The organism is Paraburkholderia fungorum, from assembly GCF_003610895.1.
GTDB lineage: Bacteria > Pseudomonadota > Gammaproteobacteria > Burkholderiales > Burkholderiaceae > Paraburkholderia > Paraburkholderia fungorum_B.
The window spans coordinates 1-95,255 of sequence record NZ_MCAS01000028.1; the positions used below are offsets into that span (position 1 = coordinate 1).

The 95,255-nt window shown below is 62.8% G+C and carries 82 protein-coding genes and 1 tRNA gene; 46 read left to right on the forward strand and 37 right to left on the reverse strand.

Features of this window, described 5'->3' with window-relative positions; genetic code table 11:
• Window positions 1-39: 39 nt before the first annotated feature.
• Window positions 40-1,290: an IS256 family transposase gene (locus BCY88_RS24265; protein WP_120342987.1), complete on the reverse strand. Its 1,251-nt coding sequence runs from the start codon at window positions 1,288-1,290 to the stop codon at window positions 40-42.
• A gap of 489 nt (window positions 1,291-1,779) precedes the next feature.
• On the opposite strand from BCY88_RS24265, the gene bioA reads away from it, so the two are divergent.
• From bioA to bioB, 4 genes are read left to right on the forward strand one after another with little or no spacing between them, the layout of a single operon-like run.
• The gene (gene bioA, locus BCY88_RS24270; RefSeq protein ID WP_120346712.1) at window positions 1,780-3,162 is read left to right on the forward strand and encodes an adenosylmethionine--8-amino-7-oxononanoate transaminase; all 1,383 of its coding nucleotides are present in this window, start codon (window positions 1,780-1,782) and stop codon (window positions 3,160-3,162) included.
• Entirely contained in the window at window positions 3,162-4,346 is a 1,185-nt protein-coding gene (gene bioF, locus BCY88_RS24275) for an 8-amino-7-oxononanoate synthase (RefSeq protein WP_120346713.1), read from the forward strand. The genes bioA and bioF overlap by 1 nt, the downstream gene beginning before the upstream one ends.
• Window positions 4,343-5,074 (forward strand): dethiobiotin synthase, encoded by a 732-nt coding sequence (bioD, locus tag BCY88_RS24280; protein WP_120346714.1) that lies wholly within the window; start codon window positions 4,343-4,345, stop codon window positions 5,072-5,074. Before bioF ends, bioD begins: the two co-directional genes overlap by 4 nt.
• Before the next feature lie 34 nt (window positions 5,075-5,108).
• The gene (gene bioB, locus BCY88_RS24285) at window positions 5,109-6,209 is read left to right on the forward strand and encodes a biotin synthase BioB (protein ID WP_120346715.1); all 1,101 of its coding nucleotides are present in this window, start codon (window positions 5,109-5,111) and stop codon (window positions 6,207-6,209) included.
• Window positions 6,210-6,316: 107 nt separating this feature from the next.
• On the opposite strand, the gene BCY88_RS24290 is transcribed toward bioB, so the two are convergent.
• Entirely contained in the window at window positions 6,317-7,342 is a 1,026-nt protein-coding gene (locus BCY88_RS24290) for a sulfate ABC transporter substrate-binding protein (RefSeq protein ID WP_120346716.1), read from the reverse strand.
• A 133-nt stretch (window positions 7,343-7,475) separates the two neighbouring features.
• Window positions 7,476-8,078 carry an RBBP9/YdeN family alpha/beta hydrolase gene (locus BCY88_RS24295; protein WP_120346717.1) on the reverse strand — a complete coding sequence of 201 codons (603 nt, stop codon included), beginning with the start codon at window positions 8,076-8,078 and terminating at the stop codon, window positions 7,476-7,478.
• A 282-nt stretch (window positions 8,079-8,360) separates the two neighbouring features.
• On the opposite strand from BCY88_RS24295, the gene BCY88_RS24300 reads away from it, so the two are divergent.
• From BCY88_RS24300 to BCY88_RS24325, 6 genes are all read left to right on the forward strand, one after another.
• Window positions 8,361-9,302 carry a 2-hydroxyacid dehydrogenase gene (locus BCY88_RS24300; protein WP_120346718.1) on the forward strand — a complete coding sequence of 314 codons (942 nt, stop codon included), beginning with the start codon at window positions 8,361-8,363 and terminating at the stop codon, window positions 9,300-9,302.
• Between the two features lie 84 nt (window positions 9,303-9,386).
• On the forward strand, window positions 9,387-10,313 hold the full coding sequence (locus BCY88_RS24305) for a hydroxymethylglutaryl-CoA lyase (RefSeq protein WP_120346719.1): 927 nt from the start codon (window positions 9,387-9,389) through the stop codon (window positions 10,311-10,313).
• Window positions 10,314-10,352: 39 nt separating this feature from the next.
• Window positions 10,353-10,874 carry a YbaK/EbsC family protein gene (locus tag BCY88_RS24310; RefSeq protein WP_120346720.1) on the forward strand — a complete coding sequence of 174 codons (522 nt, stop codon included), beginning with the start codon at window positions 10,353-10,355 and terminating at the stop codon, window positions 10,872-10,874.
• Between the two features lie 4 nt (window positions 10,875-10,878).
• On the forward strand, window positions 10,879-11,106 hold the full coding sequence (locus BCY88_RS24315; protein WP_120346721.1) for a DUF1289 domain-containing protein: 228 nt from the start codon (window positions 10,879-10,881) through the stop codon (window positions 11,104-11,106).
• Window positions 11,103-11,600, forward strand: a complete 498-nt coding sequence (locus BCY88_RS24320) for a MaoC family dehydratase (protein ID WP_120346722.1) — start codon at window positions 11,103-11,105, stop codon at window positions 11,598-11,600. The genes BCY88_RS24315 and BCY88_RS24320 overlap by 4 nt, the downstream gene beginning before the upstream one ends.
• Complete coding sequence (locus tag BCY88_RS24325) at window positions 11,597-12,517, forward strand: MBL fold metallo-hydrolase (RefSeq protein WP_120346723.1); 921 nt, start codon at window positions 11,597-11,599, stop codon at window positions 12,515-12,517. Before BCY88_RS24320 ends, BCY88_RS24325 begins: the two co-directional genes overlap by 4 nt.
• Before the next feature lie 376 nt (window positions 12,518-12,893).
• Here the strand turns inward: BCY88_RS24325 and BCY88_RS24330 are convergent, their stop codons facing one another.
• Entirely contained in the window at window positions 12,894-13,793 is a 900-nt protein-coding gene (locus BCY88_RS24330; protein WP_120346724.1) for a DMT family transporter, read from the reverse strand.
• Between the two features lie 114 nt (window positions 13,794-13,907).
• Here BCY88_RS24330 and BCY88_RS24335 point away from each other — a divergent pair, with 114 nt between their 5' ends.
• Window positions 13,908-14,378, forward strand: a complete 471-nt coding sequence (locus BCY88_RS24335) for an Lrp/AsnC family transcriptional regulator (protein ID WP_120346725.1) — start codon at window positions 13,908-13,910, stop codon at window positions 14,376-14,378.
• Between the two features lie 121 nt (window positions 14,379-14,499).
• On the opposite strand, the gene BCY88_RS24340 is transcribed toward BCY88_RS24335, so the two are convergent.
• Entirely contained in the window at window positions 14,500-15,390 is an 891-nt protein-coding gene (locus BCY88_RS24340; protein ID WP_120346726.1) for an alpha/beta fold hydrolase, read from the reverse strand.
• Window positions 15,391-15,733: 343 nt separating this feature from the next.
• Between BCY88_RS24340 and BCY88_RS24345 the strand changes: the two genes are divergently transcribed.
• Window positions 15,734-16,693, forward strand: a complete 960-nt coding sequence (locus BCY88_RS24345) for an NAD(P)H-dependent flavin oxidoreductase (protein ID WP_120346727.1) — start codon at window positions 15,734-15,736, stop codon at window positions 16,691-16,693.
• Between the two features lie 110 nt (window positions 16,694-16,803).
• Here BCY88_RS24345 and BCY88_RS24350 read toward each other — a convergent pair whose 3' ends face one another.
• The 3 genes from BCY88_RS24350 to BCY88_RS24360 form a co-directional block, all read right to left on the reverse strand.
• Window positions 16,804-17,742: a LysR family transcriptional regulator gene (locus BCY88_RS24350; protein ID WP_120346728.1), complete on the reverse strand. Its 939-nt coding sequence runs from the start codon at window positions 17,740-17,742 to the stop codon at window positions 16,804-16,806.
• A 221-nt stretch (window positions 17,743-17,963) separates the two neighbouring features.
• Entirely contained in the window at window positions 17,964-19,052 is a 1,089-nt protein-coding gene (locus tag BCY88_RS24355) for a porin (protein WP_120346729.1), read from the reverse strand.
• Between the two features lie 572 nt (window positions 19,053-19,624).
• Window positions 19,625-20,140 (reverse strand): hypothetical protein, encoded by a 516-nt coding sequence (locus BCY88_RS24360; RefSeq protein ID WP_120346786.1) that lies wholly within the window; start codon window positions 20,138-20,140, stop codon window positions 19,625-19,627.
• A gap of 558 nt (window positions 20,141-20,698) precedes the next feature.
• On the opposite strand from BCY88_RS24360, the gene BCY88_RS24365 reads away from it, so the two are divergent.
• From BCY88_RS24365 to BCY88_RS24400, 8 genes are all read left to right on the forward strand, one after another.
• On the forward strand, window positions 20,699-21,727 hold the full coding sequence (locus BCY88_RS24365; protein WP_120346730.1) for a bile acid:sodium symporter family protein: 1,029 nt from the start codon (window positions 20,699-20,701) through the stop codon (window positions 21,725-21,727).
• A 287-nt stretch (window positions 21,728-22,014) separates the two neighbouring features.
• Complete coding sequence (locus BCY88_RS24370) at window positions 22,015-23,868, forward strand: EAL domain-containing protein (protein ID WP_120346731.1); 1,854 nt, start codon at window positions 22,015-22,017, stop codon at window positions 23,866-23,868.
• 208 nt (window positions 23,869-24,076) lie between these two features.
• Window positions 24,077-25,063 carry a LacI family DNA-binding transcriptional regulator gene (locus BCY88_RS24375; RefSeq protein ID WP_120346732.1) on the forward strand — a complete coding sequence of 329 codons (987 nt, stop codon included), beginning with the start codon at window positions 24,077-24,079 and terminating at the stop codon, window positions 25,061-25,063.
• Window positions 25,060-26,334, forward strand: a complete 1,275-nt coding sequence (locus BCY88_RS24380; protein WP_120346733.1) for an AGE family epimerase/isomerase — start codon at window positions 25,060-25,062, stop codon at window positions 26,332-26,334. Before BCY88_RS24375 ends, BCY88_RS24380 begins: the two co-directional genes overlap by 4 nt.
• A 5-nt stretch (window positions 26,335-26,339) precedes the next feature.
• Window positions 26,340-27,257 carry a carbohydrate kinase family protein gene (locus BCY88_RS24385; protein WP_120346734.1) on the forward strand — a complete coding sequence of 306 codons (918 nt, stop codon included), beginning with the start codon at window positions 26,340-26,342 and terminating at the stop codon, window positions 27,255-27,257.
• 145 nt (window positions 27,258-27,402) lie between these two features.
• A complete protein-coding gene (locus BCY88_RS24390; protein WP_120346735.1) occupies window positions 27,403-27,633 on the forward strand; it encodes a hypothetical protein in 231 nt (76 codons plus the stop codon).
• Between the two features lie 61 nt (window positions 27,634-27,694).
• The gene (locus BCY88_RS24395; RefSeq protein WP_120346736.1) at window positions 27,695-27,940 is read left to right on the forward strand and encodes a hypothetical protein; all 246 of its coding nucleotides are present in this window, start codon (window positions 27,695-27,697) and stop codon (window positions 27,938-27,940) included.
• A gap of 249 nt (window positions 27,941-28,189) precedes the next feature.
• Window positions 28,190-29,161 carry an ion channel gene (locus BCY88_RS24400; protein ID WP_120346737.1) on the forward strand — a complete coding sequence of 324 codons (972 nt, stop codon included), beginning with the start codon at window positions 28,190-28,192 and terminating at the stop codon, window positions 29,159-29,161.
• A gap of 54 nt (window positions 29,162-29,215) precedes the next feature.
• Here BCY88_RS24400 and BCY88_RS24405 read toward each other — a convergent pair whose 3' ends face one another.
• Window positions 29,216-30,331, reverse strand: a complete 1,116-nt coding sequence (locus BCY88_RS24405; protein WP_120346738.1) for a porin — start codon at window positions 30,329-30,331, stop codon at window positions 29,216-29,218.
• A 400-nt stretch (window positions 30,332-30,731) separates the two neighbouring features.
• On the opposite strand from BCY88_RS24405, the gene BCY88_RS24410 reads away from it, so the two are divergent.
• From BCY88_RS24410 to BCY88_RS24425, 4 genes are all read left to right on the forward strand, one after another.
• On the forward strand, window positions 30,732-31,628 hold the full coding sequence (locus BCY88_RS24410; RefSeq protein ID WP_120346739.1) for an N-formylglutamate amidohydrolase: 897 nt from the start codon (window positions 30,732-30,734) through the stop codon (window positions 31,626-31,628).
• 22 nt (window positions 31,629-31,650) lie between these two features.
• Window positions 31,651-32,421, forward strand: coding sequence for an IclR family transcriptional regulator (locus tag BCY88_RS24415; RefSeq protein WP_120346740.1), 771 nt, complete (start codon window positions 31,651-31,653; stop codon window positions 32,419-32,421).
• Between the two features lie 13 nt (window positions 32,422-32,434).
• Entirely contained in the window at window positions 32,435-33,925 is a 1,491-nt protein-coding gene (locus BCY88_RS24420; protein ID WP_120346741.1) for a YfcC family protein, read from the forward strand.
• Between the two features lie 372 nt (window positions 33,926-34,297).
• Entirely contained in the window at window positions 34,298-37,885 is a 3,588-nt protein-coding gene (locus tag BCY88_RS24425) for an indolepyruvate ferredoxin oxidoreductase family protein (RefSeq protein WP_120346742.1), read from the forward strand.
• 183 nt (window positions 37,886-38,068) lie between these two features.
• Here the strand turns inward: BCY88_RS24425 and BCY88_RS24430 are convergent, their stop codons facing one another.
• The gene (locus BCY88_RS24430) at window positions 38,069-38,770 is read right to left on the reverse strand and encodes a copper homeostasis protein CutC (RefSeq protein ID WP_120346743.1); all 702 of its coding nucleotides are present in this window, start codon (window positions 38,768-38,770) and stop codon (window positions 38,069-38,071) included.
• Window positions 38,771-38,891: 121 nt separating this feature from the next.
• Complete coding sequence (locus BCY88_RS24435; protein ID WP_120346744.1) at window positions 38,892-40,160, reverse strand: sensor domain-containing phosphodiesterase; 1,269 nt, start codon at window positions 40,158-40,160, stop codon at window positions 38,892-38,894.
• A 394-nt stretch (window positions 40,161-40,554) separates the two neighbouring features.
• On the opposite strand from BCY88_RS24435, the gene BCY88_RS24440 reads away from it, so the two are divergent.
• Window positions 40,555-42,183, forward strand: coding sequence for a Na+/H+ antiporter (locus BCY88_RS24440; protein WP_120346745.1), 1,629 nt, complete (start codon window positions 40,555-40,557; stop codon window positions 42,181-42,183).
• A gap of 711 nt (window positions 42,184-42,894) precedes the next feature.
• On the opposite strand, the gene BCY88_RS24445 is transcribed toward BCY88_RS24440, so the two are convergent.
• The 7 genes from BCY88_RS24445 to BCY88_RS24475 form a co-directional block, all read right to left on the reverse strand.
• On the reverse strand, window positions 42,895-44,202 hold the full coding sequence (locus BCY88_RS24445) for a solute carrier family 23 protein (protein ID WP_120346746.1): 1,308 nt from the start codon (window positions 44,200-44,202) through the stop codon (window positions 42,895-42,897).
• Between the two features lie 232 nt (window positions 44,203-44,434).
• Window positions 44,435-46,000 carry a methyl-accepting chemotaxis protein gene (locus BCY88_RS24450; RefSeq protein WP_120346747.1) on the reverse strand — a complete coding sequence of 522 codons (1,566 nt, stop codon included), beginning with the start codon at window positions 45,998-46,000 and terminating at the stop codon, window positions 44,435-44,437.
• Window positions 46,001-46,450: 450 nt separating this feature from the next.
• On the reverse strand, window positions 46,451-47,065 hold the full coding sequence (locus BCY88_RS24455; RefSeq protein ID WP_120346748.1) for a DUF2239 family protein: 615 nt from the start codon (window positions 47,063-47,065) through the stop codon (window positions 46,451-46,453).
• 177 nt (window positions 47,066-47,242) lie between these two features.
• Complete coding sequence (locus tag BCY88_RS24460; protein ID WP_120346749.1) at window positions 47,243-48,754, reverse strand: sensor domain-containing diguanylate cyclase; 1,512 nt, start codon at window positions 48,752-48,754, stop codon at window positions 47,243-47,245.
• Window positions 48,755-49,083: 329 nt separating this feature from the next.
• Complete coding sequence (locus BCY88_RS24465) at window positions 49,084-49,758, reverse strand: NAD(P)H-binding protein (RefSeq protein ID WP_120346787.1); 675 nt, start codon at window positions 49,756-49,758, stop codon at window positions 49,084-49,086.
• Window positions 49,759-49,937: 179 nt separating this feature from the next.
• On the reverse strand, window positions 49,938-50,813 hold the full coding sequence (locus BCY88_RS24470) for an SDR family NAD(P)-dependent oxidoreductase (RefSeq protein ID WP_120346750.1): 876 nt from the start codon (window positions 50,811-50,813) through the stop codon (window positions 49,938-49,940).
• A gap of 67 nt (window positions 50,814-50,880) precedes the next feature.
• A complete protein-coding gene (locus BCY88_RS24475) occupies window positions 50,881-51,453 on the reverse strand; it encodes a TetR/AcrR family transcriptional regulator (protein ID WP_120346751.1) in 573 nt (190 codons plus the stop codon).
• Between the two features lie 513 nt (window positions 51,454-51,966).
• On the opposite strand from BCY88_RS24475, the gene BCY88_RS24480 reads away from it, so the two are divergent.
• Window positions 51,967-53,637 carry a methyl-accepting chemotaxis protein gene (locus tag BCY88_RS24480; protein WP_404935734.1) on the forward strand — a complete coding sequence of 557 codons (1,671 nt, stop codon included), beginning with the start codon at window positions 51,967-51,969 and terminating at the stop codon, window positions 53,635-53,637.
• Window positions 53,638-53,737: 100 nt separating this feature from the next.
• Here BCY88_RS24480 and BCY88_RS24485 read toward each other — a convergent pair whose 3' ends face one another.
• Together BCY88_RS24485 and BCY88_RS24490 are read right to left on the reverse strand one after the other, a co-directional pair.
• Window positions 53,738-55,948, reverse strand: a complete 2,211-nt coding sequence (locus tag BCY88_RS24485; RefSeq protein WP_120346753.1) for a xanthine dehydrogenase family protein molybdopterin-binding subunit — start codon at window positions 55,946-55,948, stop codon at window positions 53,738-53,740.
• Window positions 55,949-55,950: 2 nt separating this feature from the next.
• The gene (locus BCY88_RS24490) at window positions 55,951-56,412 is read right to left on the reverse strand and encodes a (2Fe-2S)-binding protein (RefSeq protein WP_120346754.1); all 462 of its coding nucleotides are present in this window, start codon (window positions 56,410-56,412) and stop codon (window positions 55,951-55,953) included.
• Between the two features lie 185 nt (window positions 56,413-56,597).
• Here BCY88_RS24490 and BCY88_RS24495 point away from each other — a divergent pair, with 185 nt between their 5' ends.
• Window positions 56,598-57,542: an AraC family transcriptional regulator gene (locus BCY88_RS24495; RefSeq protein WP_120346788.1), complete on the forward strand. Its 945-nt coding sequence runs from the start codon at window positions 56,598-56,600 to the stop codon at window positions 57,540-57,542.
• A gap of 111 nt (window positions 57,543-57,653) precedes the next feature.
• Here the strand turns inward: BCY88_RS24495 and BCY88_RS24500 are convergent.
• The 5 genes from BCY88_RS24500 to BCY88_RS24520 all read right to left on the reverse strand — a co-directional run bounded on the left by BCY88_RS24500 (window position 57,654) and on the right by BCY88_RS24520 (window position 60,135).
• Window positions 57,654-57,729: transfer RNA gene (locus BCY88_RS24500), tRNA-Ala, on the reverse strand.
• A gap of 76 nt (window positions 57,730-57,805) precedes the next feature.
• Window positions 57,806-58,135: a c-type cytochrome gene (locus tag BCY88_RS24505; protein ID WP_404935735.1), complete on the reverse strand. Its 330-nt coding sequence runs from the start codon at window positions 58,133-58,135 to the stop codon at window positions 57,806-57,808.
• A gap of 17 nt (window positions 58,136-58,152) precedes the next feature.
• Window positions 58,153-58,944, reverse strand: a complete 792-nt coding sequence (locus tag BCY88_RS24510; RefSeq protein ID WP_120346756.1) for a BON domain-containing protein — start codon at window positions 58,942-58,944, stop codon at window positions 58,153-58,155.
• Between the two features lie 26 nt (window positions 58,945-58,970).
• On the reverse strand, window positions 58,971-59,558 hold the full coding sequence (locus tag BCY88_RS24515; RefSeq protein WP_120346757.1) for a phosphoheptose isomerase: 588 nt from the start codon (window positions 59,556-59,558) through the stop codon (window positions 58,971-58,973).
• 133 nt (window positions 59,559-59,691) lie between these two features.
• Window positions 59,692-60,135: a YraN family protein gene (locus BCY88_RS24520; RefSeq protein WP_120346758.1), complete on the reverse strand. Its 444-nt coding sequence runs from the start codon at window positions 60,133-60,135 to the stop codon at window positions 59,692-59,694.
• Between BCY88_RS24520 and rsmI the strand changes: the two genes are divergently transcribed.
• The gene (rsmI, locus tag BCY88_RS24525) at window positions 60,134-61,012 is read left to right on the forward strand and encodes a 16S rRNA (cytidine(1402)-2'-O)-methyltransferase (protein ID WP_120346759.1); all 879 of its coding nucleotides are present in this window, start codon (window positions 60,134-60,136) and stop codon (window positions 61,010-61,012) included. The genes BCY88_RS24520 and rsmI overlap by 2 nt on opposite strands.
• A gap of 275 nt (window positions 61,013-61,287) precedes the next feature.
• Here rsmI and BCY88_RS24530 read toward each other — a convergent pair whose 3' ends face one another.
• Entirely contained in the window at window positions 61,288-61,890 is a 603-nt protein-coding gene (locus BCY88_RS24530) for a septal ring lytic transglycosylase RlpA family protein (protein ID WP_404935733.1), read from the reverse strand.
• A 641-nt stretch (window positions 61,891-62,531) separates the two neighbouring features.
• Here BCY88_RS24530 and BCY88_RS24540 point away from each other — a divergent pair.
• The 3 genes from BCY88_RS24540 to BCY88_RS24550 all read left to right on the forward strand — a co-directional run bounded on the left by BCY88_RS24540 (window position 62,532) and on the right by BCY88_RS24550 (window position 64,351).
• Window positions 62,532-63,176: an MBL fold metallo-hydrolase gene (locus tag BCY88_RS24540; RefSeq protein WP_120346790.1), complete on the forward strand. Its 645-nt coding sequence runs from the start codon at window positions 62,532-62,534 to the stop codon at window positions 63,174-63,176.
• A complete protein-coding gene (locus BCY88_RS24545; protein WP_120346761.1) occupies window positions 63,173-63,802 on the forward strand; it encodes a 3'-5' exonuclease family protein in 630 nt (209 codons plus the stop codon). Before BCY88_RS24540 ends, BCY88_RS24545 begins: the two co-directional genes overlap by 4 nt.
• Window positions 63,803-63,892: 90 nt before the next feature.
• Window positions 63,893-64,351: an Lrp/AsnC family transcriptional regulator gene (locus tag BCY88_RS24550; RefSeq protein WP_012431468.1), complete on the forward strand. Its 459-nt coding sequence runs from the start codon at window positions 63,893-63,895 to the stop codon at window positions 64,349-64,351.
• A 45-nt stretch (window positions 64,352-64,396) separates the two neighbouring features.
• Here the strand turns inward: BCY88_RS24550 and BCY88_RS24555 are convergent, their stop codons facing one another.
• From BCY88_RS24555 to BCY88_RS24565, 3 genes are all read right to left on the reverse strand, one after another.
• A complete protein-coding gene (locus BCY88_RS24555) occupies window positions 64,397-65,641 on the reverse strand; it encodes a cation diffusion facilitator family transporter (RefSeq protein WP_120346762.1) in 1,245 nt (414 codons plus the stop codon).
• A gap of 255 nt (window positions 65,642-65,896) precedes the next feature.
• On the reverse strand, window positions 65,897-66,199 hold the full coding sequence (locus BCY88_RS24560; protein ID WP_028197784.1) for an H-NS histone family protein: 303 nt from the start codon (window positions 66,197-66,199) through the stop codon (window positions 65,897-65,899).
• Between the two features lie 396 nt (window positions 66,200-66,595).
• Window positions 66,596-67,258, reverse strand: coding sequence for a HugZ family pyridoxamine 5'-phosphate oxidase (locus BCY88_RS24565; protein ID WP_120346763.1), 663 nt, complete (start codon window positions 67,256-67,258; stop codon window positions 66,596-66,598).
• A 121-nt stretch (window positions 67,259-67,379) separates the two neighbouring features.
• On the opposite strand from BCY88_RS24565, the gene BCY88_RS24570 reads away from it, so the two are divergent.
• Together BCY88_RS24570 and BCY88_RS24575 are read left to right on the forward strand one after the other, a co-directional pair.
• Entirely contained in the window at window positions 67,380-68,591 is a 1,212-nt protein-coding gene (locus BCY88_RS24570) for an MFS transporter (RefSeq protein WP_120346764.1), read from the forward strand.
• A 350-nt stretch (window positions 68,592-68,941) separates the two neighbouring features.
• Window positions 68,942-70,501 (forward strand): collagen-like triple helix repeat-containing protein, encoded by a 1,560-nt coding sequence (locus BCY88_RS24575; protein ID WP_473087149.1) that lies wholly within the window; start codon window positions 68,942-68,944, stop codon window positions 70,499-70,501.
• Window positions 70,502-70,586: 85 nt separating this feature from the next.
• Here BCY88_RS24575 and BCY88_RS24580 read toward each other — a convergent pair whose 3' ends face one another.
• The 3 genes from BCY88_RS24580 to BCY88_RS24590 form a co-directional block, all read right to left on the reverse strand.
• Window positions 70,587-71,603, reverse strand: coding sequence for a cupin-like domain-containing protein (locus BCY88_RS24580; RefSeq protein WP_120346766.1), 1,017 nt, complete (start codon window positions 71,601-71,603; stop codon window positions 70,587-70,589).
• 141 nt (window positions 71,604-71,744) lie between these two features.
• Window positions 71,745-72,890: a branched-chain amino acid ABC transporter substrate-binding protein gene (locus BCY88_RS24585; protein ID WP_120346767.1), complete on the reverse strand. Its 1,146-nt coding sequence runs from the start codon at window positions 72,888-72,890 to the stop codon at window positions 71,745-71,747.
• Window positions 72,891-73,323: 433 nt separating this feature from the next.
• Complete coding sequence (locus tag BCY88_RS24590) at window positions 73,324-74,427, reverse strand: NAD(P)H-dependent flavin oxidoreductase (RefSeq protein ID WP_120346768.1); 1,104 nt, start codon at window positions 74,425-74,427, stop codon at window positions 73,324-73,326.
• A gap of 267 nt (window positions 74,428-74,694) precedes the next feature.
• Between BCY88_RS24590 and BCY88_RS24595 the strand changes: the two genes are divergently transcribed.
• Together BCY88_RS24595 and BCY88_RS24600 are read left to right on the forward strand one after the other, a co-directional pair.
• On the forward strand, window positions 74,695-75,393 hold the full coding sequence (locus tag BCY88_RS24595) for a dienelactone hydrolase family protein (RefSeq protein ID WP_120346769.1): 699 nt from the start codon (window positions 74,695-74,697) through the stop codon (window positions 75,391-75,393).
• Between the two features lie 108 nt (window positions 75,394-75,501).
• A complete protein-coding gene (locus BCY88_RS24600) occupies window positions 75,502-77,022 on the forward strand; it encodes an amidase (protein WP_120346770.1) in 1,521 nt (506 codons plus the stop codon).
• Window positions 77,023-77,230: 208 nt separating this feature from the next.
• Here the strand turns inward: BCY88_RS24600 and BCY88_RS24605 are convergent, their stop codons facing one another.
• From BCY88_RS24605 to BCY88_RS24615, 3 genes are all read right to left on the reverse strand, one after another.
• Window positions 77,231-77,542: a high-potential iron-sulfur protein gene (locus BCY88_RS24605; RefSeq protein ID WP_120346771.1), complete on the reverse strand. Its 312-nt coding sequence runs from the start codon at window positions 77,540-77,542 to the stop codon at window positions 77,231-77,233.
• Window positions 77,543-77,743: 201 nt separating this feature from the next.
• Window positions 77,744-78,850, reverse strand: coding sequence for an NAD(P)/FAD-dependent oxidoreductase (locus BCY88_RS24610; RefSeq protein WP_120346772.1), 1,107 nt, complete (start codon window positions 78,848-78,850; stop codon window positions 77,744-77,746).
• A 458-nt stretch (window positions 78,851-79,308) separates the two neighbouring features.
• Complete coding sequence (locus BCY88_RS24615) at window positions 79,309-80,286, reverse strand: AAA family ATPase (RefSeq protein WP_120346773.1); 978 nt, start codon at window positions 80,284-80,286, stop codon at window positions 79,309-79,311.
• Between the two features lie 267 nt (window positions 80,287-80,553).
• Here BCY88_RS24615 and BCY88_RS24620 point away from each other — a divergent pair, with 267 nt between their 5' ends.
• Together BCY88_RS24620 and BCY88_RS24625 are read left to right on the forward strand one after the other, a co-directional pair.
• Complete coding sequence (locus tag BCY88_RS24620) at window positions 80,554-81,057, forward strand: hypothetical protein (RefSeq protein WP_120346774.1); 504 nt, start codon at window positions 80,554-80,556, stop codon at window positions 81,055-81,057.
• Between the two features lie 94 nt (window positions 81,058-81,151).
• A complete protein-coding gene (locus tag BCY88_RS24625; RefSeq protein ID WP_120346775.1) occupies window positions 81,152-81,949 on the forward strand; it encodes an endonuclease/exonuclease/phosphatase family protein in 798 nt (265 codons plus the stop codon).
• Window positions 81,950-81,963: 14 nt separating this feature from the next.
• Here the strand turns inward: BCY88_RS24625 and BCY88_RS24630 are convergent, their stop codons facing one another.
• A complete protein-coding gene (locus tag BCY88_RS24630) occupies window positions 81,964-82,953 on the reverse strand; it encodes an aldose 1-epimerase (protein WP_120346776.1) in 990 nt (329 codons plus the stop codon).
• A gap of 339 nt (window positions 82,954-83,292) precedes the next feature.
• On the opposite strand from BCY88_RS24630, the gene BCY88_RS24635 reads away from it, so the two are divergent.
• The 9 genes from BCY88_RS24635 (at window position 83,293) to BCY88_RS24680 (ending at window position 94,226) form a co-directional block, all read left to right on the forward strand.
• Window positions 83,293-84,345 (forward strand): LacI family DNA-binding transcriptional regulator, encoded by a 1,053-nt coding sequence (locus BCY88_RS24635; RefSeq protein WP_120346777.1) that lies wholly within the window; start codon window positions 83,293-83,295, stop codon window positions 84,343-84,345.
• A gap of 112 nt (window positions 84,346-84,457) precedes the next feature.
• Window positions 84,458-85,477: an ABC transporter substrate-binding protein gene (locus tag BCY88_RS24640; protein ID WP_120346778.1), complete on the forward strand. Its 1,020-nt coding sequence runs from the start codon at window positions 84,458-84,460 to the stop codon at window positions 85,475-85,477.
• Between the two features lie 462 nt (window positions 85,478-85,939).
• A complete protein-coding gene (locus tag BCY88_RS24645) occupies window positions 85,940-87,505 on the forward strand; it encodes a sugar ABC transporter ATP-binding protein (RefSeq protein ID WP_259461501.1) in 1,566 nt (521 codons plus the stop codon).
• A 49-nt stretch (window positions 87,506-87,554) separates the two neighbouring features.
• Window positions 87,555-88,532, forward strand: coding sequence for an ABC transporter permease (locus BCY88_RS24650; protein ID WP_120346780.1), 978 nt, complete (start codon window positions 87,555-87,557; stop codon window positions 88,530-88,532).
• Window positions 88,533-88,561: 29 nt separating this feature from the next.
• Entirely contained in the window at window positions 88,562-89,521 is a 960-nt protein-coding gene (locus BCY88_RS24655) for an ABC transporter permease (protein ID WP_120346781.1), read from the forward strand.
• A 424-nt stretch (window positions 89,522-89,945) separates the two neighbouring features.
• A complete protein-coding gene (locus BCY88_RS24665; protein ID WP_074285705.1) occupies window positions 89,946-90,716 on the forward strand; it encodes a ferredoxin--NADP reductase in 771 nt (256 codons plus the stop codon).
• A gap of 429 nt (window positions 90,717-91,145) precedes the next feature.
• A complete protein-coding gene (locus tag BCY88_RS24670; RefSeq protein WP_120346782.1) occupies window positions 91,146-91,982 on the forward strand; it encodes a sensor histidine kinase in 837 nt (278 codons plus the stop codon).
• Between the two features lie 10 nt (window positions 91,983-91,992).
• Window positions 91,993-92,649 carry a response regulator transcription factor RqpR gene (gene rqpR, locus BCY88_RS24675; protein WP_120346783.1) on the forward strand — a complete coding sequence of 219 codons (657 nt, stop codon included), beginning with the start codon at window positions 91,993-91,995 and terminating at the stop codon, window positions 92,647-92,649.
• A 185-nt stretch (window positions 92,650-92,834) separates the two neighbouring features.
• Complete coding sequence (locus tag BCY88_RS24680) at window positions 92,835-94,226, forward strand: branched-chain amino acid transporter BcaP (protein ID WP_120346784.1); 1,392 nt, start codon at window positions 92,835-92,837, stop codon at window positions 94,224-94,226.
• A 261-nt stretch (window positions 94,227-94,487) separates the two neighbouring features.
• On the opposite strand, the gene BCY88_RS24685 is transcribed toward BCY88_RS24680, so the two are convergent.
• Window positions 94,488-95,255, reverse strand: a 768-nt coding sequence (locus tag BCY88_RS24685) for an integrase core domain-containing protein (RefSeq protein ID WP_147408554.1), incomplete at its 5' end; no start/stop codon positions are given.

Below are 95,255 nucleotides of genomic sequence, written 5' to 3' on the forward strand. Positions count from 1 at the left end.
GGGGGTGTCAGAATTTCCGTGTTCAAGGCGGGTTGAGAATTACACGGATGGTCGAACGAATCGGTCCTCATAAAGTATGGCGAACTGGTTCATGGCGGCCTTCCAGTCATGAGCCGCACGCCCCCAATCGGCAGTGATGTTACGCAATGCAAGCCAGATGAGCTTCGTCGCAGCCTCGTCGGTCGGGAAGTGGCCCCGCGTTTTGATGATCTTGCGCAACTGCGAGTTGATGTTCTCAATGGCGTTCGTCGTGTATATCACCTTGCGAACCGACGGTGGAAACGCAAAGAACGGAATTACGCGATCCCAGGCGTTGCGCCACGCCGCGCTGACCGGCGGGAATTTCTGCCCCCATGGCCCATCAGCAAATGCATCGAGTTCCGCCTGCGCCGCTTCCGCGCTGGGCGCGGTGTAGATCGGGCGGATCGCTGCGGCCAGGCCCCTGCGGTCCTTCCAGCTCGCGTAATCGAGGCTGTTGCGGATCAGGTGAACAATGCAGGTCTGCAGCGTGGTGGCCGGAAACACTGCCGCCAGCGCCTCGGGCATACCCTTCAGACCATCGGTGACGGCGATCAGGATGTCGTTGACGCCGCGCGTCCTGAGGTCGTTGAACACCTTCATCCAGAACTTGGCGCCCTCGGTGTTCTCGATCCACAGGCCGAGGATATCGCGTGTGCCGTCGGGAAGAATGCCCAGCGCAAGGTAGATCGCCTTGTTGCGCACCACGGCGTCTTCGCGGATCTTGACCCGCAATGCGTCGAAGAACACCACCGGATACATCGGCTCAAGCGGGCGGCCCTGCCAGGCCGTCACTTCGGCCATGACCTCGTCGGTAACCGAGCTGATGAAATCAGGCGAGACGTCGGTGCCATACTGTTCGAGCAGAAAGCCTTGTATCTCACGCACGGTCATACCCCGGGCATACATGGCGACGATCTTGTCATCGAAACCCGTGAAGCGCCGTTCGTGCTTGGGAATCAGCAGCGGTTCGAAACTACCGTCGCGATCGCGTGGGATCTCGATACGGATCGGACCGTCCTCGGTCAGGACTGTCTTGGCGCCCGTGCCATTGCGCTGATTGGTGACGGCCGCGGGCTTTGCAGCACCGGACGTGTAGCCGAGATGATGGCTCATCTCGCCACCCAGCGCCCGCTCGATCAGCGCCTTCTTCAAGGACAACGTCGCGGCGTTGATCGCTTCGGCCGTCATCGGCCCGTTGCCGAACTTCTCAAGCAGCTCAGCGGGGATCACCGGCAGTTCTGCCGGCGTAGCTTTCGGTTTGCGAGGCATAGGTTCTCCTGGGGAGAATGATATGCCTTGAACACGAAATTAATGACAGGCCCGCAAAGAAAGTAAGTGCCGCCCCGCACAGGGGCAACACTAATAAACCAATAACACAACAAGGAAAGGCCAACACCGTAGGTATACGGCCAAGCGCCGCGCAGGCAAACAAATCACCCAAACACCCCCCCCAACAAAACACAGACCCAAAAAAGCACCGCGAAGGCAAAAACCCAAACCACACCCCCAATTTCCGCCCACAACCCCCAACTACTTTGCCGTCGTTAACTCCGTCGATTATCGACCTTCAGACCGAAACAGAAACGACCTGCACCGAACAGCCGCGAACCCCAGCGCCGCAGGCAAAAAACTACTCCCCGCCCCTAGTGCACGGCACGAAATAAACCGCTAATCTCGACCCCGCAAGCCACCCCAAGGCCGCGCGCAGCGCAAGGCAAAACCCGCAGCGCGAATGAAAAGGCCCTAAAAAAGCCCGCCATGCAACGGCAAAAAAGCACCTCGGAGTACCCTTTGGAAAAGTCACCCTCTCCTGAAGACTGGATCACCCGCAGCCTGCGTGCCGTCTGGCACCCCTGCACCCAGATGAAGCACCACGAGCGCCTGCCGCTCATCCCGGTGGCAAGAGGCCAGGGCGCGTGGCTCTACGACCGCGCGAACAACCGCTATCTGGACGCGATCAGCTCCTGGTGGGTCAACCTGTTCGGTCACGCCAATCCGCGTATCAACGCAGCGCTGAAAGATCAGCTCGACACGCTCGAACACGCCATGCTCGCCGGCTGCACGCACGAGCCCGCCATCGAACTCGCGGAACGCCTCGGCACACTCACCGGCAATACCCTCGGTCACGCATTCTTCGCATCCGATGGCGCATCGGCCGTTGAAATCGCGCTGAAGATGAGCTTCCATTCCTGGCGCAATCGCGGCTTCGCCGACAAGCAGGAATTCGTCTGCGTTGCCAACAGCTATCACGGCGAGACCGTCGGCGCGCTCGGCGTCACCGACGTCGCGCTCTTCAAGGACGCCTACGATCCGCTGATCCGCAACGCGCACGTCGTTGCATCACCCGACGCGCGTCTCGCGCAATCAGGTGAAAGCGCAGCCGACGTCGCGCGCCGCGCACTCGATCACGTTCGCTCGCTGTTCGAAGCGCGCGCCACGAAAATCGCCGCGCTGATCGTCGAGCCGCTGGTGCAATGCGCAGCCGGTATGGCCATGCACGACCCGTCGTATATCGCCGGCTTGCGCGCGCTGTGCGATCAGTACGGCGTGCATCTGATCGCCGATGAAATCGCAGTCGGCTGTGGGCGCACGGGCACCTTCTTCGCGTGCGAACAGGCCGGCGTCTGGCCGGACTTCCTGTGTCTGTCGAAAGGCATCAGCGGTGGCTATCTGCCGCTCTCGATCGTGCTGTCGCGCGATGAAATTTTCGAGGCCTTTTATCACGACGATACCGCGCGCGGGTTCCTGCACTCGCACTCGTACACCGGCAATCCGCTCGCGTGCCGCGCGGCGCTCGCCACGCTCGACCTCTTCGCAAGCGACAACGTACTGGCCGTCAATGTACAGAAATCCGCACAGCTGAAGGCCGCGCTCGCACCGCTCGCCGAACACCCGCACGTGCGCAATCTGCGTCAGTGCGGCACGATCTTCGCGTTCGACGCCGCGATCGACGATGCTCAGCAAGCCAAAACATTCTCGCGCCGTTTCTTCGAAAACGCCTTGCAGCGTGAACTGCTGCTGCGCCCAATTTCGACGACGGTGTACCTGATGCCACCCTACATTCTGGACGACGAAGAAATCGCGCTGCTCGCTTCGCGCACGCGCGAAACCTTCGAAGCCACGCTCGCGGAGACCCGCTAATGCATCTGCTCGACACATTGACCGAAGGCCTGAAAGACATCGACGCGCGCGGGCTGCGCCGTCGTCGCCGCACGGCCGATACGCCGTGCGCCGCGCACATGACGGTCGACGGCCGCGCAATCATCGGCTTTGCCAGCAACGACTATCTCGGCCTCGCCGCGCATCCTCAACTGATCGCAGCGATCGCCGAAGGTGCGCAACGCTACGGCGCGGGCAGCGGCGGTTCGCATCTGCTCGGCGGCCATTCGCGCGCGCATGCGCAACTGGAAGACGATCTGGCCGAATTCGCCGGCGGCTTCGTCGACAATGCGCGCGCGCTCTACTTCAGCACCGGCTACATGGCGAACCTCGCGACGCTCACCGCGCTCGCGGGCCGCGGCACGACGCTCTTCTCCGATGCGTTGAATCACGCGTCGCTGATCGACGGCGCGCGCCTCTCACGCGCCGACGTACAGATCTATCCGCATTGCGACACGGATGCCCTGAGCGCGATGCTCGATGCCTCGGACGCGGAGGTCAAAGTCATCGTCTCCGATACCGTGTTCAGCATGGATGGTGATATTGCCCCTCTCGCGCGTTTGCTTGAACTCGCGGAACAACACGGTGCATGGCTGATCGTCGACGATGCGCATGGTTTCGGTGTGCTCGGTCCGCAAGGCCGCGGCGCAATCGCAGAGGCCGCGTTGCGCTCGCCGAATCTGATTTCGATCGGCACGCTCGGCAAGGCAGCAGGTGTGTCGGGCGCATTCGTCGTCGCGCATGAGACCGTGATCGAATGGCTCGTGCAGCGCGCACGCCCGTACATCTTCACGACCGCCTCGGTGCCCGCTGCAGCGCATGCGGTATCGGCAAGTCTGCGGATCATCGGCGGCGAAGAAGGGGACGCGCGGCGCGCCCATCTCCAGCAGCTGATCGAACGCACGCGCGCGATGCTCAAGGCTACGCCGTGGCTGCCGGTCGATTCGCACACCGCCGTGCAACCGCTGATCATCGGCGCGAACGACGCGACGCTCGATATCGCTGCCACGCTTGATCGCGCGGGTCTGTGGGTGCCGGCAATCCGTCCGCCGACCGTGCCCGTGGGTACCTCGCGACTGCGCATTTCGCTTTCGGCGGCGCATTCGCAAGCGGATCTGGACCGGCTCGAAGCGGGCTTGCAACAACTCGAGGCAAAGGCGGCATGAGTAGCGCAAGTCAAAGCGCGCTGTCGCTATTCGTCACCGGTACCGATACGGAAATCGGCAAGACCTTCGTGTCTGCAGCACTCCTGCGCGGTTTCGTTCGCGCAGGCCTGCAGGCCGCCGCGATGAAACCGATCGCAGCGGGCGCGTTCGAACTGAACGGCGTGCTGCATAACGAAGACGCGGATCAACTCGACGCCGCGTCGAGCGTCCTGCTGCCGCCGGCGATTCGCACGCCGTATCTGTTGAAGGAACCGGCCGCGCCGCACATCGCCGCCGCGCTGGAAAACGTCACGCTCGATCTCGACCACATCGTCGCTTGCCATGCGCAGGCTGTGCGGCAAGCGGAGATCGTCGTGGTCGAAGGGGTCGGCGGTTTTCGCGTGCCGCTGACTGCCACGCAAGACACCGCCGATCTCGCTGTCGCGCTCAAGCTGCCGGTCGTGCTGGTGGTCGGCATGCGCCTCGGCTGCATCAGCCATGCGTTGCTCACCGCTGAAGCAATCGCCGCGCGTGGCTTGACGCTGGCCGGCTGGGTGGCCAATCGTATCGATCCGGCCATGACGTTTCCCGACGAAAACATCGCCTCGATTCGCACGCAGCTTGCGCGCGAACACGACGCGCCTCTGCTCGGCATCGTGCCGCATTTGAGCCCGGCTTCGCCCGAGCTCGCGGCGGATCAGCTCGACATCAACCGACTCCTGCAGACGCTGCGCCACGCGCAGCGCTGAAAACCCATCACATCCATCCATGAGGATTGACGACATGACGCAACTGAACATCGCTCCGGCGCCTGCCGACACGGCCACCGCCAACCAGAACGCCAACCACGCCGCAACAGGCGCCAAGGCGGTCGCCAAATGGCGCGTCGCCGACATCGTCGCGTTGTACGAACTGCCGTTCAACGACCTGATGTTCCGTGCACAGCAAACTCACCGCGAACACTTCGACGCGAACACGGTGCAACTGTCGACGCTGCTGTCGATCAAGACCGGCGGCTGCGAAGAAGATTGCGCGTACTGTCCGCAGTCGGTGCATCACGACACGGGCCTGCAGGCCGACAAGCTGATGCCGGTCGACGAAGTATTGGCCGCCGCCAAGGTCGCCAAGGAAAATGGCGCCACGCGCTTCTGCATGGGCGCGGCATGGCGTAATCCGAAGGACCGCCACCTCGAGCCGATCAAGGACATGATCCGCGGCGTGAAGGCAATGGGTCTCGAAACCTGCGTGACGCTCGGCATGCTGGAGACGCATCAGGCGCAAGGTCTGCGCGAAGCGGGCCTCGATTACTACAACCACAATCTCGATACGTCGCCGGAGTTCTACGGCCAGATCATTTCGACGCGCACCTATCAGGACCGTCTCGACACGCTGGAGCGCGTACGCGATGCGGGCATCAACGTATGCTGCGGCGGGATTGTCGGTTTGGGCGAATCGCGCCGTGAGCGAGCCGGCCTGATCGCGCAACTGGCGAACATGGAGCCGTATCCGGAATCGGTACCGATCAACAACCTGGTGCAAGTGGAAGGCACGCCGCTGACGGGCACCGAAGCCATCGATCCGTTCGAATTCGTCCGCACGATCGCGATTGCACGCATCACGATGCCGCGCGCGATGGTGCGTCTGTCGGCAGGCCGCGAGCAGATGGACGAAGCGTTGCAGGCGCTATGTTTCCTGGCCGGTGCGAACTCGATTTTCTACGGCGACCAGTTGCTGACCACCAGCAACCCGCAAGCCGAAGCGGACCGCAAGCTGCTCGAACGCCTCGGCATTCGCGCGGAAGCGGCGCAGCAGATGCCGCTGGATCAGAGCGGCTGCGAGCACGGCTGTGCCCATGATCACGACACGCACGCAGCGCCGAACTAAGAACCAGGCTGTGTACGAAACGCGTGCAATAAACGTGTGCAATAAGCACGTGCAATAAAAAAGGCCACCTCGCTTTTGAGGTGGCCTTGCTACTTCCGGACCAGAATTTACTTCTTGTCGACGATGATCTGATCGAAGGTTCCGCCGTCGGAGAAATGCGTTTGCTGCGCTTTCTGCCAGCTGCCGAACATCTCCTCCACCGTAAAGGTCTTGATCGGTTTGAACTCGGCAGCGTGCTTCGCGAGCACGTTCTTGTCACGCGGACGCAGATGGTGTTCCGCAATGATTTCCTGCGCGGCCGGCGACCACAGATAATCGAGGTACGCCTGCGCTTCCTTGCGCGTGCCGCGCTTGTCGACCACCTTGTCGACAATCGACACCGGCGGCGCGGCGAGCAGACTCACCGACGGATACACCGCTTCGAAATTACCCGCGCCCACGCCCGTGTCGATCAGCGACACTTCGTTTTCGAACGTCACCAGCACGTCGCCGATGCCGCGTTGCGTGAAGGTCGTCGTCGCGCCGCGGCCACCCGTGTCGAGCACCGGCACGTTCTTGAAGATCGCCTTTTCGAAGTCGAGCGCCTGCGCGTCGGTGCCGCCGTGCTGCTTGCGATAACCCCATGCAGCCAGATACGCGTAGCGGCCGTTACCCGAAGTCTTCGGATTGGCGATCACGACTTGCACGCCGGGTTTGGCGAGGTCGTCCCAGTCCTTGATGTGCTTCGGATTGCCCTTGCGCACGAGGAACACCATTGTCGTGGTGTACGGAGCGCTGTCGTCCGGCAGGCGCGCACGCCAGTTGGCGGGCACCAGTTGGCCCTTTTCCGCGAGCAGATCGATGTCGTTAGGCTGGTTCATCGTCACCACGTCAGCCTGCAGTCCTTGCAGCACCGACAGCGCCTGCGCGCTCGACGCGCCATGCGACTGGCGAACCGACACGGTCTCACCGCTCTTCTGCTTATATGCCGCGATGAAGCCGGCGTTGATGTCCTTGTACAACTCGCGCGTCACGTCGTACGACACGTTCAGCAGCGACGTGTCAGCGTGCGCCGTCGATACGCCGCCGAGCGCGAGCGTGATTGCCGTCATGCCGGCTGCCAGCCAGCGCGATGTCCCCGTGTTGCCTGCCATCTTTCTTGTCCCCGCCTATCGATGATGAAAACTGCGGCCACACAAACGTGCAGCGTGAAGCGGGATTCTAACGGATTGCTTACGTATTCACTTGCGCTCGTTTGGGCATTCAAACGGGCATTCAAACGGGCATTCAAACGAACGCATGCTGCGCGACTTCGAGCGTCTGCTCGCGAAAGCGCAGCGGCGCCGCGCAATGCACCAGGGTGTCGACGAAATACTTGGCGCGCGGCCACGGGCCGAATCCCGCCGCGGTGTTGATGTGACCCGCGTCGCCCAGATTGACGAACGCGCTGCCGAACCGCTGCGCGAGATCGCGCGAACCGGCGAGCGTCATCCACGGGTCGGTTTCACTGCCGATCAGAATCGACGGCACGCCCAGACGCCTTGCGTCGAACGGCCCGGCGAAAGCGAATTTCTCGGGACTCGCGGGGGCGACGAACAGCACACCGACTACATCGTTCGCATACGACGCCTGCTGCAGCGCATGCGCGGTCGCGAGGCAACCGAAGCTGTGGGCGGCGAGCACGAACGGGCCGCGTTCGCGCGCGAGCAGATCGCGCAGCGACCTCGCCCAGACGGCGACGTCCGGCGCCTCCCAATCGGCCTGCTCGACGCGCAGCGAGCGCGCGAATTGCCGTTCGAGCCATGTTTGCCAGTGCGCGCCCTCGCTGCCGTGCAGGCCGGGAACGGTGACGAGCCGCGGCGGCCATGTCGATTTGGTGCATGAAAGCATGTGAGTCCCTCGCTGCCGGAATCCGGAGAATGATTGTCCCGCCGGGCGGCGCAAGGGCGAACCAAGTTTTTGTGCTTTGTTTATGGGGCGAATACAGGGGCAGAAAACGCACGCCCGTGCGCAAACGCGCGCGATTCGCGTCGAAACCGTAGAATGAAGCCTATCCATAAAAGGAGGAGGCCCCATGCCGCAAGCGTCGTTTGAAGCGCCGCGGGCGTTGCAGCCGTCGCACCGGGCCTTTCCCGCCATCTGACTCGAACAGGCACGCGCACTCCGGATCGTATGAAAATCCTCTTCTACATGCAGCATGCCAACGCCGCCGCGTGGCTTCACGACTTCGCCCGCGCCCTGCCGGAAGCCGAACTGCGCGAATGGCTGCCGGGCGACACCGAACCCGCGGACTTCGCGGTCGTATGGCGGCCGCCGCGCGAGATGCTGGCCGGCCGCGACGATCTGCGCGCAATCTTCAATCTCGGCGCGGGCGTCGATGCGATCCTCGCGCTCGAGCACGAACACCCCGGCACGCTGCCGCGCAATGCCCGGCTGATCCGGCTCGAAGACAGCGGCATGGCCCTGCAGATGGCCGAATATGTGACGCACGCCGTGCTGCGCTACCTGCGCCGTTTCGACGAATATCAGACGCTGCAAGGCGAACGCCGCTGGGAGGTGCTCGATCCGCACCCACGCGAGACCTTCACCGTTGGCGTGCTCGGCCTCGGTGTGCTCGGTGCACATGTCGCGCAAGCGGTCGCGGCGTTCGGCATGCCGGTGCGCGGATATAGCCGCAGTGCACGGCAAATCGACGGCATCACGACCTTTGCCGGCGAGGCGCAGTTCGACGCGTTTCTCGACGGCGTGAAGGTGCTGGTGAATCTGCTGCCGCATACGCCGGATACGGGTGACGTGTTGAACCGCCGCACGTTCTCGAAGCTCGCGCAAGGTGCGTATCTGATCAACGTCGCGCGCGGCGGGCATCTGGTCGAGCAGGATCTGCTCGAAGCGCTCGCCAGCGGCCAGCTCGCCGCCGCGACGCTGGACGTGTTCCGCGAAGAACCGTTGCCGCCCGATCATCTGTTCTGGCGTGAGCCGCGCATTACGATTACGCCGCACGTGTCCGCGCTCACCTTGCGCGAAGAGAGCGTCGCGCAGGTCGCACAAAAAATGGTGGCGCTGATGCATGGCGAAACGGTGAGCGGCGTAGTCGATATCGAACGTGGATACTGAGCATGGTGGATACGAAGCGCGGATACTGAACGCAGGCATCGAGCGCGGGTTTGAGCACCATCACCGAAACATAGGAGACACATCATGGCCTTGCCCCAGCACGTCAAAATCGTCGAAGTCGGTCCGCGTGACGGACTGCAGAACGAGAAAGAATTCGTCCCCACCGCGATCAAGATCGAGTTGATCAACCGCTTGTCGGCGGCGGGCTTTCGCAACGTCGAAGCCGCTTCGTTCGTCTCGCCGAAATGGGTGCCGCAGATGGCCGACGGCGCCGACGTGATGGCCGGCATCGAGCGCCGGGCAGGCACGATCTACTCGGTGTTGACGCCGAACCTGCGCGGCTTCGAAGGCGCGCTCGCCGCGCGCGCCGACGAGATCGTGATCTTCGGTGCGGCCAGCGAAGCGTTCTCGCAGAAGAACATCAATTGCAGCATCGCGGAAAGTATCGATCGATTCGCGCCGGTCGCACAGGCCGCGAAGGAACACGGTCTGCGAATTCGCGGCAGCGTGTCGTGCGCGCTCGGCTGTCCGTATCAAGGCGAAGTGCCGATCGCGTCGGTGGTCGATGTGGTCGAGCGTTTCGCGGCGCTCGGCTGCGACGAGATCGACATCGCGGATACGATCGGCGTCGGCACGCCGAAGCGCACACGCGAAGTGTTCGAGGCGCTCACCACGGTGTTCCCGCGTGAACGTTTGTCGGGGCACTTCCACGACACCTACGGTCAGGCGCTCGCGAACATCTACGCCGCGTTGCAGGAAGGTATCGAGATCTATCACGCGTCGGTGGCTGGGCTCGGCGGCTGTCCGTATGCAAAGGGCGCAACCGGCAACGTCGCGACCGAAGACGTGCTGTACCTGATGAACGGTCTCGGCATCGAGACCGGCATCGATCTCGCGCAAGTGGTCGCGATCGGCGATTTCATTTCGACGTCGATTGGCCGGCCGAACGTATCGCGCGCCGGCAAGGCGTTGCTTGCCAAAGCGCGCAGCGAACAGGCCAACTGCGTTTGACGCCTGCAATCGACCGCCATCCATTCAGGACATAGAACAATGACGGACCACGCTTCTCTCGAATCCGACGATCTCGCTGCCTTGCCCGATTCCGCGCGCCGCGTCGCGCAGTTGTTGCGCGAGCGCGGCCACGCAGGCCGGATCGTGATGCTGCCGGAAACCGGCAAGACTTCCGCCGAAGCCGCCGCCGGCCTCGGCTGCTCGGTTGCGCAGATCGCCAAGTCGATTCTGTTTCGCCGCCGCGAAGATGACGCGCCGGTCCTGGTCGTCGCGAGCGGCGCGAATCGCGTCGACGAAAAGAAAGTCGCGGCGCAAGTCGGCGAAATCGGCCGCGCGGACGCGAAGTTCGTGCGCGAGAAAACCGGCTACGCAATCGGCGGCGTGTGCCCGATCGGTCACGCGACGGAACCCGTCACGCTGATCGATGCCGATCTGCTGGCGCTCGACAGTCTGTGGGCGGCCGCAGGTCATCCGCATGCCGTGTTCAACCTGACGGCGCAGGAACTGATTACGTTGACAGGTGCACCCGTGATCGACGTGGCGCTGCGCGAGACGGCGTGACGCGATGACAGCAGGCATCGATAGCGAAGACGACGAGGCCGCCGTGCCGTCACCCTGCATCAGCGTGTGCAGGATGGACGCCTCGACCGGCTGGTGCGAAGGCTGCTTGCGCACCATCGACGAAATCGCCGGCTGGTCGCTGTTCGACGACGACGCGAAGCGCGCGGTCTGGAACGCGATCGAGGAACGCCACGTGGAGTTCATGGCGCGGCAGGCAAAGGTCCAACGATGAAGCCCACGCCTCGCGTCGTGACGATCGGCGAGACGTTCAGCTCGACGCTCGAACTCTCGGCGGAATCGGTGAAATCGTTCGCCACGCTCGTCAACGACCTCAATCCGTTGCATCACGACGACGCGTATGCCGCGCAAAGCCGCTTCGGCGGGTTGATCGCGTCGGGCACGCAGCCCACCGCGCATTTCATGGCGCTGCTGGCCACGCATTTCTCGACCTACGCGCAGCCGCTCGGACTCGAATTCGATATCAAGCTGAAAAAAGCGGTGCACGCAAGCGATACGCTGACGATCACCTGGCGCGTGCGCGACGCTTACTGGAAACCGAGTCTGAACGGCGATCTGACGCATCTCGAAGGAAGCGTGGTGAATCAGCGTGGCGAGACGATGCTGACCGGCACGTCGACCATTCTCGTAATGGCGAAACCCGAAGCGTCGGCGAATTCAGGCGTGGATGCAGACACAAACACAAGCGCGAACACAGGCGCCGCATGATCACGCTACCGGAATCGATCCGAGTCTTCGAACGCGGCTGGCTTTCGTCGAACAACGTGCTGCTGGTTGACGACACCTGTGCCGCGCTCGTCGATACCGGTTACGCGACGCACGCACCGCAAACTGTCGCGCTGGTGAAGCAAACGCTCGGCGCGCGGCCACTCGATCTGATCGTCAACACGCATCTGCATTCGGATCACTGCGGCGGCAACGCGCTCTTGCAGTCGACATGGCCGTGCCGTACCGCGATTCCCGCATCGGAAGCCGACGCGGTGCGCAACTGGGACGAAACCCGTCTGACGTTTCGCGCCACCGGCCAGCACTGCGAGCGCTTCACTTTCACTGAGACGATCGCGCCCGGGGCGCAACTGCGGCTCGGCGCGCTCGACTGGCAAGTGCTCGGTGCGCCGGGCCACGATCCGCATTCGTTGATGCTGTATTGCGCGGACGAGCGCATCCTGATCAGCGCGGACGCGCTGTGGGAAAACGGCTTTGGCGTGATTTTTCCGGAACTGGAAGGTGAAAGCGGTTTCGCCGAAGAACAGGCGGTTCTCGAAGCCATCGCGAAGCTCGACGTGCGGCTCGTGATTCCCGGCCATGGTTCGCCCTTCACGAGCGTCGAGCAGGCGCTTGAACGGGCGTTTTCACGCGTCGCGTGGCTACGGGCCGATCCGGCGCGTAATGCAAAGAATGCGTTGAAGGTGCTGATCGTGTTCAAGCTGCTCGAGGTTCGATCGATGAGCTTCGTCACCCTGTTGCGAATGCTCGACGATGCCGCCGTGATGCACGCCGCCGCATCGATGCTCAAGCCGCGCGGTGAATGGTCCACGTTGGTGCATACGATCGTTGAGGAGTTAGCGGCTAAAAACGGGCCACTGGAAATCGACGGCGAGCGCATCGTCGCGCGCCCGGGTTGACGTGTCAGCGACACGCGCGGAGCAGCCATCAGAGCTGGCAGAAGACAGTCGGCAGGCCACGCACGGTACGTAAACCGCCAAAATCGTCGCCACAAAAAGAAAGCCGCTCGACCATCATGAATGGCGAGCGGCGGAAATTCTGTCGGACGTGATCAGCGTCGGTACGAATGATACGCGTGCGGGTTTTTTGACCGCATCGGTGATTTCCCTACAGAAGCTTGACGCCGCCTTTTAAACCCGCATACAGACCTCGCTACGAAACACCGTAGTCGCGCGAGCCGCATGTCATTGATCCGTCGATACGAACAATGCAGCGCGCTTTTGCTCCGGAATCCGTACGATTGTCTGTGGATGCTTCGGTACCGCGGTCATGACATCAGGTCGAGGACAGGCGTTTCTGCGGCACGATCCGCCAGCCGAGATTCACGCCGGCTGCCGCGAGCAGGATCAGCACCGCGCCGAGCACCTGAATCCAGGCGAGCGTCTGTCCGAACGCAACCCGGTCGACGATGATCGCCACCACGGGATAGATGAACGACAACGCACCCGTCATCGAGGTCGGCAGCTTCTGGATCGCGCCGTAGAGCAGCACATACATGAGCCCGGTATTGACGACGCCGAGCACGATCAATTCAAGCCATTGCACGCCGCTAGCCGGCAGCGCATCGAAGCGCACGAACGGCGCGAGCATCACGACGCCGAGCGACACCTGGATCAACGCGATCAGATGTGGCGGCGTGCCCTTCAGGCGCTTCGTGATGATCGACGACACCGCGTACATTGCCGCCGCACCCACCGCATAGGCGACCCCGACCAGATAATGACCCGGCACCGCCAACACGGCCGGCTCGACCTTCACCACGAATACGAGGCCGACAAACGCGATCGCGAGCCAGGCCACGGTCGACGCGCTGATCCGCTCGCGAAACACCAGTGCGCCGAGCGCGACCAGCATGAACGGCTGCGTGTTGTAGACGGCGGTTGCCATCGAGATCGAAGCGCGTGAATAGGCCGCGAACAGCAACACCCAGTTGATGACGATCGCCGCGCCGCCAAGCAGCGCGAGGCCGAGCATCTTCCACGAAAAGAGCTTGCGCCTGAACAGGCCGAGCACGGCGCACACGAGCGCGAGCGTCGCGCCGCCGAAGATGCAGCGAAAGAACACCACATTGAACGGGCTCTGCTGCGACGACACCACCAGCCAGCCGATGGTGCCGGACATCAGCATGGCCATGGTCATTTCCGCCGCGCCGCGGCGAATCTCATTTGACGCCATGATTTGATCCTCGAATGGATTTCTGCATGAGAAGCAGTGTAATTAATCCGACCACCCGAATACATGGCTAAACTTAAGTGCTACCGCGAAGGAACCTAATAATCGAAGGCCATCATGACCAAACGCCTTGCTCCCGCCATGCCCGCGACACTCGATGAAACCGACCGCGCGCTGCTCGCCGCGCTGGCGGCGGACGCCCGCCAGCCGGTTAGCGACCTGGCGCGTCTGGTCGGCCTTTCCGCACCGAGTACGGCCGAACGCATCCGACGGCTCGAAGCGCAAGGCGTGATTGAGCGCTTCACCGTGCAGATCGATCCGCGCGCGCTCGGCTTCACGTTGCAGGCCATTGTGCGCGTGAAGCCCCTGCCCGGACAATTGCATCTGGTGGAAGACGTGATCCGGCGGATTCCGGAGTTTGTCGAATGCGACAAGGTGACGGGCGACGATTGCTTCGTCTGCCGCCTCTATCTGCATTCGATCGAGCAGCTCGATGAAATTCTCTCGAAGGTCACCGAGCGCGCGGAGACGAGCACCGCGATCATCAAGTCGACGCCGGTCGCGCGCCGCTTGCCGCCGCTAGGCTGAGCCGGACGCGCGGCGGCACGAACACGCTGCCGCGCCGTCGCCGGCACTGCCGCCTCACTCACGCGCGATTGAAATGCCATCGCCTTGCGTCAGAAACGCTGCGCTTCACCGGCTTACTGACTTACTGTTCGACCGCTTCGAAGAACGACAGCATCTCAGTCACCAGCTCGTCCGGCGCCTCTTCAGGAATGTAGTGCCCACACGGTATTGAACGGCCGCTCACGTCGCGCGCGACGTGCCGCCATTCCGCCAGCGCGTCGAAGCATTTTTCGATCACACCCTTGTCGCCCCACAGCACGCGCAGCGGACAACCGATCTTGTGGCCGCGCTCAATATCGGCTCGATCGTGTTCGAGATCGATGCTCGCGGAGGCCCGGTAATCCTCGCACATCGCATGCACGGCGCCGGGTTGCGCCAGCGCGCGGCGATACGCGTCGAGCGCTTCGGGCGCGAACGTCGCCAGGCCCGCGTGACGGCTACCCATCACCGCATCGACATAAGCGGCCGGGTTAGCGCCGATCAGCGTTTCCGGCAACGGCTCGGGCTGGATCAGGAAGAACCAGTGGAAGTAATGCGTCGCGAAGGCGCGGTCGGTGGCCTCGTACATCGCGAGCGTCGGCGCAATGTCGAGCAGCATCAAACGCTCGACAGCGTCGGCATGATCGAGCGCCATGCGGTGCGCCACCCGGGCGCCGCGATCGTGAGCGCACACCAGGAAACGTTCGAAGCCGAAGTGGCGCATCACGGCAACCTGATCGGCCGCCATCGCGCGTTTCGAATAGGGTGTGTGGTGGGCGTCGCTGGGCGGTTTGCCCGAAGCGCCGTAGCCGCGCAAGTCGGTGGCGATGACGGTGAAGTGCTGCGCCAGTTGCGCGGCGCACCGTTGCCAGATCAGATGCGACTCAGGATGACCGTGCAACAACAGAAGGGGCGGCCCCGCTCCGCCCTTCACTCCGAAAATATCGACGTCGCCCACGGCGACGCGAAAGGGCGCGAAATCCTCGAAGGCCATAGCAGGTCTCTTGTCGTTTGGGAGTCAAAGCATTGTAGGAGCGCAATGTGTCCGTGCGCAGTGTGATAGCCCACGCAAGCATAGAACCTGAACACTCCTTCCAACTGTTCAAAACTGCAGGGCGCGGCGGCTTCGCCTATAATCGAACGATCGTTCTTAAATTTTTGAGCGAGTGTGGCAACCGCGCGGCACACGCGTGGCAAACACCTGGCAAACGCGTAGCGAGATCGTGGTGGCTGCACGACGCTGGTCAGTCTCGACGCACCCCAGGCCATGTGCCGCTAAACTCATTATCGCCGGGCGCTCTACGCCGCACCGGTCCGCTTATCTGGAGACTCGCACCATGGCATTGCCCGCCGTCCTGCAAAAACTCGCGCTGCCTGTCGTCGCTTCGCCGATGTTCATCGTCAGCTATCCCGAACTCGTGTTGGCTCAATGTAAGGCCGGCATTGTCGGCTCGTTCCCCGCGTTGAATGCCCGCCCGGCCGAACTGCTCGACGAATGGCTCACGCAGATTCAGGCACAGCTTGCCGAGCACAAGGCGGCTCATCCCGACGCGATCATCGGACCGATCGCCGTCAACCAGATCGTTCATCAGTCGAATACGCGGCTCGAGCACGACGTGCGTGTGTGCGTCGAGCACAAGGTACCGATCTTCATCACCAGCCTGCGCGCGCCGGCACGTGAAATCGTCGACGCGGTGCACAGCTACGGCGGCATCGTGCTGCACGACGTGATCAATCTTCGGCATGCGCAGAAGGCGTTGGAAGCGGGCGTCGACGGGCTGATCCTGGTGGCGTCGGGTGCCGGCGGCCATGCGGGCACGACCTCGCCGTTCGCGCTGGTCGGCGAAGTGCGGCGCATGTTCGACGGCCCGATCGTGCTGTCCGGCTCCATCGCCAACGGCGGCTCGATTCTCGCCGCGCAGGCCATGGGCGCGGACCTCGCCTACATGGGCACGCGTTTCATCGCGACCCGGGAAGCGCACGCGGTCGACAGCTACAAGCAGGCGATCGTCAATTCCACGGCGTCGGACATCATCTACACGAACCTGTTCACCGGCGTGCACGGCAACTACATCCGCGAAAGTATCGTGAACGCGGGGCTGGACCCGGACGCGCTGCCCGAATCGGACAAGACCGCCATGAACTTCGGCAGCGACAAGGCGAAGGCGTGGAAGGACATCTGGGGCGCAGGCCAGGGCGTCGGCCTGATGGACGACGTGCCGAGTGTCGACGAACTGGTTCAGCGTTTGACGAAGGAATATAACGACGCGAAAGCGCGGCTCGGTATCGGGCGATAAGGCGCGATAAGGCGCGGTAAGGTGCGATAAGGCGCGATACGGCACGGTAACGGGCATGGCGGCCGTAACGAACTGCAGGACGCGCCGCCCGGCATAGCCGGGCAACGCGCCTATCGCACCGCCAGCGCCTTGATCTGCTCAAGCGAAGGCCAAAGCGATTCGTTCGCGAACCGGTCGGCGAGGAAGTCGACAAATGAGCGCACCTTCGCCGACAGATGCCGGCGGCTTGCGTAGACCACATGGATCGGCAACTCGCGCGGCGGCACGTCGTCCACCAGCAGCGGCACGAGGCGCCCCGCCGCCAGATCGTCGCCGATCACTTCGGTGCCGAGCATCGCGATCCCCGCCCCTTGCAGCACGATCACGCGCTGCGCCTCCAGGTGGTTGACGATCAGATTGCCGGACAATCGCACGCGCGACGAGGCATCGCCGGTCGCGGGCATGATTTCGAGCGCGGACACGCCGGCATACTGCAGATAGTTGTGACGCGCCAGATCGGCGACGCTCTTCGGCATGCCGTGCCGGCGCAGATAGTCTGGCGACGCGCACAGCACCAGATGAGCGGTCGCAATCTGCCGCGCGATAAGCGATGACGATTTCAGCCCGCTGGGCGAAGCGCGGATCGCGACATCGAAGCCTTCGTCGATCAGTTCGACTACGCGGTCAGACAAAGTCATGTCGACGGTGACCTGCGGATACTGCGCGGCATAGTCGGCCACTGCGGCCATCACGTGGCTCAAGCCGAACGCCGACAACGACGACACCCGCAAACGCCCCTGCGGCACAACGCTCGCCGCGCCGACCACCTGCTCGGCCTCCTCGAGTTCGGTGAGCACCTGGCTCAGGCGTTCGTAGTATTCGCGACCGGCCTCGGTCGGTGCGACGCGGCGTGTGGTGCGGTTCAGCAAACGCGCGCCGAGTTGCTGTTCGAGATGCATGACGTGCTTGCTCGCCATCGCCGCCGACATCTCCATGCGTTCGGCCGCGCCGACAAAGCTGCCGACTTCGACCACGTGGCGGAACACTTTCATGCTGACGAGGGTATCCATCTCAATCGCTCGCTTCAGGAATCAATCGACGCCATTCTGCCGGGTTTATCAAAGACTGGGCGGCAAATCGAGCCAATGCGGCGACAGAGAATGGACACCAGAAACGACAAAGCCCACCTTCCGGGGAAGGCGGGCTTTGCCCATGTTGCGTGTGCCTGCCTGTTTCGGCAAGGCTGGCGTTGCGCGGCACCTGCTCACAGGCGCCGCTTCGATCCAGACGCTTAGAACTTGGCGCGCAGACCGACGCCGTACGTGTTGCCGCTCGACTGGCTGGTGATCTTGTCGTACATATAAGCCGCGTAGATATCCGTGCGCTTGGACAGCGGATAGTCGTAGCCGATCGCAGCCGTCTGACGGGTCTGGTTGAGGCCGCCACCGTCGCGCGAATAGGCGTACGACGCCATCACCGAGCCCGGGCCGGCCGGAACCGTCACGCCGCCTTGACCCGTGTTCACGTGCCAGCTCGAAATGGTCTGCTGGTTATACGTGTACATGTACTGGCCATAGAACTTCACGAACTTCAGGTCGTAGGTCGCGCCGAGTTGAGCCACGCTCTGGCTCTTCAGCCCCGGAACGCCCGACGTGCTGAAGCTGCCGAGGTCGCCCGGCACGTTGTTGAAGTTGACGTACTGGTACACCGCGGTCGCCGCGAACGGGCCGTGGAAGTACAGCACCTGGCCGCTCCACTTCTTCGAGCCGTTCTCACCCGCCGTATTGCCGAGCGCGTACATCGCGGTCGCGGACAAGCCGTTGAAGTTCGGCGATGCGTACGACACCGCGTTGCTCCAGCCCGAGTCGCCGGTCACGCCCTGATCGGTCGTGTAGGTCGGGAACGTGCCGAGGCCGAGGTACACGTGGGCCACCATCGGCGAGAACACGTACGAATCGATGAACGGGTTAAACAGAATCGTCGAGACGAACAGCGGCGTGGTCAAACGGCCTGCCGTCACCGTGCCGTACGGCGATTCGATACCGACGTACGCGTTACGCGAGAACATCGTGTCGCCCGTGAAGCGGCCGTACTGACCGTTCTGCGCGAGGAAGAAGCCCTCCAGCGCAAAGATCGCCTTGTAGCCGTTGCCCAGATCCTCAGCCCCCTTCATGCCCCAGTACGACGTCGACATGCCCCCGCCGGACACCTGCACGGACGTCTTGCCGCCCGGGAATTTCTGCGCGCCGACCCATTCGTCGACCTGACCGTAGAGTTGCACGCTCGATTGCGCAAAAGCAGACGATGCACTGGCCAGCAGAGCGGCACACGCGGTTGCCTTGAGGGTGGTCTTCAGCGCACTGCTGATGCTTGTTTTCATGGGTTCTCCTGTCTTTGTCAAAAAGGGTGCGGCTGTGCGAAAGGGGGAGCTCGCGCGAATGATTGTTGTTGTCCGTTCGATCATCGAGCCAATCTGGGCGGGACCATCTTTGCGGACCATTTTTATGGACAAAAATATCGTGGGTTATTGCGGGTATAGCGATCTGATTAGTTTTGTCATTTATCGGCCTGATAAACCGGTAAACACGTGCGCGATCACCGCATCGCCGCGGACCTCGCGGTTCGGCGCAAAGCGTTACTGAGATTGCGCCTGACCGGGTGATAACGGTTCAGATGACAGGCGGATGACGCGCCGCGCCAAAAACGATCGAATTTGACAACGGGAGGTGGGTAGCCGCCGGATGTTTTCAAAAAAGTGTGGCGTCGAAACGTCACATTGACAGGAGAGTTTTGAATACCCGTGGCGCGCAATCCCGCAACAAACCGGTTTGAGAACCGGCGACGCGGATCTGGCGAAGGGAGCGCGGGAAATGTGGTGAGACGTGGTGAGACGAAAAGCGGTGTGTGGGAGCGCATCCAGCGCAGGCGGCGAACCTGATGCCAACGCCGCCGTTAGTTACGGTACGGACCTTCCGGCTGACGCGGGTCGTCGCCCTGGCGCTGCATGGCACGCGAGGCGCCGCGCTCTTCGTTGTAGCGGGCGACATCGGCACGAATCGAGCCGGTGCGAATCGGCGCGTTAGGCGGTGGCCGCGGCACCCCGCGCGATTCCGCGCTGATCGGCGTCACGTCGGCGTACTGCATCCCGCCACGGCCGTCAGGATATCCAGCCGGTCCGGCAACACGATGTACGCCCGGGTTGTAAGCGCCAAAACCGTTCGCGAAATTCATCCCGCCGCGCGGCAGGCGCGCGTTGTTGTCAGCGACATTGTTGCGAGGCTGCCTGACATTGGCGACGCCACGGTAGTTACCGCCGCCGCGCGCATCGCCTCGCATTGTGTGGCCGAACGCCGCGTGCGAGCCACCGCCACCGTGCGGTACGCCCGGTACTTTTGCGTAGGCAAACGAGCACAGCGCGGCAATAACCGCGCCCAACGCCCAGTGCTTCGTTCTCGACAACCCGTCCACCACATGACTCACATGCCCGAAGACTTGCCTGAAGCCCACCGTTCGAGCTGCGATGGACTTGTTCTGGGACCGGCGCGAGCGCTGCGGATCTACCGCGGCACGGGGCATCCCGATGGCCTTTGATCAGTAATTTATGGTTGTCGGCTAAGGGTGTCGAGCCAAAAAGTGTTAGGCCCCGACGGCTGTTGTAACACCTTGTTACTGCGATGTTTTTCCGCGACAGAGCCCTTGCGCGAAAGCCTTGAAGCAGCTTGCCTGACGGGCCGAATCGCGATCCGCGGAGCGCGCTCGTGTATGACGAATTGCCGGCGGATTTTTTGCTGGATTGTCAAAACGGCAGTGGACCAATCAGAGGTGCTCGCCAATACTTGAACAGGCAGCGAGCATCAGCTGAAGCGCGCCAACGAAACACGGCTAATGCACAACACTCATTAATCGATTCGGCAAATGAATTTGCATATTCAATCGATTTTCAACAACAATAGGCGCTTTTCATAGCTTGAGTCGGGTGCATTCATGCGCGCCCCGCTTTCCGCATCACCGAATCGAGATTCCGCCATGGCTCGCCCGAAACTGCTTCCCGACAACTTCACCTTGTGCCTCGTGGGCACCGTGATTCTTGCCAGCTTCCTGCCGGTTCACGGGCAGGCCGCCGTCGGATTCAACTGGGTGACGAACGTCGCAGTCGGCCTGCTGTTTTTCCTGCACGGCGCCAAGCTTTCACGCGAAGCGATCGTTGCGGGTGCGACGCATTGGCGCCTGCATCTGGTCGTGCTGCTCAGCACGTTCGCGCTGTTTCCGCTGCTCGGTCTCGCGCTTAAGCCGCTCCTTTCGCCACTTGTCACGCCGGCGCTCTACGCTGGGGTCCTCTTCCTCTGCACGCTGCCGTCCACGGTTCAGTCGTCTATCGCGTTCACCTCGATTGCCAAAGGCAACGTGCCGGCCGCCGTGTGCAGCGCGTCGGCCTCGAGCCTGCTGGGCATCTTCATCACACCCGCTCTCGTCAGCCTCGTTGTCACCAATCAGGCGGCGAGCGGCGGCGCCTCGCCGTGGCATACGGTGGGCAACATCGTTCTGCAGTTGCTGGTGCCGTTCGTGGCCGGGCAATTGCTGCGCCCGCTGATCGGCAAGTGGATCGAGCGCAACCGTGGCGTGCTGAAGTTCGTCGACCAGGGTTCGATCCTGCTGGTGGTGTACGGCGCGTTCAGCGAGGCCGTCAACGAAGGCCTGTGGCATCAGATCCCGTTGTCCGCGCTGGGCGGTCTGGTGCTGATCAGCGTTGTGCTGCTCGCGCTCGCGCTGGCCGTGACGATCCTGGTCAGCAAGCGGCTCGGATTCGACCGCGCCGACCAGATCACGATCATCTTCTGCGGCTCGAAGAAAAGCCTCGCCGCCGGCGTGCCGATGGCCAAAGTGATTTTCGCTGCGCATGCGGTAGGTGCCGTGGTCTTGCCGCTGATGCTGTTCCACCAGATCCAGCTGATGGTGTGCGCCGCGCTCGCGCAGCGCTGGGGGGCTCGCGACATGAGCGGCGAAACCCGCGCCACCTCGCGCGAGCGGGCCGCCGCCGCTGTCGCGCGGCGTTGAATACGCGCGTAATGCAAACAGGACATTCATAAGCGCCCTCCCTGAGCGTCATTTGAAAAAGCCGCCTCGTGCGGCTTTTTTGTTATTTCACGCTCAAACAGCGCCGCTGTCGCCTCAGCCGGATGGGATAGGCAAAGTCCTGGCAGTGACAAACCAGACGGTAGCGGCCCCGAAGCCGAAGCCGAAACTGGCCCGCACCATTGCGGTGCAATGCTTCACTAAAAATTCACTTAACTCTATGCAGGATGGGTCGATAAGTCGTATGTCGATCGCTACGCCCAACTGCCATGCAACCTCGTTCGCCCTCCCGATCCGCTACGCCGCGCATCGAGGAGTTGATCGCCCGGCGTGACTTGTCCGCCGTGTTCCAGCCGATCATCGATTTCGACGGCGGCGCGATCCTCGGCTACGAAGGTCTGATCCGCGGCCCGGCGGGCACCTCGCTCGAAGCGCCGTTCGCCCTGTTCGCGCAAGCACTCGTCGAGGGCTGCACGCTCGAGCTGGAGCAGGCCGCCGCGCGCACCTGCATCGAGGCGTTCGCGCAGCTCGATTTCGACGGCAAGCTGTTTCTCAATTTCAGCGCGTGCGCGATCCGTCAATTGGCCGAAGCGCGCGACGACACGCTCGCGCTGCTGCGTCGGCGCGGCGTCGATCCGCAGCGGATCGTGATCGAGCTGACCGAGCAAAGCACCATTCTGGATGTCGCCAGCTTCGTGCCGGTGATTTCGGCGCTGCGTACCGAGGGCGCACAATTCGCGCTCGACGACTACGGCACCGCGAACGCCAGCATGAATCTCTGGGTCCGCCTGCAACCGGACGTCGTGAAGATCGATCGATTCTTCATTCATGGCATCTCCAGCGATTCACTCAAGTTCGAAGCCGTGCGCGCCATGCAGCACTTCGCCAACGCAAGCGGCGCGCGGCTGGTGGCCGAAGGCATTGAGGACGAAGCGGATCTGATCGTGGTGCGCGACATGGGGATCGGCTGCGGGCAGGGCTATTTCTTCGGCCGCCCGCATGCGCAGCCGTCCCGCAGCGTCACCGACGACGCCCGCGACGCGCTGCTCTCCGGCCACATCGCCGTGTTCCCGGAGACCACGCGCACGGTGAGCAGCGCGTCGCCGTCGGGCGGCATGGCGTCGGCGAAGATGATGGTGCATGCGCCCGCCTTGCCGCGCCATGCCACCAACAACGACGTGCTCGAACTGTTCAACCGCCTGCACGATCTGCACGCGGTGGCGGTGGTCGAGAACGACGAGCCGGTTGCGCTCATCAACCGCCGCAGTTTCATGGACCGCTACGCGCTGCCGTATCACCGCGAGCTGTTCGGCAAGCGGCCCTGCCTGCAGTTTGCGAACGCATCGCCGGTGATCATCGAACAGTCGATGACCGTCGAACAGATGGCCAAACTGCTTGCAAGCGACGACCAGCGTTATCTGGCCGACGGTTTTGTCATCACCGACAAGCACGGCAAGTACGCCGGCCTCGGCACCGGTGAGAAGCTGGTGCGCGCGGTCACCGAGGTACGCATCGAAGCCGCACGCTACGCGAACCCGCTGACCTTCCTGCCGGGCAACATCCCGATCAGTTCGCACATCGCCCGCCTGCTCGGCAACGACGCCGGCTTCTACGCCTGCTACGTCGATCTGAACCATTTCAAGCCCTTCAACGACCAGTACGGCTACTGGCAAGGCGACGAAGTGCTGAAATTCGCGGCCGCCGTGCTCGCCGATGTATGCGACCCGACCCGCGATTTCCTCGGCCACGTGGGCGGCGACGACTTCCTGATCCTGTTCCAGAGCGAAGACTGGAAGGAGCGCGTGCTGCGCGCGATCCACCTGTTCAACGAAGGCGCACAGCGCTTCTACGCGCCCGCCGACCGGCTGGCCGGTGGCATCCACGGTGAAGACAGGCGCGGCAACCCGACCTTCTTCGGCTTTGTGACGATGGCGATCGGCTGCGTGCGCGTCGAGTCGGACGGTGGCCCGTCGGCTTACAGCAGCGAGGAAATTGCGTCGGTCGCGGCGCTGGCGAAGCGGCGCGCGAAGCACGAGACGAGCGGCTTCGTGCTGATCGATGCGGATGAGAGCGTGGCACTGTTACGCGGGCAAGCCGAGGTGGCGGCGATGCCGTTCGACTGAGCGCGCGGGCGCGCCAATGCCAATACCGGCGCCTTGTTTAGTTTTTTTACTAAACAACATAAAAACGATCATCGCCCCTTGCCACGGGCATCTACGGGTATTTACGGGTGCGGGTATGTGGTTCATGAAGCGGTTTTAACGACGTTTTACTATACAATCGCCCGAACCCAAACACCGTACGGCCGCCCTCCTGCGGCCGCTTCATTCGATGGCAACAACCATCCGCGACGTCGCCCGCGCGGCCAGCGTGTCGATCGGCACCGTCTCACGCGCCCTGAAGAATCAGCCAGGCCTTTCCGAGGCCACCCGCGAGCGCGTGATCGAAGCGGCGCGGCAGCTTGGCTATGACGCCGCCCAGTTGCGTCCACGCATCCGTCGTCTCACCTTTCTGCTGCACCGTCAGCACAACAACTTCGCCGTCAGCCCATTCTTCTCGCACGTGCTTCACGGCGTGGAAGACGCGTGCCGCGAACGCGGCATCGTCCCTTCCGTGCTGACCGCCGGTCCGACCGAAGACGTGATCCAGCAGATGCGCGTGCATGCGCCGGACGCCGTGGCGATTGCCGGTTTCGTCGAGCCTGAGACGCTGACCACGCTGGTGGCGATGCAACGCCCGCTCGTGCTGATCGATCTGTGGGCGCCCGGCCTGCGCTCGGTGAATCTCGACAACGCCACGGGCGCCCTGCTCGCCATGCGGCACCTGTTCGAACAGCAGCGCAAGCGCGTCGCGTTCATCGGCGGCTCGCTCGCGCACTTCAGCATTGCCCAGCGCGCACTCGGTTACCGGCGCGCGTTTTTCGAAGCAGGCTTGCTGTTCGACCCATCGCTGGAAATCACGATCGACGCCGGCCTCGATCCCGACAGCGGCGCCGCGCGCGCGATGCACCAGTTGCTCGACGCGCCCGGCCCGCGGCCCGATGCCGTGTTCGCCTATAACGACGCCGCCGCGCTCGCCGCGCTGCGCGCGTGCCTCGCGCGCGGCATCCGCGTGCCCGAGGACATCGCGATCATCGGCTTCGACGACATTCCCGCCGCCGCTCATGCCACGCCGCCGCTGTCGACCATTTCGGTCGACAAGGAAGCGCTCGGCCGGCGCGGCGTCGAACTGCTGCTTGAAGACGCACCCGCTGAACTCGAAGTCCACTTGCCCGTCCATCTCATTGCCCGTGCCAGTACTTTGGTAAAAACGCCATGACGCAATCCGAACTGCTTCACCCCGCCAACAGCGCCGCCGCCGCGCCGCTCGTCGAGAGCTTCCGCAGCAGCGATTTCCTGCTCTCGCATGTGCAGGACACGCTGAAGTTTTACGCGCCGAACGTGCTCGATCCGAGCGGCGGCTTCTTCCACTTCTTCCGCGACGACGGCTCGGTCTACGACAGGACCACGCGGCATCTGGTGAGCACCTGCCGTTACGTCTTCAACTACGCGATGGCATATCGCCAGTTCGGCGATCCACAGCATCTCGAATACGCGCGGCACGGCTTGCGCTTCCTGCGCGAAGCGCATTGGGATGCCGCTCACGAAGGCTACGACTGGGAACTCGAATGGCGCGACGGCAGAAAACACACGCTCGACGCTACGCGCCACTGCTACGGCCTCGCGTTCGTGCTGCTCGCGTATTCGCATGCTGCGATGGCCGGTATCGAGGAAGCGAGACCGATGATCGGCGCGACCTTCGAGTTGATGGAACACCGCTTCTGGGATGCCGCCGCCGGCCTTTATGCCGACGAGGCGACGCCCGACTGGCGCGTCAGTTCGTACCGTGGCCAGAACGCGAACATGCACACCACCGAAGCGCTGCTGGCCGCGCACGAGGCGACTGGGCACCTGGTCTATCTGGATCGCGCGGAACGGGTGGCGTCGAACATCACGCTGCGCCAGGCGAAGCTCTCGCAGGGTCTTGTGTGGGAGCATTTTCACGCGGACTGGTCGGTCGATTGGCACTACAACGAGGAAGACAGCTCGAACATTTTCCGCCCGTGGGGTTTCCAGCCCGGGCATCAAACCGAGTGGGCCAAGCTGCTGCTGATTCTGGAGCGCTATCGTCCGTTGCCGTGGCTGCTGCCGCGCGCGATCGAGCTATTCGACGCCGCCATGACGCATGCCTGGGACGAAGACCACGGCGGCCTCTATTACGGCTTCGGCCCGGACGGCACCGTATGCGACCACGACAAGTATTTCTGGGTGCAGGCGGAGACGTTCGCGACCGCGGCGCTGCTTGGCAAGCGCACCGGCAACGAGCGCTTCTGGGACTGGTACGACGAGATCTGGCGCTACAGCTGGACGCATTTCGTCGATCACAAGTATGGCGCGTGGTACCGCATCCTCACCTGCGACAACCGTAAGTACAGCGACGAAAAAAGTCCCGCCGGCAAGACCGACTATCACACGATGGGCGCGTGCTATGAGGTGCTGGCGCACGCATTGCCTGACAGCGTGGCCGCAACGTCCGAATCCGCGGAGTAAGCATCATGAGCAACCTGAGCGCGAACACTGAATTCCCCTTCTTCGTCTCCGCCGGCGACATCCTCACTGATCTCGTGCGCACCGGCGCCTCGCAATGGCTCTCGCGCCCGGGCGGCGCCGGCTGGAACGTCGCGCGCTGCGTCGCGCAACTCGGCTTGCCGACCGCGTGCGCCGGGTCGCTGGGTGTCGACAACTTCTCCGACGAACTGTGGAACGCGAGCCTCGCCGCGGGGCTCGACATGCGCTTCATGCAGCGCGTGGAGCGCCCGCCGCTGCTGGCGATCGTCCATCAAACGCATCCGCCGGCGTACTTTTTCATGGGTGAGAACGGCGCCGATCTGGCGTTCGATCCCACGCGCCTGCCGGCCGGCTGGATCGAACAGGTGAAGTGGGCGCATTTTGGTTGCATCAGCCTGGTGCGCCAGCCGCTTGGCGACACGCTGGCCGCGTTGGCCGCCGAATTGCGCGCGCGCGGCGTGAAGATCAGTTTCGATCCGAATTACCGGAACCTGATGGAGCACGGGTACGAACCCACGTTGCGCAAGATGGCCGCGCTGGCCGATCTGATCAAGGTGTCGGACGAAGATTTGCGCATGCTGTTCAAGACGGACGACGAGGCCGGCGCGCTCGCGCAGTTGCGGGCCATGAATCCTGCCGCCACGGTGCTGGTGACGCGCGGACCGGAGGCGTCCATGTTGATCGACGGCGCCACGGTCGTAGAAGCCCGGCCGCCCCGGGTCGAAGTGGTCGATACGGTGGGTGCCGGCGATGCCTCGATTGGCGGCCTGCTGTTCAGCCTGATGACCGCGCCGCAACGGGCATGGCCGGAGCACCTCGCCTTTTCTCTCGCCGCCGGCGCCGCAGCTTGCCGCCATGCCGGCGCGCATGCGCCGTCCTTGGATGAAGTTGTCGCGCTGCTGTAGCTTTTTTGCCTTGTGCGGCGGGTATTGTTATCAAGCCCGGTTGCCAGGCCGGTTGCAGACGTCGAGCGCCGCGCAGGCGAAAACGGAACCCCGATCATCGTGCTAGGATGAAAAGACCCTTCCCTTTGGAAGAAGGAGCGTTGCCATGGAGGACATCACCTACACCAAGGGCATCTACACGGCCACCGCGTCGATAAGAGAAGTGCAAAGCGACACGTGGCAGGGCCTCGTCACCCTTTCCCGCGACGAAGGTGAAGCCAGCGCCGACCAGGAGACCACGGTCTACGAGGTCGACGCCACGTCGTCCACGCCGGAGGAAGCGCTCGAGGAAGCCAAAGCCCTCGCCCACCGCATCCTCGGGGAAATCGAACTCTAGGCAACCCGGCGCCGCGCCCGTTGCGCTGCGCCACCTGCGAATCAACCGGCTGGAGGCGATCATGGCTGAACAGCTCTTCCTCTACGGCGTGTACTCGATCCACGTCCGCCCTCTCGAACTCAGCGGCGCGCGCTGGGACGCGGAATATGAAATCCGGCATCGCGACAAGGCCGTCAAATCATGGACTACCGTGGGCGGCGACAACGGTTACGCGGACGAAGCCGAAGCCATCGCCGCAGCGCACCAGCAGGCCGTCGACGACATCGAACACGGCGCCGGCATTCCAAAGCCGCGGGCCTTTCCGTAGGCTCGCCGCGAGTGCGTTGAGCGACGCGCGTGTGCGTGCTTGTGTACCATCGAGGCGGGCCACAGCGTCGGCCGCGTTCGCCTGAAACGCCGCAAGCACGCGCTCGAAGCACCACGACGGCATCCCTGCCGGCCGCGCTGCATCATTAAACGCGTTACCTCCAGCGCCCCTGCAGCGCGCCGAAAATCACCCTCCGCGCGCTAACCGGCGTGCTACGCTTTGCGCGTTTTCCCTCTTCGCGAGCACGCGATGGCGACTGAATCACCCGACCGTCTTTCCAGTATCGGCGACGACGAAGCGCGTGCGCGGAAACGTCGTGCGCGCGGCAGCCGGGAAATGCGCCTGGACGATCGCGTCGTGGTCGCGCACGGCATGCCGACGCCGCTCTGGCAGGATCTCTACCACCGGGCACTGGTCGTGCGCTGGCCGACGTTTTTCGTCTCGCTCGCGGTGCTGTTCCTGCTGCTCAACACGGTGTTTGCGTCGCTCTACATGATCGGCGAGGCGCCGATTGCGAATCAGTTTCCAGCGGGTTTCGGCGGCGCGTTTTTCTTCAGTGTGGAAACACTGGCGACGGTCGGCTACGGCGACATGCATCCGCAAACTGTTTACGCACATTGGATCGCGACGCTGGAAATCTTCGTCGGCATGTCCAGCATCGCGTTGGCGACGGGGCTGATCTTCGCGCGCTTCTCGCGCCCGCACGCCAAGATCATGTTCGCCCGCTACGCAATTGTGCGGCCGCTCGAAGGCCGCATGACGCTGGTGGTACGCGCCGCCAACGCGCGTCAGAACGTCATCGCCGAAGCGCGAGCGAAGCTGCGCCTCATGCGGCTGGAGACCACCGTCGAGGGCTTTACGTTACGCAAGCTCTACGACCTGACGTTGCTGCGCGATCAGCATCCGGTGTTCAAACTGGGCTGGAGCCTGATGCACGTGATCGACGAAACCAGCCCGCTATTCGGCGAAACCGCCGAAACGCTCATAGGCCGGGACGCGTCGCTGTGGCTCACGCTCGAAGGAGTCGACGAATCGACCGCGCAAACCATGCAGGCGCGTCACATGTGGACTTGTGAACAGATCCGCTGGCAGCACAAATACGTCGACATCATGCATGAGGAAAACGGCGTGAGTCACATCGACTACTCGCATTTCGACGAGGTCGTGCCGCTCGACCCGACGCCCGTTGCCACCCCTGCAGCGAAAGCACCTGCGCCGTAAGCAGCGGCAAAACCCCGGCGAAACCCCAGCAGAACCCCGGCGAAAGCCGGTCGTTCAGAACTTGTGGCGAATCCCCACCACGCCCACCAGCTGGATGCTTGAGCTCGACGGATTGCTGATCCCTTCAATCGCCGCCACGGTATTCGACGACGAGCGCTGATAGATCGCGTTCACATACAGATCGGTACGCTTGGACAGGTAGTACTGCACGCCCGCGCTGGTTTGCAGGTAGTGCACGCTCGGCTTCGCGCTTTGCGTCGTATTGACCTGCGTGTACGTTTCGCCAATCGCGAACATCACGGCCGGCGTAAAGCGATAACGGAAACTGCCTTCGTAGTTGTTGAAGCGCTGCGATGCACCGGTCTGCAGATTGAACAGCGAGGTCGTGTACAGCATGCCGAAGGTCGCGTTGCCGAAGTCGTACGTGCCGGCGGCGCCCCAGATCTGCTGCTTCGTGATGCCCTTCAAAAACGTGAAGTAGTTGTCCGACGGAATCGCGCCGGTCGGATCGAGCGCCGGGTTATCGAGCACCACGTAAGCAACGCCGAGATGGAACGGCCCCTGCGCATAGGTACCGCCGACGCTCCAGCTGCGGTTCGCCGCAAAGTTGGTCGCGTTGGAGAAGCCGTACATCGCATTGCCCTGGAAGCCGGCGAAGGTCGGCGTCACGTATTTCACCGAGTTGTCGGTGCGAAACGTGTTGTTCAGATCGTCGGTATCGAACGGATGCAGCGCGTACTGCGTCAGCGACGTGCTCGCACCGATCTGCAGCGGCGCCAGCGAATCCTGCGCGGCGTTGTACTGACGGCCCATCGTGAAGGTCCCCCAGCGCGGGTTCGACAATCCCACCCACGCCTGACGGCCGAACATGCGGCCGTTCGCGCTCGCCGTGCCGGTTTCGATGTTGAAGCCGTTCTCCAGCTTGAAGATCGCCGCGGTGCCGCCGCCCAGATCCTCCGTGCCCACCATGCCCCAGCGCGTACCCTGTTCGTTGCCGCCGGTCGCCTGCCAGGTCGTGCTGCCTTTCTGATTGCTCGTGTAGGTCATGCCGGCGTCGACGATGCCGTACAGCGTGACGCTCGACTGCGCCGCGACGTTGTCACTCGATGCCGCGAGCACCGCACCGATCCCCGCGCCTGCAAGCGCCATCACCAAACCTTTGCTGTTCATCTGCGTTTCCTTTTTATGAGTGTGTGAACTTGCCCTGTCGAAGCCGATCATTAGCCACCTGATCGCTCTTCGTCTTTTGTTTTATTGCATAAAACAACGTATCGTTTATTATTCGAAACGCAAAATTGATCGGTCAAGGCTCTGCAGAAATACTGGTTTGCCCGCATTGACCGCGCAACTCACCGCTGGGGGTTTTACTGGGTAACACGGCGCAAATCCTTGACCAGAAAGGATTTCAAAATAGATGATCCGGACAGCAAGGCTTTCGACGAGTAACTTGACCCGTCATCAGGTTCGTCGTTAAATATTGATATGCTGTTTTATTTAATAAAACACACAAGCCACTGACTCCGGTCCCGACGCCCTGCGAAGCGCGCCGGCCACCCGAAAGGAATTTGTTTTGACGCCCGAGAGCAACACTTTTGCCGCGCCCGCTGGCGCGCCGTTCTTTGTCGCGGAACCCACTGCGGCTGCGCTGCCGATCCTGTTCGATTCACCGCACAGCGGCATCGCGCTGCCGGCCGATTTCGGCACGTCCGCGCCGGCCGGCGCGATTCGCAGTTCGTGGGATGCATTCGTCGACGAACTGTGGGCCGGCGTGCCGGAGCAAGGCGGCGTGTTGATCGGTGCGCATTTCCCGCGCGCCTATATCGACCCGAACCGCGCCATCACGGACATCGACGTGCAACTACTCGCCGAGCCGTGGCCCGAACCGCTCGCGCCGGAGAAGTACACGCTGCGCGGCATGGGCCTGATCCGGCGCGACGCGCTGCCGAACGTGCCGATGTACAACCGCAAGCTGTCGGTCGCCGAAGTGCAGCATCGCATCGACGCGTACTACCGGCCCTACCGCGCGGCGCTCAGCGCCGCCGCCGAGCGCGCTTACGCGCGGCACGGCGCGCTGTGGCACGTCGATTGTCATTCGATGAAATCGCGTGGCAACGAGATGAACGTCGACGCCGGCGCGGCGCGGCCCGACTTCGTGATCAGCGACCGCCGCGGCACCACCGCGGACCCCGCCTTCACGCAATGGGTAGCGGACTATTTCAGCGGCGCGGGCTATCGCGTGCAGGTGAATGAGCCGTATCAGGGCGGCGATCTGCTCACGGCCGTGAGCGATCCCGCGCGGCGCAGACACAGCATCCAGATCGAGCTGAATCGCGCTCTGTATATGGACGAAGCCGCGTTCGTCAAACACGCCGGCTTCGACGCACTCAAGCGGGACCTCGACGCCTTTGCCGCCACGCTCGCCGACTACGTCCGCGCGCAACTTGCCACGCCCCGTCCGGCTCAATGACGCAACGAGAGAAGGAACAACCGTGAACTACATCGTCGATTCCGTCGACAGCGCGCTCAGCTTGCTGAGCCATGTCGCCGAACATCCTGGCCTCGGTGTCACCGAGCTCGCCAATCAGCTCGGCATCAACAAGTCGCGCGCTTACCGCATGCTGTGCACGCTCGAATTGCATCGCTTCGTGGTGCAGGACACGCGCGCCTCGACCTACGCGCTCGGGCCGCAGGCCTTCGTGATCGGCGTCGCGGCCGTGCAGCAGAACACGCTGGTGCGCTCGGCGCAAAAGCACATGCTCGCGCTCAACCAGGCGATCAACGAAAACGTCGTGCTGCGCGTGCGCGAAGGGCTCGAAACGGTGTGCGTCGCGCGTTGCGAAAGCACGCACGAGATGCGCACCATCGGCGCGGTGGGCAACCGGCGCGCGCTCAACAGCGGCGCGTCCGGCAAGATCCTGCTCGCGTTCGCACCGGACGCGGTGAAGACCGAATACTTCGCGCGACTAAAGAAATTGCCGCAGCCGCCAGACCTGCTGAAGCTCGTCGACGAACTCGATGCGATCGCGCGCAAAGGCTACGCGGTCAGCGTGGGCGAAGTGACAGCCGGCGCGGTCGCAATCTCGGTGCCGGTGCGCGACGTCACCGGAGAAGCCGTGGCCGCGGTCAGCGTGTCCGGGCCGGAAATGCGCATTAGCCGGATCGAGATTCCGGATTACCTCGAACGTCTGCAAGCCTGCAGCCGCACGATCTCCGCCGAACTCGGCTACGCCTCGCCGCACATGAATCCGCTGCCGGCATGACAGGAACCCGCCCATGACCACGCTTACGCCACCTGCCCCACCCGCAGCGCCCGCCGCCGATGACGACCCGCCGCGAGATCACCATCCCGGCAGCGGCAGCGATGAAAAGAAGCCGCACGGCAAGATGCTGCATCCGGTAGTGATGATGATCTGGGTCGTGCTCGCCGCCGTGGCGATGACCTATCTGATCGACGCCGGCCGCTTCGAGCGTCACGACAAGCTGGTGGTGCCGGGTACTTATCAGGTCGTGCCGAAGAGCCACAGTCTCGCGACGCTGGTCGCGCCGGGCGTCAGCAAAAGCACGCCCGAGCAGGCTATGCCGGCGAGCCTGGTGTCGGCATTCGTCGCGGTGCCGAACGGTCTCATCAAGAACGCGCCGCTGATTTTCATGGTGATGTTCGTCGGCGGAATGTTCGGTGTGATGCGCAAGACCGGCGTGGTGGATGCGGGGATCGACCGGCTCCTGCAACTCACCGCCGGGAATGTCTATGTGCTCGCGCCCCTTCTGATGGTGCTGATCGGTCTTGGCAGCACCTTGCTCGGGTTCATCTCCGAATACCTCGTGATCATTCCGATGGTCATGGTGCTGGCGCGGCGGCTCGGTCTGTCGAACCTGTTCGCGGTAGGGCTGGTTGCGATTGCCGCGAAGGTCGGTTATATCGCCTCGGTGACCAATCCGCTGTCGCTCGCCGTCGCGCAGCCGATCGTCGGCGTGCCGCTCTTTAGCGGGATCGCGATGCGCATCGGCGTGTTCGTCGTGTTCCTGACGCTGGGCATACTCTATCTGCTGGCGCATGTGCGTTTGAGCGGCTACCGGCTGGCTGCCGCAAAGGCGAGCCTCGACGAACACCCGCAAGCGAAGCTGTCGGGCCGCCACAAAGCGACGCTGATCGTGTTGACGATCGCCGCCGCCATGCTGGTGATCGGCACGCGTGAATTGCGTTGGGGCAACGTGGAGTTGTCCGCGTTCTACGTGTTCATCAGCATCGTGACGGCCGTGGTGGGCAGGCTCGATTCGCGCAGCGCGGCCGATGCTTTCGTCGACGGTATGAAGGGGATGATTCTGGCCGGCTTGTTGATCGGACTCGCGGCATCTGTCGAACTGATTCTGCAGAACAGCCTCGTGCTCGACACGCTGATCGACCATTTCACGCGGCTCGCGCGCGGCCAATCGGCGGTGTGGGTAGCGAACGGCCTGATGGCCGTGCAGATGGTGCTGGACGTGTTCATTCCGTCAGTCTCGGGCAAGGCCGCGGTCAGCATGCCGATCATCGGACCGATTGCGCAATTGTCCGGCGTCAGCGGCCAGACCTCGGTGCTTGCTTTCGTTCTGGGCGGCGGCTTGACGAACATGGTGACGCCGACCTCGGGGATGCTGCTCGCGTATCTCGCCACCGCACGGGTCGGCTTCGGGCAGTGGATCAGGTTCATCCTGCCCTTGTTCGTGGTGCTGCTGTTGCTCTCGGGTGGTGCGCTCGCGCTGGCCGTCTGGACGGGGTACTAGAACGCACAACGCACCCGCGTCAGGCGGCTTTGCCCACCGGCCGGAAAAAGGCCGGTTGGGGTCCGATTCGGGTCCGGGTCAAGGTCGATTCCACCCTCGCGCAGCACACCAGGGCATACCCGAATTCGTTCATCGCGTGGCAGATCCATCTCAACACTTCATTAAAACGCGTGACCCGTCGCGCGGTTTCGTTGAACGCCCGGATAAGTAGAAAAAATTCACTCCAATTGGCGCTAAAAAATAGAGTCTCTTTCGCCGCGCCGCCTTTTGTGGCCCCCACTCCACGGCGCGCGGAGGCAAAACCGCAATCAATTGCATGGGATCGGAGTAAGCGCTAAAGCGCCAACTCCGATCGACAATGGAGACTCACCCATGACCGCTCGCCTGCCCATCGACGGCACGCCCGCACTGGCCGATTACAAGCTTTCCGATAACCTCACCGCGACGCGCGGCCGGATCTTCCTGACCGGCACGCAGGCGCTGGTGCGTCTTGCGCTGATGCAACGCGCCGCCGATAAGGCGCACGGCCTGAACACCGCCGGCTTCATCAGCGGCTATCGCGGCTCGCCGCTCGGGATGGTCGACCAGCAGTTGTGGAAAGCGAAGAAACTGCTCACGGCGAGTGATATTCGCTTTTTGCCGGCGATCAACGAAGAACTCGGCGGCACCGCCGTGCTCGGCACGCAGCGGGTGGAATCGGACCCGGAGCGCACCGTCGAAGGCGTGTTCGCGATGTGGTACGGCAAGGGCCCCGGCGTGGATCGCGCGGGCGACGCGCTGAAGCACGGCAACGCGTACGGCTCGTCGCCGCACGGCGGCGTGCTGGTGGTGGCGGGCGACGACCACGGCTGCGTGTCGTCGTCGATGCCCCATCAAAGCGACTTCGCGTTGATGGCATGGCATATGCCGGTGGTGAATCCGTCGAACATCGCGGACATGCTCGAGTTCGGCCTGTACGGCTGGGCGCTGTCGCGTTTCTCGGGAGCGTGGGTCGGCTACAAGGCCATCTCGGAGACGGTCGAGTCCGGCTCGACGGTGGACCTCGATGCGCTGACAACCGAATGGGCCATTCCGCAGGATTTCGCCGCACCTGCCGGCGGCTTGCACAATCGCTGGCCCGATCTGCCCAGCCTGACGATCGAATCGCGGATGCACGCGAAACTCGACGCGGTTCGCCATTTCGCGCGCACCAACAGCATCGACAAATGGATTGCGCCGAGCCCGCATGCGAACGTGGGTATCGTCACGTGCGGCAAGGCGCATCTGGACTTGATGGAAACGCTGCGCCGGCTCGATCTGACCGTCGCCGATCTGGAAGCGGCCGGCGTGCGAATCTACAAGGTTGGCCTGTCTTTCCCGCTGGAAATGACGCGCATCGACGCGTTCGTCTCCGGTTTGTCTGAAGTGCTGGTGATCGAGGAAAAAGGCCCGGTCATCGAGCAGCAGATCAAAGACTATCTGTACAACCGCACACAAGGCACGCGGCCGATCGTGGTCGGCAAGAACGCCGAGGACGGCACGCTGCTGCTGTCGTCGCTGGGTGAATTGCGGCCGTCGCGCATTCTGCCGGTGTTCGCGAACTGGCTCGCGAAACACAAACCGGCGCTCGACCGGCGCGAGCGTGTGGTCGATCTGGTGGCGCCGCAAATCCTCTCGAATGCGGCGGATAGCGTGAAGCGTACGCCGTATTTCTGCTCGGGCTGCCCGCACAACACATCGACCAAAGTGCCTGAAGGATCGATCGCGCATGCGGGGATCGGCTGTCACTTCATGGCGTCGTGGATGGAGCGCGACACCACCGGCCTGATTCAGATGGGCGGCGAAGGCGTCGATTGGGCCTCGCATTCGATGTTCACGAAAACGCGCCACGTCTTCCAGAATCTCGGCGACGGTACCTACTTCCACTCGGGCATTCTCGCGATCCGCCAGGCCGTGGCCGCGAAAGCCACCATCACGTACAAGATTCTCTATAACGATGCCGTGGCGATGACCGGCGGCCAACCGGTCGACGGCAGCATCTCCGTGCCGCAGATCGCGCGTCAGGTGGAAGCCGAAGGCGTGTCGCGTTTCGTCGTGGTCAGCGACGAGCCGGAGAAATACGACGGCCATCACGACCTCTTCCCGAAGGGCACCACGTTCCATCATCGCAGCGAAATGGACACCGTACAGCGCGAATTGCGCGACACCGACGGTGTGACCGTGCTGATCTACGACCAGACCTGTGCTGCGGAAAAACGCCGTCGCCGGAAAAAAGGCGAGTTTCCCGATCCGGACAAACGTCTCTTCATCAACGAAGAGGTTTGCGAAGGCTGCGGCGATTGCGGCGTGCAATCGAACTGTCTGTCGGTGGAACCGGTTGAGACCGCGTTGGGACGCAAGCGCCGCATCGATCAGTCGTCATGCAATAAGGACTATTCCTGCGTGAACGGTTTCTGCCCGAGCTTCGTCACGGTGGAAGGCGGCAAGCTGAAGAAAGCCGCGGGCGCCGCATTCGATCCGGCCGCGCTCGCCGCACGCGTCGACGCCTTGCCGATTCCCGCGACGCATCTCGATGCAGCGCCGTACGACATCCTGGTGACGGGTGTCGGTGGCACGGGGGTCGTGACCGTGGGCGCGTTGATCAGCATGGCCGCGCATCTGGAAGGCAAGAGCGCGTCGGTGCTCGACTTCATGGGCTTCGCGCAAAAGGGCGGCTCGGTGCTGTCGTTCGTGCGCTTCGCCGCGCGCGACGAGTGGCTCAATCAGGTGCGTATCGACACGCAGCAGGCCGATGTACTGCTCGCCTGCGACATGGTGGTGGGCGCGAGCGCCGATGCCTTGCAAACGGTGCGGCATGGCCGCACGCGCATCGTCGTCAACACACACGCGATTCCGAATGCGACCTTCGTGCAGAACCCCGACGCGACGCTGCACGCCGACGCATTGATCGACAAGATGCGTCACGCCGCAGGTGAAGACCGCATGTCGACGTGCGACGCTCAGGCACTCGCCACGCGCTTCCTTGGCGACACCATCGGCGCGAACATTCTGATGCTCGGTTATGCCTGGCAACTCGGTCTCGTGCCGGTGTCGTTCGCCGCGATGATGCGCGCGATCGAATTGAACAACGTCGCGGTGCAGATGAATCAACTGGCGTTCTCGATTGGGCGTGTGGCTGCGGAAGACCTCGCCGCGCTCGAATCGCTGTGGCAAGCGCGGCATCTGGCGAAACAGGTCGTGCGTGTCGATACGCTCGACGAACTGATCGCGCATCGCGAGGGTCGTCTACAAACGTACGGTGGCGCGAGCTACGTGAAGCGCTATCGCGCGCTAGTCGATGCGGCGCGTCGTGCCGAAACCGCGGTCGATGCAAAGAGCGAGCGCATCACGCGTGCCGTGGCGACGACGTTCTATCGCCTGCTCGCGGTGAAGGACGAATACGAAGTCGCGCGTCTGCATACGGATGCGGCATTCCGTGAAGCACTGGAGGCGCAATTCGAAGGTGTGGCGGGCAAGGACTTCGGCATCAAATTCAACCTCGCGCCACCGACGCTCACCCGTCCACATGCGGGCGTCAATCCGACCAAGAAGACTTTTGGTCAGTGGATGTGGCCGGTGCTCGGCGTGATGGCGAAGTTCAGCAGTTTGCGTGGCACGATGCTCGATCCGTTTGGCCGCACGCTGGAACGCAAGATGGAACGCGAACTCGCCGGCGACTACGAAACCACGTTGCAACGTGCGTTCTCGAAGCTCAACGCGAACAATCTGGAAGACGTCGCGAAGCTCGCCGATCTGCATGCGCGTGTGCGCGGTTATGGTCACGTAAAGCTGGCGAATCTGGCGGGCGTGAAACGCGGCGAACGCGATCTTGCTGCGCGTTTGCAGATTGAAGCGGCGACGGGTGCATCGGTGAAGAAGTCGCTGGAAGAAGTGAAGGGCGCTGGGCAGTTGCGCGGGATTCCGGTGGTCGTCGCGAAGTAGTTCTTTTGCGCTGTGGATGAAAAATGCGGCTTCGAGCTAAACCTCGAAGCCGCATTTTTTTGCCTGACGGTTTGGCTACGCGTTGCGTTCAGTCGCGCTAATTCCTTGCTGCACGTTGCGTCCGGCGGATGCTGATTTTTTGCTACGCGCTATGTCTGGTGGTGCTGACTTTATCTCGATGAATCAGCTATGCGTTGCGTCCAACAGCGCTCTCACCTGCGCGACTTTCGCTGCGTCGACAGGTGCGAGACCGTTACCGCCAACGCGGACGCCGGAACCGAAGTGAACTGCCTGAACTTGCGTCGCGCCGACGAAGCCAGCCACTTCATCAATCGTCAAACCCGCCCCCGCCAGCACTGTGCAATGTGAGCCGGACGCTTGCCGCACCAGGTCACGTATGATCGACTTCGCCTGCAGTACCGACGGTTTTCCGCCAGAGGTCAAGACGTTCGTCACAGCATCGAAACCGAGCAGCACGTCGAGCGCTTTCTGCAGATCGCGGGTTTCGTCGAACGCACGGTGGAACGTGATGGCCAGACCGTCGGCCGCTTCGATGGCGCGCGCGAGGCCTTCGCGATCGATCTCACCGTCTGCCGTCAGCATGCCGATCACCACGCCGTTCGCGCCGGCCGCTTTGACCGCCCGCACGTCGCGCAGCATCACGGCGTAGTCGTCGGCGTCGTACACGAACGAGCGGCTATGCGGACGCACGATCACGTTGACCGGTGCGGATGTTGCTGCAACCACCGCTTCGATCAGGCCGAGGCTCGGCGTCAAGCCGCCCTCGCCCATCGCGGTGACGAGTTCGAGACGGTTCGCGCCGGCCTGCACGGCAAGCCGGGCGTCGGCGACGGTAGTGGCGATGACTTCGAGTAGGACTGACATAAGCGCGGCTGTGTCGTTAAAAGCGACATGATCGCAGAACCGCCGCGCGCTCTCCTGATCTGAACCACCGCTACCGCAATTGAACCTCGCGATCTGCTTTGCCGATCGAGCTTCCGAACCGCTACTCCTCGATCCAGTCGATATCGCCGCACAGCACGCACGTCTGCTCACCGACACGCGTCGCCACCGACAAGGTCACGCACGGCAACGCTTCGTTAATCGACAGATACGGACGCGTCACGTGCACGCGTTCCGGCGCATTGATCGCCGCACGGAAATACGGACGGCGCAGCCAGTTCGCCCCTTGCGCATCGGCCAGCGGCAAAAAGCGCGTTTCATGGGCCGCGCGATCGGCGCGCAACACGACGTTGCGGCCCGCTTGCCGGCCCTTCGCGTCGAGCAGGAAACAGCGCGCGGCATGGTCGAGCGCGAGGAAATTCCAGCACACTTCTTCGAGCGGTTCGCCCGCCGCGAGCCGCTCCGCGGCACGCTCGAAGGCCCGCAGGTACGGTGTGAGACGACTCGCATTGCGGCGCTCGCGTGCTTCGGCCTGATCGCGATAGCGGTCGGTGACGTCGCTGATACAAGCCGTGGCGTGCGCCGCGTCGGCCGCGCCGGGATTCGGCCGGCCGAAGAAAAAACCCTGCACGAAGTCCGCGTCGCAGGCGAGCGCCATCTGCGCTTCATGCTCGGTTTCGACACCTTCGATCAGCACCAGCTTGCCCGCTTCATGCAGCAGCGCCACCAGCCCGGGCAGGATCGTCGCCATGTCGGCGCGATGCGCGGCGTGCGACAGCATGATGCGGTCGAGCTTCACGATATCGGGATTCAATTGCCAGATCCGTTCGACATTCGAGTGGCCCGCGCCGAAATCGTCGAGTGCGATCAGGAAACCGCGCTCACGGAACTGGCGCACCGCGTCGACGAGACGTTCGAGATCTTCCGCACCCTGTTCAAGTACCTCGAGCACGATCCGCCGCGGCGACAGATCGAGCCGCTTCAGGTTGGCCAGCAAGGCCGCGGCGAGATACGGGTCGGTGAGCGCACCGGGATGAACGTTCAGGAACAGCCATTCGCGCTCGGCGCCAAGCACCTTGAAGTTCTCCAGATGCAGCGTCTGCGCGAGTCGGTCGACTTGCAGCACGTCGCCCAGACGCGCCGCCTCGCCGAACACGTCAAGCGGCGACACGGGCCGGTCGAGCGCATCGTGCGCGCGCAGCAGCCCTTCGTAGCCGACCGCCCGCATATGCGACAGGCTGAAAATCGGTTGAAACACGCTGGTCAGCGTCAGCTCGCCATGCTGCGCCGAAAAACGTTCGAGCCCCGACGTCATCTCGACATCGAAACCATGCGGCGTGGTGGCCGTCCTTTCCTGTTGCGCAATCGTCATGCAATCCTCTCATGCGAGAGCCGGGCCGGTCCGAACGCGGAAGCGAACAACCTCGACACCGTTTCTCAAAATGTGCGTCATCGATATTCCTTAAGCAAGCTCCATGCGCACGGTGGCGCACATTCGAATGAAATTTGCACGCCCGGCTGCACCCGTACGAGGGCGTGCAAGGGACGATGCGCCGCTCCCGGGCATGGCGCGCACCGTTTAGGTGCATCGGCTTGCCGGGGCGCTTGCCGAACACACGCGCGGGGGCCTTGCCGGGTTGATGAAGGTGCGCCGCGTCGTCGGGCTACACTTCGGCCTTACGCCTCACGCACGCCTCGTGGCCGGGTTGCGGCGACATCGTCGACATTCGCCGGGGGAGCACCGCTATATCTCCAGAAATAGACCGATGGATATTGTCTTTACCGTACTGATTCTTTTGCTCGCCGTCTCCGCTTCCGGCATCGTTATCCGGATGCTGCCGATTGCCTTGCCATTGCCGCTGGTTCAGATCGCGATCGGCGCTTTGCTCGCATGGCCGAGACTCGGGCTGCACGTCACCTTCGATCCCGAAATTTTCATGATGCTGTTCATTCCGCCGCTGCTGTTCGCGGATGGATGGCGAATCCCGAAGCGTGAATTGTTCATGGCGCGCCGCTCCATTCTGATGCTGGCCCTCGGCCTCGTTTTCATGACGGTGCTGGCTGTGGGCTACTTCGTGCATGCGCTGGTGCCGTCGATCTCGCTGCCGGTCGCGTTCGCGCTTGCCGCGGTGTTGTCGCCGACCGATGCGGTGGCGCTCACTGGCATTGTCGGCAAGGGCAAGATTCCAGGCCGGCTGATGCATATCCTTGAAGGCGAAGCCTTGATGAACGACGCGTCGGGTCTCGTCGCGTTGAAGTTCGCGATTGCTGCGGCGCTGACGGGCGTGTTCTCGCTGCGCGACGCATCGATCAGCTTTGTGATCATTGCAGTGGGTGGCCTCGCGACGGGCGCGGCGGTGAGCTGGGCGTTCAGCTTCGTATCGGCGCGCTTTCTGAGTCTCAATGAAGAAGGCGATCCGGCGCCCGGTGTGGTGATGACACTGCTGATCCCGTTCGCCGCGTATCTGGTTGCCGAGCGCTTCGAGTTGTCGGGGATTCTGTCGGCGGTCGCGGCCGGCATGATGATGAACTACGCGAGCATTGTGAACGTCGGGCCGGTGTCATCGCGAGTGCGCGCGAACAGCACATGGACGATGATCGAGTTCGTCTTCAACGGCATGGTGTTCATTCTGTTGGGGCTGCAGTTCCCGCATATTCTTGGCCGTGCGCTACTCGACGCGCACGAGACCAGCGACGCACAGGTGGGGTTGCTGATCGGCTACATCGCTGCGGTGGCGGTGGCGCTCTACGCGATGCGCTTCGTATGGGTATGGCTGTTGCGCTGGTTCGCGAGCCGCGGGGCGGCGAAGCACGGCGTGGCGAACGCCGTGCCTGGCTTGCGTACGGTGACGGTAACGACGGTGGCTGGTGTGTTGTCGCTGCCCGAGGTGTTGCCTGGTGGTACACCGCTACCGGGACGGGATCTGGCGATTTTCATTGCGTCGGGGGTGATTCTTTTATCGCTGCTGGTGGCGGTCGTGGCGTTGCCGCTGTTGTTGCGAGGTTGGCGGCGTGGCAAGGACCCGCATGCTGCGGAGGAGGCGATGGCACGCACGCTGGCGGCGCAGGCGGCGATTCGCGCTGTCGACGAGGTGCACGATACCGAGTGTGCGGATCTGGACGAGTCGGCATCCGCCTATGCGGCGGATGTCACCGCGAGGGTGATGGATGTGTATCGACGCCGGCTTGCGACGCTCGACGAGGAGCAGGAGCCACGGGAGATGGCGCGCCGTGCCGATGCGCTGGAATTCCGGATGAAGTTGGCGGCGATGCGGGCTGAGAGGAAGACGCTGCTTGCGCTGCGCAGTGGGCAGGAGATCAATGATGAGACTTTGAATAAGCTCATGCGGGAGGTGGATCTTGCTGAGACGGCGCTTACTGTGCGGAGGAAATGAGGGTGTTCGGTTTGGGGGTTTTTTTGCCTGCGCGGCGCTTTGGGTGTTTGCTTTTGGTGTTGGCCTTTCCTTGTTCTGACTGCTTTGGCCTTTCCTTGATTTGCTAATGGTCTATTAGCGTTGCCCCTGTGCGGGGCGGCACTTACTTTCTTTGCCGCCGCAAAGAAAGATAAGCAAAGAAAGCGGCTCACACCGCTAATTCTTAAGCGGGTCCCCCGCGCAGCCACGGTAGTGGTGCATCTGGAATCCGTGCCCCCGCACACTCCGCGCGAGTGACAAAGGACTCATCCGCTCCCACTCCGCACTACGTGCGTCGCGGATGGGTCTGCATGGGAAACCAAGGTTTGCTTTGCATAACTGATTGTTTTTGGGAATGGGCTTCGGCGCGCGCAGCGCCGCCGGAAGTATGACTGCCTTGTCACCAGGGCCGAATGTGCGGGGGCACCGATTCCAGATGCACCACTGCCCCCTCCAAGCCAGGGGACCCACTTATAAGCTGGCGGTGTGAGCCGCTTTCTTTGCTTATCTTTCTTTGCGGCGGCAAAGAAAGTAAGTGCCGCCCCGCACAGGGGCAACACTAATAGACCATTAAGAAATCAAGGAAAGGCCAACACCACAAAACCACAGACAAACCGCGCGGAGCAGAAAAACAGAACAAGAAAAGACCAAAACCACAACCAAAGCGCCGCGCAGGCAAAAAAACCCAAACCCTTATGCCACCGGCCCCTGCCCCGCCTTCCTCCTCAGAAGCGCATAAAGAATAATCGCCCCAAAAGTAGCAGTCCCGATACCGCCAAGCCCAAACCCACCAAGCTTCAAGGAAAAATCCCCAGCCCCAAGCACAAGCGTCACCGCCGCAACAATCAGATTCCGATTGTCGGAAAAATCCACCTTATTAACGACCCAGATCCGCGCGCCGGTCACGGCAATCAAGCCAAACACAACAATCGACACGCCGCCGAGCACAGGCCCTGGAATGGTCTGAATCACCGCCCCAAACTTCGGCGAAAAACCAAGCACAAGCGCAATAACCGCAGCAATGACAAACACCAGCGTCGAGTAAATCTTGGTCACCGCCATCACGCCAATGTTCTCGGCATACGTCGTCACCCCTGTACCGCCGGCAAAACCCGACAGCATCGTCGCAAGTCCATCGCCAAGAAAGGCACGGCCGACATAGCGGTCAAGATTCTGCCCGGTCATCGCGCTCACGGCCTTGATGTGCCCAAGATTCTCAGCAACAAGAATCACCGCGATCGGTGCGAGCAAGGTCATCGCCTGCATGTTGAAAACCGGCGCAGTGAAGTGCGGCATGCCAAACCACGCAGCATTCGCCACAATCGCAAAATCGATCGGCTTACCCATGCCAAGGCCATTCGTGACGATCGCGTAAATCACATACGCCATCAGCAAACCCACCAGAATCAGCAGCCGCTGCAGCATGCCGCGCGCAAACACCGCGACCGCGCCAACGCACAGCACCGTCATCAGCGCCATCCACGAATCGAAGTTGCTGCCGCTCACGCCATGCACCGCGATCGGCGCGAGATTCAGCCCGATCACGCAGACGATCGCTCCGGTCACCACCGGCGGCATCAGCGTTTCAATCCACTTCGTGCCGATCGCCGACACGATCAGGCCAATAATCGCGTACACCGCCCCGCATGCAATGATCCCGCCCAACGCCACCGGAATGTTCATGTTCGGACCATGGCCGCCATACCCCGTCACGGCGATCACCAGACCAATGAACGCGAAGCTCGAGCCGAGATAACTCGGTACCCGCCCGCCCACCAGCACGAAGAACAACAGCGTGCCGATCCCCGACATGAAAATGCACAGGTTCGGATCGAAACCCATCAGCAACGGCGCAAGCACGGTCGAACCGAACATCGCGACGACGTGCTGAACGCCCATCGCCAACATCTGCGGCCACGCAAGCCGCTCGTCAGTGCCGACAATGCGGCCCTCGGCCGCGTTCGGCTGGACGCGCCAGCGTGGGAAGTAGGAATCGGCCATGGCGGGGGTTCTCCTCTGTCGGCGTTATGGTGGACGGCGCCGGAATCTGCGCCGTCGGTGAATTACGCGCGAGTGTACGGAGAGCCACCAGGCCTGGCAAGGGCGGCGAAGCGGCCAACCCGGCACGCGCAAAAACAGGACGAACGCCACGACCGGGCCTGGCGGGCACGGCAGGCCATGGCAGGCGTCATGCACAGCATCAAGATCGCCCTCTGAAAAGTCACCACCTCGATCAGCCGTGCCGGGCATCCAGCGAAAACACCGTGACCGCGGCCTGCAACTGCCTCGCCTGATCCGCCATCGACGCCGCCGCGGCGGCCGCCTGCTCGACCAGCGCTGCATTCTGCTGGGTCACGTCGTCCATCTGCGCAACGGCGCGGTTCACTTCCTCGATGCCGGTGCTCTGCTCCTGCGACGCCGACGAAATCTCACCCATGATGTCGGTTACGCGTTTCACCGCATGCGTGACTTCCGCCATCGTCTGGCCGGCCCGCTCGGCCAGTTCGGCGCCGCTGCCCACGCGCGCGGTCGAGCTTTCGATCAGTTCCTTGATCTCCTTGGCCGACACCGCGCTGCGCTGCGCCAATGAACGCACCTCTCCCGCCACCACCGCGAAACCACGGCCCTGTTCGCCGGCGCGCGCCGCTTCCACCGCCGCGTTCAGCGCGAGAATGTTGGTCTGGAACGCGATCCCTTCGATCACCGCGATGATGTCGGTCATGCGCTTCGAGCCCGCCGCCAGTTCGCGCATCGTTTCGACCACGTCGCCGACCAGGTTGCTGCCACGCGCCGCCACTTCCGATGCGCCATGCGCGACGCCTCCAGCCTGCTGGGCATTCTCGGCATTCAGCTTCACCGTCGACGTCAATTCCTGCATGCTCGATGCGGTTTCCTGCAAGGCGGCAGCCTGTTCCTCCGTGCGTTGCGACAGGTCGGTGTTGCCCTGCGCGATTTCGCCCGAGGCCATCAGGATCGATTCGCTCGACTCGCTGATACCCGACACGATGCCCGCCAGACGCTCGCGCATATTGCGCAGTGCGAACAGCATGCTGCCGGTATCGCCCGCGCGGGTGTCGACGCGCACGCTCAGGTCGCCGTCGGCGATACGGTTGGCGATGTGCATCGCGTAATCGGGTTCGCCGCCGAGTTGACGCGCGAGGCGCCGCGCGATCACCGTCGCGAGCAAGGTGCCTGCCGCGATCGCGCTCAGCACCAGCGCCAGCATGACGAAGCGCATGTGCCGATAGTCGGCGCTCGCTTCTTGCTGGGCCTCATTGGCTTGCTGACGGCGATAGTCGATTAGCGCCGTGATGCGATCGCGCAGCGCCTCGCTCGACGCAATCGCGCGACGCACAAGTTCGTTGTTGTCGACGCCGGCCGGAATCGGTTCGAGCCCGATCTGCTGATGCACGATACCTTCCCACACGCCCGACTTGCGCAGCACGGCGTCGAACATTTCCTGGCCCTTGCTGGTCGCGATGGTCGCGCGATACTGGTCGTAGGCGGCGTGCATTTCCTTGAGCGATGCGACGATGCCGTCCTTCAGCTTTTGACGGCCGGCGTCGTCGGCTGCGTAGCCGAGATTCGCGGCGGCAAGATCGGAATCGATCTTGTGGCGGTTCGCCTCTTCCATCCAGTAGAGGCCATTCATGTGCTGGTCGCAGATGGCGTTGGTGATGTCATGCATCGACGACAACGTCTTCAGCGAAATCCCGCCGATCACGACACAGAATCCGATCACAACGGCAAACGCCAACACCAGCTTCCTGAATACGGTCATGCGGTCGAACCACTTCATCTCACTATCCTTCACAAGTCCTGAGGGGACGCTCGCATCGCTGCGCCGCGGCAAACATGGGGCGTTTTTCTGGATATGTGTAGCGACGCTCCCACCTCTTTTACGGCGGCCAAAACAGAGACTTGACGCGATAAATGGCGGGAATAACCGGGACAGGATGATGTAAGCAATGCCAGGTGTACGGGGCCGGATTGCTGGGCGGCCATACGGCGAGGTCATACGGCGAGGTCATACGGTTTACACGTCGGACCAGCGATTGGGATTTGTCTGATATTTGGGGATGGACCGAACCCGTAGACTTTATTTGCTGCGCTCGCCCCCACGAGCGCACGCGATGTTGTTGTAACTCTCCGACTTTCCGCTCACGCTCCCCGGCGTGAGCGGCTTTTTTTTGTCTATATGTTTCGTTGCGCTCGATTGCCCCGCGCACTCGGCGATGCGCGTTCGAATCTACGGATGCCTGACGAATGCGTCGTTGGCAAGACAGAGCGTATGGTCGCGCACGTCCTCCGGCCACGCCGCGACGATCTCGTCAAAACGTGCACGATCGTCGGCATAGAGCGCGCGTGTTGCGTCCTCATAAGCAGGCAGATTGCCGGCGATTGCGGTCATGAAGCGATACACCGCCTCTTGCGCCGCACGCTTGCGGTCCTTGTCGTCGCCCGCCAGCCGCGCTGCTTCGACCAGTTTGCGCAGCGCAACCGATGCGCCCCCCGATTGCCCGTTGAGCCAATCCCAGTGACGCGGCAGCAACGTCACCTCTCTTGCCACCACACCAAGCTTGGGCCGGCCACGGCCACGCGGAGCGTCACCTTCTCCGGCGTCAGTGTCTGGGGTGGACTGCCCGGCAGGCGGCTGGCTTGCCAGCCTGGCAAGAATCTCTTTGGGCGTGCCGCGTAAATCAAACTCGACCGGGCGACTCGTGATGGTGTCGAAAATCAGTACGGGCGCCTGTTCGCCGCGCGCCAGCACCTCCCGGACGGCAAGCGCCACCTCGGACAAAGCGCCCGAGGCGATGCGACGATGCCCCTCGAAGGCGATGCAGGTATCAGGATGGGCGGTCATGACAAACTCCATGAAAATGAATTTGCCAAATTATACCCGGGTGTAAATTAAACACAACAATTTATCCGGGTAAAATTATCAGAGCCGCGCGTGCGAGACGCCCGCGCTAATAGCGCCAGCTTTCCGCCCAAACGCGACGCGATCCGGCAGCCGGTACACCAGCGAACTGGCGCAGCCTCATCGCGCCGGCGACATCACGTCGCTGTGCCGATCCGCCCGCGCCGGCACCGGATAGCACAGCACGCGGTTGCGGCCTGCGTCCTTGGCCTCGTAGAGTGCCTCGTCCGCGGCGTTGACGAGTGCGCGGCTCGCTGCAAATACCTGGCTCCTGGTGCACGCAATGCCGATGCTGATGGTCAGCACATGGTGCGAGCTCGCCACATGGCGAAGTTCGAGCGCCTGAACGGCGGCACGAATGTTTTCGGCGATACCCGCCGCCGCGGCTTCGTCGGTATCCGGCAGCAGCACCGCGAATTCTTCGCCGCCATAGCGCGCCGCGATATCGCCTGAGCGCCGCACGTTTTGCGCGATGCAGCGCGCCACGGCAATGAGCGCATCGTCGCCGGCCGAGTGACCGTATAGATCGTTGAAGCCTTTAAACGTGTCGACGTCGATCAGCAGCATCGATAAAGGCCAGCCGTTGCGTTGTGCGCGACGCCACTCCTCCTCCGCATGTTCCTCGAAAGTCCGGCGATTGTTCAGACCGGTCAGCCCGTCGGTGCGCGCCAGCGTGCGCAGCTCTTCTTCCGCTGCGCGGCGCTGCCGCAGTTGCTGCGAAAACAGGATGGCGAGCGCAATGATCGCCACGTCGAGCGCCGCGATCAGCGAGCCGATGATCCACGCGCGCCGCCGCCACTCCACGTAGATATCGTGCGTGGAGAGCGCAACGTCGAGAATCAGCGGGTACATGTCGATATGGCGGAATGCATACCAGCGCTCGACACCGTCGATCGCCGCCGTGCCGAAAAAGTCGCCGCTCGGTTCCTGGAGGAAGCGCGAATAGTTCGAGGTGCCGGCTAGTCCCCGGCCGATGATATTGGGATCGTATGGGCGCCGCATCAGCATCGTGCCGTCGCTCAGCATCAGCGCCATCGAACCGCCCGGGCCCAGATTCATGCCGGCGAACAGGCGCCTGAAGTAAGTGAGCCGCATCGTGCCGACCACCACGCCGGCGAAGCTGCCGTCCGGCCGCGAGATGCGGCGACTCAGCGCAATGCTCACATCATTGCTGTTCACTTTGGGTATGAACGGATGACTGACATACAGGCCGACGTTGGGCGAGTCGCGCTGGACCTGGAAGTAGTCCCGGTCGGCAAGATTGATTCGGCGGGGCGGCGTGGCTTGCGAATCGAACAGGATGTTGCCGGCGGGGTCGAGAACGAACATCGAACCGAGGTCTTTCGCGCTGGCGGAGCCGTCGAACAAAACCATCTGACGAATCGCCGGCGGCAAGTCCAGCACGCCAGGCTGTTTCAGTCCGTCGATGACGGCGCGCAGCGACAGGTCGTAAATCTCGAGATTGCGCGACACGTCGCGTTCAACCAGCAGGGAGACGTTGAAGACGGAATCCTGCGCCCGGCGCAGCGCGTCATCGCGCATCTGCGACAAGACCCACACTGCGATCGCAAGTATCGCGCTGGCCAGCACGATACTGATAGCAATCACGATGTTCGGTCGGCGCGTCACCATGAGCTTTTCGTTCGTGCCTGCGCTGGCCTACGCGCGTGAAGAAAATGGCCGCGGCCGGAAGGCGCGTCCCGTAAAACCGTAGCCTACCAGAGGCCGGGGCACGCCAAATGAGGGAAAAGGCAGGTTTTCGGCGGCTTGAGCGAAAATTTTTAACGAAGGTGTGTCTCAAACCACCACAGTGGCTTGGCACAGGCGCCGCGGCGCAAAAACAGCACGGGCGTTAGGTTTTGCGCCTACGCGCCGCGTCCGCACACTTTCGCCCAGTAACCGGCCGGTTACGCCGGCCTGGCGCTCAATCAACCCTAACCCGCGTGCAAATCAAGCGCCGATCAGGATGCCACTCGGCTGAGCGCCCTGATATCGGCAACCTCCAGCACCGCTTCGGCTGCGCCATGGCGAGCGACCGCCAGCATCGCCTGGCCGATGTCTTCGGTGCTGAGAATGTGGTTGGGGAACACCGCGCGGAGCATCGGCAGGAGAAACCTGGTGGCGGTGTAGAACAACCGGTACGAGCGGGTCTTCGAACGGGCGCCGTTCAGCGGTTCGATCACACCGGGGCGAAACAGGTAGACCCCTTTGAACGGCAGCCGCCGCAGCGCATTTTCGGTCTTACCCTTGACCCGCGCCCACATGCTGCGGCCGCGCTCAGTACTGTCGGTCCCCGCGCCGGACACGTAGACAAAGGTCATCTGCGGATTGAGACGGGCAAGCGTCTGCGCGGCGGCCAGTGTCAAGTCATACGTAAGCCGCGCATACCCGGCCTCCTGCATGCCTGCCGACGACACCCCCAAACAGAAAAAGCACGCGTCGAACCCTGTCAACGATGCCTCGACTCCCCGATAGTCCATCAGGTCCGGCTGAATCAGTTCGACGAGGCGTGGGTCGAGCTGGCCGGTAGCGGTACGGCCAACCGTCTGGACCATTTCCACGTCGGGGGCGCGCAAGCATTCGCGCAATACACCCTGTCCGACCATGCCGGTCGCGCCGAATATCAGAACCTTCATGATGCATGCTCCGTGATCTTGCCCGGCCGGCGCGAGCGCCGTCCCGAAACCCAGGCCACCGTTCGCGCCGGTATTGAACAAGAGCCACCGGTCTGACGCGCAATGTCCGCCGCGCTCCAATGTGCCATGCCGTTCGTCCTCAGGTGGCCTTGGGTTGAGTTGCCGGCTCAGTATAGTGTTCAGGCCTTCGCCGGTGCCGTGGGAAATACCGGCAGCTGCGCCGGCGCGGCAAAATCGGTCGCGTTGCTGACCGCTCGCCAGGCTTCGGCGCTCGCGGCGCGCACCTTGTCGCCCTCGCCGGCGTAATGCAAGGCGTCACTGCCGAGCAACAGATGCGCGGGCAATGAATCGTGATATGCGAGTTTCAGGACGACTTGCGCGACCTTTGCAGGATCGCTGGTTTCCTGGCCAAAGTGCTGGGACAGCATCTCGGCCACCGCGCCGACCGACGGCACATAGTCCGGCAGCAATGCCGGCGTCGCGCCGCTCGCTTCGGTGCCCCACTCGGTTTTCATGCCGCCGGGCTCGAGCGCCGTCACGTGGACGCCGAACGGCGCGAGTTCCTGGCTGATCACCTCGGTGAATCCGCCGACCGCCCACTTCGCCGCTTGATAGGCGCTCAATCCCGCGATCCCCACCCGGCCTCCCACCGACGAAATCTGGATGATGTGGCCGGCTCGTTGTGCCCGAAGCACCGGCAGCGCGGCGCGCGTGACGTTGACCACACCATAGAAGTTGGTGTCGATCTGGGCGCGGAAATCGTCCTCGGGCGTTTGCTCGAACGGCGCCAGGTGACCGAAACCCGCATTGTTCACGACCACGTCGAGCCGGCCGAACGCATCGACAGCGGCCTGTACCGCATGGCGCGCCGCCGCCGGGTCGGTGACGTCCAGCGCAACGGCGCGAACCTGCTCGCCATAGCGCGTCAGCAGTTCTGCCAACTGACGCGGATCGCGCGCCGTCGCCACGACGCGCTCACCCGCGCGCAACGCTGCTTCGACAATTTCACGCCCAAGCCCGCGGGCACTTCCTGTAACCAACCAGACCTTCGACATCATGTGCTCCTTCAATTTAAATGAGCAAGCAATCACTCATTAATCGGACAAAAAAATCAGACCTAAATCAGTTCTGGGCAATCGCGTGCCAGAACGCTTCAAAGCCGGCCTTGCGATAGCGGTCGGCGGCGGCCGGTTCACGGGCGATGAAATCCATGGTGGTTTCGGCCAGTGCCGCCATGATCGCCGTTACAAACCCAGGCGGCTGATCGCGCAACACGCCGCTCGCCACGCTCGCCTGAATCATCGTGTTGATATCCGGGAAGGACTCCATGCCGCTTGCACGTGTGCAATCGGTGAGCCGTTCCGACACGGTCAGTTGCGCCATTGCCCGGCGTTTTTGCGGCTGCGCCACGCCCCAGTCGACGAACTTGTCCCACACGTGCTGAGCGCGATCGCGCACGCTGGCTTGCTTTGGATAAGTAGTCATCATCACTTCGCGCAGGTCTGCCTTGATGCTCAGGTAGAGCTCGTTCAGCAACTCGTCCTTATTGTCGAAGTAAGTGAATAACGTTCCTTCTGCCACGCCCGCGAGTTTCGCGATGCGTGCAGTAGGCGCGCCCAGGCCTTGCTCGGCAATGACCTCGGTGGCGGCGGCAAGGATGGCGTTACGTTTGTCTTCGCTTTTCGGACGGGCCATACGGTTCGCTTCGACTGCTTACTATAAATGAGTGATTGCTCAATCATATATAGAGATGCCGGTTTGCTCAAGTCATTTTTGTTGCCCCGTTCATGTCAGACAATTACCGCCGGTCCAGGCGCATGGGGAAAATGAAATAAAAATGAAAGACACATGTTTTCATCATGTGCCTAAATAGCTCAAAATTTAGGCGAAATGCCGCGTTCTTCGCTCATCGGGTGCAAGCTTAGTAGAGGAATACCCGGAATTCCTTCAGTCCATAAGAATCCGATCCGATAACCGGTAAATGGGATACCCATTTGTACCCGACGTTCGACGCGCTGCCGCAAGGCGTCTTATGGTGGGCACAAAGGAGAAACCGCGCGGGGCTGCCGGCATCAATGGCAGTCAGATAGACGCTCCCATGTCCGGACCTGAGAGTCCATTACGAACACTTCAACGTTTCGTTATTGGAGAAAAAACGTGTCACTTAAAAACCTCACCATCAAGACCAAGCTCGTTGCCGGTTTCGGCATGCTATCGCTCATCGTCGTCGCGGTTTCCGGCCTTTCCCTGAAAGCGCTGAGCGATTCGACCGATGGGTTTTCCGACTATGTACATGGCATCAACGCACGCGCTGACATGGTCGTGCAGGTTCGAACCGCCGTCGACCGCCGGGCGATCGCGGCGCGTAATCTCGTACTCGTCACCAAACCTCAGGACCTCGAAATAGAGAAAGCCGACGTAACGCGCGCGCACGAAGACGTGCAAGCCGATCTGAAAAAACTCAACGACATGAGTGCGAGTTCGACCGATACCTCGGAGAAAGCACGCAGCCTCATTGCGGAGATCAACCGGGTCGAAGCGGCGTATGGTCCGGTTGCCCTCAACATCGTCAATCTCGCGCTCACCAACAAGAAAGACGAGGCGATCGTCGAGATGGACGAGCATTGCCGGCCGTTGCTCGCCGCGCTGATTCGCTCGACCGACGCGTACGCCGACTACACGCGTTCACGTCAGGAGCAGCTGGTCAACGAATACACGGCGCATTACGAGAACCAGCGCAATATGCTGATCGCGATCTGCCTGATCGCGCTGGGGCTCGCCGTCACCGCATGCGTGGTGATCACGCGTGCTGTGACCGGGCCGCTGCGTTTTGCGATCGACGTCGCGCGCACCGTCTCGCAAGGCGATCTGCGCACGCAGATCACCGTCGACGGCCGCGACGAAACCAGCAAACTGCTGACCGCCCTGCGCGAAATGAACGAACGGTTGACGGCGATCGTCGGACGCGTGCGCGACAGCAGCACCAGCATCGCCGGGGCGGCACGCCAGATCGCGGCGGGCAATATGGATCTGAGCCAGCGTACCGAGCAGCAGGCGGCGTCGTTGCAGGAGACCGCTTCCAGCATGGAGGAACTCACCTCCACCGTTAAGCAGAACGCCGACAACGCGCAGCAAGGCAGCACGCTGGCCGCGAATGCATCGTCGGTGGCACAAAAGGGGAGCGAGGTGGTCGGTCAGGTGGTGAGCACGATGCACGACATCAGCGACAGCTCGACCAAGATCGCGGACATCACCGGCATCATCGAAGGCATTGCGTTCCAGACCAACATTCTGGCGCTGAACGCCGCCGTCGAAGCCGCGCGTGCGGGCGAACAGGGACGGGGGTTCGCGGTGGTCGCGAGCGAAGTCAGAAGCCTGGCGCAACGTTCATCGAGCGCGGCAAAGGAGATCAAGGATCTGATCGCTACCTCGGTGGGCAGGATCCGCGATGGTTCGGCGCTTGCCGGTGAGGCGGGCAAGACGATGGCCGAAGTGACTCAAGCGGTCGCGCGCGTGACCGACATCATGTCGGAGATCGCGGCGGCATCCGCTGAACAGAGCCGTGGCATCGAGCAGGTCAATCTTGCGATTACCCAGATGGACAACGTCACGCAACAGAATGCGGCACTCGTGGAAGAAGCGGCGGCGGCTTCGCGGTCGATGGAAGACCAGGGGCAGCAGTTGAATGAAGCCGTGGCGTTTTTCCAGGTGAAGGACGCTGCGGCAACGGCTGCTCCGGTTCGGCGGGAAGCGCCGCGGCGCGAGGCTGCGCTTGCCGCTGCTCCGAGGCGCGTTGCACCGATTGCACCGATTGCGCCGATTGCGCCGATCGCCGCGCTCGCTACCGCGACTGCGGACGACGGGTGGGACAAGTTCTGATCTCGGGCCGTTCTGAATCGTGAACGTGCCGCGCTCCCGCGTGCCAGGCACACGGGAGCGCGATTCGTCACGACGTGGGCCGTCGTCTTCGCTCAGTCCGTCAGGCGGTCTTTTCCGACGCTGCGGGGAACGGCAGGGACTGAATCCGCCTGCCGGTAGCCGCGAAGATCGCGTTCGCGACGGCCGGTCCGACCGGTGCGACACCGGGCTCGCCGACACCTGTCGGCGCTTCGCCCGACTGCACGATGTGCACTTCGACCTTGGGCATCTCGGCGATTCGCAGTACCTGGTAGCCGTCGAAGTTGTTCTGCTCGACCTTGCCGTCCTTCAGCGTGATCGCGCTGTGCAACGCCGCGCCCAGACCGAAGCCGATGCCACCTTCCATCTGTGCGGCGATGATGTCGGGATTGATCGGCGTGCCGCAATCCACCGCACAGACGACGCGCTCCACCTTCACGTTGCCGTCCTTGTCGACGGAGACTTCCGCGACTTGCGCGACGAACGTCTGGAACGCCTCGGCCACCGCGATACCGCGTCCGCGGCCTTTCGGCAACGGTTTGGCCGGGTCCCAGCCCGCTTTCTGCGCGGCGAGTTCGAGCACGCCCCGCATGCGCGGTTCGTGTGCGAGCAGATCGCGGCGGAAGGCGAACGGATCCTTGCCCGCGGCATGTGCGGCTTCGTCGATAAACGCCTCGACCGCGAATGCCGTGTGCGAGCTGCCGACCACCCGCCACCACAACACGGGCACGCCGGTCTGCGTAGTCGTCAGTTCGACTGAGATGTTCGGAATCGCGTAGGCCACGTTGGCGGCCCCCTCGACGGACGTCGAGTCGATCCCGTTCTTGACCATGACGCTGGCGAACGGCGTACCGGCCAGAATCGACTGACCGACGATGCGATGCCGCCAGCCGACGAGCTTGCCGTCGGCGCTCAGTCCTGCATCGAGTTTGTGGAAATACATCGGCCGGTAAAGACCGCCGTGGATGTCGTCCTCGCGAGTCCACTGCAGCTTGACCGGCGTGCCGTTCGCGCCCAGCGCCTTCGCGATCGACACGGCCTCGACGATATAGTCCGACCGCGTGTTCGCGCGCCGCCCGAAGCTGCCGCCCGCATACAACGTGTGAATCTTCACCTGCTGCGGATCGAGCCCGGCCGTGTGCGCGGCGTTGCCCTGGTCGACGGTCTGAAACTGGTCGCCGGCCCAGATCTCGCAACTATCGGCGGTGAGCTTGACGACGGCGTCGAGCGGCTCCATGGGCGCGTGAGCGAGATACGGAAACGCGTAGGTGGCCGAGATTTTCTTCGCCGCGCCGGCGAGCGCCTGCGTCACATCGCCCTCCTTGCGGGCGGATGCGCCGGGCTGCTCGGCGAGCTGCCGGTACTCGGCCATGATCGCGTCCGAACTGCGCTTTTCGGCGGCCGAATCGTCCCATTCGACCTTCAGTGCATCGCGGCCCTGCTTCACCGCCCAGAAACCCTTCCCGACAACCGCGACGCCACCCGGCACCTGCACGACCGAGACGACGCCGGGCACCGCTTTCGCAGCCGATGCATCGAACGATTTGACCGTTGCGCCGAAGAGCGGCGGGCGCTGCAACAGCGCGACGAGCATGCCGGGGAAGGTCACGTCGAGTGTGAACTGCGCGGTGCCGTTGGTTTTCGACGGCACATCGACACGCGGCAGTTGATGGCCGATCAACCGGAAATCCTTCGGCGACTTGAGCGTGACCTTGTCCGGCACCGGCAAGCGAGCCGCGGCCGACGCAAGCGATCCGTAGGTGGCGCTCCGGTTCGTGGCGGCGTGATGAACGCTACCGTCGAGCGTCGTCAGTTCGGACGCGGGCACCTGCCACTCTGCGGCGGCGGCGGAGACCAGCATCGCGCGCGCTTTCGCACCGGCGTCGCGCAATTGCATCCACGAGTTGGCCATTGCCGAGCTGCCGCCCGTGCCCTGGATCGTGCCGAACGCGAGATTCGCATAGCGCTTCGCATCGGCGGGCGCGCTTTCGACCCGTACGTCCTGCCAGTTCGCATCCAGTTCTTCCGCGACGATCGTCGCGATGCCGGTGTACGCGCCCTGGCCCATCTCGACGTGCTTCGCGATGACCGTGACGCTGTTGTCCGGCGCGACGCGCAGGAACGCATTGGGGGCGAACGTCGCGTCGGGCATGGTCGCGGCGAGCGCCCGGCGGCCCGTGCCCGCCCACTCGAAGCCGATGGTGAGACCGACTGCCGCGAAGGCGCCGGCCGCCTTCAGAAAAGTTCGGCGCGACGGGCGTACCGCATCCGTGAGATCGAGATCGGTCGTCATGGTCAGGCCTTCAGGGTGGCAGCAGCTTCGTGGATGGCCGCGCGAATGCGGGTATAGGTCGCACAGCGGCAGAGATTGCCGTTCATCGCGGCGTCGATGTCGGCGTCGGTGGGCGTGGCGTTATGTTCGAGCAAGGCCGTCGCGGACATGATCTGTCCGGACTGACAGTAGCCGCACTGCGGCACCTGCAGCTTGACCCATGCGGCCTGGATGGCTTTTGCGGGCCGGCTTTCGATGCCCTCGATGGTCGTGATGCGCTTGCCCGCGATCGCCGCGAGCGGCAGCACGCACGAACGGGTGGCTTCGCCTTCCAGATGGACCGTGCAGGCGCCGCATTGCGCCATGCCGCAACCGAACTTCGTGCCGTGCAGACCCGCGTCCTCGCGGATCGCCCAAAGGAGCGGCGTGGTGGGATCGGCGTCGAGCGTAATGTTCTTGCCGTTGAGGACAAACGATGTAGACATGAACCTCTCCGTGGGGAAAGCCCGGACTTGGCGCCGGGTGTACGCGGCAGTGTGTACCGAGTGTCTGCCGTTGCCTTTACACAATCCTGCAAATTTATTGAACAATGCTGCAAATCCAGCAGGCCAACCGCGCTTGCCCGGCAGCGGTTGGGTATGCTCGATTCCGTCCACGGATTTCCATGCGCATGAAACTGCACTCCTCAGACTCCGATCCTTCAGTGGCGCGCGAAACGGCGCGCTGCGAACTCGCCGCGCTCATCAGCCGCTTCGCGCCGACCGACGGTACGCATCAGACGGCGATCCCGTCGCTGACGTTCTATCGCTACTCGCAGCCGGTGGATCTCGGCTGCGGCGTGACGAGCTCCGCATTCGTGTTCGCGGCGCAGGGCGCCAAGCGGGTCATGGTCGCGGGGCAGGCGTATGTCTACGATCATCTGCATTGCCTCGTGACGTCCGTCGATCTGCCGGTGATGTCGCAGGTGACGCGGGCGTCGCCCGACGCGCCTTATCTGTGTGTGAAGTTCACGCTCGATCCGCAACGGATCGTGGAATTAGCCACGCAACTGCGCCTGCCGGAACCGGACGCCGCGTCGGCGGGCGAAGGCATCGCGGTGGCGCCGCTGTCGGCACCGGTTTTCGATGCGGCACTGCGACTTGTGCGATTGCTCGATACTCCGGGTGACATTCCCGTACTCGCACCGCTCATCGAAAAGGAATTGCTCTACCGGCTGATGACGAGCGAGCAGGGGAAACGGCTACGCCACGTTGCGGTGAACGGCAGCCAGACGTTCCGGATCGCCCGGGCAATCGAGTGGATCCAGAATCACTACACCGAGCTTTTGCGCATGGAGACGCTGGCACAGGCGGTGAATATGAGCGTGTCGTCGCTCCATCATCACTTCAAGAACGTCACGACGCTGACTCCGCTGCAGTATCAGAAGCAACTGCGGCTACACGAGGCGCGGAGGTTGCTGCTCCGGCATAGCGGAGATGTCGGGTCGGTTGCGATCCGGGTCGGGTATGACAGTCCTTCGCAGTTCAGTCGCGAATATAGCCGGCACTTCGGCGCGCCGCCGCTTCGCGACATTGCGCAGTTGCGGCGTTTGGATGAGGTGGGATTTCGGGAGTAGAGGCGAGTCGCATTCGCGACATCGTCTTCCAGGGGATTGGGTTTCGCTGGAAATAAAAAACCCCGCGAGCCTTTCGGCTGCGGGGTTTTTGGACATCTCTGAACGTGATCCTGGTGGAGAGGAGGAGGATCGAACTCCCGACCTTCGCATTGCGAACGCGACGCTCTCCCAGCTGAGCTACCCCCCCAATGTGCAAATTATTCTAGCACAAGCATTTTCCGTTTTGCCAAGCCCCTCTGTGCGGCAAAACGACTGGCAAAACCTCACCTGGACGGCGCCCCAGCCAGCACCCAATCCACTACCGTGCGAATGTCCGCATCGCTCATTGATTGATGCGCGGGCATCGGAATCATGCCCCATACGCCGGAGCCGCCGTCCTTCACCTTGCGCACCAGTTTTGCCGGCGCTTGCGCATCGCCCTTGTACTTTGCAGCGATCTGCTGGAACGACGGGCCGACCAGTTTGCGGTCTACCGCGTGACATCCCATGCAGGCATTCGAGCTCGCAACGATCTGACCGCGCGGCGCATCGGCCGCACGCGCTGAAGCTGCGAATGCACCGGTCAACACGCTAACCGTCAGCATCGCAGTCATGAAAGCAACGCCCTGCTTCATGGCGTCGTCGCCTTCGGATTGCCCGGATGCACCGAGTTCGAATTGCTGACAGGCGCCGGCGCCTGCTGATCGAGCGGACGCGAGCTCACCGACGAATCGGGGATCGCACCCACGGTCGGCGCATTCGCATCAGGCTGCGAAGCAGCAGCCGGCGCGCTCGCCGCGGCAGCGGCGGCTGCCGCCTCCTGCGGCTGGATGTACTGGAACACCTTCACGACCTGCACCACGCCCGGCACGCGGCTCGCGACGTCGGCGCCACGATTGCCTTCGTCCATGGTGACGAGACCCATCAGATACACCGAGCCGCGCTCGGCCACGACCTTGAAGTTGTTCGCCGAAATGTTCTTCTCGGCGATCAAAGCGGTCTTTACGCGTGTCTCAAGATAAGTATCGTTGGTGCGCGACGAGAACGAACTGGCCGGCATGATCGCCAGTTCGTTGACGATCGTATTGACGTTATTCAAGCCACGCACGATGGTCTCCGCCCGCTGCTTCGACACGTCCCCCGCGACTTCGCCCGTCAGCAGCACGCGGCGGTTGAACACCGCCACGTTGACGTGCGCGTTGTCGGGCAAGTTCTGGCTGATCTGCGAGAGCGCCTTCACCTGCAACTCGCGATCCTCGGTCTGCGCGCCGAGCGTGCGCCGGTCGGTCGCCACCAGCGCGCCGCCGCCCGCCGCGCCGGCGACGGCCAGAAAGCAACCCTGCAACGTCGCGGACAGCCCCGCCGCGAACCCAACCACCAGCACGGTTCTCACCAGTGTCTTCTTGACGCGGAATACGCTCATCAACTAGCTCTCCTTCGGAATCAATCTCAGTCTTCGCCCAGCAACATGGCATCGATGCCGTCGCACAGACAATGGATGGTCAGCAAATGCACTTCCTGAATACGCGCGGTGCGATCGGACGGCACACAAATCTGGATATCTGTATCGCTCAGGACTTCCTGCACGCGACCGCCGCCCTTGCCGGTCAGCGCGACCACGATCATTTCGCGCTCGTGCGCGGCCTCGATCGCGGCCAGCACATTGGCGGAATTGCCGGACGTGGTGATCGCCAGCAGCACGTCGCCGGGCTGGCCAAGCGCCCACACCTGCTTCGAAAAAATCTGCTCGAATGAGTAATCGTTGGCGATAGCGGTGAGCACGGACGTATCGGTGCTCAGCGCGATCGCCGGCAAACCGGGGCGCTCACGCTCGAAGCGGCCGATCAGTTCGGCGGCGAAATGTTGCGCATCGGCCGCCGAGCCGCCGTTGCCGCACGCAAGAATGCGGCTGCCGTTGGCGAGCGCGGCGAACATCGTGTCGATCGCTGCGGCGATCGGCATCGACAGGGTTTCGAGGGCTTCGAGTTTGACTGCCGCGCTGTCGCGGAAGTGTTGTTGAATGCGTTCGACTGACATCGAGTCTCTGTTTTCTACCGCGAATGGACCGCAATGCGCGGCCGTGTTGTGAAGTCGTATTGCGAGCCGTACCGACGAGGCCCGTACGCGAGCGCAAGTTTATCTCACTCACGGGCGTTCGCCGCGCACCGCATCAGACTTCGTCGGCACGAAAGGCATCGCGCAGCCATACGAGCCGGCCGGCTTCGAACGCAATCACGTCGAAACGGCACGCGGGCTCATCGTGCGAATGTTTGCAGCGGGTTGCCAGATAATGCCGCGCGGCACGCACGATACGCTGCTTCTTCTGCCACCCGATGCTTGCAGCCGCGCCGCCGTAATGCCGCTGCGCCCGCGCGCGAACTTCGACGAACACCAGGGCGCCGTCACGCTCACGCATCACCAGATCGATCTCACCGCCCCTGCACAGCACATTGCGCGCGACGAAGCGCAAACGCTGCCGTTGCAAGAACTCCATCGCACGCGCTTCAAAAGCCGCGCCGACGAGTTTGGACCCGCCTGGTCCCGAAAAGTTGTGCGGCCGGATTGGGTGGCACAATGGCGGCCTCGTTCTGTCTGTCTGCGTCTTCTGCCTCATGACTCCTCTCTCCGAACTCGCGCAGGGGCAGCACTACCCTGCCGCCGCGCTGTATGTGGTGGCCACGCCGATCGGCAACATCGCCGACGTGACGCTGCGTGCGTTGCATGTGCTCGGCCTGGTGGATCGCATCGCCGCCGAAGACACCCGCAACACAGGCCAATTGCTCGCGCGCTACGGCATCTCGAAACCGCTTGTCGCGGTCCATCAGCACAACGAGCGGGCCGCGGCGCTGCGCCTGATCGAACATCTGCAAGCGGGCGAACGCGTAGCCTATGTGTCCGACGCGGGCACGCCCGGTATTTCGGACCCCGGCGCGAAACTCGTCGACGCAGTGCGCGAAGCCGGTTTCCCGGTAATCCCGCTGCCCGGCGCAAGCGCGCTCGCCACCGCGTTGAGCGCGGCCGGCGACTGGGTCGCAACGTTCTCGTTCCTTGGCTTCCTGCCACCGAAGGCGAAAGCACGCGCTGCGGCACTGCAAGCGCTCGCGAGCCATCCCCACGCAATGGTGTTCTACGAAGCGCCGCACCGGATCGTCGAAACAGTGCAGGCGTTGGCCGACGCATTCGGTGGCGAGCGCAAGCTGTTGATCGCTCGCGAATTGACGAAGTTACATGAAGCGCTGCATTGCGGCACCCTGGCCGAAGGGCCAACGTGGCTTGCCGCCGATCCGAACCGGCAACGCGGTGAGTTCGTGCTGGTGGTAGAAGGCGCACAGCCGGAAGCCGCCGGTGAACACGATCACGACGCGTTGCTGGGCATCCTGCTGGAAGAATTGACGGTGAGCAGCGCGGCAAAAGTCGCGGCGGCCATCACCGGCGCTTCGCGTAACGCGCTCTACACGCGCGCGTTGGCGCTGAAGAAAGACGAGGAGTAAGGCAGACGGGAAGGAATGTCCGTCTGCGGAGACTGCCGACCGCGCTCGCTACGCGACCCAAAAAAGACCGGCGGCTGCGACCAGCGAGGGTCGATGAACCGAATGGACCGCAAAAAAAGGCCGCGCCATGAAAAACACCCCAAAGATTGGATCAGCGTCCAACTTTTGGGGTGCGGTTCACGATGCGGCCCTTCATTCCCGGCAAACACAACGTGCATTGCCGCCGGGTAGCACGGCGTCACAAATGCGCCTGCGGCGCGCGCCCAGCCACTAAATTACTTGTCCGCGTTCGAACCCGAGTTCGACGCCAGCGTTTCATTGATCTCAGCGCGCGCTTCCTGGCGCGTCAACCCTTCGATCTTGACCCGTGCCGTACCCGCATGGCGCATGTCGAGCGCGCTTGCGGCGGCCATCGACAGGTCGATCACCCGGCCACGCGCATACGGGCCACGGTCGTTAATACGGACGACAACCGAGCGCGAGGTGGCCGGATTGGTCACGCGAACATACGAGCCGAGCGGCAACGTACGATGCGCCGCGGTCATCGCGTGCATGTCGTAGCGTTCGCCGTTGGCGGTGCGGCGGCCATGGAAGCCACGGCCGTACCATGAGGCGCGGCCAGTCTGCTCGAAGTCCGAAATGCCCGAACCATCGTCCGTGAGCGGCTTGGCATCGGCCAGTGATGCGCCTTTGGCGGCGACATCCGAGGCCGGCGCGCTACCAAAAGCTTGCGGGCCGAAGGAGCCTGCCTGGACTTTCTTCGTGCTCAGCGGTGCGCCGTTGTCGGACGCGGTGCTTGCACCCGGAGGCGTAGCACAACCGGCCAGCACAAAAAAGGCAAAAATAGTCCCCAGACTGCGGGATAACCGAGTTTTCATAAGACGTGCAATCAAATTGTCGAGCCGCATCACGCAAAAGTTGAGCGTGTTGCCTGCGACTCCGGCGGCAATGGACGACAACGCGCCGCGCGGAAAAGCGCAGTACGTCAAAGCCCGGATGCGGCTCACACAGCCGCTACCGCACGGTTAATTTTCACGTCTGGCGCAACCTGTCCCCGGCAGCCTGACCAGACCCCACATGCCGCCATCGAACGTGGCAAACACGTTCTTGCGCGCGCAACTCAGCGCACAGGAACAGCGGCGTAGGCCCCACCCAGCGTCACGGCATTTAAGTCCGTTGCAGGCGCGCGGCGCCTGGCTGGGTAAGACGTGTGCATCGAAAGCATTCGATACCTGATGGCTACCTGCAAAACGCCGGTAGCCCATACTTGAGTGGCAATCCGCGTGCCCATTTTTGATGGGGACGCATCGCCGTGTGGCATGCACAATTCCTTGTGCATAGAGCGCATTATACCCAAAAGAAATTTTTGGGATGGCAAGCGACTGAAAACCTTGAAGAATTTTCACTCCTGCTGCAAAAATGAGCAGCCGAAAGCCCGTTGCAGCGGGGCTTCCGCGCCCTCGGCGACCATCGGCCAGACGCCGGTACAATCAACGTTTTTCCCTGCGGCGCCGTCACCATGAAAGTCACCTTGATCCCCGTCACCCCGTTCCAGCAGAACAGCTCCCTGCTCGTTTGCGAGGCAACAGGACGGGCGGCCGTCGTCGATCCGGGTGGCGACCTTGATGTCATCCAGGGTGAAATCGCACGCCAGAACGTGACGGTCGAAAAAGTATTCCTGACACACGGCCACATCGATCATTGCGCTGGCGCAAAGACGCTCGCCACGCATTACGGCGTGCCGATCGAAGGTCCGCATCCCGACGAAAGCTTCTGGCTCGACAAGCTGCCGGATCAAAGCACGCGCTTCGGCTTTCCCGCTGCCGAGGCGTTCGAGCCGGACCGTTGGCTGCAAAACGGCGAGACCGTGCGGTTCGGCGACGAAACCCTCGAGGTCTATCACTGCCCGGGTCACACGCCAGGGCATGTCGTGTTCTTCAGCCGCGCGCATCGGCTCGCGCTGGTCGGCGACGTGCTGTTCGCCGGCTCGATCGGCCGCACGGATTTTCCGCGCGGCAATCACGCCGACCTGGTGCGCTCGATCCGCGAAAAACTCTGGCCACTCGGCGACGACGTCACCTTCGTTCCGGGTCATGGTCCCACCTCCACGTTTGGCGCCGAACGCCGCACCAATCCGTACGTGGCCGACGGAGTCGAAGCATGAGCAGCGAAATCTATGTGAGCACGGACGTCGAAGCGGACGGTCCCATTCCCGGTCCGCATTCGATGCTCAGTTTCGCCTCCGCCGCTTATACGGAAGACAAGCAACTGATCGCCACCTTCTCCGCGAATCTGGAACTGCTCGACGGCGCCACAGCGCATCCGGTGCAGGAAGCCTGGTGGAAAACGCAGCCGGAAGCATGGGAGGCCTGCCGCAAGGATTTGCAGGATCCGCAGGCCGCGCTCACGGCCTACGTCGAATGGGTCGAGGCGTTGCCGGGCAAGCCCGTGTTCGTGGCGATGCCGGCCGGTTTCGACTTCACCTATATGTTCTGGTACATGATGCGGTTTGTCGGCCGCTGCCCGTTCTCGTGGTCCGCGCTCGACATCAAAACGCTGGCCTTCGCGCTGACCGGCCTGCCGTACCGCAAGAACATCAAGCCACGCTTCCCGAAGCACTGGTTCGACGAACATCCGCATACGCATGTCGCACTCGACGATGCGATCGAGCAGGGCGCGCTCTTCTGCAACATGCTGAAGGATCTGCGGACGTTCCAGGCGGCCATGCCGGCAGCCGGTCAAGATGGGGACGGCACAGGACAAAACGCCGCTGAGGAACCGGCAAATTAGGTAATCTCCCTCGCCGAACCCGTTTTACATTGCGTTTCGTTTTCGAGACCTCTACCATGCGTTGATAGGGCGACGCCAACGGAGGCGCAGTTGACACTCGATACGTTCTCTCAAAAAATCCTGCGCCTGCTGCAGCTCGACGCACGCCGGTCCGTACAAGAGATTTCTGACCAGGTTGGGCTCTCGAGCACCCCATGTTGGCGCCGTATCAAGGATATGGAGCAATCTGGGGTGATCCAGCGCTACACGGCCTTGCTGGATCGCGAAAAACTCGGTCTGCACGTCTGCGCGCTTGCCCATATCCACCTCACGCGCCATACCGAGGGCGGGGTCGAGCAGTTCGAGCGGGAAATCGCCACCTGCCCGGAAGTCACCGAGTGCTACAGCACGACCGGCGAATCCGACTACATCCTCAAGATCGTCGCGCCGGACATCAAGGCGTACGACAGCTTTCTACACGAACGCATCTTCAAGATTCCCGCCGTCGCTCAGGTGCGCACGAGCGTCGTGCTGCGCGAAATCAAATTCGATACGCAGTTGCCACTGTGAGGCGGTGAAGCGGCCGTTCGAGCGGCTCAGCTCGCGTGGCGTGCATCAGTTTGTGCTATGCGGCTCTATCGCCTTGACGCGGGCACCAACCTCGCCACTCCCTGCTTCGGTTGAAGTGCCGCCGTCGTCCGCGAATGTGTCCAACCCTTGCCGCATCGCCAGCTTGCGGGCACCCAGACTGCGTCTGAGCGCCTCCAGATCGACACCCGCGAGAGAGGGCGCTTCGCTGCGGGCCGTGCGCGAATCCGGCGCCGGCAAAACCACTTCGACATCGAGCCCCGTGCTCAGGTAATGCAAATTGATCGAAGCGGCCTTCACGCCGCCCGCGGCCAATGCCGCATCGACCGCGGCAACGATCCGCTCGCGGGTCGGCAGATTGACGGTTGGGCGCGCAACCGCGTCGTTCTCCGGGTCGACATGGATCAGCGCGTCGAGAACACGGTTGTCGGCCAGCACGCGCAAGCGCGCCGACTCGGCGATGTAATGCCCTTCCGAGACCGAAATCAGCGGGTCGACCAGAATGTGCGCATCGACAAGTGCGAAGTCCCCCATCTTGCGGGTGCGCATTTCGTGCACGTCGCGCACGCCGGGGGTTGCGAGCAATAGCGCGCGCATGTCGGCCGAGGCGGCTTCGTCTAGCGCCCGGTCGGAAAGATCCTGCAGCGCGTCCCAGCCGAACGTCCAGCCCATGCGCGCCACCATGAAGCCGACAATCGCCGCCGCGATCGGATCGAGCAGGGGCACACCCGCAAGGCTCCCGATAATGCCGATGGCGACCACCAGCGAAGAAGCGGCGTCCGAGCGGGCGTGCCATGCGTTCGCAATCAACATGGCGGAACGCACGCGCTGCGCTTCGCGCAGCATGTATCGAAACAGGCTCTCTTTGGAAATCAGCACCAGCACCGCGACTGCGAGCGCGCTTACATGGACGGCCGGAATGCTTTGCAAATCGGCAAGACGTGTCCCGGCGCGCCACAACATTCCGACCCCGACCACAATCAGCAGCGCGCCCAAAAACAGCGACGCAACCGTTTCATAACGGCTGTGTCCGTAATTGTGATCCGCGTCGGGCTTGGCGCCGCTGTGCCGATTGGCGATTAGCACGACAAAATCGGAAATCAAATCGGCCAGCGAATGGATACCATCAGCCACCAGCGCCTGAGAATGGGCAAACACTCCGATGACAATTTGCAGCGCCATCAGCACCGTATTGAGCGCAATACTGACAAAAGTGCTTTTACGCGCGACGCGATGTTTCTCGGCGGACTGAACGGCGGCGGTGGAAGACATGTTTGAATCGAAGTGAAAAGTTCAATGCCTGCATTCTACCCGGCGCATCGTGATATGCACTGGAAAGACCACAAAAAATCCTTTTAAATCAGTTGCTTATCTAAACGAAAAGCATTCGCGTTCCAGTTTCATGGAGTGCGTGCGACAAAAAATCGCAACAATTTTCTGGGCGAAAAAAAACCGCGCCCTGGACGGTACGCGGTTTTTTTCTGGCAACAGCGACGCTATAAGCGCGGCTGGTTGACCGTATTGGTATTACTTCTGGATCAAAAACTTCTCGCGATCCAGACCTGCGATCCAGCGCGGCGGCTTGCCGCGGCCCGACCACGTGCTGCCGCTATCCGGGTCACGATATTTCGGCGCAACGCCAGCACGCGGACGACCGGCTTTCGCCGCCTTGGCACCACGACCACCACCGAGTTCAGCCAGCGTAATGCCGTAATCGGCCATTTTCTGCTTGATCTCATTCAGCACTTCTGCGTATTCACGCGACTTTGCTTCTTCGATCTGCTTTTCGAGCTTCTCGCGCTGCGCGAGTAGTTCCTTGTATGACGACATAGGTTCCCTTGTGGTTTGGATAAATGACTGCCAGTCTTAAGCCGGCTTGCCCTTTGAAGGTGATCATGCCTCGGAATTTGATGGCGAGATTAACACAAAATAGAAAGACTGCAAAAGCACCGTCGAAAAATTAATCCCAATTCGTTTCAAAAAATTTCAACGGACCGCGATGTTACGCGGACCCTTTCAAATAGCTAATTTTCGCATTTTGCTGAAAAACGCGGCCGTGCGTCAGTAATGATTGAATCTACTATCAAAAAATGAAATTTAAGATAAAAAATCCGCGTGAACATTTCATGCCATGAAAGCTTTTACATGAAACATCGGAACATATTGCGACATGCGCGCCACGCTGTTATTGCGGCATGGGTGTTTTCCCGAAACAGCAATCAAGGCTTAATTAGCGTGGCGCCGGATGCAATCTTCGAGCGCCGCATGCAAGGTTTCGGTATTGCATTTCGCGTCGTCGAAGGCGAAACGGATGCGTACACCGTCCTGTTTCAGATCGGCGCCATAGCGATCGACGCCGAGCAGTTGAAGTCCTTGGGCACTGGAAGAATGAGCAGCGAAGTATTCGATCAGCGCGTTTTCTTCGGCGAAACCGAGTGGTGGCAGCGGATCAAGTTCAGTGCCGTCCAGCCAGCCCATCGCACCAAAACCGCCGATGTAGCGCAGCCGTTCGAGCCTCATCACCCAGAACGTAAAATCGCCGAGAACCAGGTACCGCTCCGCGTCCGCGTGATAACGCAGATAGCGCTGCACGACTTCGGGGGTCGAGTCGACCGGTTCGAACGTGCCGAGCAAGGTGACGCGCTGGCCGCTCAGTACGTCGTCGCCGGGCGCGTCGACCGCAAGAAAGCCGGCGCGCGGGTCGGCGTGCAGGTTGTGCGTATGCTCGGCGAGCCGGCTCACGAGGATGGTCGGGCGATGCTGAGAGTCCGGCGCGAACGGCAGCACTGAGGGATAAGGAAAACCTTCCGGCTGGCGCGCGTGGGTAGCGAGCGTACCGATTGCGGCCTTATGCAGCAGATGCAGCGGAGCGTGAGCGGGAATGTTCAAGTGCGCGGCCCTCGATAGATAAGTGTTGGATCAATCTGCTTCAAGCATAAGACAGCGCGCTTCGTTAGAATCGAAAATTCGCTTACAGGGCGCTTTCTCCCGCGCCCCCCACGAGATTTCCGTGTCCGACCACTCCTCCGAATTCGCCAGCCTCCCCGCTGCTCATCGAGCGCTCTCCGATACCGCGCGGCAGCGCGCCCGGATCGCCACCATGGCGGTGTTCTTTATCGCCGGCATGATGTACGCGTCGTGGGGGGTGCATGTGCCGACCGTACGCGACCGCTTCCATCTGAATGCAGCGATGCTCTCGTTCGCGCTGCTGGCCGTGGCCGGCGGCTCGATCGGCGCCATGGCGGCCAATGCCCCATGGATCGCGCGGGTCGGCACGCGCCGCGCCTGCCTGAGCGGCGGTCTGGTGATGACCGCGTGTGCGGCGCTGATCCTGATCGTGCCGGCCTACTGGATGCTACTGATCGTGCTGGCCGTCTTCGGCGCCGGCATGGCGACACTCGACGTCGCGATGAACGCGGAAGCCAGCGCTGTGGAGAAAGCACTCGGCAAGCCGATCATGTCGTCGCTGCACGGCATGTTCAGCCTCGGCGGGATGTTCGGCGCGGCAGTGGGCGGCGCCTTGCTGGCACGCGGCATGGCGCCGGCGGTGCATCTGGCGCTAGCTGCGGCGCTCAGCACGCTGGTACTGATCGCGGCCTGCCCTTCCGTTCTGCCACACGTGCCGCACGCCGATCATCCCGACGCCGCCACGCCGCGCGCCAACCGCTGGCGCTCGCCGGCCTTGTGGGCGCTCGGTGCGATGGCGCTGGTCGCGCTGATCGCCGAAGGCGCAATGTACGACTGGGCCACGGTCTACATGCGCGACGTCGTGCTCTCCACGCCGGCGCTCGCGAGCGCGGCCTACGCGGCGTTTTCAGGCGGTATGGCCGCGGCACGTTTCGCCGGCGACGCCGTGCGTGCCCGCTTCGGCGCCCCGCAACTGGTGATGGCGAGCGCGTCGCTTGCCTGCGCCGGGATGGTCGGCGCACTGCTGCTGCCGAATCCGGTCGCCGCGCTGATCGGCTTCACGCTGATGGGTCTCGGGCTGGCGAACATGATGCCCGTGCTGTTCGCCGCAGCAGCGAGCGTCAAGGGCATTCATCCGGCCGAAGGACTCGCGCATGTTGCCGGGCTGGCGTACTTCGGCCTGTTGCTCGGGCCGGTGATTATCGGCGCGGTGACGCAGGTCACCAGTTTGCCGATCGGGCTGTCCGTGGTGGCCGTGTGTTCCGCGCTGATCGCGCTTGCGGGTCCGAAGGTGCTGCGGCGTTTGAAGATCTGATGCAGACGCGCACTGCTGCTGCATCGGCAGACATCGCGCCATATGAAACCCACAAGCTTACGTTACGTTACACGCGGCCTGCACGTTGACGTGTTCCTCGCCACATCGGCGGGATCAACATAGTTATCATTGCACGCACCACTCAATAACTCATTGATTTTTATTGATTTATTTCGCTCGCCGATTATGCGCGCGTAAATGGCATAGGCCTTGCAGTTAGCTCCCCCAGCAGGTTCCAAATTACGGGGGAGCAGACCATGAATCGCAATTTCAAACTGTCGGCGATCGCCATGTGCGTAACGTCGATGATCTTACTGACCGGATGCGGAAGCACAACGATCAGGCCGAGTATGTCGAGCGGAGCGGGTGGTGGCGCCGGTGCTGGCGGCGGGGCTGGCGCTGGCGGCGGAGGCGGAACACCTACGCCTACGCCCACACCGACGCCTACACCAACGCCGACTCCGACGCCCACACCGACGCCGACTCCTACGCCCACACCGACGCCGACGCCGACGCCGACTCCCACACCTACTCCGACGCCAACGCCAACGCCAACGCCAACGCCAACCAGCGCCAATCCTATCGGCGTCGTCGTCCAGAACACTGGCAATGTAGTCACCGCGACCGGCCAAACCGTCTCCGCGATCGGCAACCAGATCGGCCTTACGCCGATCCCCGGCGCGAACCCGGCCACCACGACCGCGCTCGGCAATGTCGTCTCGAATCTCGGCGCCGGCGTCACAGCGGTTGGCACGGGCGCGGCGAACGGCCTCGGCCAGCTCGGCAACTCCAAGGATCCGCTCGGCACGACACTGGCGAGCAGCGGCGGCCTGGTTTATAACGCCGGCCAGGCCGTCAACAGCGCCGGCCAGCTCGTGACAAGTCTTGGCACCGGCCCCACCGCGCCGCTCAGTCCGCTGACCACGCCGCTCGGCACGGTGGTTTCGACCGTCGGCATTACAGTCAGCGGCCTTGGCACGCAACTGACCTCCCAGCTGACGAACGGCCCGATCCAGCAAGTGACGCAGACCGTCAGCACCGCGATCACGCCGATCACCACGACGCTGGCGCAAACGACGCAAACCGTCGGCGATACGACGGGTCTCGGCGCACCGCTGAACGGTCTGCTGTCGACCATCGGTCATGGCCTCGACAGCGCGGGCAGCCAGGTCAGCAACGCGACCAACAACCCGATCGGCCAGGGCCTCGGCAATGTCGTGAGCAAGCTCGGCGATACCGTCACGTCCGCCGGCGGCCTGCTGACCGCGGGCGGCTCGACGAGCGGCAATCCGCTCGGCGGCCTCACCGGCATTCTGAATCCGGGTGGCAGCAGCGGGACGACGGGTAATCCGCTGGCGCCGTTGACCAGCATTCTCACCGCGCTGCCCGGCACCTTGAGCGGCGGCCTGACCGGCGGCAGCGGCTCGAGCAGTCCGCTCGCGCCATTGACCAACATCCTCAGCACGGTGACCGGCACGCTCGGTGGCGTCGGCGGCAGCTCGGGCAGCAGTCCGCTTGCACCGCTGACCAACGTCCTCAGCACGGTGACCGGCAGCCTCGGCGGCCTCTCCGGCGGCTCGGGCAGCAGCCCGCTTGCACCGCTGACCGGGGTGGTGAACTCGCTCACCGGCGCACTGAGCGGCGCGGCCGGCGGCAGCGGCAATCCGCTCGCACCGGTGACCTCGGCGGTGTCCTCGCTGACAGGCGCGCTCGGGTCAGCCACGGGTTCCGGCAGCACGGGTGGTACGGGCGGGACAGGTGGAAGTGGCGGCACCAGCAATCCGCTGGCGCCGATCACCGGCCTGCTGAACACCGTCACCGGTGCATTGACCGGTACGGCGGGCTCGGCGGGTGGTACGACGGGCGGTGGCTTGCTCGGCGGTCTGGGCGCACTGACGCCGAAGAAGTGATGAATAACGACAGCAAATAACGGCGCGCTAAAACAAGCGTCGAAGGGGGGCGGCGAGCCGGGTCAACCGGCTCGCCGTTTTTTTGTCACAGCTGGTGATACGTCGTGTAATTCCTCGAGAAGTCGTTACGTTGCAGAAAATTGGTGAACGTCATTGTCACCGTTGCATCGACTCCTTCTACGTAGTGCCACCAGCCGATCGGCAGAAACAGCAACTCGCCGGGTTCAAGCGTGCATTCCATTACGTGCGCATTGCGCATCGACGGGAAACGTTCGTAATTGATCGCACTGCCGTCCACCTGCGAATAGCAATGCAGCATGTTCACCATATGCGGCGTATCGGACAACGGCACCAGCTTGATCTGCTTACGGCCCATCACCTGCGCCATGAAGTTATTGGTCAGATCATGGTGAAACGGTGTCTTCGTTCCAGCCGGTCCCATCCAGAAAAAACCGGTATCGGGCGATCCGCCATCGAGATATTCGCCGATAACCGGCACATCGGACCATAACGCCGCGAGTGCCGCGCGATTATGCGAGGTGTTATTGGCGGTCATGTAGAAATCGTTAGTCGGCCCGCTACGTTCGACGAGATCGACATAGTCGGCAAAGCGCATCATGCGCTTGAGTTTCGGCTGATTGATTTCATAATTCGCGTCCGCCTCGCGGCCGAACTGCACTTCGACTTCGCAATCCCCACAGCGCTCGCGAAAGTAGTCGAAACGCCACTGCGTGCGCGCCGGCCAGAAATCGAAAGCGCCGGTGATGATCACCGGCCGGTTCTGAAAGTAGTACTGCTCAAAGAATTCGTCACGCGATAAACGCTCGCGCCTTTCGATCACGCCACTCCCGGCGCGCATTCGATTGAGCGTGCCGTACACCGACAATATCCATTCACGCTTACGCAAACGATTGCGCAGGCGCGCGGCCCCCTCAAAGTAAGGACTCGCGAGCGCTGTTTCGATTTCGCGAGCGGCTTCGGCCGGGTCGAAACCATGTCCGACCAGCGCACCGTGCAAGGCAGGCGGCGGCGCGTCGAGCAGCAGATTCTCGGCAATCCAGCGGCGCCAGCCGTCATCGATCGAACGGATCACAGTGGTCACGGCATTCTCCCAAACAAAGTTCTCAAACCCGCTAGCTTCACACCTTGATCCCCAAAAGAAAAGGCACGCGAGCCATTTGGCGCGCGTGCCTTTTAACTACTTGACCAAAGACAAACCAAGCTGTCTTCGGTCATGCGGCTCTTACATCTTGACTACGTCGAGCAGCGTCTTCTTGCCTGCCTTGTAGTTGTACAGCGAGATCACGCCGTGTTGAAGGTCGCCCTTCGAGTCGAACGTGGTTTCGCCGATCACACCCTTGTAGTCGGTCGCCGGCATAGCTGCCAGGATCTTCGCCGGATCGGTCGAGTTAGCACGCTTCATAGCGTCGACGATGATGTACACAGCGTCATACGTGAACGGAGCGTAGATCTGGATCGGCTGACCGAAACGCTTCTGATACTTGGCGAGGAACGCTGCGCCGCCAGCCATCTTCTCGAGCGCCATACCGGCTTCCGAGCAGACGATGTTGTCGGTTGCGTCGCCAGCCAGGTCCGACAGCTTGTCGGTACACACGCCGTCACCAGCCAGAACCTTCGCACGCAGGCCGAGCTGCTTGGCTTGCTTGGCGAACGGGCCGCCGGTTGCATCCATACCGCCGTACATGATCGCGTCCGGGTTTTCGCCCTTGATCTTCGTCAGAATCGCGCGGAAGTCGACAGCCTTGTCGTTCGTCGCGTCATGCGACATCACGTTCAGGCCCAGCGACTTGGCGGTCTTTTCGAATTCGTTGGCGAGACCTTGACCGTAAGCGGTCGAGTCGTCGACGATCGCGACGCTCTTCACTTTCAGACCCTTGGCTGCGTAGTTAGCCAGTGCCGGACCTTGTTGCGCATCGGTCGCCACGACGCGGTACGTCGTCTTGAAGCCCTGTTGCGTGTAAGCCGGGTTCGTTGCCGACGGCGAGATCTGCACGATGCCCGCATCGCTATAGATCTTCGAAGCCGGAATCGAGGTGCCCGAGTTCAAGTGACCGACCACTGCGACGACCTTATCGTCAACCAGCTTCTGCGCGACTTGCGTTGCCGTACGCGGGTCAGCTGCGTCGTCTTGTGCGTCGAGTTGCAGCGTGATCTTCTGGCCGCCGATCGTCAGGCCCTTGGCGTTGATTTCCTCAACTGCCAGACGCGCGCCGTTTTCGTTGTCTTTACCCAGGTGAGCGATACCGCCGGTCAACGGTGCAACGTGGCCGATCTTGACGACCTCGTCCGCCACCGCGCCCGTTGCCAACGACGCAAACAACATGGCAGCAGCGCTGATCGGCAACAGCTTTTGAATCTTAGTGTTCATGTAAGTCTCCAGTTTCGGTCCCAAAAACAACGTAATCGCCCTGTGCCCCCGCTTCCCTACACGTGTCGCTCAGTCCCGTGGACGACCACGCCGGTTGCATCGTTCATGCACTTGGCCAGCACGTTCACCGGACTGTTTGTGGCAGACGGCAAACCGTACTTGCGCGCAAGTGTAGGCCAACAAATTAAATTGTGGGACTTTTTTGAGGAAGTGGGATGAACACTAATAGCGTTTATCCAACAGGCGCTGATTCCGACTTGAAGAACGGGCTGGAAAGCACCAGCCCATGCGGGTTTCCGCCAGGTGAGCTGTTCGTCTAACAATGCGCTCTAAAGCTTTTAGCGCGTGAAACCGTTAATGTTTCGAATAGGCTTTGTGCTTAAAAACGAGGCGCGCCGCCGCTCGCTGTGAGGCGCGCCTGAGCCGGCTTGAATCAACCTTTGAGCGCGCCGATCCGTGCTGCCGCAGCCTGCCACTCCTCGTCGAGTTGCCCGACCAGTTCCGCCACGCCGAGGCCTTCCCGACGCTTTCGGCCAAGCGGCGCGCCCTGGCCTGACCAAAGAGACAGATAGTCGCTGTTTTCCGCGCGGCTCGCGATTTGTCGTAGTTCCTGCGTCAAGGCGTTTTGCACCGGATAAGGCGCGACCTTATCCATCGACTCGCTCAAGCGCAGCATCAACGGATTGCGTATGCCGCGCGCATGACGGCCGGTGATCGCCCGCGTCACGGAGGTCGAGGTGTCGGACGTTGAACGCAAACGCGCTTTCCATGCCGGGGAGATCGCGCTCTCGGCGCACGTGATGAACGCACTCCCCATCATCGCCGCCTGTGCGCCCAACACCAGCGCTGCAGCGATACCGCGCCCGTCCATGATGCCACCCGCCGCAAGCACCGGCAGGCCGGTCGCATCGACGAGTTGCGGCACCAGCGCCATGGTGCCGACCAGCGCGTCTTCGAAAGCGCCGATAAACGTGCCGCGATGGCCGCCGGCTTCCGCGCCTTGCGCGACGATCGCATCAGCTCCCGCCTCGCGCCACGCCAGTCCTTCCGCGACATGTGTCGCGGTGCCTATTACATATAGGCTCGCGGCGTGCAAACGGGCGACGTCCTCTTTTGAAAGCAGCCCAAACGTGAAGCTGACCACCGGCACGCGCAATTCGATCAGCATCTCCAGCTGCGCACGGAAGTCGGGCGCATAGCGTTCGAGCGGGTTGCCTCGCGGCAAGCCGAGTTCCGCGCGGATCGGATCGATCGCTTCGAGCGCGCGGCGCACCGTCAGTTCATCAGGCGTAACGGGCGGCAGTGCAAACAGATTGACGCCGAACGGACGATCAGTCAGCGCGCGAATTGCCGCGACTTCGCTTGCGATCTTCTCCGGCGCCAGCGCCGCGCCGGCCAGAAAACCGAATGCACCCGCGTTCGATGCCGCCGCGACCATCGCCGGCGTGGTCGCACCGCCGACCATCGGCGCCTGCACAACCGGCACCCGCATGCCAAAACGCTCAGCAAATGGCGTCACAAAACTGCCTTCACTCATAGTCGATTCCTCTTTTCCCAGGACCGCGCGGCACGCGCGCGCCGATACGCTCGACTGTACCGAGGCGCGCGCGTGCGGGAAAATGAATTATCGAGAATGTTTCAATCGCCTTACGAGATCAGCGCCGCGCGTCGGACACGCTGCGGGCGGCGCCGGGCCGCGTGTGGCCTCGCTGCAAGGGGTTTCTTTTGATGGCAAACTGAGCGCCCGCTTCAAGCAGTCATTCAGCCCAACCCCCACGCAACGCACGAGCAAACGGAGTGCAACATGAGTACGACTTCCCGCTGGATCGACATTCCCGCCGGCAATGACAGTTTCGGTGGTTATCTGGCACTTCCCAAAGGCGGCAAGGGACCGGCCGTCATCATCATTCAGGAAATCTTCGGCGTGAACAGCCATATCCGTTCGGTCGCGGATCAGTACGCGCAAGACGGCTACATCGCGCTCGCACCGGACGTGTTCTGGCGCGTGCAGCCGCGCGTCGAATTGACGTATGACGGTGCGGATCGCGAGAAAGGCATCGAACTGATGCAGAAGACCAACGCCGACCAGGCCGTGGCCGACATCGGCGCCGCCGCCGCGGTGTTGCGCGCCATGCCGGAAGTGACCGGCAAGATTGCGGCAATCGGCTTCTGCTTCGGTGGCCAACTCGCGTATCTGGCGGCCGCGCAAGGTTCAGTCGACGGCGCGGTTGCGTACTACGGCGGCGGCATCCAGAACAAGCTCGATCAGGCTGCCAGGATCAAGGTGCCGATGCAATTCCACTACGGCGAACTCGACGCGCATATCCCGTTGTCGGCTGTCGGCCAGGTTCAGGAACGCTTTGCCGGCCGCACCGATGCGGAATTCAACATTTATCCGAACGCCGATCACGGCTTCAACTGTTCGGATCGCGGGTCGTATAACCAGCGCGCGGCGGCACTCGCGCATGGCCGCACGCTGACCTTCCTCGGTGAGCGGCTGTAACGCACGGCTGCAACTCCCTGCTATAACTAACTCACCGCTGTAACTGCCGGTTGTAGCCCGAGGCTGCAACCGGCAAACCCGATACTAGATAGAGAGGGCCCAGGCGTCGTGCAATCAGACTATCTCGCCCATGACGCCATCGGCCTCGCCGAACTGGTTCGAAACCGCGAAGCCAGCGCGCGCGAATTGCTGGACATCGCGATCTCGCGTACGGAGTCCGTCAATCCCGCGATCAATGCGATTGTTCTGAAGGACTACGACGCCGCACGTCAGCGTGCCTCGCGTGACGATGCCAGCAGAGCGAATCCCACGAGCCATACGAACGCCGAAAGCGCGCAGGCAGCGCTCGCGGGCGTGCCCTTTCTGATCAAGGATCTGGGCGCGGCGGTCGCCGGCTTGCGCATGGCGATGGGCAGCCGTCACTATCGTCACTTCATTCCCACCGAGGACGCACCGGTCGTCGCGCTCGCCAAGGCGGCCGGCCTCAATATCTTCGCCAAGACCAGCACCTCCGAACTCGGTCAGATGCCCTATACAGAGCCCGAGTTGTTCGGCGCGTGCCGCAATCCGTGGAGTCTCGACCACACACCGGGCGGTTCGAGCGGCGGTGCGGCCGCGGCGGTTGCCGCGGGCATTGTGCCGCTTGCGCATGCATCGGACGGCGGCGGTTCGATCCGCATTCCCGCGTCATGTTGCGGACTCTTCGGCCTCAAACCTTCCCGCGGACGTGTGCCGCGCGCGACACCCACCGCCGCGGCCGGTGAGCTCGGTGTCGATCTCGCGGTATCGCGCAGCGTGCGTGACAGCGCGCTGCTGCTCGATCTGCTGGCGGGCAACGCGGATAGACCGCTCGGCGCGCCGGGTACTTTCCTGGGCGCAAGCCGCGAGCCATGCAAACCGCTGAACATTGCCTATGTCACCGATTCGATGCTGGCACCCTCGCTTTCCGTCGACTCGCGCACCGCGCTCGAAGACGCCGCGCAACTCGCCAGTTCGCTAGGCCACAACATCGAACCGGTTTCGCTCGGGATCGATTTCGCGGCGGTCCGCCATGCATTCCTGATGCTCTGGTCGGTGACGGCGGAAGAAATGGTGCTCAACGCCAATCGCGTCACCGGCCGCAAGCCACTGCGCGACGAATTCGAAATTTCGACATGGGCCATGGCGCATGTCGGCCGCAAACTCGGCGAGCAGGGCCTGCCCAGCGCGCTGGAAGAACAGCGCCGCATCACTGAACGCCTCACCGATCTGCTGAACCGCTACGACGTGCTCCTGTGTGCGACGCTCGCGGGCGCGCCGATCAAGATCGGCGAAATGCACCCCACCTCCGCGGAGCGCATGCAGATGCGCGCCGTCACGGCGATGCCGCTCGAACCTCTGATGAAGAAGCTGCTGACCGAAGCGTCGAACAAGGCGTTCGCGTGGGCGGGATGCACCGAGTTGTTCAATCTGAGCGGGCAACCGGCGATGTCGGTACCGCTCCACTGGAACGCGCGTGGACTGCCTATCGGCGTGCAATTCGCCACGCGCAACGGCGGTGAAGCGACGCTGTTGCGATTGGCCGCGCAACTCGAAGCGGCGCGGCCATGGTTCGACAAGCGGCCGCCGCTGATGCAGGCCCGCAGCTAAACGAAGAGGCACCTCGCGTATCGACGCAGGCGGCCCGCCTCAGTTGCTTCACTGCCAAAGGCGGCGCCAGGGGCGGCAAATAGCTGGATAACAAAAAGGCGTCTGTCGCGCAGAGCGGCAGACGCCTCGATGATCGGACCGCAGTCCGGCGCTGTGATGTTGCAGCGCACTCGCCGCGCCACAGAGCGTGCGCGCGGGCGAAACGAAATCAGGCCTTCTTGTTATAGGCGCTGCACCAACCCTTGCTCGCAACCTGCTTGCCCGCGAACATCGGGCAGCCGGCATAAGCGTCGGTCGGCTTGCCTTGATAGAAGCTGCAGTTGCCGCAGTCCTGGCCCGCTGCATATTTAGCGAACTTGGCCTTGTCGACTTTGCTCGCGTCGGCTTTGTAGCCGAGCGCCTGAGCGGTCGGATCGGTTTCGGCGACCTTCGGCGCGTCGGCGAAAGCCTGGCGCGACAGCGCGAAAGTCGATGCCACACCAATGCTGGTGATCAAAAACGTACGACGGGAAGATTTCATGGGGGACTCACTCCATTTATATTGAACTGATCGCCGTTCTAGTGACAGCGGTCCCCAAGGATAGCAACGAAGCCCTCGCGCGTGATGGCTCAAATGATAGAGATAAGCGAATTGGTACGACGCCGCACCCGGCAATCGAGTGCGGTGCGCCGGTTGATCGTGCGGGCGTGAGAATCTGAGTGAAAACCCGTGGTGCGACGATTAGGCGCGCCCACTCAATTCGCAGACCCGCTGTGCGATCGCCAGCGAGGCCGTCAATCCCGGCGATTCGATACCGAACAGATTGACGAGCCCGCGCACGCCATGCGCGGCCGGACCTTGAATCACGAAATCGGCAGCGGGCTCGCCTGGGCCGGAAAGCTTCGGACGAATCCCCGCATAAGCGGGCTGCAGGGCATTGTCGGGAAGCGCGGGCCAGTACGCGCGAATCGCCGCGTAAAAGGAATCCGCGCGATGCGGATCGACGTCGTAATTGATCGCATCGACCCATTCGACGTCGGGACCGAAACGCGCCTGGCCGCCAAGATCGATCGTCAGATGCACGCCTAGACCGGCTTCGTTCGGCATCGGATAGATCAGCCTGCTGAACGGCGCCCGCCCCGAGATGCTGAAGTAGTTGCCGCGCGCAAGGTAGAGCGGCGGCACATGGCGCGCATCGAGGCCGCGAATCCTGCGTGCAAGTGCATTCGCCTGCAGACCGGCGCTGTTGATCACGCAGGCGGCGCTGATGGTGGTCGGCGCGCTGCCGCCCACCTTGATGATGAAGCGGCCGTTGCTCGCCTCGATCGCCTCGACCGGCGCATGGAACGCGCACACCGCGCCGTCGCGCTCGGCGTCGCCCTGAATCGCCAGCATCAACTGGTGACTGTCGACGATACCCGTCTGCGGCGAGAACACGGCCTCGACACATTCGAGCGCGGGTTCGAGCGCTTGCGCCTGATCGCCGTTGATCCGCATCAGGTCGAGCACGCCGTTTTCGCGCCCCTTCGCCATGATGCTTTCGAGCTGGGGAACCTGATTGCGCGAAGTGGCCACCAGCAGTTTGCCGCAGCGCGAATGCGGCACGTTGTGCTCGGCGCAGTAGTCATAGAGCATCTCGCGGCCACGCACGCAGAGCGCCGCTTTCAGCGAACCGCGTGGATAGTAGATCCCCGCATGAATTACTTCACTATTGCGCGAGCTGGTGCCCACGCCGATCGCTTCAGCCGCCTCCAGCACAATCACTTCGCGCCCGCGGGCCGCGAGGGCGCGCGCCACGGCCAGACCAATCACGCCTGCGCCGATCACTACACATTCAATTTGATCCATGTCCTTTGACGCGGCCAACCTCGCCGCGCACTGCCTCGTTCACCCGATAACCATGAAGACAGGGTGCGGCTATCGAGGACCGCACACCGCTCGCTGTCGAACTCACCTGGCCTTACGCAACCACCTTGAAAAATTGTACGACGCTGCACAGACACAAATGCCCGCAGTCGGAACTGCGGGCATTGGGTATCAAGCAGGTCTAAAACGCATGCTTCGGACACGTTGAGTGTACGCCGCCGACGGCCACCGCGCTCGATTCTTCATGCGGGGCGGATGGCGCGGCGGCTCGGACGGCACACAATGGCGCGCGGTGGCATGCGATCCCACCACGTAACTCGCACCTCGCAACTCGCAACAATTGCCGAAGCATTCATCTTATTTTCGGCATAGATACCCGATTTGCGCCCCCAACAAAACCGTCTGGAGGCGGTTTTCACACAAAAACAGCCCAAAAAACCTCAAAAACCAATCGGTTTCCGGCGATTTCCGTAGTCCAACCGGATATCGCCCGCTTCGATGCAATCGCGTCCGCCGATGCGCGCCGCGCCGAAGCCATTCAGAATTGCACGCCGCATTTCACGGGGCGATGCCAGCTTCAGCGCATCAAGCGCCGCGTCGCCGAGTATTTCGGGAAAACGCAGACCCCAGTTATGCGCCGAACGAATCTCGTCGTAGATCGATTGGGCAATACGGCGCGCGCCGTCGTGGTCCGGTGGCGGAATTTCATAGACGTTCATCCGGTTCAGAATCGGCTCCGGGATCGAGCGCTCGTCGTTCGCCGTCGCGATCCAGATCACGTGACCGGCATTGATCGGAATTTCGGCGAATTCGTCGATGAAAGTCTGCGCCGTATCGTGCTCGAGCAGTGCGTACAGCGCGCCGAGCGGATCGTATTGCGAATCGCCGGTCGCCTTGTCGATCTCGTCGACCGCGATCACGGGGTTCGCGTAACTGCCGTTCACGAGCGCATCGAACACCTTGCCCGGCTTGGCGTTCTTCCACTGCGACGACGCACCCGACAGAATCCACCCCGCGGTCAGCGAACTCATTGCCACATATTGGTAAGCGGTGCCGAGCAGGCGCGCCAACTGCTTGGCAAAGTGTGTCTTGCCGATGCCCGGGTCGCCCAGCAGCAGGATCGGCATCAGTTCGAGCCGGTCTTCGGTCTCGAGACACAAGGCGACCTGCTTGCGGACGTCGTCGAGCGGCGCTGAAAAATTGGGCAGCGCATCGATCAGATCGTCGATCGAGGGCATCCGGTTCGGCTTGACGCAGAAGCGCAGATTGCCGGTTTTCAGCATCTTTTCGTAAGTGGCGCGCAGTGCCTCGTTTGCGCCCTCACCGAGATCGTTCAGCGCATGTTCGACCTGATCGAGGTCGTACACCCGGCTAAAAGATGCTACGGCGATTTCCTGTTTGACCATGGCTGTTGTCATCGCTCACCCCGTCTGGCTGGCCTTGCTGCTGCGGCGCCTGTCCGGCGCCGTTCAAGTCCAGTGTAACGAGGACACATTCGTGTGCAAGCCAGCAGTCGTGCGGCTCTGCTGCTAACAATGGCTTGTTTTCGGCGACCTCCCGCCCCACCTGAAATACTGTATTGCTGAACCCGGCCCTGTTTGAAATGTCAGAAAAGCGTTCCGCCTATCAGGCGTAAGATGGCCCTCTGACTACGCTGCCGGACGCAGTGCCCGGAGAATTTTTTTATGTGGAAAACCAGTATCGCCGCCGTGCTTGGCGCCACGCTGTTCGGCACCTCGCTGCTTGCGAACGCACAAGGCACGACCCAGCAGGTCGTGCAATGGCAGTTGCAGGTCATGCGCGACGGCCAGCAGATCGACTCCTTCGACGGCACCACCACCGTCGGCCAGGCGCGCACGGACACGCACCACAAGGTGGTGCAGCATAACGTCGGCTGTAAAGACCAGCCGGGCGGCAGCATCGACCTGGCCCGTACGCTGACGGTCTCGCCTCTGCGCGCGGATGCGAGCGCGGTCACGCTGTCGATCGACGCCCAGGAAACCTTCGAGGAAGATGCGGCGCGGCAAACCGATACCGGTTGCAAGCTGCCGCCGCAACCGCGTCAGGTGAGCGCCAGCCATCCCGGTCTGACCGTGCCCGCCGGCCAGTGGACCAGCTGGACAATCGTCGACAAGGACCCGAACCTGGTCTATCGCGTGCGTGCGAGTCTGGCGAACAACCCGGGCTAAAGCAAACCCGCCGCAAACCAGCGCAGGCCGGAGCAAACCCGAGCGAACTCAAGCGAATAACTGAAGCCCCAACAGAACACGTGGACAACGCGGCATGCGAAACCCAGAAGAATTGATCCGCGAGAGCGTAGCGCCCAAGGATTTCATGGCGGTGAGCTGGAATCTGCATAAAGGCCGTACGCCGCTCGGTTTTCAGGCGTGGCAGGCAATGCAGCGCTGGGTTCAGTCGACCCATGCGGACGCGTATTTTTTGCAGGAAGCGATGGCGCGGCGCATGCCCTCGCCGATTCTGGCGAGCAGTTTCGGCTCGCCGCTTGCCGACCCGGCGAGCGATGTCTGGCATTGCCAGGCCACGGAGATCGCACGTGCGGCCGAGCTGGAAATCGCGCTCGGGCCGAACGTGTTCAAACCGTCGTGGCGGCATGGCAATGCGATTCTGTCGCCACATCCACTCGATCTCGGCGGGCGCTGGGATATCTCCGCGCATCGTTTCGAGCGGCGCGGACTGCTGGTCGCGCGGGCAACCTTCGGCGGTCATTCGGTCACGCTGCTGTGCGCGCATCTCGCGCTCACGCGCTCGGCACGCTTGCGGCAGATGAACTGGATCGCGCACTGGATCGCGAAAGAAGCGCCGGAAGGTCCGCTGGTGCTGGCCGGCGACTTCAACGACTGGCGCAACGACTCCGTGCCGCTCTTCGCCGAACACGGCCTGCAGGAAGTGGCCACGCTGCTCGGCGAATCCGGCCGCACGTTCCCGGCCTTCTCGCCGGCACTCGCGCTCGACAAAATGTTCGTGCGCGGCATGAAGCCGATCGAATGGATCCAGCCGACGCAGGAAACCGCATGGCTGTCGGATCACTTGCCTTATATGGCGAGGTTGCGGGTGGAGTGAACTAACTCCCTGAGCTAGTCCCTGCGGGGTGTCCAGTTCAGCATTGCGACGATCTCCTCGCCCGGCTGCAGCACGCAGCCGCCCACCTGCTCGCGCATACCGACCGCGTTGAAGCAATCGGTGGTGTTGGTCACCGGCTCCACGCACAGTTGCGCATCGTTGGCAGGCGCGAATACCACCAGATGATCAAAGGGCGCGTCGGCGGTCATCGTCAATTGACGGCGTTCGTCGGGCCACGCAATGGTCGCTTCGCGCGACCAGTTGGCGAAGTTGTTGTCGAGCGCGAATGCATCGGGCGACATGCCGTGGCGCAGCGCTTCGACCGCGGGGTGCGCACCGAGATGCGTGGGCAGCACGTCCGCGTCGGCATGCCACATGCCTTGCACATTGGCATAGACGCGGGTCTGCGCGGTGCGCGGATAGTACGGATGATGGCCCATGCCGAATGGCATCGGCCGGTCGGCCAGATTCTGCGCGGACATCGCGATACGCAGCGCGCCGCCGATCAACTCGAAGCGTTGCCGCGCGCGATACCGGAACGGCCAGTCACCGGGCTGCTGCGAATCCGGTTCGTGTTCGAAGAGCAATTCCACCGAGCGCTCCGTGCGCGTGCCCACCTGCCAGGGACGCCGCCACGCGTTGCCGTGCAGCGCGTGCGCAAAACGCAAATCATTGCCGCTCAGATCGACTGTGCTGCCGTCGAACTGAAAGCGCGCGTCGCGAATCCGGTTGCAGTAGGGGAAAAGCGGAAAGCTCGCCATGCGCAGCGGATCGCGTTCGTCGAATGCCGCTTGCGTGGCGGGCCGCAGCCAATGCAGCGGGCCTTCGGGCGTCGACTCGTAGTAAGCCGCCAGCGCGCCGCCGATGTCAGGCGCGACCACCACTTGCATGGCGCCTGCCGTCAGCGTGACGAGCGTCGGCGCGATCGCCGGATCGGTGAGCCACGTGAGCTCGCTGAGTTCATTGCCCAAAGGCTGGACCGGATTCAAGGAAACGTCGCGCATAGTCAGAAAAGGCCGGGCCTCAGGCGGATGGCGGCATGAACGCCCATCAATGTCTCCTATGACGTGCCGCGCACAGCGCGCGGCCGGCGAACCGCCAAGGTCCGCGCGACCGAGAATCGCACGCCAAAGCGCACTGGTCAATATTATTAGTAATAAATTTATCGAATCCGACTGACTCATGCACCGCCAGAGGCTCCCAAATGGCGGGTTAGCGTGCGTTGCTGCCCGCATATTATTAGTGGTACCGTCAGCACCACGGATGCCGCCGGCATACCCCTGCTTTTGCGCCGCTGCAATGCGGCCCGCACAATGAAAAAATCGACTCAACGCCGTCCGACCATGACCGACATCGCCAAGCTCACCGGCGTGTCGCAATCCACGGTCTCGCTGGTCCTGAACAACGCGACCGGCGCGAAATTCTCCGAGACCACCCGCAACAAGGTGCTGAAGACCGCGCACGACCTGGGCTACCGGCTTTCGCTGCGCGAGCCGGTATCGGCGTCGAACGATGAGCGCAACCTGATCGTCTATCTGGCCGACGAGATTTCCACCAGCCCACATCCGGTCGTCAACGTCGATGGCGCGCGCGATGCGGCCTACGCCAGCGGCAAGATGCTCGCGGTCTACTCGACGCATGGAAATGCCGACATCGAAAAGCAGGTGCTCGACGCAACGCTGTCGAACCCGCACGTATTCGGCGTGATCTACGCAACCGTCTACACCCGCAAGGTCACCTTGCCGCCGGCGCTCTCGCAGGTGCCCACCGTGCTGCTGAACTGCTACACGAGCGAAAGCGGGCTTTCATCGGTGGTGCCCGCCGAGGTCGCGGGCGGCCATCTGGCGACCGACTTTCTGCTGCAGGCGGGGCATCGGCGGATCGGCTATATCAACGGCGAGCCGTGGCAGGACGCCTCGAAAGACCGCCTCAAGGGCTATCGCACCGCGCTCGCCACAGCCGACCTGCCGTTCGCGCCGGAACTGGTGCGCGACGGCGACTGGAGCTCGGGCGTCGGCTTCGAAATGACACTCTCCCTGATGCGCGAGCCGCACCCGCCAACCGCGATTTTCTGCGCCAACGACCTGACCGCGCTGGGCGCGATCGAGGCGCTCAAGCAACTCGGCCTGCGCGTGCCTGAAGACATTTCCGTGCTCGGCTACGACGACCAGGAAATTGCCCGTCACACGCATCCGCCGCTCTCGACGGTGGTGCTGCCGAACTATGAGCTGGGACGCTGGGCTGTCGAAACCTTGCTGCAGGAAGAACACAACCGCGCAGCCGGCGCGCCGGTGCGGCATCGGCTCGTGAAACTCGACGGACCGCTCATCGAACGCGGCTCGGTCAGGGTAATTACTGAGGCAGAAAAGCCAGTAATTAATAATATTAGTGATTGACCGATAATAATTCTCGATGAAATAATCGGCACGTACGGTCAGGGTGAAGCAGCCCGGCCGACAGGAGAAACACTAAAAAGCAAATACATCTCATCGGTACTGGAGGAAGACAATGGCGTCGCTCAACACGCAGTCGCGCAAACACGCGCGCAAGCAGCAGATTCGTCCGCTGGCAGGTTCACTGCTGGCTCTGGCAATCGGGTTCGGCGTCGCCACGGCGCACGCCGACGACGCGTTGCCGAAGTTGCCCAACAAGACCCCGCTGAAGGTCGGCTTCGCGCAGACCGAAAGCAACAATCCGTGGCGTCTCGCGGAAACCAAGAGCTTCAAGGACATCGCGGCGAAGTGTGGCTGGCAGCTGGTCATGACCGACGCCAACAGTTCGAACTCGAAGCAGGTATCGGATATCCAGAACATGATCGCGCAGCACGTCGATCTGCTGGTGTTCCCCCCGCGCGAAGAAAAGCCGCTTGCGCCGGTTGTGCTGCAAGCTAAAAAGGCTGGCATTCCGGTGATCCTGGTCGACCGCGACGTCGATCAGTCGGTGGCCAAGGCGGGCCGCGACTACATCACTTTCATCGGCTCGGACTTCATCGACCAGGGTCATCGGGCGGCTGACTGGCTCGTCAAGGCGACGGGCGGCAAGGCAAAGATCATCGAACTCGAAGGCACCACGGGTGCGTCCGCTGCGAACGACCGCAAGAAGGGTTTCGACGAAATCATCGCGAAGAACCCGGGCATGACGATCATCGCCTCGCAAAGCGGCGATTTCGCGCGCGACAAGGGCCGTCAGGTGATGGAAACGCTGTTGCAGGCGCACCCGGAAGTGACCGCCGTCTACGCGCATAACGACGAAATGGCGCTCGGCGCGATCGCCGCGATCAAGGCGGCCGGCAAGCAGCCGGGCAAGGACATCCAGATCGTCACGATCGACGGCACCAAGGGCGGCATGGACGCGATCGCGGCCGGCGAACTCGGCGCAAGCGTGCAATCGAGCCCGTTCTTCGGCCCGCTCGCCTGCGACGTCGCCCAGCGCTATGCGAAGGGCGAAAAGATCCCGACATGGGTCAAGGTGTCGGACCGCTTCTACGACAAGAGCAACGTACAGCAGAACATGCAGTACGGCTATTGACCGACGGACCGGCAACCACCGTCGTACGCGCGGCTTTGCAGTTTGAGGGCAATGGCACAACGGCGTGGCCAGGCGCTCCATGCCGCGCGGAAAGCCTCTTCAGGGCAGTGCCCGCAGGACGTCCCCGCCCCGAATCAGTCTCCTCGGGGGGTGGGTGACGAGAAGGGTTCGGAGCGACGCGTCCGTGGCGACACGGGCCGTCGCTTCGCTTTTCATGAGCCGTCGCGTCACTTTCATGCGGCGTAATATGGTTCGGCGACAGCCCTCGGCATGGCGCCGGAACGAATGGCCACAGCGGCTCGTACATGCAACTCATGCGGCGACTCATGCGACACACCAGGCTGAACCTCAGCCGGCCCATGAAGCAGCACGCGAAGCAGCACACGTATCAGGAGGACACCCGTGACGGAATCCGGCAAAGAGACGCCACACGCTCCCCTTACCCGCACACCGTTACTGGAGATGCAGGACATCGGCATCAGCTTCGGCGGCGTGCCCGCGTTGCGCAGCGCCAATCTGAGCGTGGCCGCCGGCGAAGTGCATGCGCTGATCGGCCAGAACGGCGCCGGTAAATCGACCATGATCAAGATCCTGACCGGCGCGTATCGGCGCGGCTCGGGCAGCGTGCGCTTCGAAGGCCGCGACGTCGATTTCCGCACCCCAAAACAGGCGCGCGAAGCCGGCATCAGCACGATCTATCAGGAGATCAACCTGGTGCCGTTCCGCTCGGTGGCGGAGAACATTTTCCTCGGCCGCGAGCCGCGCCGCTTCGGTCTGATCGACTGGCGCGCGGTGCAGACGCGCGCCGCCGCGCTGCTCGAATCGTTCGGCTTGCAGATCGATGTGAAGAAGCCGGTCGGCCGCTATTCGACCGCGATCCAGCAGATGGTCGCTCTGGCGCGCGCCGTGTCGTCGGACGCGAAGATGGTCATCATGGACGAGTCCACCTCCTCGCTCGACGAACGCGAAGTGGAACTGCTCTTCACCGTGGTGCGCAAACTGCGCGACGACGGCCGCGCGGTGATCTTCGTGTCGCATCGGCTCGACGAACTGTATGCCTTGTGCGACCGCGTGACCGTGATGCGCGACGGCCAGACGGTCGCGCAGAGCACGATGGCGGAGATGGACAAGCTGCAACTCGTCACGACGATGCTCGGCCGCACGCTTGCCGCCGTCGTGCAGGAAGACGCCGCCGCCCGCGAAGCGAACCTCGCGCGGCGCGGTAAAGAGGCCATCGCCGTGACGCAGCTGGGCGCGCATCCGAAAGTGAGCGACGTATCGCTGCAGGTGCATGCGGGCGAAGCAGTCGGGCTTGCGGGCCTGCTGGGCTCGGGCCGGACCGAAACCATGCGCCTGATGTTCGGCGCGGATCCGCTCGAACGAGGCTCGCTGTCGATCGGCGGCGAAACGGTGGCGTTGAAGTCGCCGCAGGACGCGATCGCACGCGGCCTCGCTTACCTCACCGAGGATCGTAAGGCCGAAGGCATCGTCCCCGAACTCTCGGTGCGCGACAACCTCACACTGGTCTGCCTGCGCACGCTGGCCAGGAACGGCGTGGTGGATGTGAAGAAGCAGCAGGCGATCGTCGAGCGTTTCATTGCGTCGCTCGGCATCAAGCTACGCTCGGCCGATCAACCGATTCGCGAGTTGTCCGGCGGCAATCAGCAGAAGGTCCTGCTCGCCCGCTGGCTTGCCGCAGAACCTTCGCTCCTGCTGCTCGACGAGCCGACGCGCGGCATCGACGTCGGCGCGAAAGCCGACGTGGCAAAGATCGTGCGCGAGCTGCGCGATGCGGGTCTCGCGGTACTGCTGTCCGCGTCCGAACTCGAGGAGCTGACCGCCGTGGCCGACCGCGCGGTGGTCATCCGCGACGGCCGCACCGTCGCCGAACTGAATGGCGCCGACATGAGCGAGACCGCGATCATGGACGCCATCGCCTACGGCAGTGACGGCCCTTCGCAACTGGCCGAAGCCGCGCAATCCGCACACATCGAAGACGCGTTGGAGGGCGACCGTCATGGCGCTTAAGTTGCACACCGAGTCGTTGCGCCCCCAGGCTACTCAAGCCACACAGCCCATGCCGGCCGCCGCCGCGCCGCGCGCCACGGCAGCCTCGACCGTGAAGAAATGGCGGCATCTCGCCATGCAACGCGAAGTGATCGTGCTGCTCGCGATGGTGCTCTTCAACCTGATCTTCACCCCGCACTTCTGGTCGCTGCAAACCTTCAACGTCAACATGACACAGGTGGTGACGATCGTGATCGTCGGCATCGGCATGACGCTGGTCGTGGCGACGGGCGGCATCGACCTGTCGGTGGGCGCCTCGATGGCGATCTCGGGCGCGCTCGCGCCGATGCTGTTCCTGAACATCGCGGGGCCGGGCGGCATTGCGCTTGCGTTCGTGCTGCCGGTGCTGGCGGCGGCCGCGTGCGGCGTCTTCAACGGCTGGCTGGTGACGAGGCTGTCCGTCCAGCCGATTGTCGCGACGCTGGTGCTGTTCATCGCCGGGCGGGGCATCGCCCAGGTCGTCACCGACGGCAGCCTGCAGGCGTTCAACACGCCCGCGTTCCAGTGGATCGCCTTGGGCAAGGTCGCCGGCGTGCCGTTTCAGGTGCTGCTGATGCTCGCGCTGGTGGTGCTGTTCGCGTGGATCGTGCGCAAGACGCTGTTCGGCCAGTATCTGCTGATCACCGGCGGCAACGAAAAAGCCGCCTATCTGTGCGGCGTGCCGACGGCCACCGTGAAACTGATCGCCTACACGCTGTGCGCCGCGCTCGCGGGGCTGGCAGGGCTGATCTCGATCTCGGTGAATTCGTCGTCGGATGCGAACGTGGTGGGGCTCGGCGTCGAACTCGACGCGATCGCCGCAGTGGCGGTCGGCGGCACGGCGTTGACGGGCGGCAAGGCGTATATCGGCGGCACGCTGATCGGCGCGCTGATCATCCAGTTGCTGCGCTATACGCTGCTCGCGCACGGCATTCCCGACGCGGCGGCGCTGGTGGTGAAGGCCGGCATCATCGTCGCGGCAGTTTATGTGCAGCGGCGCTCGCGGTAGCGCCTCCAGGACACTTCGGATTCGATGCGATGAAAAAGAACCTTCCCATCCTGCTGGCCCTCGTCGCGCTCATCGTGCTCGGCCTCGTGCGCTACGACCATTTCGGCTCGGCCTACAACATCACCTCGTTCTGGCGCTACAACTCGATGTTCGCGCTGATCTCGATCGGCATGGCCTTCGTGATCATCACGGGCGGGATCGACCTGTCGGTCGGCACGGTGGCCGCGCTCGCGAGCGTGGTGGCGGCATTGACCAGCGGGTACGGCGGCTGGGTCGCCGTCGTGGCCGGTTGCGCGGCGGGCATGGCTGTCGGCGTGCTCAACGGCCTGATCATCACGCGGCTGAAAATCCTGCCCTTCATCGTGACGCTCGCCACCAGTCTCGGCGCGCACGGCGTCGCGCTGCTGCTCGGCAAGAACGACGCGGTGTCGATTGCCGCCGACTCGAACTTCGGCAACTTCGGTCAAGGCGACCTGTTCGGCCTGCCGATTCCAGGCATTGTCGCGGTAGTCGCCGCGGTCGCCGGCTGGCTCGCGCTGCGCAGCACGCGCTTCGGGCGGCATTCGCTGGCTATCGGCGGCAGCGACGAAGCGGCGCGGCTGATGGGCCTGAACGTCGACCGCACACTGGTGATGGCTTACGCGGTAAGCGGCCTGCTCGCCGGCATGGCGGGCGTGATCCTGGCCGCCCAGTTCGGCGCGGGACAGCCGAACGAAGGCGTCGGCTGGGAGCTGTTCGCGATCTCGGCGGTGGTGCTGGGCGGCACCTTGCTCACCGGCGGCGAAGGCTCGATTGCGATGACGATCGCCGGCGTGTTGCTGCTCGGACTGGTGTTCAACCTGCTGAACTTCGAAAATGGGCTCGGCTTCATCAGCCTCTCGGCGTACTGGCAATCGGTGATCCGCGGGGTGTTCCTGCTGCTGGTGATCGTGCTGCAGGCGAGAGTTTTGAAGCAGCGCGGCAAGAAGCGCGTGACGGCCCCCGCCTGAGCGGCGACGCCCCCCATGTGATGCTTTGCCATTTTTATCAGCAGGGTCAATGCTGCGGCGCACGGCGGGTTTCGGTATCATCCTGAAAATGTTGCCCGCGTGACGCGCCTATCCGGCGCCTGCCGGACAGCCGGTGGCAGCCGCCCTGCGGCGGTTTTCGCCCATCGCCGTACCCTTGCTGGAGTGCCGCCGCAACACGCCAACGTACTTCGCGGCGCCCATCGTAATAGCCGCTGGCGCCGACGCTTCCAGGTCCGGTAACCCGCTTCACCGCGCTAAACCGCCGCGCCGCAGCCCTCTGGCAGCGGGCGCGGTAAAATAGCAGTTTGCGCGTGATTCCCGACCTCGGGTTAGCGCAGCATCGCCCTTGCCGTGCCGGCCGGCTCAAACGACTGGCCGCCTTTTTCGCACTATCCAAGAAGCCATGAGCAACCTGAATTCACAAACCGTCCTGAGCGTCCATCACTGGACCGATACGCTTTTCAGCTTCACCTGCACGCGCGACCCGTCGTTCCGTTTCGAAAACGGCCAGTTCACGATGGTGGGTCTCGAAGTGGACGGCAAGCCGCTGATCCGCGCCTACAGCCTGGCGAGTGCAAACTACGAAGAGCACCTCGAATTCCTGAGCATCAAGGTGCAGGACGGCCCGCTCACGTCGCGCTTGCAGCATTTGAAGGTCGGTGACGAAGTCCTGATCGGCAAGAAGCCGGTCGGCACGCTGATGGCCGACAACCTGCTGCCGGGCAAGACGCTGTGGCTGCTGTCCACCGGCACGGGCCTCGCGCCGTTCATGTCGATCATCAAGGATCCGGACATTTATGACCGCTACGAGCGCGTGGTCCTGACCCACACCTGCCGTTTCGTCGACGAACTGGCGTACAAGGAATACATCACGGACCACCTGCCGGCGCACGAGCATCTGGGCGAGCTGGTGCAGGAAAAGCTGCTGTACTACCCCACGGTGACGCGCGAAGCGTTCCAGAACCGCGGCCGCATCACCGAACTGATCGAAACCGAAAAGCTGTTCGCCGACCTCGGCGTGCCGGGCTTCTCGCTCGAAGACGACCGCGTCATGCTGTGCGGCAGCCCGCACATGCTGCGCGACACGCGCAAGCTGCTCGACGACCTGGGCTTCCAGGAAGGCAGCAACAATGCGCCGGGCCACTACGTGGTCGAAAAGGCCTTCGTGGGTTAAGCGCACGCTTAGATCCAGCGGTGCATACCGCGAATCAACAAAAAAGGAGCCTGCGGGCTCTTTTTTTGTTGCGCAGTTACAAATCACTGCCATCGCATTAACATTTTGCGTCGGTATTATTCCTACAGACCTAACGTTGCAAAACATCAACCATTGCGTGAAATGTACGCGCTAACCCTTGGTGTGCCTGCATTTTTTCTTTTTTTAAGATATGATCGCGGCGCACGATGGGTCGGTTTACATGCCGCCCATGGCACGACTTGCATGTTACTGAATGTAAATTTCGTTACGCCACCGCGTAGCAATTTGTCTGTCGCGCACAACGTTTCAAAGACATCACTGGAGGCCAGAGACTCGCATGCGTTCTTTTGTCTTCGCGCCGATGCGCACCCGCTTCGCCGTCCACACTGTTTCCTGAGAGGGAAAGCCATGGATACGTCGATTGTCGTCCCGTTTGCCGCCCACATTGCGCCCTCACTTGCTCACGCCGCGCCGCAATCCGCTGCTGAGCGCGAACTCGCGCTGCTGCGTGCCCGCGTGCGCGAGTTGTCCGCGGAACTCGTTCAGGCGCAGGAAGCTGCCTGCCGCCATGTGGCGCGCGAGCTGCACGACGGCGTGGGTGCTGAGCTGACCGCGACGCGGTTCGCTCTCGCCGGCATCGAAACCTGGCTCCCCGCCGATGCGCCGCCTCAATGCGCCGCTGCGCTCGCCGTCGCGAATCGTTCACTCGACGCCGTGTGTGCCGCCAGCCGCCAGGCCGTCGCCGAATTGCATGCCCCGTCGCTCGAAGCGGGCATCGTCGGGGCGCTGGCGCAATGGACCCGCGACTTCGCCGCACGCACAAATCTGCGCACAAGCTTCGTCTGCGCCGCCGACGTCCGGCTCACGCGACTGCCCGCCGACGCCACGCTGGCCGTCTTCCGGGTCGCCCAGGAAGCACTGAACAACATCGCCAAGCACGCGCGCGCCGAATCCGCCGACGTGCGGATCGAAACCGGCCGCCGTCACCTGACGCTGATCGTCAGCGACGACGGCATTGGCGTGACGCGCAACGCGCGCAGCCGCCGCGGCCACTTCGGCCTAAGCGGCATGCAGGCGCGCTGCGCCGCCTTCGACGGCACCCTGCGCGTGAGCACCCGGCGGGTTGCCTCACGCCGCGGCGACAGCGCTGAAGCATCCCGCGGCACGCTCGTGCGCGCACGCTTTGCGTGGGATGCGATGCTGGCGAGCGCACCGGACGCTGGCCGTCGGGCGCTGCAATCGTGAGCACGCCATCATGAGCCTGCGCATCCTGCTCGCCGACGACCACGCGGTGGTTCGCCAGGGCGTTCGCCAGTTGCTGCTCGACCGCGGCATTGCGCGCGAAGTCACCGAGGCGCAAAGCGGCGCCGAGGCGCTCGACGCCGTCTCCCAACACAGCTACGACGTGGTGCTGCTCGACATTTCGCTGCCCGACATGAACGGCGTCGAAGTGCTCAAGCGTCTGAAGCGCAAGGCGCCGCGCGTCGCCGTGCTGATGTTCTCGATGTACCGCGAGGACCAGTACGCCGTGCGCGCGCTGAAAGCCGGCGCCGCCGGCTACCTGTCGAAGACTGTCGACGCCACGCAGATGATCAGCGCGATCCAGCAGGTCGCGGCGGGCCGCAAATACGTCAGCCCGGCCATGGCCGAAGCGCTGGCCGACTATGTCTCGTTCGACGGCGAACAGTTGCCGCACGAAAAGCTCTCGGACCGCGAATACCAGACACTGTGCATGCTGGCTTCCGGCAAGCGGCTGACGGATATCGCCACGACCTTATCGCTCTCGGTAAAGACGGTCAGCGTGTACCGCACGCGGCTGCTCGAGAAAATGAAACTGCGCAACAACGCCGAATTGACCTTCTACGTGATGAGCAACCGCCTCGTCGATCTGAATCCGGCAATGGCCGGCTGACGTTTTTCTTCGACGATCGCTGCATAGGCGGGTGATCGCCCAGCCCCCTCCGCGAACATTTCTGGCCGCCGTACCGCCACGAAAAACACCGTCCCAAAATGGTGCACGAGCGTGCATCCGTTAAAATCGTGGGTTTCCCGACATTCGGCGCGCAAGATGCGTGCACTACTGGAGACCCACCGCCAATGTCCCTGTTCCGCAAGAAGAACGTCGAGCACATGATCGCCGCGAGCGCTCAGAACGCCGGCCTGAAGAAAGCGCTTGGCGCGCTCGATCTGACTTTCCTTGGCGTCGGCGCCATTATCGGCACCGGCATTTTCGTGCTGACCGGCACGGGCGCCGTTCAGGCCGGCCCGGCGCTGATGGTGTCGTTCCTGATCGCGGCGGTTGCCTGCGGCTTCGCGGCGCTCGCCTATGCCGAGTTCGCGTCGACGATTCCGGTCGCGGGATCCATTTACACGTATTCGTACGCAACGCTCGGTGAGCTGGCCGCGTGGATTATCGGCTGGGACCTGATGCTCGAGTACGGGCTGGCGACGTCAGCGGTGTCGGTCGGCTGGTCGGGCTATCTGCAATCGCTGCTGTCGGGCTTCGGCGTGAACCTGCCGGTCGCGCTGAGCGCGGCGCCGGGCGCCTTGCCTGGGCACGAGACGTTGTTCAACCTGCCGGCTTTCCTCGTGATGATGGTGATCACGGCGCTGTTGTCGATTGGCATACGTGAATCCGCGCGGATCAACAACATCATGGTGGCGATCAAGGTGACCGTGGTGCTGCTGGTGATCGGCGTGGGCGTTTTCCACGTGACGCCAGCGAACTGGCATCCGTTCATGCCGAACGGCTGGAACGGCGTATTCGGCGCGGCGGCGGTGATGTTCTTTGCGTTCATCGGTTTCGATTCGGTGTCTTCCGCTGCGGAAGAAGTGAAGAATCCGAAACGCGATCTGCCGATCGGGATCATTGCGTCGCTGGGCGTGTGCGCGGTGCTGTATGTCGCTGTGGCGGCTGTGGTGACCGGCATCGTGCCTTCGGCGCAATTCGCGAACATTTCGCATCCGGTGTCTTATGCGTTGCAGGTAGTGGGTGAGAAGTGGGTTGCGGGTTTTATCGACCTTGGCGCGGTGCTGGGCATGCTGACGGTGATTCTGGTGATGGCATATGGCCAGACGCGCGTGATTTTCGCGATGTCGCGGGATGGGTTGTTGCCTGCGAAACTTTCGAAGGTGCATCCGAAGTTTGCTACGCCGTTCTTCACGACGTGGCTGGTTGGGATTTTCTTTGGGCTGATTGGCGCGCTGGTGCCGTTGAACGTGCTGGCTGAGCTGATCAATATCGGCACGTTGGCTGCGTTTTCGATGGTGTCGATTGCGGTTCTGGTTTTGCGCAAGACGCATCCTGAGTTGCCGCGGGCGTTCCGGTGTCCTGGCGTGCCGGTTGTGCCGGTGTTGGCTGTCGCCTCGTGTCTGTTTTTGATGGTTAACCTTCAGGCTGTGACCTGGGTGGCGTTTGTGGTCTGGTTGCTCATTGGGATGGTGATTTATTTTGGGTATTCACGGCGGCATTCCAAGTTGGCCAAATGAAGGTTTGAGGTTTGGGTTTTGGGGTTTGCCTGCGGCGCTTTTGTTTGTTGGCCAGTGGTGTTGGCCTTGATCTGGTTTTTTGGGCTTTCCTTGTTCTGGCTTTTTGGGCTTTCCTTGTTCTGGCTTCTTTGGCCTTTCCTTGATTTCTTAATGGTCTATTAGTGTTGCCCCTGTGCGGGGCGGCACTTACTTTCTTTGCCGCCGTGTATAGACCGGGGACATGATTGACAAACGTGCGGGGACATCATTGACACTTTATGGTCAGCGATTCTCGCTCCTCAGGTCAAGGGTGAGGATGCGGTGATGTGCAAACCAGAATTCAAATACGCCGTCTTCGCCCGGCTTTGCGCGTGCTGCAACCGGCAGCCCATAAAGAGCATTCGAGACCTTGAGATGCCGTCCTTCAAAGCGTAGCCGGCCGTCGGATTTGACCCGCAGCACCACGTCATCCGGGCCGTACTCTGGCTCCTGCAGCGCTGATGGATACGCCCGCGGGCTCGGCTTGTAACGGCTGATCGGTGTATCCATGCCGATCGCTTCATGCGGGCGCTCGCAGTTATATATGGTGCGCCAGCGGTCCAGTTCCTGCTGCACGTGCTCCTGCGTAGCGAAGCTTCGTCCGTTCAGCACTTCTGCCTTCAGCGTCCGGTGAAACCGCTCATCCTTGCCGTTGGTCTGCGGGTGATACGGCCGGCTGTAGCTGATGCGGATGCCCAGCCGGATCAGCCAGACGGCCAGCTCGGTAAGCTGCCCCGGACTGCCGGGCGAGCCCCACGGCGAGCCGTTATCGGTGTTGATGCGCAACGGCAGGCCGTAATGCCCAAACGCCTCCCTTAAGCCTGCCTGCACGGTAGCGGTGTCGGTGGGGCCACAGGCGCGCAGCAGGATGCTGAAGCGCGAGTGATCGTCCAGTACCGTCAGGGGGCTGCAGCGCTCCTTCCCGAGGGTCTCGAAGTGCCCCTTGAAGTCCATCTGCCAGAGTACGTTGGGCTGGTCGTGCTCAAAGCGCTTCCAGGGCTCGCTCATCGC

Coding starts and splice junctions, on each gene's coding strand:
- BCY88_RS24265 (WP_120342987.1), bottom strand. CDS start 1,290: ATGCCTCGCAAACCGAAAGCTACGCCGGCAGAACTGCCGGTGATCCCC.
- bioA (WP_120346712.1), top strand. CDS start 1,780: ATGCAACGGCAAAAAAGCACCTCGGAGTACCCTTTGGAAAAGTCACCC.
- bioF (WP_120346713.1), top strand. CDS start 3,162: ATGCATCTGCTCGACACATTGACCGAAGGCCTGAAAGACATCGACGCG.
- bioD (WP_120346714.1), top strand. CDS start 4,343: ATGAGTAGCGCAAGTCAAAGCGCGCTGTCGCTATTCGTCACCGGTACC.
- bioB (WP_120346715.1), top strand. CDS start 5,109: ATGACGCAACTGAACATCGCTCCGGCGCCTGCCGACACGGCCACCGCC.
- BCY88_RS24290 (WP_120346716.1), bottom strand. CDS start 7,342: ATGGCAGGCAACACGGGGACATCGCGCTGGCTGGCAGCCGGCATGACG.
- BCY88_RS24295 (WP_120346717.1), bottom strand. CDS start 8,078: ATGCTTTCATGCACCAAATCGACATGGCCGCCGCGGCTCGTCACCGTT.
- BCY88_RS24300 (WP_120346718.1), top strand. CDS start 8,361: ATGAAAATCCTCTTCTACATGCAGCATGCCAACGCCGCCGCGTGGCTT.
- BCY88_RS24305 (WP_120346719.1), top strand. CDS start 9,387: ATGGCCTTGCCCCAGCACGTCAAAATCGTCGAAGTCGGTCCGCGTGAC.
- BCY88_RS24310 (WP_120346720.1), top strand. CDS start 10,353: ATGACGGACCACGCTTCTCTCGAATCCGACGATCTCGCTGCCTTGCCC.
- BCY88_RS24315 (WP_120346721.1), top strand. CDS start 10,879: ATGACAGCAGGCATCGATAGCGAAGACGACGAGGCCGCCGTGCCGTCA.
- BCY88_RS24320 (WP_120346722.1), top strand. CDS start 11,103: ATGAAGCCCACGCCTCGCGTCGTGACGATCGGCGAGACGTTCAGCTCG.
- BCY88_RS24325 (WP_120346723.1), top strand. CDS start 11,597: ATGATCACGCTACCGGAATCGATCCGAGTCTTCGAACGCGGCTGGCTT.
- BCY88_RS24330 (WP_120346724.1), bottom strand. CDS start 13,793: ATGGCGTCAAATGAGATTCGCCGCGGCGCGGCGGAAATGACCATGGCC.
- BCY88_RS24335 (WP_120346725.1), top strand. CDS start 13,908: ATGACCAAACGCCTTGCTCCCGCCATGCCCGCGACACTCGATGAAACC.
- BCY88_RS24340 (WP_120346726.1), bottom strand. CDS start 15,390: ATGGCCTTCGAGGATTTCGCGCCCTTTCGCGTCGCCGTGGGCGACGTC.
- BCY88_RS24345 (WP_120346727.1), top strand. CDS start 15,734: ATGGCATTGCCCGCCGTCCTGCAAAAACTCGCGCTGCCTGTCGTCGCT.
- BCY88_RS24350 (WP_120346728.1), bottom strand. CDS start 17,742: ATGGATACCCTCGTCAGCATGAAAGTGTTCCGCCACGTGGTCGAAGTC.
- BCY88_RS24355 (WP_120346729.1), bottom strand. CDS start 19,052: ATGAAAACAAGCATCAGCAGTGCGCTGAAGACCACCCTCAAGGCAACC.
- BCY88_RS24365 (WP_120346730.1), top strand. CDS start 20,699: ATGGCTCGCCCGAAACTGCTTCCCGACAACTTCACCTTGTGCCTCGTG.
- BCY88_RS24370 (WP_120346731.1), top strand. CDS start 22,015: ATGCAACCTCGTTCGCCCTCCCGATCCGCTACGCCGCGCATCGAGGAG.
- BCY88_RS24375 (WP_120346732.1), top strand. CDS start 24,077: ATGGCAACAACCATCCGCGACGTCGCCCGCGCGGCCAGCGTGTCGATC.
- BCY88_RS24380 (WP_120346733.1), top strand. CDS start 25,060: ATGACGCAATCCGAACTGCTTCACCCCGCCAACAGCGCCGCCGCCGCG.
- BCY88_RS24385 (WP_120346734.1), top strand. CDS start 26,340: ATGAGCAACCTGAGCGCGAACACTGAATTCCCCTTCTTCGTCTCCGCC.
- BCY88_RS24390 (WP_120346735.1), top strand. CDS start 27,403: ATGGAGGACATCACCTACACCAAGGGCATCTACACGGCCACCGCGTCG.
- BCY88_RS24395 (WP_120346736.1), top strand. CDS start 27,695: ATGGCTGAACAGCTCTTCCTCTACGGCGTGTACTCGATCCACGTCCGC.
- BCY88_RS24400 (WP_120346737.1), top strand. CDS start 28,190: ATGGCGACTGAATCACCCGACCGTCTTTCCAGTATCGGCGACGACGAA.
- BCY88_RS24405 (WP_120346738.1), bottom strand. CDS start 30,331: ATGAACAGCAAAGGTTTGGTGATGGCGCTTGCAGGCGCGGGGATCGGT.
- BCY88_RS24420 (WP_120346741.1), top strand. CDS start 32,435: ATGACCACGCTTACGCCACCTGCCCCACCCGCAGCGCCCGCCGCCGAT.
- BCY88_RS24425 (WP_120346742.1), top strand. CDS start 34,298: ATGACCGCTCGCCTGCCCATCGACGGCACGCCCGCACTGGCCGATTAC.
- BCY88_RS24430 (WP_120346743.1), bottom strand. CDS start 38,770: ATGTCAGTCCTACTCGAAGTCATCGCCACTACCGTCGCCGACGCCCGG.
- BCY88_RS24435 (WP_120346744.1), bottom strand. CDS start 40,160: ATGACGATTGCGCAACAGGAAAGGACGGCCACCACGCCGCATGGTTTC.
- BCY88_RS24440 (WP_120346745.1), top strand. CDS start 40,555: ATGGATATTGTCTTTACCGTACTGATTCTTTTGCTCGCCGTCTCCGCT.
- BCY88_RS24445 (WP_120346746.1), bottom strand. CDS start 44,202: ATGGCCGATTCCTACTTCCCACGCTGGCGCGTCCAGCCGAACGCGGCC.
- BCY88_RS24450 (WP_120346747.1), bottom strand. CDS start 46,000: ATGAAGTGGTTCGACCGCATGACCGTATTCAGGAAGCTGGTGTTGGCG.
- BCY88_RS24455 (WP_120346748.1), bottom strand. CDS start 47,065: ATGACCGCCCATCCTGATACCTGCATCGCCTTCGAGGGGCATCGTCGC.
- BCY88_RS24460 (WP_120346749.1), bottom strand. CDS start 48,754: ATGGTGACGCGCCGACCGAACATCGTGATTGCTATCAGTATCGTGCTG.
- BCY88_RS24465 (WP_120346787.1), bottom strand. CDS start 49,758: ATGAAGGTTCTGATATTCGGCGCGACCGGCATGGTCGGACAGGGTGTA.
- BCY88_RS24470 (WP_120346750.1), bottom strand. CDS start 50,813: ATGTCGAAGGTCTGGTTGGTTACAGGAAGTGCCCGCGGGCTTGGGCGT.
- BCY88_RS24475 (WP_120346751.1), bottom strand. CDS start 51,453: ATGGCCCGTCCGAAAAGCGAAGACAAACGTAACGCCATCCTTGCCGCC.
- BCY88_RS24480 (WP_404935734.1), top strand. CDS start 51,967: ATGCTATCGCTCATCGTCGTCGCGGTTTCCGGCCTTTCCCTGAAAGCG.
- BCY88_RS24485 (WP_120346753.1), bottom strand. CDS start 55,948: ATGACGACCGATCTCGATCTCACGGATGCGGTACGCCCGTCGCGCCGA.
- BCY88_RS24490 (WP_120346754.1), bottom strand. CDS start 56,412: ATGTCTACATCGTTTGTCCTCAACGGCAAGAACATTACGCTCGACGCC.
- BCY88_RS24495 (WP_120346788.1), top strand. CDS start 56,598: ATGAAACTGCACTCCTCAGACTCCGATCCTTCAGTGGCGCGCGAAACG.
- BCY88_RS24505 (WP_404935735.1), bottom strand. CDS start 58,135: ATGACTGCGATGCTGACGGTTAGCGTGTTGACCGGTGCATTCGCAGCT.
- BCY88_RS24510 (WP_120346756.1), bottom strand. CDS start 58,944: ATGAGCGTATTCCGCGTCAAGAAGACACTGGTGAGAACCGTGCTGGTG.
- BCY88_RS24515 (WP_120346757.1), bottom strand. CDS start 59,558: ATGTCAGTCGAACGCATTCAACAACACTTCCGCGACAGCGCGGCAGTC.
- rsmI (WP_120346759.1), top strand. CDS start 60,134: ATGACTCCTCTCTCCGAACTCGCGCAGGGGCAGCACTACCCTGCCGCC.
- BCY88_RS24520 (WP_120346758.1), bottom strand. CDS start 60,135: ATGAGGCAGAAGACGCAGACAGACAGAACGAGGCCGCCATTGTGCCAC.
- BCY88_RS24530 (WP_404935733.1), bottom strand. CDS start 61,890: ATGAAAACTCGGTTATCCCGCAGTCTGGGGACTATTTTTGCCTTTTTT.
- BCY88_RS24540 (WP_120346790.1), top strand. CDS start 62,532: ATGAAAGTCACCTTGATCCCCGTCACCCCGTTCCAGCAGAACAGCTCC.
- BCY88_RS24545 (WP_120346761.1), top strand. CDS start 63,173: ATGAGCAGCGAAATCTATGTGAGCACGGACGTCGAAGCGGACGGTCCC.
- BCY88_RS24555 (WP_120346762.1), bottom strand. CDS start 65,641: ATGTCTTCCACCGCCGCCGTTCAGTCCGCCGAGAAACATCGCGTCGCG.
- BCY88_RS24560 (WP_028197784.1), bottom strand. CDS start 66,199: ATGTCGTCATACAAGGAACTACTCGCGCAGCGCGAGAAGCTCGAAAAG.
- BCY88_RS24575 (WP_473087149.1), top strand. CDS start 68,942: ATGTCGAGCGGAGCGGGTGGTGGCGCCGGTGCTGGCGGCGGGGCTGGC.
- BCY88_RS24585 (WP_120346767.1), bottom strand. CDS start 72,890: ATGAACACTAAGATTCAAAAGCTGTTGCCGATCAGCGCTGCTGCCATG.
- BCY88_RS24590 (WP_120346768.1), bottom strand. CDS start 74,427: ATGAGTGAAGGCAGTTTTGTGACGCCATTTGCTGAGCGTTTTGGCATG.
- BCY88_RS24595 (WP_120346769.1), top strand. CDS start 74,695: ATGAGTACGACTTCCCGCTGGATCGACATTCCCGCCGGCAATGACAGT.
- BCY88_RS24605 (WP_120346771.1), bottom strand. CDS start 77,542: ATGAAATCTTCCCGTCGTACGTTTTTGATCACCAGCATTGGTGTGGCA.
- BCY88_RS24610 (WP_120346772.1), bottom strand. CDS start 78,850: ATGGATCAAATTGAATGTGTAGTGATCGGCGCAGGCGTGATTGGTCTG.
- BCY88_RS24615 (WP_120346773.1), bottom strand. CDS start 80,286: ATGACAACAGCCATGGTCAAACAGGAAATCGCCGTAGCATCTTTTAGC.
- BCY88_RS24620 (WP_120346774.1), top strand. CDS start 80,554: ATGTGGAAAACCAGTATCGCCGCCGTGCTTGGCGCCACGCTGTTCGGC.
- BCY88_RS24625 (WP_120346775.1), top strand. CDS start 81,152: ATGCGAAACCCAGAAGAATTGATCCGCGAGAGCGTAGCGCCCAAGGAT.
- BCY88_RS24630 (WP_120346776.1), bottom strand. CDS start 82,953: ATGCGCGACGTTTCCTTGAATCCGGTCCAGCCTTTGGGCAATGAACTC.
- BCY88_RS24635 (WP_120346777.1), top strand. CDS start 83,293: ATGACCGACATCGCCAAGCTCACCGGCGTGTCGCAATCCACGGTCTCG.
- BCY88_RS24640 (WP_120346778.1), top strand. CDS start 84,458: ATGGCGTCGCTCAACACGCAGTCGCGCAAACACGCGCGCAAGCAGCAG.
- BCY88_RS24645 (WP_259461501.1), top strand. CDS start 85,940: ATGCAGGACATCGGCATCAGCTTCGGCGGCGTGCCCGCGTTGCGCAGC.
- BCY88_RS24650 (WP_120346780.1), top strand. CDS start 87,555: ATGCCGGCCGCCGCCGCGCCGCGCGCCACGGCAGCCTCGACCGTGAAG.
- BCY88_RS24655 (WP_120346781.1), top strand. CDS start 88,562: ATGAAAAAGAACCTTCCCATCCTGCTGGCCCTCGTCGCGCTCATCGTG.
- BCY88_RS24665 (WP_074285705.1), top strand. CDS start 89,946: ATGAGCAACCTGAATTCACAAACCGTCCTGAGCGTCCATCACTGGACC.
- BCY88_RS24670 (WP_120346782.1), top strand. CDS start 91,146: ATGGATACGTCGATTGTCGTCCCGTTTGCCGCCCACATTGCGCCCTCA.
- rqpR (WP_120346783.1), top strand. CDS start 91,993: ATGAGCCTGCGCATCCTGCTCGCCGACGACCACGCGGTGGTTCGCCAG.
- BCY88_RS24680 (WP_120346784.1), top strand. CDS start 92,835: ATGTCCCTGTTCCGCAAGAAGAACGTCGAGCACATGATCGCCGCGAGC.